109 protein-coding genes, 1 pseudogene and 1 riboswitch (1 of these 111 cut by a window edge) are annotated in these 111,693 nt (G+C 67.4%); of the genes and pseudogenes, 51 read left to right on the forward strand and 59 right to left on the reverse strand.

The window, feature by feature from the left end; genetic code table 11:
* The first annotated feature begins 17 nt into the window (after positions 1-17).
* Positions 18-464, forward strand: coding sequence for a WhiB family transcriptional regulator (locus AC4ELH_RS31840; protein ID WP_498888799.1), 447 nt, complete (start codon positions 18-20; stop codon positions 462-464).
* Here the strand turns inward: AC4ELH_RS31840 and AC4ELH_RS31845 are convergent.
* Positions 461-1,627, reverse strand: coding sequence for a pyridoxal phosphate-dependent aminotransferase (locus tag AC4ELH_RS31845; protein ID WP_498888801.1), 1,167 nt, complete (start codon positions 1,625-1,627; stop codon positions 461-463). The two genes, AC4ELH_RS31840 and AC4ELH_RS31845, sit on opposite strands and share 4 nt — an antisense overlap.
* Before the next feature lie 55 nt (positions 1,628-1,682).
* On the opposite strand from AC4ELH_RS31845, the gene AC4ELH_RS31850 reads away from it, so the two are divergent.
* From AC4ELH_RS31850 to AC4ELH_RS31865, 4 genes are all read left to right on the forward strand, one after another.
* Positions 1,683-2,789, forward strand: a complete 1,107-nt coding sequence (locus tag AC4ELH_RS31850; protein ID WP_448448294.1) for an alkene reductase — start codon at positions 1,683-1,685, stop codon at positions 2,787-2,789.
* Positions 2,790-3,324: 535 nt separating this feature from the next.
* A complete protein-coding gene (locus AC4ELH_RS31855) occupies positions 3,325-4,536 on the forward strand; it encodes an acetyl-CoA C-acetyltransferase (RefSeq protein ID WP_064884899.1) in 1,212 nt (403 codons plus the stop codon).
* A gap of 15 nt (positions 4,537-4,551) precedes the next feature.
* Positions 4,552-6,699: a 3-hydroxyacyl-CoA dehydrogenase NAD-binding domain-containing protein gene (locus tag AC4ELH_RS31860; protein ID WP_064884901.1), complete on the forward strand. Its 2,148-nt coding sequence runs from the start codon at positions 4,552-4,554 to the stop codon at positions 6,697-6,699.
* 103 nt (positions 6,700-6,802) lie between these two features.
* Complete coding sequence (locus tag AC4ELH_RS31865; RefSeq protein WP_064884903.1) at positions 6,803-8,626, forward strand: S9 family peptidase; 1,824 nt, start codon at positions 6,803-6,805, stop codon at positions 8,624-8,626.
* Between the two features lies 1 nt (position 8,627).
* Here AC4ELH_RS31865 and AC4ELH_RS31870 read toward each other — a convergent pair whose 3' ends face one another.
* Genes AC4ELH_RS31870 through AC4ELH_RS31880 form a run of 3 tightly spaced genes read right to left on the reverse strand, consistent with a single transcriptional unit; the run spans position 8,628 to position 10,746 of the window.
* Entirely contained in the window at positions 8,628-9,074 is a 447-nt protein-coding gene (locus tag AC4ELH_RS31870; RefSeq protein ID WP_498888804.1) for a TIGR03618 family F420-dependent PPOX class oxidoreductase, read from the reverse strand.
* Between the two features lie 11 nt (positions 9,075-9,085).
* Entirely contained in the window at positions 9,086-9,508 is a 423-nt protein-coding gene (locus AC4ELH_RS31875) for a PPOX class F420-dependent oxidoreductase (protein WP_064884905.1), read from the reverse strand.
* A 32-nt stretch (positions 9,509-9,540) separates the two neighbouring features.
* Positions 9,541-10,746, reverse strand: a complete 1,206-nt coding sequence (locus AC4ELH_RS31880) for an FAD-dependent monooxygenase (RefSeq protein WP_498888806.1) — start codon at positions 10,744-10,746, stop codon at positions 9,541-9,543.
* A 76-nt stretch (positions 10,747-10,822) separates the two neighbouring features.
* Here AC4ELH_RS31880 and AC4ELH_RS31885 point away from each other — a divergent pair, with 76 nt between their 5' ends.
* The gene (locus tag AC4ELH_RS31885; protein ID WP_448448298.1) at positions 10,823-11,368 is read left to right on the forward strand and encodes a TetR/AcrR family transcriptional regulator; all 546 of its coding nucleotides are present in this window, start codon (positions 10,823-10,825) and stop codon (positions 11,366-11,368) included.
* Between the two features lie 2 nt (positions 11,369-11,370).
* Here the strand turns inward: AC4ELH_RS31885 and AC4ELH_RS31890 are convergent, their stop codons facing one another.
* The 6 genes from AC4ELH_RS31890 to AC4ELH_RS31915 all read right to left on the reverse strand — a co-directional run bounded on the left by AC4ELH_RS31890 (position 11,371) and on the right by AC4ELH_RS31915 (position 16,250).
* Complete coding sequence (locus AC4ELH_RS31890) at positions 11,371-12,081, reverse strand: sensor domain-containing protein (protein WP_448448299.1); 711 nt, start codon at positions 12,079-12,081, stop codon at positions 11,371-11,373.
* Between the two features lie 32 nt (positions 12,082-12,113).
* Positions 12,114-13,466: a C40 family peptidase gene (locus tag AC4ELH_RS31895; protein WP_448448300.1), complete on the reverse strand. Its 1,353-nt coding sequence runs from the start codon at positions 13,464-13,466 to the stop codon at positions 12,114-12,116.
* A gap of 15 nt (positions 13,467-13,481) precedes the next feature.
* Complete coding sequence (locus AC4ELH_RS31900; protein ID WP_448448301.1) at positions 13,482-14,240, reverse strand: hypothetical protein; 759 nt, start codon at positions 14,238-14,240, stop codon at positions 13,482-13,484.
* Between the two features lie 16 nt (positions 14,241-14,256).
* Complete coding sequence (locus AC4ELH_RS31905; RefSeq protein WP_448448302.1) at positions 14,257-15,081, reverse strand: type VII secretion target; 825 nt, start codon at positions 15,079-15,081, stop codon at positions 14,257-14,259.
* Positions 15,082-15,223: 142 nt separating this feature from the next.
* A complete protein-coding gene (locus AC4ELH_RS31910) occupies positions 15,224-15,820 on the reverse strand; it encodes a class I SAM-dependent methyltransferase (RefSeq protein ID WP_448448303.1) in 597 nt (198 codons plus the stop codon).
* 4 nt (positions 15,821-15,824) lie between these two features.
* Positions 15,825-16,250, reverse strand: a complete 426-nt coding sequence (locus AC4ELH_RS31915; protein WP_448448304.1) for a pyridoxamine 5'-phosphate oxidase family protein — start codon at positions 16,248-16,250, stop codon at positions 15,825-15,827.
* Positions 16,251-16,398: 148 nt separating this feature from the next.
* Here AC4ELH_RS31915 and AC4ELH_RS31920 point away from each other — a divergent pair, with 148 nt between their 5' ends.
* Positions 16,399-17,388, forward strand: coding sequence for an LLM class F420-dependent oxidoreductase (locus AC4ELH_RS31920; protein ID WP_448448305.1), 990 nt, complete (start codon positions 16,399-16,401; stop codon positions 17,386-17,388).
* On the opposite strand, the gene AC4ELH_RS31925 is transcribed toward AC4ELH_RS31920, so the two are convergent.
* A complete protein-coding gene (locus tag AC4ELH_RS31925; protein WP_463792627.1) occupies positions 17,369-17,743 on the reverse strand; it encodes an SgcJ/EcaC family oxidoreductase in 375 nt (124 codons plus the stop codon). The genes AC4ELH_RS31920 and AC4ELH_RS31925 overlap by 20 nt on opposite strands.
* Positions 17,730-18,443, reverse strand: coding sequence for an SDR family NAD(P)-dependent oxidoreductase (locus AC4ELH_RS31930; RefSeq protein WP_498888811.1), 714 nt, complete (start codon positions 18,441-18,443; stop codon positions 17,730-17,732). Before AC4ELH_RS31930 ends, AC4ELH_RS31925 begins: the two co-directional genes overlap by 14 nt.
* Positions 18,444-18,560: 117 nt before the next feature.
* Between AC4ELH_RS31930 and AC4ELH_RS31935 the strand changes: the two genes are divergently transcribed.
* A complete protein-coding gene (locus tag AC4ELH_RS31935) occupies positions 18,561-19,493 on the forward strand; it encodes a LysR family transcriptional regulator (RefSeq protein WP_082941793.1) in 933 nt (310 codons plus the stop codon).
* Positions 19,494-19,532: 39 nt separating this feature from the next.
* On the opposite strand, the pseudogene AC4ELH_RS31940 reads toward AC4ELH_RS31935, so the two are convergent.
* Positions 19,533-20,570: pseudogene (locus AC4ELH_RS31940) on the reverse strand (YbfB/YjiJ family MFS transporter); the annotation flags it as partial.
* Between the two features lie 203 nt (positions 20,571-20,773).
* Here AC4ELH_RS31940 and AC4ELH_RS31945 point away from each other — a divergent pair.
* Positions 20,774-21,160: a hypothetical protein gene (locus AC4ELH_RS31945; RefSeq protein WP_131811676.1), complete on the forward strand. Its 387-nt coding sequence runs from the start codon at positions 20,774-20,776 to the stop codon at positions 21,158-21,160.
* 211 nt (positions 21,161-21,371) lie between these two features.
* Positions 21,372-21,716, forward strand: coding sequence for a cupin domain-containing protein (locus AC4ELH_RS31950; protein WP_064885597.1), 345 nt, complete (start codon positions 21,372-21,374; stop codon positions 21,714-21,716).
* A gap of 1 nt (position 21,717) precedes the next feature.
* Here the strand turns inward: AC4ELH_RS31950 and AC4ELH_RS31955 are convergent, their stop codons facing one another.
* The 4 genes from AC4ELH_RS31955 to AC4ELH_RS31970 form a co-directional block, all read right to left on the reverse strand.
* The gene (locus AC4ELH_RS31955; RefSeq protein ID WP_064958943.1) at positions 21,718-22,065 is read right to left on the reverse strand and encodes a VOC family protein; all 348 of its coding nucleotides are present in this window, start codon (positions 22,063-22,065) and stop codon (positions 21,718-21,720) included.
* Entirely contained in the window at positions 22,062-23,711 is a 1,650-nt protein-coding gene (locus AC4ELH_RS31960; RefSeq protein WP_064959111.1) for a DNA repair helicase XPB, read from the reverse strand. The genes AC4ELH_RS31955 and AC4ELH_RS31960 overlap by 4 nt, the downstream gene beginning before the upstream one ends.
* A gap of 93 nt (positions 23,712-23,804) precedes the next feature.
* Positions 23,805-25,238: an alpha/beta hydrolase gene (locus tag AC4ELH_RS31965; RefSeq protein WP_498888815.1), complete on the reverse strand. Its 1,434-nt coding sequence runs from the start codon at positions 25,236-25,238 to the stop codon at positions 23,805-23,807.
* Positions 25,239-25,282: 44 nt separating this feature from the next.
* On the reverse strand, positions 25,283-27,541 hold the full coding sequence (locus AC4ELH_RS31970; protein ID WP_498888817.1) for a helicase-associated domain-containing protein: 2,259 nt from the start codon (positions 27,539-27,541) through the stop codon (positions 25,283-25,285).
* A 109-nt stretch (positions 27,542-27,650) separates the two neighbouring features.
* Here AC4ELH_RS31970 and AC4ELH_RS31975 point away from each other — a divergent pair, with 109 nt between their 5' ends.
* From AC4ELH_RS31975 to AC4ELH_RS31990, 4 genes are read left to right on the forward strand one after another with little or no spacing between them, the layout of a single operon-like run.
* Positions 27,651-27,848: a hypothetical protein gene (locus AC4ELH_RS31975; protein WP_055117555.1), complete on the forward strand. Its 198-nt coding sequence runs from the start codon at positions 27,651-27,653 to the stop codon at positions 27,846-27,848.
* Positions 27,849-27,850: 2 nt separating this feature from the next.
* Positions 27,851-28,336 carry a cyclic pyranopterin monophosphate synthase MoaC gene (moaC, locus tag AC4ELH_RS31980; RefSeq protein ID WP_082941792.1) on the forward strand — a complete coding sequence of 162 codons (486 nt, stop codon included), beginning with the start codon at positions 27,851-27,853 and terminating at the stop codon, positions 28,334-28,336.
* On the forward strand, positions 28,333-28,812 hold the full coding sequence (locus AC4ELH_RS31985; RefSeq protein ID WP_064883673.1) for a MogA/MoaB family molybdenum cofactor biosynthesis protein: 480 nt from the start codon (positions 28,333-28,335) through the stop codon (positions 28,810-28,812). Before moaC ends, AC4ELH_RS31985 begins: the two co-directional genes overlap by 4 nt.
* Complete coding sequence (locus AC4ELH_RS31990; RefSeq protein WP_064883668.1) at positions 28,809-29,237, forward strand: molybdenum cofactor biosynthesis protein MoaE; 429 nt, start codon at positions 28,809-28,811, stop codon at positions 29,235-29,237. Before AC4ELH_RS31985 ends, AC4ELH_RS31990 begins: the two co-directional genes overlap by 4 nt.
* Before the next feature lie 3 nt (positions 29,238-29,240).
* On the opposite strand, the gene AC4ELH_RS31995 is transcribed toward AC4ELH_RS31990, so the two are convergent.
* The 4 genes from AC4ELH_RS31995 to AC4ELH_RS32010 form a co-directional block, all read right to left on the reverse strand.
* A complete protein-coding gene (locus AC4ELH_RS31995) occupies positions 29,241-30,011 on the reverse strand; it encodes a transglycosylase family protein (RefSeq protein ID WP_064883666.1) in 771 nt (256 codons plus the stop codon).
* Between the two features lie 8 nt (positions 30,012-30,019).
* Positions 30,020-30,203: riboswitch (cyclic di-AMP (ydaO/yuaA leader) on the reverse strand.
* Between the two features lie 248 nt (positions 30,204-30,451).
* Positions 30,452-30,700 carry a MoaD/ThiS family protein gene (locus AC4ELH_RS32000; protein ID WP_236734791.1) on the reverse strand — a complete coding sequence of 83 codons (249 nt, stop codon included), beginning with the start codon at positions 30,698-30,700 and terminating at the stop codon, positions 30,452-30,454.
* Between the two features lie 15 nt (positions 30,701-30,715).
* A complete protein-coding gene (gene moaA / locus AC4ELH_RS32005; RefSeq protein ID WP_448448313.1) occupies positions 30,716-31,792 on the reverse strand; it encodes a GTP 3',8-cyclase MoaA in 1,077 nt (358 codons plus the stop codon).
* Entirely contained in the window at positions 31,789-32,181 is a 393-nt protein-coding gene (locus AC4ELH_RS32010; protein ID WP_448448314.1) for a YccF domain-containing protein, read from the reverse strand. Before AC4ELH_RS32010 ends, moaA begins: the two co-directional genes overlap by 4 nt.
* 162 nt (positions 32,182-32,343) lie before the next feature.
* On the opposite strand from AC4ELH_RS32010, the gene AC4ELH_RS32015 reads away from it, so the two are divergent.
* Positions 32,344-32,754, forward strand: coding sequence for a cold-shock protein (locus tag AC4ELH_RS32015; RefSeq protein ID WP_055117540.1), 411 nt, complete (start codon positions 32,344-32,346; stop codon positions 32,752-32,754).
* An 85-nt stretch (positions 32,755-32,839) separates the two neighbouring features.
* Entirely contained in the window at positions 32,840-33,862 is a 1,023-nt protein-coding gene (locus tag AC4ELH_RS32020) for a glutathione S-transferase family protein (protein ID WP_498888822.1), read from the forward strand.
* Positions 33,863-33,865: 3 nt separating this feature from the next.
* On the opposite strand, the gene AC4ELH_RS32025 is transcribed toward AC4ELH_RS32020, so the two are convergent.
* From AC4ELH_RS32025 to AC4ELH_RS32035, 3 genes are all read right to left on the reverse strand, one after another.
* Entirely contained in the window at positions 33,866-34,228 is a 363-nt protein-coding gene (locus tag AC4ELH_RS32025) for a hypothetical protein (protein ID WP_110777391.1), read from the reverse strand.
* Between the two features lie 95 nt (positions 34,229-34,323).
* Positions 34,324-34,812, reverse strand: a complete 489-nt coding sequence (locus tag AC4ELH_RS32030) for a DUF2771 domain-containing protein (protein ID WP_064958952.1) — start codon at positions 34,810-34,812, stop codon at positions 34,324-34,326.
* Positions 34,812-36,419: an MFS transporter gene (locus AC4ELH_RS32035; protein WP_463792711.1), complete on the reverse strand. Its 1,608-nt coding sequence runs from the start codon at positions 36,417-36,419 to the stop codon at positions 34,812-34,814. Before AC4ELH_RS32035 ends, AC4ELH_RS32030 begins: the two co-directional genes overlap by 1 nt.
* A gap of 141 nt (positions 36,420-36,560) precedes the next feature.
* On the opposite strand from AC4ELH_RS32035, the gene AC4ELH_RS32040 reads away from it, so the two are divergent.
* A complete protein-coding gene (locus AC4ELH_RS32040) occupies positions 36,561-37,343 on the forward strand; it encodes a DUF3027 domain-containing protein (protein WP_135358798.1) in 783 nt (260 codons plus the stop codon).
* A gap of 79 nt (positions 37,344-37,422) precedes the next feature.
* Here AC4ELH_RS32040 and AC4ELH_RS32045 read toward each other — a convergent pair whose 3' ends face one another.
* Together AC4ELH_RS32045 and AC4ELH_RS32050 are read right to left on the reverse strand one after the other, a co-directional pair.
* The gene (locus AC4ELH_RS32045; protein WP_064883651.1) at positions 37,423-37,875 is read right to left on the reverse strand and encodes an SRPBCC family protein; all 453 of its coding nucleotides are present in this window, start codon (positions 37,873-37,875) and stop codon (positions 37,423-37,425) included.
* Positions 37,876-37,884: 9 nt separating this feature from the next.
* Positions 37,885-38,148, reverse strand: coding sequence for a DUF2530 domain-containing protein (locus tag AC4ELH_RS32050; RefSeq protein WP_064883649.1), 264 nt, complete (start codon positions 38,146-38,148; stop codon positions 37,885-37,887).
* An 85-nt stretch (positions 38,149-38,233) separates the two neighbouring features.
* On the opposite strand from AC4ELH_RS32050, the gene AC4ELH_RS32055 reads away from it, so the two are divergent.
* Genes AC4ELH_RS32055 through AC4ELH_RS32065 form a run of 3 tightly spaced genes read left to right on the forward strand, consistent with a single transcriptional unit; the run spans position 38,234 to position 39,779 of the window.
* Positions 38,234-38,665, forward strand: coding sequence for an Rv0880 family HTH-type transcriptional regulator (locus tag AC4ELH_RS32055; protein ID WP_448448316.1), 432 nt, complete (start codon positions 38,234-38,236; stop codon positions 38,663-38,665).
* The gene (locus tag AC4ELH_RS32060) at positions 38,662-39,483 is read left to right on the forward strand and encodes a TrmH family RNA methyltransferase (protein WP_064883647.1); all 822 of its coding nucleotides are present in this window, start codon (positions 38,662-38,664) and stop codon (positions 39,481-39,483) included. Before AC4ELH_RS32055 ends, AC4ELH_RS32060 begins: the two co-directional genes overlap by 4 nt.
* 20 nt (positions 39,484-39,503) lie before the next feature.
* Positions 39,504-39,779 (forward strand): DUF2537 domain-containing protein, encoded by a 276-nt coding sequence (locus tag AC4ELH_RS32065; protein WP_064883646.1) that lies wholly within the window; start codon positions 39,504-39,506, stop codon positions 39,777-39,779.
* 10 nt (positions 39,780-39,789) lie between these two features.
* Here the strand turns inward: AC4ELH_RS32065 and AC4ELH_RS32070 are convergent, their stop codons facing one another.
* Positions 39,790-40,701, reverse strand: a complete 912-nt coding sequence (locus tag AC4ELH_RS32070; RefSeq protein ID WP_498888827.1) for an SAM-dependent methyltransferase — start codon at positions 40,699-40,701, stop codon at positions 39,790-39,792.
* A 206-nt stretch (positions 40,702-40,907) separates the two neighbouring features.
* Here AC4ELH_RS32070 and AC4ELH_RS32075 point away from each other — a divergent pair, with 206 nt between their 5' ends.
* Positions 40,908-41,843, forward strand: a complete 936-nt coding sequence (locus tag AC4ELH_RS32075) for a type IV toxin-antitoxin system AbiEi family antitoxin domain-containing protein (RefSeq protein WP_498888829.1) — start codon at positions 40,908-40,910, stop codon at positions 41,841-41,843.
* A gap of 77 nt (positions 41,844-41,920) precedes the next feature.
* On the opposite strand, the gene sepH is transcribed toward AC4ELH_RS32075, so the two are convergent.
* The 3 genes from sepH to map all read right to left on the reverse strand — a co-directional run bounded on the left by sepH (position 41,921) and on the right by map (position 44,720).
* The gene (gene sepH, locus AC4ELH_RS32080; protein ID WP_448448320.1) at positions 41,921-42,733 is read right to left on the reverse strand and encodes a septation protein SepH; all 813 of its coding nucleotides are present in this window, start codon (positions 42,731-42,733) and stop codon (positions 41,921-41,923) included.
* A gap of 92 nt (positions 42,734-42,825) precedes the next feature.
* Positions 42,826-43,932, reverse strand: a complete 1,107-nt coding sequence (gene serC / locus AC4ELH_RS32085) for a phosphoserine transaminase (protein WP_064883637.1) — start codon at positions 43,930-43,932, stop codon at positions 42,826-42,828.
* Between the two features lie 23 nt (positions 43,933-43,955).
* Positions 43,956-44,720, reverse strand: coding sequence for a type I methionyl aminopeptidase (gene map / locus AC4ELH_RS32090; protein WP_498888832.1), 765 nt, complete (start codon positions 44,718-44,720; stop codon positions 43,956-43,958).
* A gap of 122 nt (positions 44,721-44,842) precedes the next feature.
* Here map and AC4ELH_RS32095 point away from each other — a divergent pair, with 122 nt between their 5' ends.
* Entirely contained in the window at positions 44,843-45,859 is a 1,017-nt protein-coding gene (locus AC4ELH_RS32095) for an AurF N-oxygenase family protein (RefSeq protein WP_055117515.1), read from the forward strand.
* Positions 45,860-45,897: 38 nt separating this feature from the next.
* Positions 45,898-47,562 (forward strand): 4Fe-4S binding protein, encoded by a 1,665-nt coding sequence (locus tag AC4ELH_RS32100; RefSeq protein ID WP_498888835.1) that lies wholly within the window; start codon positions 45,898-45,900, stop codon positions 47,560-47,562.
* A 22-nt stretch (positions 47,563-47,584) separates the two neighbouring features.
* On the opposite strand, the gene AC4ELH_RS32105 is transcribed toward AC4ELH_RS32100, so the two are convergent.
* From AC4ELH_RS32105 to AC4ELH_RS32150, 10 genes are all read right to left on the reverse strand, one after another.
* Positions 47,585-48,673: an AAA family ATPase gene (locus AC4ELH_RS32105; RefSeq protein WP_498888837.1), complete on the reverse strand. Its 1,089-nt coding sequence runs from the start codon at positions 48,671-48,673 to the stop codon at positions 47,585-47,587.
* Positions 48,670-49,293, reverse strand: coding sequence for a nicotinamide riboside transporter PnuC (pnuC, locus tag AC4ELH_RS32110; RefSeq protein ID WP_064883629.1), 624 nt, complete (start codon positions 49,291-49,293; stop codon positions 48,670-48,672). The genes AC4ELH_RS32105 and pnuC overlap by 4 nt, the downstream gene beginning before the upstream one ends.
* A gap of 32 nt (positions 49,294-49,325) precedes the next feature.
* Positions 49,326-49,877: an AAA family ATPase gene (locus tag AC4ELH_RS32115; protein WP_498888839.1), complete on the reverse strand. Its 552-nt coding sequence runs from the start codon at positions 49,875-49,877 to the stop codon at positions 49,326-49,328.
* The gene (locus AC4ELH_RS32120; protein WP_448448326.1) at positions 49,864-50,619 is read right to left on the reverse strand and encodes an energy-coupling factor transporter transmembrane component T family protein; all 756 of its coding nucleotides are present in this window, start codon (positions 50,617-50,619) and stop codon (positions 49,864-49,866) included. Before AC4ELH_RS32120 ends, AC4ELH_RS32115 begins: the two co-directional genes overlap by 14 nt.
* Positions 50,616-52,100, reverse strand: a complete 1,485-nt coding sequence (locus AC4ELH_RS32125) for an ABC transporter ATP-binding protein (protein ID WP_498888841.1) — start codon at positions 52,098-52,100, stop codon at positions 50,616-50,618. The genes AC4ELH_RS32120 and AC4ELH_RS32125 overlap by 4 nt, the downstream gene beginning before the upstream one ends.
* Entirely contained in the window at positions 52,097-52,714 is a 618-nt protein-coding gene (locus AC4ELH_RS32130) for an ECF transporter S component (protein WP_498888843.1), read from the reverse strand. The genes AC4ELH_RS32125 and AC4ELH_RS32130 overlap by 4 nt, the downstream gene beginning before the upstream one ends.
* Positions 52,715-52,819: 105 nt before the next feature.
* The gene (locus tag AC4ELH_RS32135) at positions 52,820-53,362 is read right to left on the reverse strand and encodes a GNAT family N-acetyltransferase (protein ID WP_498888845.1); all 543 of its coding nucleotides are present in this window, start codon (positions 53,360-53,362) and stop codon (positions 52,820-52,822) included.
* Positions 53,363-53,494: 132 nt separating this feature from the next.
* Positions 53,495-53,947 (reverse strand): VOC family protein, encoded by a 453-nt coding sequence (locus AC4ELH_RS32140; RefSeq protein ID WP_498888847.1) that lies wholly within the window; start codon positions 53,945-53,947, stop codon positions 53,495-53,497.
* 141 nt (positions 53,948-54,088) lie between these two features.
* Positions 54,089-54,718 carry a maleylpyruvate isomerase N-terminal domain-containing protein gene (locus AC4ELH_RS32145; protein WP_498888849.1) on the reverse strand — a complete coding sequence of 210 codons (630 nt, stop codon included), beginning with the start codon at positions 54,716-54,718 and terminating at the stop codon, positions 54,089-54,091.
* Positions 54,694-55,812 (reverse strand): citrate synthase 2, encoded by a 1,119-nt coding sequence (locus tag AC4ELH_RS32150; protein WP_448448330.1) that lies wholly within the window; start codon positions 55,810-55,812, stop codon positions 54,694-54,696. Before AC4ELH_RS32150 ends, AC4ELH_RS32145 begins: the two co-directional genes overlap by 25 nt.
* 41 nt (positions 55,813-55,853) lie before the next feature.
* Here AC4ELH_RS32150 and pdxH point away from each other — a divergent pair, with 41 nt between their 5' ends.
* From pdxH to AC4ELH_RS32215, 13 genes are all read left to right on the forward strand, one after another.
* Positions 55,854-56,567, forward strand: coding sequence for a pyridoxamine 5'-phosphate oxidase (gene pdxH / locus AC4ELH_RS32155; RefSeq protein ID WP_064883613.1), 714 nt, complete (start codon positions 55,854-55,856; stop codon positions 56,565-56,567).
* A gap of 63 nt (positions 56,568-56,630) precedes the next feature.
* Positions 56,631-57,947 carry an MFS transporter gene (locus AC4ELH_RS32160; protein ID WP_498888852.1) on the forward strand — a complete coding sequence of 439 codons (1,317 nt, stop codon included), beginning with the start codon at positions 56,631-56,633 and terminating at the stop codon, positions 57,945-57,947.
* 81 nt (positions 57,948-58,028) lie between these two features.
* Complete coding sequence (locus AC4ELH_RS32165) at positions 58,029-58,667, forward strand: TetR/AcrR family transcriptional regulator (protein WP_110777385.1); 639 nt, start codon at positions 58,029-58,031, stop codon at positions 58,665-58,667.
* A gap of 467 nt (positions 58,668-59,134) precedes the next feature.
* Positions 59,135-59,719, forward strand: a complete 585-nt coding sequence (locus AC4ELH_RS32170; RefSeq protein ID WP_131811653.1) for a hypothetical protein — start codon at positions 59,135-59,137, stop codon at positions 59,717-59,719.
* Positions 59,720-59,723: 4 nt separating this feature from the next.
* Positions 59,724-62,570, forward strand: coding sequence for a VWA domain-containing protein (locus tag AC4ELH_RS32175; protein WP_498888854.1), 2,847 nt, complete (start codon positions 59,724-59,726; stop codon positions 62,568-62,570).
* Positions 62,570-66,118 (forward strand): tubulin-like doman-containing protein, encoded by a 3,549-nt coding sequence (locus AC4ELH_RS32180; RefSeq protein ID WP_498888856.1) that lies wholly within the window; start codon positions 62,570-62,572, stop codon positions 66,116-66,118. Before AC4ELH_RS32175 ends, AC4ELH_RS32180 begins: the two co-directional genes overlap by 1 nt.
* Positions 66,119-66,120: 2 nt before the next feature.
* Positions 66,121-68,787 (forward strand): hypothetical protein, encoded by a 2,667-nt coding sequence (locus AC4ELH_RS32185; protein ID WP_498888858.1) that lies wholly within the window; start codon positions 66,121-66,123, stop codon positions 68,785-68,787.
* Positions 68,788-68,789: 2 nt separating this feature from the next.
* Complete coding sequence (locus AC4ELH_RS32190) at positions 68,790-70,892, forward strand: SaeA-related protein (RefSeq protein WP_064958973.1); 2,103 nt, start codon at positions 68,790-68,792, stop codon at positions 70,890-70,892.
* Positions 70,889-73,375 (forward strand): GAP1-N2 domain-containing protein, encoded by a 2,487-nt coding sequence (locus AC4ELH_RS32195; protein ID WP_498888860.1) that lies wholly within the window; start codon positions 70,889-70,891, stop codon positions 73,373-73,375. Before AC4ELH_RS32190 ends, AC4ELH_RS32195 begins: the two co-directional genes overlap by 4 nt.
* On the forward strand, positions 73,375-74,301 hold the full coding sequence (locus AC4ELH_RS32200; RefSeq protein ID WP_064878449.1) for a hypothetical protein: 927 nt from the start codon (positions 73,375-73,377) through the stop codon (positions 74,299-74,301). Before AC4ELH_RS32195 ends, AC4ELH_RS32200 begins: the two co-directional genes overlap by 1 nt.
* A complete protein-coding gene (locus AC4ELH_RS32205) occupies positions 74,298-75,452 on the forward strand; it encodes a TRAFAC clade GTPase domain-containing protein (protein ID WP_064878450.1) in 1,155 nt (384 codons plus the stop codon). The genes AC4ELH_RS32200 and AC4ELH_RS32205 overlap by 4 nt, the downstream gene beginning before the upstream one ends.
* Positions 75,453-76,445, forward strand: coding sequence for a sensor domain-containing protein (locus tag AC4ELH_RS32210; protein WP_498888863.1), 993 nt, complete (start codon positions 75,453-75,455; stop codon positions 76,443-76,445). It abuts the gene before it with no gap.
* A gap of 1 nt (position 76,446) precedes the next feature.
* The gene (locus AC4ELH_RS32215) at positions 76,447-77,526 is read left to right on the forward strand and encodes a sensor domain-containing protein (protein WP_498888865.1); all 1,080 of its coding nucleotides are present in this window, start codon (positions 76,447-76,449) and stop codon (positions 77,524-77,526) included.
* A 6-nt stretch (positions 77,527-77,532) separates the two neighbouring features.
* Here AC4ELH_RS32215 and AC4ELH_RS32220 read toward each other — a convergent pair whose 3' ends face one another.
* Both AC4ELH_RS32220 and AC4ELH_RS32225 read right to left on the reverse strand, forming a co-directional pair.
* Positions 77,533-78,513 carry a DUF8017 domain-containing protein gene (locus AC4ELH_RS32220; protein WP_498888867.1) on the reverse strand — a complete coding sequence of 327 codons (981 nt, stop codon included), beginning with the start codon at positions 78,511-78,513 and terminating at the stop codon, positions 77,533-77,535.
* Between the two features lie 27 nt (positions 78,514-78,540).
* On the reverse strand, positions 78,541-79,656 hold the full coding sequence (locus AC4ELH_RS32225; protein ID WP_498888869.1) for a hypothetical protein: 1,116 nt from the start codon (positions 79,654-79,656) through the stop codon (positions 78,541-78,543).
* A 287-nt stretch (positions 79,657-79,943) separates the two neighbouring features.
* Here AC4ELH_RS32225 and AC4ELH_RS32230 point away from each other — a divergent pair, with 287 nt between their 5' ends.
* Positions 79,944-81,248, forward strand: a complete 1,305-nt coding sequence (locus tag AC4ELH_RS32230; RefSeq protein WP_064878460.1) for a citrate synthase — start codon at positions 79,944-79,946, stop codon at positions 81,246-81,248.
* A gap of 79 nt (positions 81,249-81,327) precedes the next feature.
* On the opposite strand, the gene AC4ELH_RS32235 is transcribed toward AC4ELH_RS32230, so the two are convergent.
* Positions 81,328-81,792 (reverse strand): YbaK/EbsC family protein, encoded by a 465-nt coding sequence (locus AC4ELH_RS32235; protein WP_498888871.1) that lies wholly within the window; start codon positions 81,790-81,792, stop codon positions 81,328-81,330.
* A gap of 170 nt (positions 81,793-81,962) precedes the next feature.
* On the opposite strand from AC4ELH_RS32235, the gene AC4ELH_RS32240 reads away from it, so the two are divergent.
* Positions 81,963-83,417 carry an MFS transporter gene (locus AC4ELH_RS32240; protein ID WP_498888873.1) on the forward strand — a complete coding sequence of 485 codons (1,455 nt, stop codon included), beginning with the start codon at positions 81,963-81,965 and terminating at the stop codon, positions 83,415-83,417.
* A complete protein-coding gene (locus tag AC4ELH_RS32245) occupies positions 83,407-83,835 on the forward strand; it encodes a MarR family winged helix-turn-helix transcriptional regulator (protein ID WP_498888875.1) in 429 nt (142 codons plus the stop codon). Before AC4ELH_RS32240 ends, AC4ELH_RS32245 begins: the two co-directional genes overlap by 11 nt.
* 12 nt (positions 83,836-83,847) lie before the next feature.
* Here the strand turns inward: AC4ELH_RS32245 and AC4ELH_RS32250 are convergent, their stop codons facing one another.
* Positions 83,848-84,258 carry a hypothetical protein gene (locus AC4ELH_RS32250; protein ID WP_064878467.1) on the reverse strand — a complete coding sequence of 137 codons (411 nt, stop codon included), beginning with the start codon at positions 84,256-84,258 and terminating at the stop codon, positions 83,848-83,850.
* A 79-nt stretch (positions 84,259-84,337) separates the two neighbouring features.
* Here AC4ELH_RS32250 and AC4ELH_RS32255 point away from each other — a divergent pair, with 79 nt between their 5' ends.
* The gene (locus tag AC4ELH_RS32255) at positions 84,338-85,114 is read left to right on the forward strand and encodes a TetR/AcrR family transcriptional regulator C-terminal domain-containing protein (RefSeq protein ID WP_498888877.1); all 777 of its coding nucleotides are present in this window, start codon (positions 84,338-84,340) and stop codon (positions 85,112-85,114) included.
* A 10-nt stretch (positions 85,115-85,124) separates the two neighbouring features.
* On the opposite strand, the gene AC4ELH_RS32260 is transcribed toward AC4ELH_RS32255, so the two are convergent.
* Together AC4ELH_RS32260 and AC4ELH_RS32265 are read right to left on the reverse strand one after the other, a co-directional pair.
* A complete protein-coding gene (locus tag AC4ELH_RS32260; RefSeq protein ID WP_498888879.1) occupies positions 85,125-86,681 on the reverse strand; it encodes a phytoene desaturase family protein in 1,557 nt (518 codons plus the stop codon).
* Between the two features lie 15 nt (positions 86,682-86,696).
* Positions 86,697-86,945 carry a DUF2630 family protein gene (locus AC4ELH_RS32265; RefSeq protein WP_064936130.1) on the reverse strand — a complete coding sequence of 83 codons (249 nt, stop codon included), beginning with the start codon at positions 86,943-86,945 and terminating at the stop codon, positions 86,697-86,699.
* Positions 86,946-86,976: 31 nt separating this feature from the next.
* On the opposite strand from AC4ELH_RS32265, the gene AC4ELH_RS32270 reads away from it, so the two are divergent.
* From AC4ELH_RS32270 to arfC, 4 genes are all read left to right on the forward strand, one after another.
* Positions 86,977-87,339 carry an FKBP-type peptidyl-prolyl cis-trans isomerase gene (locus tag AC4ELH_RS32270; protein WP_064878474.1) on the forward strand — a complete coding sequence of 121 codons (363 nt, stop codon included), beginning with the start codon at positions 86,977-86,979 and terminating at the stop codon, positions 87,337-87,339.
* Between the two features lie 116 nt (positions 87,340-87,455).
* Complete coding sequence (gene arfA / locus AC4ELH_RS32275; protein WP_448441683.1) at positions 87,456-88,511, forward strand: channel-forming protein ArfA/OmpATb; 1,056 nt, start codon at positions 87,456-87,458, stop codon at positions 88,509-88,511.
* 11 nt (positions 88,512-88,522) lie between these two features.
* Positions 88,523-88,672, forward strand: a complete 150-nt coding sequence (gene arfB / locus AC4ELH_RS32280; RefSeq protein WP_003884620.1) for a channel accessory protein ArfB — start codon at positions 88,523-88,525, stop codon at positions 88,670-88,672.
* Positions 88,669-89,301 carry a channel accessory protein ArfC, sunset domain variant gene (arfC, locus tag AC4ELH_RS32285; protein WP_498888883.1) on the forward strand — a complete coding sequence of 211 codons (633 nt, stop codon included), beginning with the start codon at positions 88,669-88,671 and terminating at the stop codon, positions 89,299-89,301. The genes arfB and arfC overlap by 4 nt, the downstream gene beginning before the upstream one ends.
* Positions 89,302-89,375: 74 nt before the next feature.
* On the opposite strand, the gene AC4ELH_RS32290 is transcribed toward arfC, so the two are convergent.
* Together AC4ELH_RS32290 and prrA are read right to left on the reverse strand one after the other, a co-directional pair.
* Positions 89,376-90,716: a sensor histidine kinase gene (locus tag AC4ELH_RS32290; RefSeq protein WP_064958987.1), complete on the reverse strand. Its 1,341-nt coding sequence runs from the start codon at positions 90,714-90,716 to the stop codon at positions 89,376-89,378.
* Positions 90,717-90,728: 12 nt separating this feature from the next.
* Positions 90,729-91,448, reverse strand: a complete 720-nt coding sequence (gene prrA / locus AC4ELH_RS32295) for a two-component system response regulator PrrA (protein ID WP_448441688.1) — start codon at positions 91,446-91,448, stop codon at positions 90,729-90,731.
* A 96-nt stretch (positions 91,449-91,544) separates the two neighbouring features.
* Between prrA and AC4ELH_RS32300 the strand changes: the two genes are divergently transcribed.
* The 3 genes from AC4ELH_RS32300 to AC4ELH_RS32310 are packed head-to-tail and all read left to right on the forward strand — an operon-like array spanning position 91,545 to position 97,213.
* The gene (locus AC4ELH_RS32300; protein WP_498888886.1) at positions 91,545-93,437 is read left to right on the forward strand and encodes an ABC transporter ATP-binding protein; all 1,893 of its coding nucleotides are present in this window, start codon (positions 91,545-91,547) and stop codon (positions 93,435-93,437) included.
* A gap of 36 nt (positions 93,438-93,473) precedes the next feature.
* Positions 93,474-95,372, forward strand: a complete 1,899-nt coding sequence (locus tag AC4ELH_RS32305) for an ABC transporter ATP-binding protein (RefSeq protein WP_498888888.1) — start codon at positions 93,474-93,476, stop codon at positions 95,370-95,372.
* Positions 95,369-97,213 (forward strand): ABC transporter ATP-binding protein, encoded by a 1,845-nt coding sequence (locus tag AC4ELH_RS32310; protein ID WP_498888890.1) that lies wholly within the window; start codon positions 95,369-95,371, stop codon positions 97,211-97,213. The genes AC4ELH_RS32305 and AC4ELH_RS32310 overlap by 4 nt, the downstream gene beginning before the upstream one ends.
* A 90-nt stretch (positions 97,214-97,303) precedes the next feature.
* On the opposite strand, the gene AC4ELH_RS32315 is transcribed toward AC4ELH_RS32310, so the two are convergent.
* From AC4ELH_RS32315 to AC4ELH_RS32330, 4 genes are all read right to left on the reverse strand, one after another.
* Positions 97,304-97,711: a FixH family protein gene (locus tag AC4ELH_RS32315; RefSeq protein ID WP_498888892.1), complete on the reverse strand. Its 408-nt coding sequence runs from the start codon at positions 97,709-97,711 to the stop codon at positions 97,304-97,306.
* A gap of 6 nt (positions 97,712-97,717) precedes the next feature.
* On the reverse strand, positions 97,718-99,028 hold the full coding sequence (locus AC4ELH_RS32320) for a DUF1214 domain-containing protein (protein WP_498888894.1): 1,311 nt from the start codon (positions 99,026-99,028) through the stop codon (positions 97,718-97,720).
* A 17-nt stretch (positions 99,029-99,045) separates the two neighbouring features.
* The gene (locus tag AC4ELH_RS32325) at positions 99,046-100,164 is read right to left on the reverse strand and encodes an epoxide hydrolase family protein (RefSeq protein ID WP_498889514.1); all 1,119 of its coding nucleotides are present in this window, start codon (positions 100,162-100,164) and stop codon (positions 99,046-99,048) included.
* 112 nt (positions 100,165-100,276) lie between these two features.
* A complete protein-coding gene (locus AC4ELH_RS32330; RefSeq protein ID WP_498888896.1) occupies positions 100,277-101,116 on the reverse strand; it encodes a LuxR C-terminal-related transcriptional regulator in 840 nt (279 codons plus the stop codon).
* Between the two features lie 59 nt (positions 101,117-101,175).
* Here AC4ELH_RS32330 and AC4ELH_RS32335 point away from each other — a divergent pair, with 59 nt between their 5' ends.
* Positions 101,176-102,873, forward strand: coding sequence for an AMP-binding protein (locus tag AC4ELH_RS32335; RefSeq protein ID WP_498888898.1), 1,698 nt, complete (start codon positions 101,176-101,178; stop codon positions 102,871-102,873).
* Positions 102,874-102,881: 8 nt separating this feature from the next.
* Positions 102,882-104,507 carry an AMP-binding protein gene (locus AC4ELH_RS32340; RefSeq protein ID WP_498889516.1) on the forward strand — a complete coding sequence of 542 codons (1,626 nt, stop codon included), beginning with the start codon at positions 102,882-102,884 and terminating at the stop codon, positions 104,505-104,507.
* Position 104,508: 1 nt separating this feature from the next.
* Here the strand turns inward: AC4ELH_RS32340 and AC4ELH_RS32345 are convergent, their stop codons facing one another.
* Positions 104,509-105,585: an asparaginase gene (locus AC4ELH_RS32345; protein WP_498888900.1), complete on the reverse strand. Its 1,077-nt coding sequence runs from the start codon at positions 105,583-105,585 to the stop codon at positions 104,509-104,511.
* A gap of 100 nt (positions 105,586-105,685) precedes the next feature.
* Here AC4ELH_RS32345 and AC4ELH_RS32350 point away from each other — a divergent pair, with 100 nt between their 5' ends.
* Positions 105,686-106,084 carry a hypothetical protein gene (locus tag AC4ELH_RS32350; RefSeq protein ID WP_448441707.1) on the forward strand — a complete coding sequence of 133 codons (399 nt, stop codon included), beginning with the start codon at positions 105,686-105,688 and terminating at the stop codon, positions 106,082-106,084.
* On the opposite strand, the gene AC4ELH_RS32355 is transcribed toward AC4ELH_RS32350, so the two are convergent.
* The 3 genes from AC4ELH_RS32355 to AC4ELH_RS32365 form a co-directional block, all read right to left on the reverse strand.
* A complete protein-coding gene (locus tag AC4ELH_RS32355) occupies positions 106,065-106,292 on the reverse strand; it encodes a hypothetical protein (RefSeq protein WP_064878499.1) in 228 nt (75 codons plus the stop codon). The two genes, AC4ELH_RS32350 and AC4ELH_RS32355, sit on opposite strands and share 20 nt — an antisense overlap.
* A 34-nt stretch (positions 106,293-106,326) precedes the next feature.
* Positions 106,327-106,698, reverse strand: a complete 372-nt coding sequence (locus AC4ELH_RS32360) for a J domain-containing protein (protein ID WP_064878500.1) — start codon at positions 106,696-106,698, stop codon at positions 106,327-106,329.
* 694 nt (positions 106,699-107,392) lie between these two features.
* Complete coding sequence (locus AC4ELH_RS32365; protein ID WP_064887408.1) at positions 107,393-107,812, reverse strand: Hsp20/alpha crystallin family protein; 420 nt, start codon at positions 107,810-107,812, stop codon at positions 107,393-107,395.
* A gap of 133 nt (positions 107,813-107,945) precedes the next feature.
* Between AC4ELH_RS32365 and AC4ELH_RS32370 the strand changes: the two genes are divergently transcribed.
* Positions 107,946-108,284: a MerR family transcriptional regulator gene (locus AC4ELH_RS32370; RefSeq protein ID WP_064887410.1), complete on the forward strand. Its 339-nt coding sequence runs from the start codon at positions 107,946-107,948 to the stop codon at positions 108,282-108,284.
* Between the two features lie 87 nt (positions 108,285-108,371).
* Here the strand turns inward: AC4ELH_RS32370 and AC4ELH_RS32375 are convergent, their stop codons facing one another.
* From AC4ELH_RS32375 to mgtA, 3 genes are all read right to left on the reverse strand, one after another.
* On the reverse strand, positions 108,372-108,701 hold the full coding sequence (locus tag AC4ELH_RS32375) for a hypothetical protein (protein ID WP_448441710.1): 330 nt from the start codon (positions 108,699-108,701) through the stop codon (positions 108,372-108,374).
* A gap of 34 nt (positions 108,702-108,735) precedes the next feature.
* Positions 108,736-109,215 carry a MerR family transcriptional regulator gene (locus AC4ELH_RS32380; RefSeq protein ID WP_498888904.1) on the reverse strand — a complete coding sequence of 160 codons (480 nt, stop codon included), beginning with the start codon at positions 109,213-109,215 and terminating at the stop codon, positions 108,736-108,738.
* Between the two features lie 757 nt (positions 109,216-109,972).
* Positions 109,973-111,693, reverse strand: partial view of a magnesium-translocating P-type ATPase gene (gene mgtA / locus AC4ELH_RS32385; RefSeq protein ID WP_498888906.1) — the 3' portion only. 964 nt of this gene lie beyond the right edge of the window; only the last 1,721 of its 2,685 coding nucleotides appear in the window; the start codon falls outside the window, past its right edge; it ends in the stop codon at positions 109,973-109,975.

Genomic DNA, 111,693 nt, shown 5'->3' on the forward strand with positions numbered 1-111,693 from the left:
GGTCGATTCTTTACAGGATGACAACCGGCCGCCTTCGGGCGGGCTGGCAGCATGGCAGGCCACACGCCACTTCGTCCAAAGGGGTGAACGCCTTGTCCCGCACGCTGTTCGACAGGCAGCCGCCGCTGGAATTCGTTGCGCGACAGGCGATCCGAGATACCCCTGTCGGCCGTCCGGCGATGCCGTTCTACCGCTCACCCCGCAACCTGCCGCCACCCGCATTCGATGAGTGGAGCTGGCAGTTGCACGGCCTCTGCCGGGACCATCCGGCGGAGGTGTTCTTCCCGGAGGAGCTTCGGGGACGTCCGCTGCGCAGGCGCGAGGACGCGGCCAAAGCGATCTGCCGGGCCTGTCCGGTGCTGGACCGGTGTCGCTCGCATGCCCTCTCCGCTCCAGAGCCGTACGGCATCTGGGGAGCGATGACAGCCCGGGAGCGCGCCATCAAGCTGAGCGACGAACGCTAGACCCGCAACGCCTCGAGTCGGCGGATCGCCTCTTCCATGGTCTCGTCGCGCTTGCAGAAAGCAAAGCGCACCAAGTGATTCCACAGATCGGCGTGCGGAGCCTCGGCGTCGCAGAAGGCTGACATCGGGATGGCTGCCACCCCGGTCTTGTGCGGCAGTTCGGCGCAGAACTGCGCGCTGTCCGCATAGCCCAGTGGCCGTGGGTCCGCGCACAGGAAGTAGGTGCCGTGACTGTCGTGCACCTCGAACCCGATGTCGGCCAGTGCGTTGCCCAGTCGATCCCGCTTGGCCTGGAACGACTCCCGCAGGCCGGCCACCCACGCGTCCTCGTGATTGAGCGCGTGGGCCACCGCGGGCTGGAACGGCCCGCCGCCCACATAGCTCAGGTACTGCTTGGCGGCACGCACCCCGGCGATCAACTCGGCCGGCCCGCAGGCCCAGCCGATCTTCCAGCCGGTCACGTTGAACATCTTGGCCGCGCTGGAAATGGTCACGGTGCGCGCGGCCATACCGGGATAGGCGGCCAGGGGAAGGTGCGCGACGCCGAACACCAACTGCTCGTAGACCTCGTCGGTGATCACCAGCAGGTCGTGTTCGATGGCCAGCGCAGCGATGGCGCGCAGCTCGGCGTCGGAGGCCACAGCACCGGTCGGATTGTGCGGCGAGTTGAGGATCAGCGCCCGGGTCTTGGGCGTGATGGCGCGGCGCAGGCCCTCGGTGTCGATCGCGAACCCGGCACCATCGGCCGTCAGCGGCACGGCCTTCCGTACACATCCGGCCATGGCGATCACGGGGGAGTAGGAGTCGTAGAACGGCTCGATCACCAACACTTCGGAGCCCGGTTCGACCAGGCCGAGGACGGATGCGGCGATGGCCTCGGTGGCGCCGACGGTCACCAGTACCTCGGTGTCGGGGTCGTAGTCGATTCCGTAGTGCCGTTTGCGCTGAGCAGCGATGGCCTCGCGCAACTCGGGGATGCCGAGGCCGGGTGGGTACTGGTTGTGGCCTTCCGCGATGGCGTTCTGCGCCACTTTGAGCATCTCGGCCGGGCCGTCCTCGTCCGGGAAACCCTGGCCCAGATTGACCGCGCCCAGTCGGCCGGCCAGTGCAGACATCTCCGCGAAGATGGTGACGGCGAAGGGCTGCAGCCGTGTGACAGTCATGTTGCATGAGGCTAATGCGGGAATGATTGCCGCGCCCACGGCGCTTTAGACCGGCGTGAGCTACAAACTGAACGCCGACGCCGCACTGCTTCAGCCGATCCAGGTCGGCGACACCGTCGCCACCAACCGTCTGTTCATGGCACCGCTGACGCGTTCGCGCGCCGATGCCGACGGCACCCCGTCGCCGCTGGCCGCGCAGTACTACACGCAGCGTGCCGGAGCAGGCGTGATCATCAGCGAGGCCACCGCCGTCGCCGAGACCGCCAACGGCGCCTACATGAACACCCCGGGCATCTACACCGACCGCCACCAGCACGGCTGGGCCGAGATCGCCGATTCGGTGCACGCCGCCGGCGGCAAGATGTTCGTCCAGTTGTGGCACGTCGGCCGGATGGCTCACCCCGACATCAGCGGGTTCGAACCCGTCGCGCCCTCGGCGATCGCCGCCGACATGGTCACCCACACCCCCACCGGCAAGAAGCCGCTACAGACCCCGCGCGCCCTCGAAACCGCTGAGATCCCCGCGATCGTCGAGCAGTTCCGGGCCGCCGCACGCCGGGCGATCGACGCCGGCATGGACGGTGTGGAGATCCACGGCGCCAACGGCTATCTGCTGCACGAGTTCGCCTCCGATGTGGTCAACCAGCGCACCGATGCCTATGGCGGTTCCCCCGAGAACCGGGCCCGGCTGACCGCCGAGGTGGTCGAGGCCGTCGTCGACGAGATCGGCGCGGGCCGGGTCGGGCTGCGGATCTCGCCCGGGAACACCGCCGGCGATATGTGGGAAAACGACCCCGTCAGCACCTACGAGGCACTGCTGGAGCGGATCGCACCGCTGGGCTTGGCCTACCTGCACGTGCTCATCGATCCGGGCACCCGCACCTTCGGCGCCATCCGAGCCCTGTGGTCCGGGACATTCGTCCTCAATACCGGCCGTGCCACCGGCACGGACTTCGCTGCGCTGGAGGGCTATGCGGAGTGGGGCGCGATCAGCGCGGCCGCGGTGGGTCGGGCATTCCTCGCCAACCCGGACCTGATCGACCGGCTGATCCTCGGCGCCGAGCTCAACGAACCCGACGTGTCGACCTTCTACGCCCCCGGTCCGATCGGTTACACCGACTACCCGTCGCTGATGGCGATCGAGGAGCCCCGCTCCGCCTGAGGTGTGCGCTTTGAGCTGTGCGTCTTGAGGTGTGCGTCCTGAGGTGTGCGTCGTTTTCTACGTCTGGGTCGCTGCGTCGCGTGGTGTGCAGCCCTGGTGTCGAAAACGGCGCGGGGAGGCGCGGGGTGCGGCCTCGGTGTGGCGGCGCTTCACGCCCGTTTTCTACGTCAGGGTCGTTGCGCCGCGTAGTGCACAGCCCTCAGGTCGAAAACCGCGTCGAGGCCGCTCGTCTGATCGAGATCGAGGAGCCGCGCTCCGCCTGAGGTGTGCGTCGTTTTCTACGTCAGGGTCGTTGCGGCGCGGGATGCACAGCCCTGGTGTGGAAATCCGCGACGAGTCCGCGACGAGACCGCGACGAGTCCGCGAGGAGTCCGCTACGAGTCGGGTCGACGACCGGTTCAAGGAGATGCTGAGCACAGGCCCAACCAACGGGTTGGGCGAGGCTGCTACGCTGCCGTCCAGAGGACTGCACCCGTAATGGGGCGGTTCCACAACCCAACCTGAACCTGGACGCCGATACGGCAGGGGAGCAGACATGTCCGAAGAAGCCTTCATCTACGAGGCGATCCGCACGCCCCGTGGCAAGCAGCGCGGCGGCGCACTCAACGAGATCAAGCCGGTCAACCTGGTTGTCGGTCTGATCCAGGAGATCCGCGCGCGGTACCCCGACCTGGACGAGACGCTGATCAGCGACGTCATCCTGGGCGTTGTGTCCCCGGTCGGCGATCAGGGTGGCGACATCGCCCGCACCGCCGGTCTGGTGGCCAAGCTGCCCGAGACCACCGGTGGTTTCCAGCTCAACCGCTTCTGCGCGTCGGGCCTTGAGGCCGTCAACCTGGCCGCCCAGAAGGTCCGTTCCGGGTGGGACGACCTGGTGCTGGCCGGTGGTGTCGAGTCGATGAGCCGCGTGCCGATGGGCTCCGACGGCGGCGCCTGGGCGTCTGACCCGGAGACCAACTACCGCATCGGCTTCGTCCCGCAGGGAATCGGTGCCGACCTGATCGCCACCATCGAGGGCTTCTCCCGCGAGGATGTCGACGCTTACGCAGCCCGCTCGCAGGAGCGCGCCGCGGCGGCGTGGTCCGGCGGCTACTTCGCCAAGTCGGTCGTCCCGGTCAAGGACCAGAACGGCCTCGTCGTCCTCGACAACGACGAGCACATGCGTCCCGGTTCGACCGTGGAGAGCCTGGGCAAGCTGAAGACCGCGTTCGACGGCATCGGCGCGATGGGCGGCTTCGACGACGTGGCGCTGCAGAAGTACCACTACGTCGAGAAGATCAACCACGTGCACACCGGCGGCAACAGCTCGGGCATCGTGGACGGTGCGGGCCTGCTGCTCATCGGTAGCGAGAAGGCCGGCCAGAGCCAGGGCCTGACCCCGCGGGCACGCATCGTGGCCACCGCCACCAGCGGCGCCGACCCGGTCATCATGCTCACCGGCCCCACCCCGGCCACCAAGAAGGTGCTGGACCGCGCCGGCCTGACCGTCGATGACATCGATCTGTTCGAGCTCAACGAGGCCTTCGCCTCCGTGGTGCTGAAGTTCCAGAAGGACCTCAACATCCCCGACGAGAAGCTCAACGTCAACGGTGGCGCCATCGCGATGGGCCACCCGCTGGGCGCCACCGGCGCCATGATCACCGGAACCATGGTCGACGAGCTCGAGCGTCGTGGCGCTCGGCGTGCCCTGATCACGCTGTGTATCGGCGGCGGCATGGGCGTGGCCACCATCATCGAGCGCGTCTGAGAGGGCTGAACAACAATGGCTGAGAACACCATTCAGTGGGACAAGGATGCCGACGGCATCGTCACCCTGACGTTGGACGACCCGACCGGTTCGGCCAACGTGATGAACGAGCACTACAAGGAATCCATGCACAATGCTGTGGAAAAGCTTGTAGCTGAGCAGGATTCGATCACCGGTGTGGTCATCACCAGCGCGAAGAAGACCTTCTTCGCCGGTGGCGACCTCAAGGGCATGATGAACATCGGCCCGGACGACGCCGCCGAGGCGTTCGAGATGGTCGAGACCATCAAGGCCGACCTGCGCAAGCTGGAGACCCTGCCGAAGCCCGTCGTGGCCGCCATCAACGGCGCCGCGCTCGGCGGTGGCCTGGAGATCGCGCTGGCCACCAACCACCGCATCGCCGCGGACGTCAAGGGCAGCCAGATCGGCCTGCCCGAGGTCACGCTGGGCCTGCTGCCCGGCGGTGGCGGCGTCGCCCGCACCGTGCGCATGTTCGGCATCCAGAAGGCCTTCATGGAGGTCCTGAGCCAGGGCACCCGCTTCAGCCCGTCGAAGGCCAAGGACACCGGCCTGGTCGACGAGTTGGTCGGCAGTGTCGAGGAGCTGGTTCCCGCCGCCAAGGCGTGGATCAAGGCCAACCCCGAGGCCCACACCCAGCCGTGGGACGTCAAGGGCTACAAGATGCCCGGTGGCACCCCGTCGAGCCCGGGCCTGGCCGGCATCCTGCCGTCCTTCCCGGCACTGCTGAAGAAGCAGCTCAAGGGTGCCCCGATGCCCGCGCCGCGGGCCATCCTGGACGCCGCTGTCGAGGGTGCGCAGGTCGACTTCGACACCGCGAGCCGCATCGAGAGCCGCTACTTCGTCTCCCTGGTCACCGGCCAGACCGCCAAGAACATGATTCAGGCGTTCTTCCTGGACCTGCAGGCCATCAACGGCGGCGCATCGCGTCCCGAGGGCATCGCCAAGCAGGAGATCAAGAAGATCGGTGTGCTGGGCGCGGGCATGATGGGCGCCGGTATCGCCTACGTGTCGGCCAAGGCCGGCTACGACGTCGTCCTCAAGGACGTCACCATCGAGGCCGCCCAGAAGGGCAAGGCGTACTCGGAGGGCATCGAGGCCAAGGCGCTCAAGCGTGGCAAGACCACCGAGGAGAAGTCCGCGGCCCTGCTCGCCAAGATCACCCCCACCGCCGATCCGCAGGATCTCAAGGGCGTCGACTTCGTGATCGAGGCCGTGTTCGAGAACCAGGAACTCAAGCACAAGGTGTTCCAGGAGATCGAGGACATCGTCGAGCCCAACGCGCTGCTCGGCTCGAACACCTCCACGCTGCCGATCACCGGTCTGGCGACCGGCGTGAAGCGCCAGGAGGACTTCATCGGGATCCACTTCTTCTCGCCGGTCGACAAGATGCCGCTGGTGGAGATCATCAAGGGCGAGAAGACCTCTGACGAGGCGCTGGCCCGGGTGTTCGACTACACCCTGGCGATCCGCAAGACCCCGATCGTCGTCAACGACAGCCGCGGCTTCTTCACGAGCCGTGTGATCGGCACCTTCGTCAACGAGGCGCTGGCGATGCTGGGCGAGGGCGTCGAGCCCGCGTCGATCGAGCAGGCGGGTTCGCAGGCCGGTTACCCGGCGGCGCCGCTGCAGCTGAGCGATGAGCTGAACCTGGAGCTCATGCACAAGATCGCTGTTGCCACCAAGGAAGGCATCGAAGCCGCAGGCGGCACCTACGAGAAGCAGATGAACGAGGTCGTCGTCGAGAAGATGATCGAACTCGGTCGCCCGTCGCGCCTGAAGGGCGCGGGCTTCTACGAGTACGTCGACGGCAAGCGCGTCGGCCTGTGGCCGGGGCTGAAGGAGACCTTCAACTCGGGTTCGGTGGAGCTGCCGCTGCAGGACATGATCGACCGCATGCTGTTCGCCGAGGCGCTGGAGACCCAGAAGTGCATCGACGAGGGCGTGCTCACCTCGACCGCTGACGCGAACATCGGCTCGATCATGGGTATCGGCTTCCCGCCGTACACCGGTGGTTCGGCGCAGTTCATCGTCGGCTACCAGGGTGCCGGTGGAGTCGGCAAGGCGGCGTTCGTCGCCCGCGCCAAGGAACTGGCCGCCAAGTACGGTGACCGCTTCCTGCCCCCGGCCTCGCTGGAGAGCTAAGCACCAAACGTCAAGAGCCCCCGACGCAAGTCGGGGGCTTTTGCGTCTGGTCGTCGGCCCACGGTGCGGCAGTATTGAGAAATACCGACGACAAGGGGGCGTAATGGCGGACGCGACGTTGATCCCGCTCGAAGTGCTGCTCGGCAATCCGGAGCGCGCGGGCGCACAGATCTCACCGGACGGAACGCGGCTGTCGTACGTGGCTCCGCTCGACGGCGTGCTCAACGTATTCGTCGGCGTCATCGGGGCGGGTGACGATCGTCCGGTCACGCACGACACCGACCGGGGGATCGCCAACTATGTGTGGGCGCACGACAACCGGCACATTCTCTATGTGCGCGACCGCGACGGCAGTGAGAACTTCCGGCTCTACGACGTCGACGTGGAAACCGGTGTCGAACGTGACCTCACCCCGTTCGACGATGTGCAGTGCCGAATCATCAGACTTCCCAAGAAGTTTCCCAACGATGTGCTGGTCGGGATCAACAAGGACAACCCGCAGCTGCACGACGTCTACCACCTCGACCTGACCACCGGGGAGTTGCGGAAGGTGGTGGAGAACCCCGGTTTCGTGGGCTGGCTGGTCGACGACGAACTGCGGGTCCGCGGCGCGATGCAGCCGACCGCCGAGGGCGGCATGACGATCCTGGTGCGCGACGACGAACACTCTGACTGGCGAACCCTGTTGGACGTTCCGCCAGAGGATGCCGAGACGACGGCCCCACTCGCCTTCAACGGCGACGGCACGGCGATGTACCTGCTGCTGTCGGTCGGCTCGAACACCACCCGACTGGTGACGATGGACATCGCGACCGGGGCCGTCGAGGTGCTCGCCGAGGATCCGGTGTACGACGTCAGCAACGCGGTCTTGCACCCGGACACCCGTGAGGTCCAGGCCGCGACCGTGTACGGCGAACGGTTGGAATACCGCATCTTCGACGAGTCGATTCGCGGCGACATCGAGGCGCTCACGCGGGTGAGCCCGGGCGACCTGTCGATCACCGACCGCAGCCACGACGACGGCACCTGGCTGGTCGCGTTCGACCAGGACGCCGGGCCGGTGAAGTTCTACTCCTGGGACCGGGCTTCGCAGACCCCGACGTTCCTGTTCGACCATCGCCCTGAGCTCAACGACTACCCGCTGGTGCCGATGGAGCCGTTCAGCTTCACCTCCCGCGACGGCCTGACCGTGCACGGCTACCTGTCGTTCCCGCCCGGCGTGGAGCGCTCCGGCTTACCCGCCGTGCTCAGCGTGCACGGAGGGCCGTGGGCCCGTGTCGGCTGGGGCTTCGACCCCGAGGCGCAGTGGCTGGCCAACCGCGGCTATGTCGTCGTGTCGGTCAACTTTCGCGGCTCCGCCGGCTATGGCAAGGAGTTCCTCAACGCGGGCAACCGCGAGTGGGGCGCCAAGATGCACGACGACCTGCTCGACGCCGTCGAGCATCTCGTGGGCAAGGGCTACATCGACGCCGAGCGGGTCGCCATCTACGGCGGCTCTTATGGGGGCTACGCGGCACTGATCGGCGCGACGTTCACGCCGGATGTGTTCGCCTGCGCGGTCTCGATGGTCGGTCCGTCCAACCTGAACACGCTGATCGCGTCGTTCCCGGAGTACTGGAAGCCGATGATCCAGTTGTGGCACAAGCGAGTTGGGGATGACCCCGACTTCTTGTGGTCCCGTTCTCCGCTGTCCAGGGTCGACGCGATCAAGATCCCGATGCTGATCGCGCAAGGCGAGAACGACCCTCGGGTCAAGCGGGCCGAATCCGAGCAGATCGTCGCGGCGATGGCCGAGCACGGCATCGACCACGAATACGTGATGTACGAGAACGAGGGTCACGGCTTCGCCAAGCCCGAGAACCGGCTGGACTTCTACCACCGCGCCGACCGCTTCCTGGCCAAGCATCTGGGTGGCCGCGCGGAGTGAGTCAGCCGGGGTTCGAGTAGACCCGGGTGGGGGCGATCAGCACCGCGGTGCGACGCTCCTCGCGCATGACGCGGTCGTAGGTGTCCCAGTCGTCGTGGGTGCCGCCGGCGGCTTCGAAGATGGCACGCAAGAGCAGCCGCAGCCCCTCGGCGTCGGTGCCGGGATCGGGGTCGTCGGGTCCGATGATCTCGGCGGTGCCCTCGACCGTCACCCACTGCCAGCCGGCCCGGGCGACGACGGTGGTGCGGGGATCGGCGCGCAGGTGCTGCAGCTTGCGCGCTCCGCCGATGGCCACGAGTGCGACGACGGGATCGCCGGTGCTCGGGTGTGCCATCACACCGGCATTCACCACCGAGGACTGGATGCTGCCATCGCGACGCAGCGTGCTCAGCACACACAGCCCGTGGTCACGGGACAACATCTCGGCGAATGCGGAAACCTCGGCCACAATGCCTCCCTTCAGTCCGCCACGTCGAATGCGGCATGGACTTTCGTCGGCTTGACCCGCACCACGAGTTCTCCGGGAACCCCGTTGCGCCGGCCGAATTCCTCGGCGCGCTCGGCGCCCATGTATCGGCCGCCGATGCGGGTGGCGGTGGCGAGCAGCTCGTCGGGATCCTCGCTGACCGCCGCGACACCTTGGACCTGGACGAACGCGAACGGCGGGGTGTCGTCGTGGATACACAGCACCACCCGCGAATCCCGGGCCAGTGCCCGGCCCTTGGCGGTGTCCTTACCGGTGTTGAAGACGAGCGCGCCGTCGTCGACCACGAACCACACGGGTGCCGACAACGGCCGACCGTCTGCTGCCACCCAGCTCAGTACGGCGGTGCGGGTGCCTTCGGACAGAAACGCGATCACTTCCTCGGAAAGTTCGCCCATGCCGCCACGCTACGCCCGCCGGCGCGTTCTGATCAGTGAAGCGCGGCAGGCCAGGTAGGCAACGGCATGGTGTCGTAGAGCCGTACCCCCTTGGTGTTGAGCCGGGCCAGCGACTGCGTCACGCCCAGCGGCAGCAACGAGATCAGCCTGCCTGTGCCCACCAATGCGCGTATGCCCCAATTGCTCATGGGCACCACGGTTTTCGCGTTGACGGCCGCGAGCTTTCGGCTGCCTTCGACCGGTGGGCGCATCGTGCGTTCATACGCGGCGAATGCGGCGGCGTAATCGTCGCCGGCCCGGACCATCTCGGCGGCCAGGACGTAGGCGCCGTACACCGCCAGGCTGGTGCTACCGCCGACCGCCGGGCCGGGGCAGTAGCCCGCATCGCCGACGAGAGTCACCCGGCCCCGGGACCATGTGGCCATCTGCAGCTGCGTGATGGCGTCGAAGTAGAACGTCGGCGTCTGCGGTACCTCGTCGAGCCAGCGGTCGACCTCGGGCGCCGTGTGCGCGAATGCGGTGCATAGTTGCGCCTTTTGACGTTCCACGTCGCGGTAGTCGTAGTCCAGTCGTTGACCCGGGCGGAAGATGAACACCGCGCGGGCATCGTCCAGGTGGTCGGCGGTGTAGATACCTGCCATGTGGCCAGGCTTGAAATAGCCGGTCATCTCACCGTCGCGGGCCAGATCCTTCGGCACGGACACCACCGACAGATAGCCGCCGAGGAATCTCTCGGAAACGTTGTCGCCGAACGTCAGACGACGCACACCGGAGTGCAGTCCGTCGGCTCCCACCACCACGTCGAAGCGCCGGGGTGCGTTGTGCTCGAAAGCAACGTCCCCGTCCGGTGAGATCGAGGTGATGGTGTCGCCGAAGAGGTACTCGACGTCGTCGCGGCCCGCGTTGAAGTAGATCTCGCTGAGGTCATCCCGCATGATCTCGACGTGCCGGTCGGACATGGCGCCGATGATCTTCAGATAGTCCAGATGGGCGGGGCGCGATCTGCCTGGTCGACGGATGATCATCTCGGTGGTGCCGGTGGCGTGCGCCTCGATGTCGGACAGCACGCCCATGCGTTCGGAGATCTCCATGGCAGGCCGGAACAGATCGACGGCGTGGCCACCGGTTTTGCGCAGCGCGGGTGAGCGTTCCACCACGGTGATGTCGAATCCATGCCGCGACAGCCAGTAGGCGAGAACCGGCCCGGCGATGCTGGCGCCGGAGATGAGTACCTTCACGATGCCCCCTTACTTAACGGTCGGTAAGTGTTTCGATGGCCAGCTTACCGATCGTTAAGTAAGTTAGGGTGGCTACGTGGCCAAGCCTGCATTGGATACCCGCCAGCGCATCCAGGACGTGGCGCGCGAACTGTTCGCCGAGAAGGGCGTGGTGCGCACCAGCCTGCAGGACATCGCCGACCGCCTGGGCATCACCAAACCCGCCTTGTATTACCACTTCCGGTCACGCGAAGACCTGGTCCGCAGCATTCTGCAGCCCCTCATCGACGAGGGTGAGGCCTTCATCGCCGAGCAGGAACGCAAACGCGGAGCGGCCCGCGCCACGCCGCGGGAGCTCCTGGAGGGCTACTTCGACTTTCACTACCGGCACCGCGCCGATCTCATCCTGATCGTCTCCGAGCTGACCACATTGGTCGATCTGGGGCTGATCGACCAACTGCTGGCCTGGCGCGCCCGGCTCGGTGTACTGGCGTTCGGGCGGCGCCCCACCCTCGAACAATCCACCCGCGCCGTCATCGCCTTCGGCGGCCTGCAGGACTGCTGCCTGCAGTTCCCCGACGTCCCCGGAGATCAGCTGCGCACCGCCACGGTCGACGGAGCGCTGGCCGCGCTCGGGTTGTGAAATCAGCCGAGCTTGCCCACGAGCTGGCCGGCGACTGCGGTGACGGCTGCGGCCGATTCTGTGGATGAGACCGCCACGATCGCCGTGCCCGCCAGTCGGTATTCCGTGGCGTCGCCCGAGCCCCCGCCTGACAAACTGGGATTGGGTTTGCGCTTCTGGGTGAAGCGCACGACATCGGACCCGCTCTCACCCGGAGTGACGACGAACGGTATGCCGTCACCTGCTGACGCCTTGGCGCATGCCGGAACTCCCGCGGCGAGCTGTGCGAACTTCTGCGAGGCGGTATCCGCATCGGGATATACCGCGATTGTCTGGCTGACGAAGTGCTGACGCGGCCCGCCTGCCCACTGCGAGACGTACTTGGCGGTGGCTGGGGTACCAGCGGCGAAGTACAGCGTGTTCACCGCATCGCATACCGCCGTGGGCCCCGCATCAGGAACTCGCGGCGTCGTTTCGGCCGGATTCAGCGAGTCGAACTCTGCGGCACCGGGATTCGCCTGTTGCACAATGCTGTTCAGGGTGTCGACAGATAACGTCAGGGTGGCGGTATCGGTGGGTGCGGTTGTGGTGTCCACCGGGGTGGCCGTGACGGGGGCGGCATGGGCGGGAGTCGTGGGCGAGGTGGCTCCGAGGGTCGACGGGCCCTGCGAATGACAGGCGCTCACCGTCAGCAGGGCTGCCGTGCAGAGCGTGCCAAGTGTGCCAGTTCTCATTTTCGGGTCTCCAGGTCGAGGTTGTGACGGAATCAGTTGGGCCGCACGACACGGACGGTACCGTCGGACGTCGTCGCTGCCTGTGAGTGTGCGGGCGTACCGGATTCGCTGGTCTCGACCGTGACACCGTTGCCCATGTAGATCGCGACGTGCGCCCCCGCGACGCCCAGGCCGCCGTCGTAGTAGATGACGTCGCCGGGTTGCAGTTGCGAGGTGTCCAGCTTGGGCCCGGTCTGCACCACGGACCCGAATGCTCCGGCCCCCTCGGTCATGTTCCCGAACTGCACCGATGTTCCCTTGCCCGGGTCATACCCGGTGGCCTGGTAGATCGCGTATTCGGAGAGGCCGCTGCAATCGAAGCCGGTGTGTTCGTAGTCGTGCATCTGGTCCGCGTACGGATCCGTCCCTTTGGCCGGTGCTCCTGAAGTGCCGCCGTCCTTGCTGCCGCCGCCCCAGACGTAGCGCGTACCCTGCTGATTCTCGGCCGCACCGATGATCTTGAGCTTCTTGTCGGTGACCGCCTCCGGCAGCGGGTAGGCCGCAGGGGGCTCTCCCGACGGCCGTTGGGTGCCGTCGCCGTTCTTGCCGTTGAGGTAGTCACGCCAGTTCTGATCCCGCGCTTCGCCCGGTGGTTGCGCCGGGTATCCGGGCGGGTTCGTCTCACCTTTGGCATCGACCTTCCACCCGGGCTTGGGAGCCACCTCCGCCGGGTCGCCAGGCGCGTGGGGCACCTTGTATCCGGGGTCGCCCGGTTTGGCGTCCGGACCTGGAACCGGCGCGTTGGTTTCGTCGCTGTCGGGCTTCGGCTGGTCGGGAGGGGGTTGCGGCGGGGTGTTCGGGTCCTTGGGTTTGTCCTCGGCCGGGTTCAGGCCGTCGGTGGCCTTGCGTATCGCATCAGCGAGTTCACGGTCCTGGCTGTCGAATTGGGCCAGCAGGGTCTTGAGCTTGACCGAGTTGGCGGCTGCCAGTTGCCGAATCTCGAGGGCCGTGACCGGACTGAGTTTCGCCGCGACATCCAGCGGGCCGCCGGGACGGATTGACACGGTGCCGTCGTCGGCCACCTGATAGCCGTATTGCGTGAGGTTGTCCACCGCGTCGATCAGGGCGGTTCGACTGGCGGACAACCGCCCGCCGCCGTCGGTGAGGACCGTTTGCAGCCGCTGCAGGGCGTCGGCCACCTTCTGATGATCGGTGAAAGTACGGTTCGCACTGGCATTCGCGGCGTCGGCGGCCGAGCCGTTCCACCCCTCGTCCAGCTTCTTGAGGGTGCCGTGCCCTTCGGCGATCTGCTGCGAAGCCTTGCCGGCAGAGTCCGCCGCGCGATGACCGGCATCGGTCAACTGCTCGGGGTGAGAGTTCTTCACCTCGGAGATCGTCATCGTCATGTCGGGCTCAGTGCCTCAGCATTCCCAGATCGAGCACAGCTGGGGGTTCATGGCGGCGAAGACATCCTCGTCGGCAACGGTCTGCCACTGTGCCTCAGGTGTTCCGGTGGACCACACGCTCAGTTCGGTCACCGTACTTCCCACGACTGCCAGGTATACGTGCGCCGTGATGTGCTTGTCCGGCAGTCGAATTTCGGCTGCGACTTGATTGCAGCCGCCGCGTTGCACGCTCGGGCAGAACTGCTTCGGGGTGGTCATGGTCAGTTGCGCTGTCGGAGAGGTGGTCTGGCATTCGGTCAGCGTGTCCAACGTGGCGGTGAACAACGCGTGCGCGGTCTGGCCCATGGTCCAGGGATCGCCGGGATAGTGGACGATCACTTGTTGCGCCGACCAGTTGTCGTCGCCTCGATCGATCAGAGATCGTGCGTTCTCGCCGCCGCCGAGTTGCGCCGGCGTGCCTCCACACAGGCCGTCGATCTGGAACGTGTTGCTTCCCAACGGCTGTGCCGAGTCGGCCAGATTGGGCCAATGCTGGGAGTCGTTGAGCGGGAGGCGATTGGAGTGCACCCACGCGGTTGTGGGTACGGCTTCGGCGTTCGGCGCTGTCGTGGACACCGGGCTGGCAGGGCTCGTCGCGGGGTGGATCATGCCGGTGGTCGCGGAAGAGCTGTCGGCCCTGGGTGTGCCGACGACCGGAGTGTCCTGACATGCCGTCAGCCCCGCCACCATGGCGCCTACGGTCAGGACGATCGAGACTGCGCGCGTGAGCTTCACCAATTCTCCTGTCATCTCAGTAGCCCTGATGGGTGCCCGGATTGGTCTGCGGAATCTTCGCCCGGATGTCGGATCCGTCGGGATTCACGCCGTACTCCCCGACCAGATAGTTCATCGATGCGGCGATGTTCGCGGCTGGATCGTAGATATTGTTCGACGTCCCGGGCTGGTGGTACTGCGCGAAGGTTCCCGGGACGCATTGGGCGAGTCCGCGTGAGCACCCGTTGCCGTAGCCGTCGGACACGTCGTAGGTCGAGTTCGGCGGTTTCGCGTTGACGTCCCAGTCATTGACCGACATGGGGTTGTAGGACGATTCGTGTTCGGTCAGGGTCAGGTAGGCGTCCATCCAGCGTTGCCTGGCCGCGGGATCGGTCACGCCGCGTTGGTCCAACGCCTGGTTGATGTAGTTGCGGGTGGCGTCCTGCCCCGATGGCCAGGACCCCTTGTCGTAAGTCACCTGATCCACCGGAATGGCCTCGGGCCCGGGCTGGGCCGCCGGTGGGGGAGTGGCGCCTTCGCCGCCGTCGTCCGGCCCACCCGTGTCCTCACCGGCCTTCTTCACCTTCTTGCCCAGGTCGGCATCGGTCTTCTCGTATGTGTCGGCCGCCGAGTTCAGATTGGTCGAAAGTTTGGCGTACTGGTCTGCCACTCGCCGGCATGCGGTGTCTACAGCGGTTCCGGCCTGCCGGCAGGCGTCACCGCTGCTCAAACCGCGAAGCTGGGCGGGCAGTGCGGTGAATTGCAGATTGGTGCCGGTGCCGGCGCTGTCGGTGCCCAGATGGTCGAAATCGCCCGCGGCCGACCGGAGGGTGGCGGGATTCACGCGCAGCGGCGAGGTCATAGCGGAAGCCTAATGGCGCCGCAGGGTCGGGCCTGACACCAATTCCGTTGCGGGAGAACGGCTGTGAACTACCTGTGGATTTACTGCGGAGAGGTGCCGATCGTATGCCGCCGGGTGTAATGCGGCTCGCCGTCGGGCGACCTCATGCGGCGCGGCGGAACAGATAGAACCGCGCTGCGTTCGCCCCGTTGTGGTCCATCGCCAGCTCGTCCCCGCTGGACATCAGCGTCCAGCCCGTGCTGAAGCGCCGGAGCACTTCGTCGAACCCGATCCCGGGCACACCCATGGATGCACCCGGGATGAACGCCACGATCAGCAGTTGTGCATCGGGGGCGGCCACTGCGCTGACCTCCCGGACGTAGGCGTCGCGGTCGTCGGCGTTCATGCCATGCAGGCAGCCACTGTCGACGATGAGATCGAAGCCGCCGCCGATACCTGACCAACTCAGTTGGGTCACATCGGCTTTGGCGAAGATCGCGGGCAGTCCGGCGGCCTTGGCGCGTGCTTTCTTCAGCGGTTTGGCCACGTAGTCAACACCGGTGACCCGCCAACCGTGTCTGGCCAGGTACACCGCGTTGTCCCCGGTGCCGCAGCCCACGTCGAGCGCGGTCCCGGGAGGCGTCAACGCGTGTGTTGTGCCTTCCACGATCGCCATCAGGCTATGCGCCAACGGGTGGCCGTCCCAGGGGGTGAACCCCACCCGGTACAGCCACCGGAACAAGCGTTGACGCGAACTCACCGAGCTAGAGCGAACCCAGGTCGGAGGACAGCCAGTGCTCGGGCTTGAGGAACACTGCCACGCTGTCGCCCTGCTCGCGGCGGGCGAATTCCAGATACGGCTCCACCTTCTCCGGGGCCAAATAGCGCTTGGTCATCTCGACGAGTTGCTCGTCGGTGCCGGGTTCGATGCGGTCGACGGCGCCGTCGACGGCCACATAGCGCACCGACGGCTCGAGCCGCTCGACCATCAGGCTCAGATGGCCGGCTGCCTCGATCAGCCGGTGCTTGCGGGACCCGGTACCGGTCAGCAACCATGGCTGCCCGCCGGGGGTGTACTGATACCAGATCGGGACGGTCAGCGGACCGCGCTTGTCTCCTGCGTACACCGACAGGGCGGCGATGTGCGGTTCGGCCAGAAACTGCTCGCGTTCTTCCTTGGAAAGGGGCATGTTGACAGCCTAGACCGACTTTGAAAAAACTTGCCCGACAACGGTTTCAGCTGATGGCAGATGTCGAATGGCCAGTTTTTGCGCGGCCACGGCCAAATTGTGTGCGACATCTGGCCACTGGGCGCCCGGCGTCGTAAAGTCGGGGTCCATGCGCTTTGGACTCTTCATCCCGCAGGGCTGGCGTCTCGACCTGGTCGACATTCCCACCGAAAACCACTGGTCGGTGATGCGTGACCTGGCCACTTACGCCGACGCGGGCGCCTGGGACTCACTGTGGGTCTACGACCACTTCCACACTGTTCCGGTGCCGACCGACGAGGCCACCCATGAGGCCTGGTCGCTGATGGCTGCGTACGCGGCGACGACGTCGCGCATCAAACTCGGCCAGATGTGCACCGCGATGTCGTACCGCAACCCCGCCTACCTGGCGAAGGTCGCCGCCACCACGGACATCATCTCGGGTGGCCGGGTGCAGATGGGTATCGGTGGCGGCTGGTACGAGCACGAGTGGCGCGCGTACGGCTACGGGTTCCCGTCAGCCGGGGTGCGGTTGGGCCGGCTCGACGAAGGCGTGCAGATCATGCGCGACGCCTGGCGGGACGGGCGGGTCAGCTTCGACGGCAAGCACTATCAGGTCGACGGTGCCATTGTGGCCCCGAAGCCACTGCAGGACAACGGCATTCCGATGTGGATCGCCGGCGGCGGGGAGAAGGTCACGCTGCGCATCGCGGCCAAGTATGCGCAGTACACCAACTTCACCTCCGAACCCGAGGGATTCGCGCACAAGTCTGAGGTGCTCGCCGGGCACTGTCGCGACGTCGGCACCGACTACGCCGCGATAGTGCGATCGGCCAACTTCAACGCAATCGTCGGCGAATCTGAGGCCGACGTAGCCGAACGCGTCGCGCGGCTGCGGGCTCGGCAGGTCCCGGTGGCCGGGGAGACTGCCGTCGACGCGATGCTGGCCAACGTCACCGCACCCGAATCGGCAAGCGGCACACCCGAACAGGTCATCGAGAAGCTCAAGCGGCTGCGCGACCTCGGGTGTGAGTACGCCATTCTGTACTTCCCCGAGGCCGCGTACGACCGGTCCGGTATCGAGTTGTTCGAGCGTGAGGTCATCCCTGCGCTGGGCTGACCTGATAGAACGCAATGCGCCAGCCTGCCTCGCCGCCGGTCACCAGCACGCTGAGATTCAGCGGGATCACCGTGCCGTCGGGCCTGGTGAAGTCTGCGCGCAGGTAGCCGAGCGCCACATCGTCGGCGGGCCTACGGGTCTCGTGAAACGAGTAGGCCACCGTAAGCCCGGCCGGCTGGGATTCGTAGTAGTCGATCACCCCCTGGCGTCCGACGCTGTGCGGGTGCAGGCCCTGAAAGATCGCGTCTTCGGTGAACACCGCGGCCACCCGTCGCGGATCGTGCGTGGCGATTCCGGCCCGCCACTCGTCGAGTACCTCGCGCAGGATCTGCTCGGTGTTCTCAATGCCCGGCACTTTGACCTCCATCGACGTGCAGGATCTCCCCGGTGACGAATCCGGCCTGCTCCAAGTACAGCACCGCTTGCACGACATCGTCGATATCGCCCATGTGGCCGACCGGGTGTAGCGCGTCGAGGAACTCGTGTGTCTCCGGCGAATGCATGGGTGTGCGGATGGTGCCCAATGCCACCGCGTTGGCGCGGATCCCGCGTGACCCGTATTCAATTGCCAGTGCTCTGGTCGCGGCGTTCAGCCCGCCCTTGGTCAGCGACGCGAGTGCCGACGGCACCTGCGAATTTGCGTGGTCGACCAGGCTTGTCGAGATGGTGACGACATGGCCGCCCTCGCCGTGCGACTCGAAGGCCTTGATCCCGGCTCGGGTGAGTTCGAAGAATCCACGCTGGTTGACGCCGGTGACGGCGTCGTAATCGGCGTCGGTGTACTCGGTGAACGGTTTGGCGATGAAGATGCCGGCGTTGTTGACGATCGTGTCGACCCGGCCGAATCGCTGCACGGCGGCGTCGATCACCCGCTGACCGACACCGGGCTGCCCGATGTCGCCGGCGACCGCCAGCACCATCGGATCGTCGCTCTCGCCGATCGTCCGGGAGTTGGCGACGACGGCGTAACCGAGCTTGCGGTAACCCGCCACCAGAGCTTCGCCGATGCCCTGCGAGGCGCCGGTGATGACTGCGACGTGCGGTGTGGTGCTCATTGGGGTGGTCCTTTCTGGTCCGATGTACCGTTCAACGCGGCCGCAGTACGTGGCGATGTCCGTCCGATGTGACGGGATGGCTCGTTGCTGAGAGGTTCTGCCTAATAGGCTGCGACGGTGGAACTGCGCCAGTTGCGGTACTTCGTCGCCGTCGCGGAGGAATTGAACTTCGGCCGCGCCGCCGAGCGGCTGCGTATCGCCGGGCCGTCGTTGTCCCAGCAGATCAAGGCGCTGGAACGCGACCTCAAGGTGCAGCTGTTCGACCGTGACCGGCGCTCGGTTGCGCTGACCCAAGCGGGTGCCGCACTGTTACCCGGGGCGCGGGACCTGATTCACCAGGCCGACGAACTGCGCAGGCAGGCACAAGGTTTGGCGGTGTCAGAGCCGGTGCGGATCGGGTACGTCAACTGGCGCCCCACAGATTTGGCCGAGCGAGCCGCCGGGGTGGCGCAGTTGCGGGTGGACACCTGGGTGATGCCGTCGCACGCCCAGGCCGCGCGGGTGGCCGACGGCACCTTGGACCTGGCGATCTGTTGGGTGCAGAACTCCGACCTCACGGCCTTGGGGCTCGATGCCCGGTTGATGGGTGTCGACCGGCTCTATGCCCTGTCCGCGGGAGCCGACGAGACGCCGGTGAACGCCGCCGACGTGTTGGTCCTGGTGGATGCCGACGACACCAGCTGGTCCTCGTGGAACCGGTACGGCGAGCAGTTCGCCGCCGAGACGGGGGCACGCGTCATGCGGACCGACGACGGCGGCGTTACCGGGCCGACGTTCTTCGAGCATGTCCGTGAACTGCGGCGTCCGGTTCTCAACAATCCCAAGGGGCAGGACGCGGCGCTGCCCAAGGGCCTGGTCCGGCGTCCGGTGCTGGCCCCGGTGCCGTTGTGGACGTGGTCATTGGTCTGGCGTCGCGATGAGGACAGTGCGTCCGTGCGCGCGGTTGTCGAGGCGTTCACGCGCGGCGTCGGTGATCTCGGCGTCCGCGAGGACGGAACGTGGCTGCCCGCCGACGACCCGTATCGCCAGCGCGGCGATCGCGGCGAGTAGCACCACCAGCGCTCCGACCGCCAGCGCGATCCGAAAACCGTTGTGCACGAATGGGGACACCGCGACCGGCCCGATGATCTGGCCGACGGAGTAACCCGCGGTCAGCAGCGCCACTGCGCCTGGGAACTGGAGCTGCCGCCCGGCCGCCAGGGCCAGGGTGCTGATACCGATGAAGGTCCCGCCGAACAGAACGGCACCGAGGACGGCCGCGACGCCGCTTCCGGTGCAGGCCAGCCCGATTCCCCCGGCCTGTAACAGCAGCGCCCCGGTGAGCAGCACCGGATGGGAGTAGCGGGAGCTCAGCCGTGCCCACAGTGCGGCAGAGGGAATCGCCGCCAATCCGACCACCAGCCACGCGCCGATACCGAGCCGGCCCGGCGAGTTCTGTGCGATGGCAGCCACCAGGAAGGTGCCGGCGATGATGTAGCCGATGCCTTCGAGGGTGTAGCTGCCGAAGAGCAGGGCGAAGGGGCGCCGCGTGGTCTTGGGTTGGTCGGCATGGGCTTTCACCTCGCTCGGGGTGGTAGCCGGACGCATGAACCAGGCGGCCACGCTCAACGCCGCGGTGCAACCGGCGGCCAACCACCACGCGCCCTGCCATCCCGCCCGGGCCGGCAGGCCGAACACCAGGCCGGCGGACAGGGCGATGCCGACGCCGACTCCGCCGAACGCCCAGCCCGGCAGATGGGCAGGGTGCCCGTGCAGATGGTCCAACACCGTGTTGACGGCGATGACGAACACCAGGGCGCTGGCCACCCCGGCGGCCAGGCGCAGCGCCATCCAACCGAAGGCATTGCCGGTCAATGGCATTGCTGCCAGGCTGACCACCAACACGATGAGCGAGACCCGGCACGCCGACATCGAACGGGACAGCCGGGGCGAGAACGCTCCGGCCACCGCGCCCACCAGATAGCCGATGTAGTTGGCGGTAGCCAGATGTCCGGCAGACTGGGGACTGAGTCCGGCCTGCGCGGTCATCAACGGCAGGATCGGGGTGTAGACGAAACGTCCGATCCCCATCGCGGCGGCCAGCACAGCGGCCGTACGGGCGACGTGCAACCAGGGGGCTTTTGGCATTGCCCCATGGTCTGCGGCGGTGGCCGGCCCTGCCACGTCCAGTTGTCTTACAGCTGGGAGGTCCAGCCTCCCACCGCAGGTATCGACATGGCCGCGCGGAAAGGTCGTCAAACGTACATCGCGTGACTGGCAGATGGCCGCAAAAGGTATGTCGGGTGAAACGTGCGGTGGATTGGCACCGCGATGTGCTCCATGATCCCCACGTGACGCTGATATCACGGGAGTTCGGGAGCGGAAGCGTATCCGCCCCAACAGTCGGGGCCGACCTGGCCACGGTGCTCAACCCCTTGCCGCGCACGGCTTCCCGCGCGGCCGCCCCGATTGACTGTTCCCGGCCCGTGCACAGCGCTGACGTTGCCCAATCGCGCCTGTTCGAGGACATTCTGATCGGCGAAATCGCCGAGCTGCGGGACCTTCTGGCCGCGACCGAACAGCGGTGGCGGCGGCTTCGGGAACGCAGCCGGGTGGCTGACGCGCCGGTGCCGGAAGCGTTGCTTCGTCTGCACGCGCGCATCGCCGAGGCCGAGCGGTTGCTCGTCCAACTCCGGTGCCGGTTCGGTTACGAGGGAGATTCACTCCGCGTGATTTGAAATTCCGCGGGTGCGCTCAGGACGTTCCGGCGCCGTCGGCGGGGTCAGTCGAATGTCACGACGATCTTGCCGGCGGCGCCGGGTGTCGACGGCATGGAAGTCCGTCGAACTGCTCACCGACAAAGTGCTGCCCGCACCGGCCTGAATCGCGTTCGAACACATATCGCGACCCCACGCCTACGGGGCTGCCGGAAGTGGCACGATTCTGGGTATGGAGAAGATCTCGCTCACCGCGATTGCCCGTCAGCAGTTGGCCTCAGCCCGCACGGCCAACAGTGGACGCAGTGCCCACACCGTCTACGGCGGGCATGAACACCAGCTGCGCCAGACCCTGATCGCGATGACCGAGGGTACCGGGCTCGACGAGCACGAGAGCCCCGGTGAAGCCACGCTTCAGGTGATCGAGGGCCGGGTGAAGCTGGCCAATTCCGACGCCAGCTGGGAAGGATCGCCCGGCGATCACATCGTGATCCCGCGTACCCGCCACAGCCTGCATGCGCTCACCGATTCAGTGGTGCTGCTCACCGTCGTCAAGGCGATGGGGCCGCACACCTGACTTAGCGGTGGCTCAGCACATTGACCACGTTGCCCGATTGATCGGCGAAGAAGAACCGCCGTACACCCCACTCCTCGTCGCTGAGAGGATGCACGATTTCCAAGCCGGCCTCGACCGCGGCGGCATATGCCGCGTCGACGTCGTCGACCTCGATGGAGACGGACGGGTTGACCGGCGCCGTCGCGTCTTTGGTCATCAGACTCACCTGGTGACGGAGTTCGGCGTCGGCCAGGGTGACGATCCAGCCGTGGTTCATCACCTCGGTCAGCCCGAGGGTCTGGGTGTATGCGGCGGCGGTCGCGGCGAGGTCGGACACCGTGAGCACCGGCATCACCCGCGACACTGTCATATCGCCGGCCCCAGCAGGTCGTCGGCATCCTTGATGACGTAGCCGTAGCCCTGCTCGGCCAGGAAGCGCTGGCGGTGGGCGGCGTACTCCGCGTCCAACGAATCGCGTGACACCACGGAGTAGAACACCGCGCCGCCGCCGTTGGCCTTGGGCCTCAGCAAGCGGCCCAACCGCTGCGCCTCTTCCTGGCGGGAGCCGAAAGTCCCTGAAACCTGAACGGCGACAGATGCTTCCGGTAGGTCGATGGAGAAGTTCGCCACCTTGCTGACCACCAGCGTGGAGATCTCGCCGCGGCGGAACGCGTCGAACAGGGCCTCGCGCTCGGCGTTCTTCGTGGACCCCTGGATCACCGGGGCGTCAAGTTCCTCGCCCAGTTCCTCCAGCTGATCCAGGTAGGCGCCGATCACCAGGGTCGGCTCGCCGGGGTGGCGCTCCAGGATGGACTTCACCACCGCGATCTTGGTGTGCACCGTCGAGCACAGCTTGTAGCGCTCCTCGGGTTCGGCGGTGGCGTAGAGCATCCGCTCGTTGTCGGTCATCGTCACCCGCACCTCGATGCACTCGGCGGGGGCGATCCAGCCCTGGGCCTCGATGTCCTTCCACGGTGCGTCGTAGCGCTTGGGCCCGATCAGCGAGAACACATCGCCTTCGCGGCCGTCCTCGCGGATCAGCGTCGCGGTCAGGCCCAGCCGCCGCCGGGACTGCAGGTCGGCCGTCATGCGGAACACCGGTGCCGGCAGCAGATGCACCTCGTCGTAGATGATCAGGCCCCAGTCGCGGGTGTCGAAGATCTCCAGGTGCTTGTATTCGCCCTTGGTGCGGCGGGTGATCACCTGGTACGTCGCGATCGTGACCGGCCGGATCTCCTTCTTCTCACCCGAGTACTCGCCGATCTCGTCCTCGGTCAGCGAGGTGCGGGCCACCAGTTCGCGTTTCCACTGCCGCCCGGCCACCGTGTTGGTGACCAGGATCAGCGTCGTCGCGCCGGCCTTGGCCATCGCGGCCGCCCCGACCAGCGTTTTACCGGCCCCGCAGGGCAGCACGACGACGCCGGAGCCGCCCGCCCAGAACGAGTCGGCGGCCATCTCCTGGTAGTCGCGCAGCGCCCAGCCATCCTGGGCCAGTTCGATCGGATGGGCCTCGCCGTCGACGTAACCGGCCAGGTCCTCGGCCGGCCAGCCGATCTTCAGCAGCATCTGCTTGACCCGGCCGCGCTCGCTGTTGTGCACGATCACGGTGTCGTCGTCGATGCGCGCGCCCAGCATCGGGGCGATCTTCTTGTTGCGCAGCACCTCGGCGAGCACGGCACGGTCGAGGCTGACGAGCGTCAATCCGTGCGCCGGGTGTTTGATCAGCTGCAGCCGCCCGTAACGGCCCATGGTGTCGACGATGTCGACCAGCAGCGGCTGCGGTACCGGGTAGCGCGAGAAGCTGACCAGTGCATCCACCACCTGCTCGGCGTCGTGGCCGGCCGCGCGGGCATTCCACAACGCCAGCGGGGTGATGCGGTAGGTGTGTACGTGCTCGGGGGCGCGTTCCAGTTCGGCGAACGGTGCGATGGCGGCGCGGGCCGCCCCGGCCTGCTCGTGGTCGACCTCGAGCAGCACCGTCTTGTCGGACTGCACGATCAGTGGGCCGTCAGTCATTCGCGGGATCCCATCCACTCATCGCGCGCATCGCGGGAGAATTCATCGGATCCCATTATCCCGAATCGGCCGACACGCGCATTCAGCGCGGGGTCAGCGCGGGGCGGCCGTCGGTGCCGGCGGCGGTGCGCCACCGGCCGGGAGCGGTCGCTGCGGCACTCCCGGGGTACCGACCGCACCGGCCAGCCAGGGCAGCGTGGTGCTCAACACCTGTTCGGCGAACGGCCAGTCATGTTTGCCCGGCAGCGCCGTGATCGCGCAGGTGATGCCGTGGCTGCGGCCCAGGTCGCACAGGGTGTGCGCGGCCTCGGTCTGATCGCCAGGGTTGCCCCCGGCGTCCTGCCCGCCGAGGCCCACCGCATCGGGATTGGCCGGGTGCGCCCCGTGTTTGACCGGGGCGTCCGAGGAGATCACGAACCAGCCGGACACGCCCTGGTATCTGCCGTGTTTGTCGATCACGGTGGCCGGGTCGTAGGTGGCCCAGGCTGCGGCGTCCCCGCCGTAGAGGCGCGCGATGGTCTGCTCCCTGGTCCCCGCGTTCGGGCCGGTGTCCCCGGCGATGTCGACGAACGAACTGAACAACTCCGGATGCATCACGGTCAGGTCCACCGCGCAGGTCCCGCCCATCGACCAGCCGACCACACCCCAGCCGGTGTCGCGCACGCCGAAGGTACTGGTCAGATACGGCGGTACATCCTTGGTGAGATGGTCGGCGACATTCCCGCGCGGGCCGTTGACGCATTCGGTGTCGTTGTTGAAGGAGCCGCCGACGTCGACGAAGACGAACACCGGGGTGTTGCCGCCGTGCTCGGCGGCGAAAGCGTCGATGGTGGCGATCGCGTTGCCGCTGCGCGCCCAATCTGCCGGGGTGTTGAATTCGCCGGCGATCATCATCACCACGGGAAGCGCGGGCGCCGAGGGCGCGAACCAGGCCGGCGGTAGGTACACGAGTTCGTCGCGGTGCTTGAAGCCGGACTCGTCGGCGGGAATCGTGACGGACACCAACTCGCCCTGGGACGGAATCTCACCGCGCTGACGCTGGTCGAGAGCGGTGGCGAGGTCGGTCTCACCCGGTAGCGGGCCGGCCGTCACCTCGTTCCACAGGGTGGTGACCGTGGGGAAGTAGCCGACCCAGAGGTTGACCGCGACTCCCACGCTGAGCAGGCACAACGGAACCGCTGCCACCGAGGCGGCCCGCCGGCGCCAGCGACTGCCGCGCCAACCCAGGGCCAGCACGGCCACGGCCAATCCGGTCAGCCCGATCCAGATCCACAACGCCGCCGGTGCGGGATCGCCCGCGAGACCCTGCGAATGGACGAACCAGCGGGCCCATGCCGTCAGGCCGAGGCCGACCGCGATCGCACACGGCAGCCAGATCAGGCGCCAGCGCCGGGTGCGCCAGCCGATCGCCACGATCAACGCCACGCCCGCCAGCGCCCACAATGTCGGGGGCAGCCAACCGTGCAGCAGCGACACTCCCCGGTAGGCCGGGGGTACCTGATCCGCTGCCGTCAACGTCGTTGTCACACCGCCATATTGGTGAACCGCTCTGTGAGCACGCTGTGTCGTGGCTAGTCGGAGTCGGCCGACACCACCGACGTGACGCGGTGGATGGCGAACTCGCGGACCCGTCCGGCGGCCGGATCGAACGCGGTCAACTGGCCGCCGCGCACGTTGACGGGGGACACCACCCGCTGGGTGGCGACCCCGGCCGGGTCGACGTAGCCGATCACCACGGAGGTCTGGTTGATCGCGGCCTCCTGCAACTGGGTGATGGCCATCGCCGGATCGAGGCGCACGCTGGCGAACGGACCGGCGGCCACCTTGCGCAGCACCGCGACGATCGCCCCCAGGGTCTGGGCGGTCGGCGGAGTGGACGGCCGGTAGACGCGGCGCCGGGACGGTGCGACGACGCGTGCGCCGCGGGCCTTGATGTCGACGACGGTGCCGGTGGAATCCTCGGCGGCCGGGGCGAATCCGGCCTCGCGCAACACTGTCAGTACGTCGGCGATGGGTGCCTGGGACACCGCCACGGTCGGCGCCAGCAGCCGCAGCTCGAGGCGGTCGGCACCCGGTGAGGCCACCGCCTGAGCCAGCAGGGCCGGATCCTCACATCGCAGGAACGACGTGGCCATGCCGACCCGCAGCTGGCCGTGCCGGCGGGCGACGTCGTCGATCAGATATGTCAACCCTTGCGGCACCGGAGTTTTCGAGTGCTTCTCGAACAGGGTGTGCAGCTCGCTGGCGGTCCGCCCGGCATCGAGGGCGCGCCGGATCGACGTTTCGCTGATCCGGTAGACCATCGCCGCGCCCGCCGATTCGACGGTGGCCACCTCGGCCAGGTGCTCGGCCAGATCCCGCTCCAGCGGACCGGGCACGATCACCGTCAGGTCGGCCTGCAGCAGGAAGTGGTCGAGCGGTTTGGGCAGTGCCTTGGCCATCGCGGCCAGCACGTCCTCGTCGGGATCGCCGGCGAGCAGACCGCGGGCCGGGGTGCTGATCGCCCCGCGGCCCACCATGCCCAGCGCGTGCGCCTCGGCGAGCAACCCGCTGACGGTGTCCGGTTGCAGCCGCAGCGCCCAGCGTGGCCGCCGCCAGACCATCGCCCGGGCGGCCTCCGCACCGTCGACCCCGGCGCCCGGAGCCAGCTCGGCCAACACGCGCAGCAGCAGCCTGCGGTCCAGGGGAGCCGCCGTCGAATACAGCGAATCCGACAGTGCGGCAAACGGTTTGTTGTCCGGCCCGCGGCTGCCGATCAGAGCGGGCCGGGCCGGCAGGTCCAGCCAGGTCGAGGCCAACAGGTGCCAGCGGGTGGCGGTGGTGGATTCGACGAACCGGTCGGCGGCCACCGTCGGCGCCCAGTACGGCCCGGTCCCGTCACCCGGGTCCGGTTCGGGCATCCCGGCCGCGATCAGCCCCGCCCCGGCGGCCAGTTCCAGCAGCAGTCCCAACCGGGGTTCCTCGACGCCGGTGGTCTTGGCCAACCGTTTCACGTCACGCACCCCGAGGCCGCCGTTGCGCAACTCGGGAACCGGTGTGCTGCCGAGGGTTTCGATGATCAGATCGATCTCGCGCAGCAGGTCGATCGCCGCTCCGGCAGCCGCCGCGTCCACGTCGGCCGGTGTCGTCGACGACGTCTGAAGCACCGGCGTGGTCAACTCGACCGGGCCGGGAGCCTCGCCCCGCATCACCTGGCCGACCAACCGCGGCAGGATCACCGTGTCGTCGTCGATCCGGCGCAGCAGCCCGGCTTCCAGCAGCCGCGGCACCGGCCGGTCCGGCGGAGTGTCCGGTGCCGCGTCGCGGGTGCGGCCCACGGGTGAACCCTCCAACAACCGGGCCAGCAGATCGTTCTGCGCGTCGTCGAGCCCGTCGAGCAGGCCGGTGATCTCCTCGGCACTGCGCGCGGCCACCTCGACGGTGGCCTGACCGACAACCCAGGGCAGGCCCGCGGCCACCTCGGGCGCCACCCGGACCTCGGCCTCGCCCCACACCAGGGCCCGCTCGCGCAGATCGTCCAGCGCGTCGGCAAGCTCGTTCGCACCGACCCGGTCGCCCAACAGTTCGCCCAGCTGCGACACCGGCACCGCGTGGGTGTCGGCGTGCAGGACCAGCAGCGCATCCAGGATGGCCAGCCGCCGGAAGTCCAGGGAATCGGTGGCAGCCTTGACCGACTGACGTGAGGTCGCGCGCGCGGCGAGCGCGGCGATAGTTCCCGGTGGCGGCTGGCTCAGGTCGGGCCGCAGCTCCAGGAGGCGGATCAGGGCCTTGTCATCGAGGTCGGACAGCCAGGCACCCAGCGGGAATCCGGGAGTCTGTGCGGCGGTCATATCCTGACCAGCGTAAAGCAGCCCGCGCGATCCCTCTCCCGGCTCTCCCCTGCAAGCGGCAGGGACCCCCGGCCCGCCGGTCTCGCCTCCGGTGAACGAGCCTGCCACAATGTGGAGCGTGGCTGACAACAAGAAGAACCATTACGTCGACAACGGCTGGCCCGTGCTCTCCGACGGCGATGATCACGCCGTGAGTGAGCTCGCCACCGACCGCACCGGCGCGCTGTCCCCGTTCGGCGACCTCACCTTTCCGTTGCCGGCCGAGGAGCTGCCCTTCATCCAGTCGGCCACCGTCGTCAACAGGTAGTAGTGGGACTGTCGCACCTCGACGAGTCCGGCGCGGCGCACATGGTCGACGTCACGGCCAAGGACGTCACCAAACGCATCGCGGTCGCCGTGGGCACCGTGCGTACCCGCCCCGATGTGGTGGCTCTCATCGCCTCGGGCGGCCTGCCCAAGGGTGACGCGCTGGCCACGGCTCGCGTGGCCGGGATCCTGGCCGCCAAGCGGACTCCCGAGTTGATTCCGCTGTGCCATCAGCTGGCGCTGACCGGCGTCGACGTGGACTTCGACGCCCGCGACGCCGAGGTCACCGTCACGGCGACCGTGCGCAGCACTGACCGCACCGGCGTCGAGATGGAAGCCCTGACCGCGGTGAGCGTGGCCGCGCTGACGCTGTACGACATGATCAAGGCCGTCGACCCCGCGGCGCGCATCGACGACATCAAGGTGCTGCGCAAAGAAGGCGGTAAAACGGGAGTATGGGAAAGCCCGTCGGAAAAAACTCAGCGGTGACGCGGTCGGCGCGGGTCATCATCGCCTCCACCCGTGCCGCGGCAGGGGTCTACGACGACCGGACCGGCCCCCTCATCGTCGGCTGGCTCTCCGATCGCGGTTATGACGTCACCGAGCAGATGGTGGTCGCCGACGGGCACGCGGTCGGCGATGCCCTGCGCGCCGCGCTGGCCGAGCGCGTCGACCTGATCATCACCTCCGGTGGCACCGGCATCTCACCCACCGATGCGACACCGGAATCCACGATCGCTGTACTCGACTATCAAATCCCTGGCCTGGCCGACGCCATCCGTCGCGCCGGCGTGCACAAGGTGCCCACGGCGGTGTTGTCCCGCGGGGTCTGCGGCGTCGCCGGGCGCACTCTGGTCATCAACCTTCCCGGCTCGCCGGGTGGGGTCAAGGACGGGCTGGGGGTGCTGGCCGGAGTGTTGGAGCATGCGCTGGATCAGCTGAGCGGTAAGGACCACACGAGATGAACGCATCCGTCATACGCGTCGATCTGACCGAGACGCCGATCTCGTTGACCGAATACGAGGCGCTGGTGGCCCATGAGGCCGCCGGAGCCGTGGTCGGCTTCTCCGGGGTGGTGCGTGATCACGACGGTGGCCGTTCGGTCATCCGGCTCGACTACTCCGCGCACCCCAACGCACTTCAGACCTTGGAGGAAGTTGCCGCCGAAGTCGCCGCGCAGACCACCGGGGTACGGGCGATCGCGGTCAGCCACCGCATCGGCACCCTACAAATAGGAGACGCCGCCCTGGTGGCCGCTGTGGCAGCGGACCATCGCGGGGCGGCGTTCGAAACCTGTGCCCGTCTCGTCGATACCGTCAAAGAGCGGCTTCCGGTGTGGAAGCACCAGTACTTCTCCGACGGCACCGACGAATGGGTCGGTTCGGCCTGAAACTCAGCCGTTGATGACGATGTTGCCGTCGATGCCCTGCTTCTCGATGGCCTGCTGGATCTGATCGAAGTAGCTGACCGGCTGTACCGCAGGAGCGGGAGCGGGTGCTTCTTCAGGAGCCGGAGCCGGTGCCTCAGGGGCGGGTACCTGCAGCGAGGCGTCGGCGATCGGAGCGGACTCAGGGGCCGGGGCGAGCGCGGCGTCCATCGGAGCGGCTTCGGGGGCCGGGGCCGGAGCCTCAGGGGCCGGCGGGAGGTCCTCGGGTGCCGGCGGCAGCGGGGCGTCCATCGGAGCCGCCTCAGGTGCCGGGGCGGGAGCCTCGGGCGGAGGCGGCAGTTCGCCGTTGACCGCAGGTGCATCCAGCGGGGCAGCAGGAGCGGGCTCATTGACCACGTTGCGCGGGGTGGCGCCCGAGAGGCCGCGTCCACAGACCGGCCAAGCGCCCTTGCCCTGGCCGGCGAGCACGCGCTCGGCGACGGCGATCTGCTGTTCCTTGGTGGCCATGTAGGCGTTGGGTGCGTACTCGCCGCCGCCGTGGGATGCCCACGTGCTGGGGGAGAACTGCAGGCCGCCGTGGTAGCCGTTGCCGGTGTTGATTGCCCAGTTACCACCGGACTCACAACGTGCCACGGTGTCCCACTCGCCGTCGGTCGCCGCCATCGCCTGGCTGGCCATCGCGAGGCTGCCGCCTGCGATCGCAGCGCCGGTCACCGCGATCTTCGCGACGTTCTTGGCTGATGAAGACGTGGTGGGCTTGCGATGCCGTCCACTCATAAGCGTGAAGGTCCTCTCGTATGCGCCCACGAGGTCAGCTGTCGGGTTCGGGTGGGAGAGGTCACCCGGCCGTCGTCGTCGAAACTCTGACGGCTTCACCCCAAGGGGCCGCAAGCGGCTCCTGGTCCTGAAGTAAATCGGTGGACCGGTGGGTCCCCCGCCTCCATCCTTGTTGTTCGTCGTTAACCCCTGCCCGATGGATGGAGCTCGGCGCTTCGGTATGAGGGTGGGCCAACTGATTAGGGTCCGTTGACTTGGGAATGAACGGTAACTGCTGCCCGCTATCCCGTCACCTTTAGCGGCCTCGGGCGTTTTCGATCCGAGCAAACTCTAAAAGTTGTTTAAAGGTGCAGGTTATTTCTGCGTTGTCGCAGGTGGGCGAGGCGCTCCACCCCGCCGTAGCCAGCTCGTGACCATTTCGTTATGTGATGCAAATCACGTTAACCGCCGGCGAAGGGGGGTAACACATCGATCGTCTGGTGCGTTGATATCGGCTTGTCCATATCGCGGACGGCCACCCCGTCCGCCAGGTATGAGCAGCGCTTTAGCACGCGCCCGAGCTCCGCGTCGCGACCGCTGAGATGCTCGACGAGCGTCGCGATCGTGCTGCCCTGCGCCAAACCTAACGTTTCCGTATCAACTCCCGCCGCCGCGGCGGCAGCAGCGAAATAGCGGACTGTGACGGCCATGGTGTGCCCTGTCATCTAGCCGCCGATCGCGCTCATCGGCCGGGCGGGCTGCACGAAATCAGGGTTGTTGATGCCGTGCCCGGCGGGCTTGCCCCACATCGCCGTCCGCCAGGCCGCCTCGATGTCGGCGTCGTCGGCGCCACCGCGCAGCAGGGCGCGCAGATCGCTCTCCTCGGTGGAGAACAGGCAACTGCGGATCTGGCCGTCGGCGGTCAGCCTGGTGCGGTCACAGGCCGAACAGAAGGCGTGCGACACCGAGGCGATCACCCCGACGGTGCCCGCGGGGTGTCCGGCGCCTGCGGCTACCTGCCACAGCTCGGCGGGCGCCGAGCCGCGCGGCTTCGGATCGGTCCGCAGGTCGAAGTGCTTCCGGAGGGTGGCCAGGATGGTGTCGGCGTCGATCACCGTGCCGCGCTGCCAGGTGTGGCCGGCGTCCAGGGGCATCTGTTCGATGATCCGTAGTTGGTATCCGTGGTCCAGGCAGTAGCCCAACAGGGTCACGGCGTCGTCGAGGCCCGACACCGGATCCAGCACCGCGTTGACCTTCACCGGCGCCAACCCGGCCGCCTTGGCGGCCGCCAGGCCGTCCAGCACGTCGGCCAGCCGGTCCCGACGGGTGATGCGGGCGAAGTGCGCGGCGTCGACACTGTCCAGCGAGACGTTGATCCGGTCCAGCCCGGCCTGTTTGAGGCCTGCGGCGCGCCGGGCCAGCCCGATGCCGTTGGTGGTCAACGTGATCTCCGGGCGCGGCTCCAGCGCTGCCGCGGCGGCCACCACGTCCTCCAGATGACGGGTGACCAACGGTTCGCCGCCGGTGAACCGCACGCTGGTGATGCCCAGGCGGGTGACCGCGATGCGTAACAGTCGGCTCAGTTCGTCGGTGCTGAGCAGCGCGTCACCGGGCAGCCAGTCCAGGCCCTCGGCGGGCATGCAGTACGTACAGCGCAGATTGCACTTGTCGGTCAGCGAGACCCGAAGATCGGTGGCCACCCGGCCGTAGGTGTCCAGCAGAGGGCCGCTGGCCGGCGCCGGTCCGAGCGATGGGCGACCGGACCCGCTCACGGCGGGCAGCCCGAGCGAGGTCAGCGTCATACCGGCACCTTCGGCGAGTCGACCGGGACGATCTCCTTGCCCAGCGGCACCAGCGAGACCGGGATCAGCTTGAGATCGGCCAGCGCCAACGGGATACCGATGATCGTCACCGCCATGGCCACCGCGCTCACCAGATGCCCCAGCGCCAGCCACCAGCCGAACAGGACGATCCAGATGATGTTGCCGACCAGGGCACCGGGCCGGGTGCCCGGCTTGTCCACGATGGTGCGGCCGAACGGCCACAGGGCATAGGAGGCGATGCGCAGCGAGGCGAACCCGAACGGGATCGTGATGATCAGGACGAAACAGATCAGCGCGGCCAGCAGGTATCCCAGCGCCAGCCACAGGCCGCCGAAGATCAACCAGATGATGTTCAGAATCACTCGCATTACCGGCGCATCTCTCTTCCAGAGGTGGTTTCAAGCCTACCGAGTAATAGGGGTGAAGCACCCAGGGAGGGCCGAGTAAGATCGCTCCATCGCGTCCCGGCGCTGACGGGGCGCGAACTTTATGTGTGTAGGTAGTTCTGACAAGACGAGCGGGTGAGTGCAGTGCCGACCGGCAAGGTGAAGTGGTACGACGCCGAAAAGGGCTTCGGCTTTGTGTCCCAGGAGGACGGCGAGGACGTCTATGTGCGGTCCTCGGCATTGCCCGCGGGTGTCGAAGGCCTGAAGGCCGGTCAACGTGTCGAGTTCGGCGTCGCGGCAGGCCGTCGTGGCCCGCAGGCGTTGAGCCTCAAGCTCATCGACCCGCCGCCGAGTCTGGCCCGGTCGCGGCGCGAGGCCGAGCGGCCCGAGCACAAGCACACGCCCGATGAGCTGCACGGCATGGTTTCGGACATGATCACGCTGCTCGAAGACATCGTGCAGCCCGAGCTGCGCAAGGGGCGCTACCCCGACCGCAAGGTCGCGCGCCGGGTGTCCGAGGTGGTCAAGGCTGTCGCGCAGGAGCTCGACGCCTAGTACTCCCGCGCCGAACGTCGGCTTGTGTTCGAGGATCCGCTGACTTTTCGAACACCAGCCAACGCTCGACGGGCAGACTGGGTCCATGGCTCAGGGCACCTACGTCGCCGACAAGTCCAGCTCCGGCGAGTTCAATCGCGATACCAACTACATCACCACCAGGATCACGGCCGACGGACGTGACGGCTACCCCGTCGAACCCGGCCGGTACCGGTTGATCGTTGCGCGGGCCTGCCCGTGGGCCAACCGCACGATCATCGTGCGGCGCCTGCTGGGCCTGGAAAACGTTCTCTCCATTGGCTTTTGCGGGCCGACGCACGACGCGCGCAGCTGGACCTTCGACCTCGATCCCGGTGGGCTCGACCCGGTGCTGAAGATTCCGCGGTTGCAGGACGCGTACTTCAAACGCGACCCGAACTACCCGAAGGGCATCACCGTGCCGGCGATCGTCGAGGTGGCCACGGGTGCGGTGGTGACCAACGACTTCGCCCAGATGACACTGGACTTCTCCACCGAGTGGACCGAGTACCACCGCGAGGGAGCCCCGCAGCTGTATCCCGAGCCGTTGCGCGCGGAGATCGACGAGGTGGCCAAGCGCATCTACACCGAGGTCAACAACGGGGTGTACCGGTGCGGCTTCGCCGGCTCACAGGAGGCCTACGACAAGGCCTACGACCGGTTGTTCGCGACGCTGGACTGGCTCACCGACCGGCTGAGCACTCAGCGTTATCTGGTGGGCGACACCATCACCGAGGCCGACGTCCGGTTGTTCACCACGCTGGCCCGGTTCGACCCGGTCTACCACGGCCATTTCAAGTGCAACCGGTCTAAGCTCGCCGAGATGGACGTGCTGTGGGCCTACGCGCGAGATCTGTTCCAGACGCCCGGCTTCGGCGACACCGTCGATTTCGTCCAGATCAAGCAGCACTACTACGTCGTGCATTCGGACATCAACCCGACGCAGATTGTGCCCAAGGGCCCGGACCTGGCCAACTGGCTGACGCCGCACGGTCGGGAATCCTTGGGCGGCAGGCCTTTCGGTGACGGCACTCCGCCGGGGCCGACGCCTGAGGGTGAACGTGTCCCAAAGGGGCACGGCGCGTCATAGAAGCTAGAGCCCGGGCAGGCAGTTGACGAAGGGGATGAGTCCGGGGCACTGCTCGAAGATGTTCGGCGGATTCTCCGGCGGCGGAGGCGGCGGGATCGGCGTCGGGAACAGGTTGGGTCCCTCCCAGTAGTGGGCAGGGGCATGGGTTCGCACGTCGTATTCGAAGTAGTAGGTGTGGCAGATGCCCATGTCCCACACGAGGTCTGCATCCGACCTTGGCGGGTCGTTCGGCAGGGGTTGCCCGGGGCACCACTGGAACGGGCCGTAGGTGTAGGCCCGGGCGGTGCCGGCCCCCGCTCCGAGCGCCCCCGCGACGCCGCCGCACGCCAGCAATGTGATTGCCAGCCCCACCGCCAGTGGCCTCATGGAATTACGTTAACGCTGCACAACCGCGGAAAATCGCGGTCTGAGAGATCTGGTCCGACGTTGCTTGTCAAGGCAAACAGCAACCGGCCGGAGGCTCAGGGCCAGACGGTGCTGATCGACCATTCGGCGTGCGGCAGCGCGAACTCCTGGCCGTCCTGGTCCTGAACCAGGGTCAGCAGCTGCACCGCCAGGCCGGTGAGCCGGCCGCGGTTGGGATCGACCGTCGGGATGGTCACGGCCAGCGTCGTCTTGGGTGCGAAGTACGACACCGTCGTGTCGATCGGGTTCTCGTACACCTGCAGCAGCCGCCACGGTGCACGGGCGACCGCGCTGGGCACCGACAGTTGCACCGGGTTGTCCTTCCTGACCGCCAACTCGCCCGTGTCGCGCGGCTCCTTGCAGTCGTCGAGGTTGAGCACCTCGCAGTACTGGAACGGGCCGACCCGCACCGAGTGTCCGTGCGAGTACGCGCTGATCTCCGGAAGCCGGTCGCCCTGCGCACTGTGCAGCCGCCAGACCCCGACCGCGGTACCGGCGATCGCCAGTACGACCACGGCCCCAAGGACCGCAAGGACACGCTTCATCAGGACTCCCACTGTGCTGTTGTCGGGGCTGCCGCGGGACGGCTGCCGCCTTCTCGTGCGGCATGGACCGGGCGATTACCGCCCAGGCCCGGAATCAGGGATTCGCCGCGGTAGCTCACGATCGTCTGCGCCAGTCCGAGTATCAGCACGGCCGTGATCGTAGTGAACCCGACCGTGAGGTCCGTGTAGATCAGCACCCCGGTCGCCCCGCCGATCACCCAGGCCAGCTGGAGTACCGACTCCGAGCGGCCGAAAGCCGAGGCCCGCGAGGCCTCGGGGAGATCGTCCTGCAGGGACGCGTCGAGCGAGGCCTTGGCGATGGCGCTGGCGCCGGAGGTGATCAGGGTCGCTCCGGCGGCCACCAGCAGGTTCCCGGTGAGCGCGGTGGCCAGTGCGACCACCGTGACGGCGGCCGCGGCCCGCACGACCAGTTGTGCGGGACGGCCGAGCTTGAGCCGGGCGGCGGCGATGTTGCCGCCGAAGTTGCCGATTCCGGCCGCGGCCCCGATCAGTCCGAGGATCAGCAGCTGTTCCCAGCCGCTGGCATCGTGGGACTTGGCGACGAAAGCCGGGTAGAGGAACAGGAATCCGACCATCACCTTGATGGTGCAGTTGCCCCACAACGCGGTGATGGTGTTGCGGCCCAACGGTTGACGTTCGGCCTTGGGCTTGCCGGGGTGACGGCGCATCTCGTCCCGGCCGCCCGATTGACCGTGGTAGCTCAGGGTGGTGGGCACCTCGCCTTCGGTGACCTCGACCCATTTGGGGATCCGCATCGACAACACCGCGCCGGCCACCGAGACCGCGACGACCACGTACAGCGCCCCGGGCAGTTGAGCCACCTTGAACAGGTATTCGGCTCCCGCGGCGATGCCGCCGCCGACCACGGTGCCGCCGAGTAGCCCGAAGGTGGTCAGCCGGGAGTTGACCCGGACCAGGTCGATCGACGGGGGCAGCACCCGCGGCGTGACCGCGCTGCGTAGCACCGAGAAGGATTTGGACAGCACCATCATGCCCAGCGCGCACGGGTAGAGCACCCAGGACGGATAGCTGCCAGTGGCGCCGTCGTAGTTGGCGATCAAGATCACGATCAACCCGGTGCGTAGCGCGAACGAGGCCGCCAGCGCCATCCGGCGACCGTGCTGGAGGCGGTCCAGCGCGGGTCCGATCAGCGGAGCGATCACCGCGAACGGCGCAATGGTGATCAGCAGGTACAGCGCGACCTTGCTCTTGGACTCACCGCTGGCCGCGGCGAAGAACAACGTGTTGGCCAGAGCGACAGCCATGGCCGCGTCGACGGCGAAGTTTGCCACCACCGGCCAGGTCAGTGCGGTCAGCCCGGACTTGTCGGCGCCGTCGGCGGTGGCCGCGCGGTGCACGAAACCGTACATCCGCGAACCCATTTCGCGGCTGCGTGCCGCGGCTGCCCTGGTGACGGTCACCTTCTCACCGGCTGCCGCGCCGACGCCGTGGGAGCGTTGCGAGTCGTCCTGCCTCGGATGCGCGGTCGTGTGTTGCTCGTCGAGCGGCGGCAGCCAGCGGTTGGAGCTGGGCACCGATTGTCTGCGTGGCCGCCGCGGCGTCTCGTCGCTGGGGTAGTTGGCCATTCCGGGATGTTCCGCGCCGTGATCGGCCGGCGGCCGCGGCGGGTAGTAGGTCACCCCCCGATTCTCTCTTATCGGGCGCGCAGGCGGCCGACAGGCGACCGGTGTGGTCTGGGGTCGTCCCGATCAGGCACTATGGAGGCGATGGAAAGCGTGACCGAATCTGCTGAGCAGACACCCGAGACCAGCCCGGCGGCTCCGTCGCAGGAGCAGGAGGCGGTGCTGTTGGGTGCCGCCGAACAGGCTCGCGCTGCGCTGATCGAGTTCAGCGGCGAGGGCGCCGTGGGCGAATACCTCGGCGCGAGCATCGAGGACGCCTCATCGGCCACGCACCGATTCCTGGCTGACCTGCCCGGTTACCGAGGTTGGCAGTGGGCCGTCGTGGTGGCTGCCTATCCCGGCGCCGACCACGCCACGATCAGCGAGCTGGTCCTGGTTCCGGGTCCGACGGCGCTGCTGGCGCCCGAGTGGGTGCCGTGGGAGGACCGGGTTCGTCCTGGAGACCTCGGGCCCGGCGACCTGTTGGCCCCGCCGCCCAATGATCCGCGTCTGGTCCCGGGCTATGTGGCCACCGGCGATCCGCTGATCGACGATGCCGCCCTCGAGCTCGGCTTCGGCCGGCGTCAGGTGCTCAGTGAGTGGGGTCGGGCGCAGGCGGCGCAGCGCTGGCACGACGGCGATTACGGGCCGGGTTCGGCGATGGCCCGCTCGACGCGCCGGGTCTGTCGCGACTGTGGCTTCTATCTGCCGCTCGGTGGGGCGCTGGGCGTGATGTTCGGTGTGTGCGCCAACGATCTGTCGGCCGACGGGCATGTGGTGGAGGCCGAGTACGGGTGCGGGGCCCATTCGGACACCCCGCAACCGCCCGGCACCGGGTCGCCGATGTACGAGCCGTACGACGACGGTGTGCTCGACACCGCCGACTGAGGCGAATTGGGCCCTGCCGACTGAGGCGAATTGGGCCCTGCCGACTGAGGCGAATTTGGGCCCGCCGACTGAGCTCTGCTCAGTTCTCGGCCGCGGCCTTGATCCGGGCCAGCGAGGCGTTCATTCCCTCGACGAGTTCGTCCTCGAAGCTGGGGACTCCGCCGAACAATGCGCCGACCAGAGCGTTGGACACGGCGGTGGTGCCGTTCTCGGCGTGGCGGGATTCGGTCACCCGGGTGCCGCTGCCCGTCGGTTCCAGTTCGTAGCTCCACACGGTGTTGTTGCCCTCGACCAGGAAGGACAGCTTCTTGTTGTCGACGACCTCGGTGAGACGTGACGTGGTGGGCCAGAACACGAACTTGCGCCGGTTCAGGTTGAACGTGCGGGTTCCCGGACGCAGCGGGCCGAGCGGCTTCATCAGCCGGCACTGCGGGCTCCACTGCGGCATCCGGCGGAGGTCCGAGATCAACCCCCAGACCTTGTCGACCGGTGCGTCGATGTCGATGGTGGCTTGCAGTAGGGGTGCGGCCATGGTGTCTCCTCAGGTCAATCCGCTTTGCGCACCGCGGGATCCGCGGCGCACGGCGCGGCGCTGGATCAGAAAGATGGTCGTGCCGAGAACGCCGATCGCCAGTCCGGCGACTGTGAACGGCCGCCAGTGTTGCAGACCGCTGACCGTGAAGGTCAGGACGGTGGCGATCAGCCAGCCCGTGGCGATCACCAGAATCACCGGCCACGGTTCGAGCAGTGCGGCAGGCAGGGCCGGCGGTTGGGGCTCCGGCGCGTCATTGGTGTCCTCGGTCATCGGTGACCAACGTATCCGATGCAGTCGGCGTTCATTGGTCTTGGTTTTAGCCCTTTACCTTCGGCGCCTCAGTACTATTTCCGATGTGAAGGATCCGGAGGCGCGGCTCGCGAATGATCTGGCGCTGGCAGTTGTTCGACTCGCGCGTCAATTACGTACGCGGCGTGCGGAATCCCCGGTTTCGCTGACCCAGTTCTCGGCGCTGGCCACCTTGGCCAAGGAGGGCGCGATGACACCGGGCGCGCTGGCATCGCGTGAGCGGGTGCGTCCTCCGTCGATGACCAGGGTGATCGCCTCACTGGCCGAACAGGGTCTGGTGGCGCGGGCCGCCCATCCGCTGGACGGTCGCCAGATCGTGGTGTCCGCCTCGCCGGCCGGGATGACCCTCGTCGAGGCCGAGCGCCGAGCCAGCCAGGAGTGGCTCAAGACGCAACTGTCCCGGCTGGACCCGGACGAACGTCAGACGTTGATCACCGCAGCCGATCTGATGTCGGCCATGGTCTTCGAAGGCGTGTGAGTCTGCTGCAGGTTATCGATATCGACGATCCGGCCGATTCCCGGTTGGACGACTTCCGCGACCTCAACAGCGTGGACCGGCGACCCGATCTGCCCAGCGGCAAAGGTCTGGTGATCGCCGAAGGCGTGCTGGTCGCGCAGCGGATGCTGGCGTCCCGCTTCGCCCCGCGCGCATTGCTGGGCACGGACCGGCGCCTGACCGAACTGGCCGCCGACCTCGAGGGTGTGGACGTGCCGTTCTACCGGACCGACGCCGACGTGATGGCTGCCGCGGTCGGGTTCCACCTCAACCGTGGCGTGCTGGCCTCGGCCTCGCGGGCGCCGGAGCTGTCGGTGGCGGAGGTGATCTCCGAGGCGCGCACCGTGGCGGTGCTCGAAGGGGTCAACGACCACGAGAACCTCGGCTCGATCTTCCGCAATGCCGCCGGGTTGGCGGTCGATGCCGTGGTGTTCGGGGCGGGGTGCGCCGATCCGCTGTACCGCAGGGCGGTGCGGGTGTCGATGGGCCATGCCCTGCTGGTTCCGTTCGCGCGGGCCGCCTCATGGCCGGGTGATCTGGAGCTCTTGCGGGACAAGGGGTTTCGACTCATGGCGATGACACCCGATCCGGCCGCTGCGACCCTGTCCGAAGCGATGACACAGCTCGAAGGGGACCGGGTGGCGGTGCTCGTCGGCGCCGAGGGGCCAGGCCTGACCGAGCACACGATGCGGGCCAGCGACGTGCGCGTGCGCATCCCGATGTCACGCGGCACGGATTCGCTCAACGTCGCCACGGCGGCGGCGCTCGCGTTCTATGAACGTGCCCGGCTCGGGAGCTGAACTCGCGTTAGATTGGCACCGTGACCGACGATTCCACGCCGTGGGCGACCGGCCTGACGGTGGCCGGTTTCGTGGCAGCGGTGCTCGCCGCGGCCATCGTGGTACTCGGGATGGGGCTGTTGCGCGTGCACCCGCTGCTGGCGGTGGGGCTGAACATGGTGGCCGTCGGCGGATTGGCCCCCACGGTATGGGGCTGGCGGCACCGGCCGGTGTGGCGCTGGTTCGTGCTGGGATCGGGTGTGGGGGTGGCGGCCGGGTGGCTGGCGCTGCTGGCCATCGGGCTGACCCAGGGCTGACCCGGCCCGCTCAGGCCACCAGTTCTGCCGCGGTGTAGTTGGCGTCGAGCAGTCCCGCTACGGCCTCGTCGCGGCGGAACGGCAAGCCGTGGACTGCGAACATCCGCTCGGCCGTGGTGGTTTCGGGTTGCCAGCCGGTTGCGGTCAGGTACTCCGCGACGGCGTGGCGGTCGCCTTCGAAGATCAGGTCTGACAGATCGTCCAGCTCCAGGCCCTGCTCGCGTTGGTGGTCGGTGAGGGTCCGGATCCGGCTCTCGGCCAACTCGGAGTGCTCGGTGATCCAGTCGGTGGCGATGCGGCTGCCCGGGGCGCTCAGCGCAGTGATGTTGTCGAACAGGCGATCCTGGGCGTCCGGCGGCAGGTAGCCGAGCAGCCCTTCGGCGATCCACGCCGTCGGGGCCTGCGGATCGAAGCCGCGGGCGAGCAAGGCGGCCGGCCAGTCGTGGCGCAGATCGATACCGATGGCGTGCAATTCTGCGGCCGGCGCGGCGCCCAGACCGGCAAGGGTGCGGCCCTTGAAGTCGATGACAGCCGGCTGGTCCAGTTCGAAGACCGTCATCCCGGCCGGCCAGGGCAGCCGGTACGCGCGGGCATCGAGGCCCGAGGCCAGGATGACGGCCTGGCGGATGCCTGCGTCGATGGCGGTCAGGAAGAAATCGTCGAAGTAGCGGGTGCGGATGGCCATGCCGTCGGCGATCACGTGCGGATCGAGCGGCTCGGCGGCGCCGTCGGCGACCAGGTCGCCCTGCGCCAGGCGGACGTAGTAGTCCACGCCGACGGCGTCGACCAGGGGCCGCGCATACGGGTCGGAGATCAGCGGTTCGGCGGCGCTGGAGGCCAGCGCCCGGGACGCGGCGACGCCCGTCGCGGTGGCACCCACGCCGGTGGCCAGATCCCAGGTGTCGTTCTCGGTGCGTGGCATGGCCCCTCCAGATGTATAGCAAAGCTAATTATTAGCTACTATAACTAACTTGCGGGCGTGCGTGGTTGTCGCGTGCGTCACAGAGCGGCCCGACAGCGCTGAGGATTGGGGTCATCTGGTAGCCCCAATCTTCAGCACAAGTAGTTGTCCACAGGTGCGGGGAACGGGTCTGGTCGTGGCGGAGCCGGTGGGCGAGCATCGATGGCGTGGACATCGAGGGCGTGCTTCGGCGGCAGTCGGGGGTGATCTCGCGTCGGCAGGCCCTGGATGCGGGGCTGCAGCAGCACGACATTCGACGGTTGCTCCGGCGCAATGACTGGGCGCGGGTCCACGACGGCGTATACGTCGATCACACCGGACCGTTGTCCTGGCTGCAACGAGCGTGGGCCGCAGTGCTTTACGCAGCTCCGGCAGCGTTGTGCCTGGAATCGGCGTTGACCGACGAGGGTGCGGTGATCCATGTCGCAGTCTCCCGTGACCGGGGCGTGCTGGCCGAACCACACGGAGTGCGCATCCACCATCTGGCCCACCTGCAGGAGCGGGTGCTCTGGCAGGTCGGTCCGCCACGTCTGCGCTTTGAAGAAGCCGCCCTTGACGTCGCATGTCGGGCCGTATCCGAGTTCGATGCGATTGCGGTGCTGGCCGACGCGTGCCAATCGCGGCGCACCACCGCGCGACATCTACTGCGAGCCCTCGACGCCCGTCGGCGGGTTCGCAGACGACGCTGGCTGCGGGCCGTGATCGTCGACATCGCCGAGGGCAGCTGCTCGGTCCTGGAGCACGGGTACCTCAACCGCGTGGAACGGGCGCACGGATTGCCCCGGGCCGCTCGTCAGAAGCGTTCGACCTCGTCGGTGAATGTGACCTACCGCGATGCCGAGTACGGCCAACGGCTCGTGGTCGAACTCGACGGCCTCCTGTTCCACAACACGGCATCGGCACGAAACAACGACGTCGAGCGTGATCTCGATGCCGCGGTCGACGGCCGCTCAACCGTCCGACTGTCCTACCGTCAGGTTTTCGACCGGCCGTGCCGGACCGCCGCGAAGATCGCCCAGGTGATGCGGCGACACGGGATCACAGTGAGTGGCCACGCCTGTGGACCAGACTGCGAGTTCACCGGCGTCGAGCTGGCGGCCTGACTTCGACAACGCCAACGCCAACGCTGGAGATTGCGGCTACCTGATGGCCCCAATCTTCAGCACAGGCTCGAAATCGATCAGGGCTGGGTGCCCGAGGAACGTACGCCGAGCAATACGTCCTCCCAGGCCGGAACCGTCGCACGTGCCTTTCGGCTGCGCTTGGGTGCCGGGGGAGTGGGCGCGGGCATCGGTTCGGCCGGCCGGCTGAAGTGCTCGGGTGCCGCCGCGGGAACGTCGTGGGCTTCGTCGGCCTCGTGATTGTCGAACAGGTGCGGCACGGCAGCGACCGGACGCAGCGGCCTGTCGAAATCGGGGTTGATCAGCTGGCGGGCAGCGTCGTCCGACGCCGAGACGGTGCCGCCGTGGGCCCCGGGGGAATAGCGGAAATGCGCGACGTTGTCCGACCGGCCGGCCTTCCAGGCCAGCTGCACGGTCCAACGGCTGTCCTCGTTGCGCCACGCGTCCCAGGCGATCGAATCGGGGTCCAAGCCCCGGGCCACGATGGCCTGGGTGACGGTTTCGAGCAGCGTCAGCACCGCGGGCCCGTCGGCCAGTACCGGATGCGCTGCGGTGGCCAACTCGGCTGCCCGCGCGCGCTCCAGCAATACCGGATGGGCAAATCGCTCGACCCGTTCGATGGGCACCCCGGCTGCTGCGGCCAACTGCTCGACCGACGCCCCGGCGCGAATCTTTGCCTGAATCTCCTTGGGTCGCAGCACGTTCTGCACCTCTACATCGATATCGGGCTGATTCGAGGCGACCTTGTCACCGCGGACCGCGGCGCGCAACCGGTCATCGACACGCAAGCTGAACGTCTCTTTGGAGTCGTCGTCTTCGCAGATGATGCGTCTGCCGTCTACGTTCAATCCAACGACTCTGAGTTCTCGCATACCGACCTGACCTCCTGCGCGAACCCTACTGCGTTATCAGCCCGTTACCGGGCTGACACGCTGGCGGAGGGCTACCGGGATCGAGGGATTGCTCAGAGCTGGCCGACGACCCAGTCGACGCAGGCGGTCAGGGCGCTGACGTCGTCGGGCTCCACGGCCGGGAACATGCCGATTCGCAGCTGGTTACGGCCAAGCTTGCGGTAGGGCTCGGTATCCACGATCCCGTTGGCGCGCAGCACCTTGGCGACCGCGGCGGCATCCACCGAATCGCTGAAGTCGATCGTGCCGACGACCTGCGAGCGCAGGGCCGGATCGGTGACGAACGGGGTGGCGAACGACGTGCCCTCGGCCCACGAGTACAGCCGCTGCGAGGAATCTGCGGTGCGCTTGACGGCCCAGTCCAGGCCGCCGTTGCCGTTGAGCCAGTCGATCTGCTCGGCGAGCAGGATCAACGTGGCGATCGCCGGGGTGTTGTAGGTCTGGTTCTTGAGGCTGTTCTCCACCGCGATGGGCAGCGACAGGAAGTCAGGCACCCAGCGGCCCGACGCGCCGATGGCCTCGATACGGGCCAGCGCCGCGGGGCTGACGATGGCCAGCCACAGGCCGCCGTCACCGGCGAAATTCTTCTGCGGCGCAAAGTAATACGCGTCGGTGTCGGCGATGTCGACGGGCAGGCCGCCGGCGGCCGAGGTGGCATCGATCAGTACCAGCGCATCACCGGCCGGGCGCTGCACCGGCACCGAGACGCCGGTCGAGGTCTCGTTGTGGGCCCAGGCGACGGCGTCGACCGACGGGTCGGACTGCGGCTGCGGTGCGGTGCCCGGGTCGGTCTTGACGATGATCGGGTCGCCGATGAACGGGTTCTTGGCCACGCACGAGGCGAACTTCGAGCTGAACTCGCCGTAGGTCAGGTGCAGCGATTTCTTGTCGATCAGGCCGAACGCCGCGGCATCCCAGAATGCGGTCGAGCCGCCGTTACCCAGGATCACCTCGTATCCGTCGGGAACCGAGAACAGCTCACGCAGCCCGTCGCGGACGCGACCGACGAGATTCTTGATCGGTGCCTGCCGGTGGGACGTGCCGAACAGATCCCCGGCAGCGGCCAGCGCGGTCAGTTGCTCCGGGCGGACCTTGGAGGGTCCACATCCGAAACGGCCGTCGCGGGGCTTGATATCGGCGGGGATGATCAGTTCAGCCATACCGACCAGCCTAAAGTCGGCCGCTACCGCGTCAAAATTCGGGCGCCGTCGGTGGTGACGGCCACAGTGTGTTCGCTGTGTGCGGCGCGGGCGCCGGTGGCGCTGCGAAGTGTCCACCCGTCGGGGTCGTGGACGTAGCCCGTGGTGCCGTCGGCAATCAGCATCGGCTCGATCGCGATCACCAGGCCAGGCTGCAATCTCATGCCCTCCCCGGGCCGTCCCGAGTTGGGGACGTGGGGCGCTTCGTGCATGGTGCGCCCGATCCCGTGGCCGCCGTGGTTGGCGAGTAGTCCGTAGCCGGCCTCGCGGGCCACCGACGCGATGGCGTGTCCGACATCACCGAGGGTGTTGCCGGGCCGTGCCGCGGCGATCCCGGCGGCCAAGGCTGCGTCCGTCGCCTCGATCAGCGCGGTGTCGGCCACTGCTGCGGTGCCCACGACGAAGCTGCGGGCGGAGTCTCCGCACCAGCCGTTCAGGATTGCTCCGAAGTCCACCGACACCAGGTCACCGTCGGCCAGGACGGTGCCGTCGGGGATGCCGTGCACCACCGCGTCGTTGACGCTCACGCACAGCACTGCCGGGAAGGGTTTGGGCGCCCACCGCGGGTGGTAGTTCAGAAACGGTGAGGAGGCGTGATGCGCGGCGAGGATTTCGGCGGCGATCCGGTCCAGATCGGCCGTGGTATGGCCTGGAGCGGCCTGACTGGCAATTGTTTGCAGTGTGTCGGCCACCACAGCTCCGGCCGCTGCCATCGCCTCTACCTGGTCTTCGGTCTTCAGCTCGACCACGTGCGGTCACCTATCGGCAAACAATTCAAATCAGGCATGGACTTTTACTCGATACCTGCGGTACCGTTTGTACAACAGGTGGGTAGATGTAAACCTCAGACAAGTATAGAGAGGTCTGCAACATGGCTCGGACCAAGATGGTCAGGCGCTGGCGCAAGAACATGGACGTCAGCGACGACATTCAGTACACCGACATGCTCGCGACGCTGTCCGAGGGCTCGGTGCGACGCAATTTCAACCCGTACAAGGACATCGACTGGGATTCTCCGGAATTTGCCGTCATCCCCAATGATCCGCGCTGGATCCTGCCCGGGACCGACCCGATGGGCGGTCACCCGTGGTACCAGGCGCAGCCGGTCGAACGGCAGATCGAGATCGGCATGTGGCGTCAGGCCAACGTCGCCAAGGTCGGCCTGCACTTCGAGAACATCCTCATCCGCGGTCTGATGGAGTACTCGTTCTGGGTGCCCAACGGCTCGCCGGAATACCGGTACTGCCTGCACGAATCGGTGGAGGAGTGCAACCACACCCTGATGTTCCAGGAGATGGTCAACCGCATCGGCATGGACGTGCCGGGCATGCCGCGGCTACTCAAGTGGCTGCAGCCGCTGATCCCGCTGGCCGCCGGTCCGCTGCCGATCCCGTTCTTCTTCGGCGTGCTCGCCGGCGAGGAGCCCATCGACCACACGCAGAAGAACGTGTTGCGCGAGGGCAAGGCCCTGCACCCGATCATGGAGCGGGTGATGGCGATCCACGTCGCCGAAGAGGCCCGCCACATCTCGTTCGCGCACCAGTACCTGCACAAGCGGGTGCCGAACCTGCGGCGTCGTCAGCGCTGGATCCTGTCGCTGTTCGTGCCGCTGACCATGCGCATCCTGTGCTCGGCGATCATCGTGCCGCCGCGCGCGTTCTGGAAGGAATTCGACATCCCGCGCTCGGTGCGCAAGGAGCTGTTCTTCCGTTCCCCGGAGTCGCGCAAGATGCTGCGGGATATGTTCGGCGACGTGCGCATGCTGTGCCACGACACCGGTCTGATGAACCCGATCGCCAAGCTGATGTGGCGGATCTGCAAGATCGACGGGGCGCCGAGCCGCTACCGTAGCGAGCCACAGCGCGAGCACCTGGTCTCGGTCGCCTGAAGCTCGTCCGGAAAGCGCAAGGTCTGCAGAGGTTCTAGATGCCCCACGTGATCACCCAGTCGTGTTGTAGCGACGGGTCCTGTGTCTACGCGTGCCCGGTGAACTGCATCCATCCCTCACCGGATGAGCCGGGCTTCGCGACGGCCGAGATGCTCTACATCGACCCCGAGGCGTGTGTGGACTGCGGCGCGTGCGTGAGCGCCTGCCCGGTCGGCGCCATCGCGGCCGATACCAAGCTGACGGACAAGCAGCTGCCGTTCATCGAGTTGAACGCCGCCTTCTACCCGAAGCGGGAAGGCAAGCTGCCGCCGACATCCAAATTGGCTCCGGTGATCGCGGCGCCGCACGTCGCGGCGCGGTCCGGTGGGCCGTTGACGGTGGCCATCGTGGGCTCCGGCCCGGCCGCCATGTACGCGGCCGATGAACTGCTGACACAGCGCGGCGTGCGCGTCAATGTGTTCGAGAAGCTGCCGACGCCCTACGGGCTGGTGCGGGCCGGTGTGGCACCGGACCATCAGAGCACCAAGCGGGTGACGACGCTGTTCGACACCATCGGCAGGCAGCCCGGTTTCCGGTTCTACCTCAACGTCGAGGTGGGTAAGCACCTGTCGCATGCCGACCTGCTGGAGCACCATCACGCCGTGCTGTACGCGGTGGGTGCGCCCAACGACCGCCGGCTCGACATCGACGGCATGAACCTGCCCGGTACGGGCACTGCCACCGAGATGGTGGCCTGGATCAACGGGCACCCGGAGTTCACCGATCTGCCGGTGGACCTGAGCCACGAGCGGGTCGTCATCGTCGGCAACGGGAACGTCGCATTCGACGTCGCCCGGGTGCTCACCACCGATCCGGATGTGTTGGCCCGCACCGACATCTCCGATCATGCGTTGGCGGCCCTGCGGTCGTCCCGGGTGCAGGAAGTGGTGGTCGCGGCCCGCCGCGGCCCCGCCGAATCGGCCTTCACGCTGCCCGAGCTGATCGGCCTGACCGCGACCTGTGACGTGGTGCTCGACGAGGCCGATCACCAGCTGGTGGTCGCAGACCTGGCCCGCGAGACCGATCCGCTGACCCGCAACAAGCTGGAGATCCTGACCAAGCTGGGTAATGCCTCCGCGCCGCTGACCCGGCCGCGGATCCGGTTGGCCTACCGCCTCACCCCGCAGCGTGTGCTCGGCGAGGACCGGGTGGCCGGCATCGAATTCGGTGTCACCGGAACCGACCAGGTTCGTGAGCTGGAGGCCGGCCTCGTGCTGACCTCGATCGGCTACCGCGGCAAGGCAATTGCCGATCTGCCGTTCGACGACGATGCCGCCGTGGTGCCCAACGACGCCGGCCGCGTGCGCGGTGCGTTAGGCGCCTATGTGGCCGGCTGGATCAAGCGCGGGCCCACCGGCTTCATCGGCACCAACAAATCGTGCGCGGCGCAGACCGTGCACCAGCTGGTCGACGATTACAACGCCGGTGCGCTGACCGATCCGGTGCACAAGGCGGCCGCCTTGGAGAAGCTGGTGCGTACCCGCCAGCCGGCCATGGTCGACGCCGCCGGGTGGCGGGCGATCGACGCCGCCGAGGTCGCGCGCGGCGGCCAAGACCGTCCCCGGGACAAGTTCACCTCGGTCGACGAGATGGTCGCGGTCGCCGCTACGGCACCGAAACCGACTGTGCGCCAGCGACTCACCGCGAGCCTGCAGGCACACTGAGTTGCCGGGGCCCGGCTCGGGATTACTCGAAGCCGGGCCCGTGCAACGGCTCCCCGAAGCGCATCGAAAGATTCAGCAGCGGGTCGACGGTGCGTAGCGCCAACTCGACACGATCGGCCAGTGAGCCCGTCAGCAGCACCCAGGAGTGCCCGGCCGCGGTCAGGGCGTCGGCGAACCAGCCGGTCATCGCCGCCCGCATGTTCAGGTCCCCCTCCCGCATTCCGTCGTCGTGCCATGGCACGTCCGTGTGGTCGGTGAGCAGATACACCGCACGGCGCGGCACCCGGGTCCATGCTTGACCGCTGCGCGCGGCCATGCCGAGATAGCGGCGTTCCCACACCGCGGTGGCGAACGCATCGGTGTCACACACCAGGATCGGTGAGCCCTCGCGAGCAGCAGCTTCTTCCCGGCGGTTCTGCTCGGTCCCGATGTCATCGAAATCGGCGTGATCCCAAACCAATTCGTCGATCGCTCGGTCGGGTTGGCGTTCCCAGAGCCGGGCCGTGTGCTCGCGACCGTACTCCTCGACGTTGCGCGTCGAGGCCCACACTCCGCCGCGTGCCGCATAGTGCTGCTGCAGTTGCGCGGCGACTGTCGTCGTCCCCGTCGACTCGGCGCCCAGCACGACGACCCGGGTGGTCAGTCCCGCACGCGTGGCCGGGGCCAGTTCGAGCCACCGGTCGGCCAGGTCGCGGCGGACGGCCGAGGCGCTGACCGGGCTCCGGGTGATCCGCACACTCGCGGCGTCGAACCAGCGTGCCAGCTCGTCACCGTAGTCGTCGCCGCAGAACACCGCGTCGACCTCGGTCGGGCAGCCCGCCGCCCGCAACCCGGCCCGCATGGCGGCCACCTGCGCTGCCCACACGCGTTGGTCGGTGACGTCCAGCGGTGCATCGCAAGGGATTCCGGCGACGGTCACGTTGGTCTGCTCCGAGTGTGTCTCGCGGAGCCAGGCCACCCGATCGGCCAGCGGCACGGTTTCCGGTGCGGCCGCCATCACCAGCACGCTGACCCGGTCGCACCGGTTCGCCGCGTCCGTGATGGCGGCGTGGTGTCCGCGATGGGGCGGATAGAACTTGCCGATGAACAGGCCATGACCGAACTCGCTCATGACACCCGCACCTTCCGCCAGGACTGCAGCCCCGACAGGCACAGCACCAGGAACACGGCGTAGATGGCCGCGGTCAGGTTCAGATCCCGGCTCACGTACAGCGGGATGTAGACGCAGTCAGCGGCGATCCAGAAGTACCAGGTTTGGACGTACTTGCCGTTCAGCAGCCACTGCGCGACCAGCGACAGGCTCGTGGTGAGCGCGTCGAGAAACGGGGCTGCATCGTGGGCGGCCCGGAGGACGACCGTCAGCAGAGCCGTGCCGGCCACGACAACACCTACGCACCAGCCGATTTGGTCGGGGCGGGCGCGGGTGACCATCAGTGGCGTGCGACCGGCGTTGCCGTACCGCCACTGCCACCATCCGGCGAAACCCAGCGCGATGTAGAGCACCTGAAGGCCGGCGTCGGCCCACAGCCGGGCCGAGGTGAACAGCACCAGGAAAAACAGGCAGTTGGCGATGCCCACCGGGAAGTTGGCGATGTGCCTGCGCACGGTCAGCGCCACGCACAGCCCGCCGGTGAGGAAGCCCAGCAGCTCGGCCCAACTGACCGCGTCGCCGCCCAGCACGAACAGTGTGGTGTTGAGTGGCTGCACGAGCTGCGCCAGCCAGTCCAGCATCGACTCTCCCCTCCGGTTGTTCCGCGTCGACCCTAACCGGGAGCGGTGAATTCGAATCTGCCTGCGGTCAGCACCGCGATCAGATCGGCGCACGCCCTGGGGCGGAACCGCGCGATGAACTCGTCCTCCTGGGCGGCCCACCGGTCCCAGTGCGGTCGGTAGGTCTCGCCGTCGCGGTCCAGTGCCCGGCGCTTGCGCTCGGTGTCGTCGGCGTCGACCCAGATGCCCAGATCGGCCAGTGCCCGGCCGGCCGGGGTGAGCGCCCCGATGCCCTCGACGATCAGCCGTTGGCCGGGTTCGACCTCGTGGTGGCCGCTCGGAGCGGCGGCAGCCCAATCCCATTGCCGCCAGCGCCCGTTACGTCCGGCCACCCGCGGCTCGAGCAGCGAACGCTGCACATGCTCTGCGGCCCACGCCAATCCATCCCATCCCGGGTAGATGTCGTCAAGGCGGACCACGACGGAATCGGCCCAGCTCTCGTGCAGTTGTGCCGCCAGCGTCGACTTGCCCGACCCGGAACGGCCGTCGATCAGCACGGTCGTCGCAGCGGGACCGAGCCGGCTCAGGATCTCATCGAGCGCCAATGAAGTTCCAGGCTCCGGAGGAAACCGAGACGCCGATGGCGACTGCGGCGATAACGAATCCTGCTGCGATCAAGGCGAACTCGCGGGCACCGAACGTCGACGGCCGGGCCCAGGTGCGGGTGGGGTAGGCGCCGAACCCGCGGGCTTCCATCGCGGTGGCCAGCTTCGACCCGCGCCGCACGGCGAACACCAGCAGGGCGAACGTCTGCCCGGCGACCCGGCGCACCCTCGCATGGTCGGCCACCCCGCGGGCCCGCCTGGCATAGCCGAGATACTGCCAGTCCTGCCCGAGCAGTCCGACCAGTCGCAGGCCGGCCAGGGCGCCGATCACGAACCGGGCCGGCAGTCGCAGCACCTGACCCAAACCGTCTGCCAATTCGGTCGATTCGACGTCGATGAACAGAATGACCGACGGCAGCGCGATGGCCAGGACGCGGAGGAAGGTGGCCGCTGCCAGGGCGATGGATCCGTCACTGATCGTGACGAGGAAGAAGTGCCAGTACACCGTTCCGCTCACTTGCCCGTAGAGCAGGATGGTGATCGCGGTGAGTGTGGCTGCGAGCGCGACCACCGCGCCTCGGGTCAGTGCCGCCCGCAGTCTCACCCCGACCACGGCGAACAGCACGATCTCCCCGACCAGTGCGGTCAGCGCCGAAACCCAGTCGACCGACAGCACCAGGGCGCCCGCGATGACCAGCGCGGTGAGCAGTCGTGCGACCGGGTTGATCGTGCGCACAGTCACGGCCGCGTCTCCGCGGTCGGCTCCCAGTCCGGCAGCACGATCCGGGCGTCGGCGAGCACGTCGGCAAAATCGAGATCGTGGGTTGCGGCGACGACCGCCGTACCGCCGTCGGCGATTTCGGCCAGCAACCCGGTCAACTCCTCCCACGTGCGGCGGTCCTGGCCGAACGTCGGCTCGTCGAGGATGATCACCTTGGGTGCGGTTGCCAGCATCGTTGCCACCGACAGGCGGCGCTTCTCGCCACCCGACAACGTGTAGGGGTTCACCGCGGCGAGGTGTGTCAGGTGCAGGCGTTCGAGGAGTTCGTCGGTGCGGGCGGCGATCTCGGCGGCGGGGAGCTTGATGGCCTTGGGACCCAACGCGAGTTCGTCGCGCACCGTGGCGGTGAGGAACTGATGCTCAGGATCCTGGAACACGCTGCCGATCCGGGTGAGCAGTTCTTTCGACCGCCATTTGACGGGCTTGCGGCGGGACGGGGAAGGGGCGAAGTCGGGGTGCGCCTCGAGACGTCCGGCGGGCACGGGCAACAGGCCACCCAGGGTGAGCGCCAGCGTCGACTTGCCCGCTCCGTTCGGGCCGGTGATCACCGTGGTCTGTCCAGCCTCGATCTCGAAGTTCAACCCGACGTGCATCGGAGGATCGCCCGGGTGGGCCAGTGCGAGATCCGTGGCATGCAGCAGTGATTCGCGGGTTCCGGACCGGTGGCGGGTGATCTCGGGCAGCGGGGTGTCAGGCACCCACACACCCGATCGGACCAGGTAGTCGTGATTGTGCCGGATGGTCGTATCCGGGGTCCCGTCGGCGAGCACCCGACCGTCGGCGCCGAGCACGACGACGCGGTCGACGACGGGCATCCACACATCGGTGCGGTGCTCGATGACGATCAGTGTCGCACCGGTCCGGGCGGCGGAGGCGACAACCGCATCCCGCACTTCGAGGACACCGGCGGGGTCGAGATTCGCCGTCGGTTCGTCGAGCAGGATGAGCCCGGGATCCATCGCGATCACCCCGGCCAGCGCAAGCCGCTGCTTCTGTCCGCCGGACAGTTCCGACGTGGATTGGGACAGAGCCAGTTTCAGGCCGACCGCGTCCAGGGCCGTTCGGACCCGGGGCCAGATCTGTTCGCGCGCGACGCCGAGGTTCTCCATGCCGAAGGCCACGTCGTCACCGACCCGGGACAGGATCACCTGGGCGTCGGGATCCTGCAGCACCATCCCGAGCCGGTGACGTTGTTCGTTCGGCGCGGCACCGTCGACCCGCAGCGTGCCCGCCTGCCTGCCTTCCTCGGCACCGCCGAGCAATCCCGCAATGCCATGCAGCAGAGTCGATTTCCCGGCACCGGACGGCCCCAACAGCAACACCCGCTCGCCGGGCTCGATCCGCAGATCGAGATCCCGCACGGCCCAGGCGGCGCGTCCGGCGTGGCACCAACCCCAGGCGTGTGCCGTGACCGTGGCACCGGCGCCGTGCGGTGAGTTCATCGAGCCTCGGGGCCGATCCGTCCCGACGCGAACCGGCTCAGCGCTCCGGTCTTCGCCAGACCCCTGACCGCGAACCACGACAGGAGCCCGGCGACGAGTGCGCCGGACACGATCGCCGAAACCGTGTAGATCGCGGCGAACGTGTTGGCCGAACCGGGATACCAGAGGATGAGGTCGTTGATCGCCAGGGCCAGCCCGGCGGCCGCCCCGGCGATCAGCGCGACCGGCAATCCCCAGCGGCGGTAGAGGAACACCGCGAAAACCAGTTCCGCGCCGAGCCCCTGCACCAGTCCGGATTCGAGCGTGAGCACGCCCCACTGGTTGCCGACCAACGCCGACACCGTGGCCGCGACGAGCTCGCCGTACAGGGCCGCTCCGGGCTTGCGAATCACCAGGGCGGTGAGCACGCCGGCGAACAACCATCCGCCGGCGAGCAACGCCTGCAGACCTGGAAGCGCCGCCGTCAACGGTGCACCGATCGGGTTGGACGCGATGTTCCACACGACGAACACCAGCCCGGCCGCCGTTGCGAGGACGCTGGCGACGACGATGTCCACGACCCGCCAGCGCAGGGCGCGGGCAGCCGGCGTGGTGTCGGTGGGCTGGGTGTTCATCGATCTCCTTCGTGCACGTCGCGATGTCATGCGCGGAAACCAGTATGAGCTGCGCCGGGCCGCCCGAACGCCGCCCACTCCTGCGCGGGGTCGATCCGTTGTCGCCTACCAGAGGTCGCCGATGCGCCAATCGCAGATCAAGGGCACTGACTTCGCGAAACCGCAGACCGGAGTGCGAATCGGGAGCAGGAAGATCCGGTCGGCGGCATCGTAGGTGTCGATCAACCCACTCGGGGTTTCAGCCTGGGTTGGGCCGTCCCAAGGATGCCAGCCGCGGCTGGCATAGAACGGAGCCGCGCTTTCGACGGCGTTGAGGGCCCCGATGTCGTGCCGTTCGGCGAGGATGGCCTCCGTGTCCTCCATCAGCAGGCGGCCCAGGCCGCGGCCCTGTCGGTCGTTGCGCACGGCAACAGCCTCGACGTAGCCGGCCTGAAACACATCACGGTCGTGGCGGAGCGTCCGGGTCACTACCGCCGCGTGAGCCAGCAACACGCTGTCCTCGGTGACCATGACGTGTACTCCGTCGACACCATGGAGCCAGTCATGCTCGCGGAAGCCGTCGCCGAAAGCCGAGCGGACCAATGCCTCGGCGGAGCGTAGGTCGCCCTCGCTCAGTTGCCCCGGCTCGGCGATCACCACGTCGATCACCGACTCAGAATGTCATGCTGGCACCGCTGTTCCTGGGCGCCGCGCCGTCCTTCCGGTCGCGCCTACCACCTCCCCGGAGCCTGCCTCACCGACACCAACGGTCGCGGTGGGCAGGGCCCGGTTGACGGTGGCCTACTGCCCGGACTGCATGGCCTGTGCGATCTCCTCGGGGCTGACCTCGCGCACCGGCTGTCCGAGTGACCACAGGTGGCCGAACGGGTCGCGCAGAACGCCGTAGCGGTCGCCCCAGAACTGGTCTTCGAGCGGCATGACGATCTCGGCGCCGGCGTCGACGGCCTTGGCGAACTTGTCCTCGACATCGGTCACGGTGAGGTGGATGGTCACCGGGCTTCCGCCCAGCGCCTTGGGCGTTGACGGCTTGCCGTCGTTGTACTCGGGAAAGTCGTCGTTCAGCATGACCGTCGACCCGTTGATGTTGAGTGCGGCGTGGATGAGTTTGCCGTCGGGCCCGGGCACCCGGCCCAGCTCGGTGGCATCGAATGCCTTGACGTAGAAGTCAATTGCCGCGGCAGCGTCGTCGACAACCAGATGCGGAAGGACTGCGGGGGTTACTTCGATCGCCATGATTCTCTCCTGGTGTTGGTGAGCGGGTTCAATGCAGACCCGCGCGGCAGGCGGATCTCATCGGCGGACACATCCATGCAACCACCGCCCACCGACAAAAGCTCGGCCGCGAACCCGTCGTTTCGGCGCAAGGGCGAGAAGTCAGACGACCGAGAAACCGGGAGGCAGATCGGCCCGTCCGGTCAGGGTCATCAGCACCGCCTCACCCGTGCCCAGCTCGACCGCGATCCGCGCGGCCAGGACGGTGGCTGCCGTCATCACCTCGGCCGGCAGATCCGCCGAAACACCAGTGGCCCGCGCGATGTCCAGGCTGTGCACAGCGAGTTCGAAGATGCGGGTCGGCAGGTAGTCGCTCAATCGGATGCCGAACCCGCCGATCACGGTGATCAACGGATCGCCTGCCTTGTCGACATCGGCCAGGGCCTGGCTGACCAGCGCATCCACCGCGGCGGCCGGATCGGAGCCCAGGTCGCGGCCGGCCTGCCTGCCGCGTTCGACGACGGCGTCGCCGTCGGACAGGAACGCACGAATCGCGGCGTAGTACTCGACCGGTCCTGCCAGATCGGCCGCCGACGCCGGGTCCTGTAGGTACGTGCTGACGGTGATCAGCGAGCGCGACGCGTGACCCACAAGGGCGCGCAGATCCCACTCGCCCAGGCCGGGCCCGTCGAACGAATCCGCCGGCAACGCCCGAACCAGCCGGGCGAAAGCGTGTGCCGCCGAGGCGAATTCGTCGCGAGGACCGCTCACGACGTGGCGATCTTGTCCCATCCGGCGACCGACTGCACGCTGCGCGGTTCGGGGCCGACGTAGATGGCGGCGGGGCGGACCAGCTTGCCCAGCCGTTTCTGTTCCATGATGTGCGCGCACCAGCCGGCGGTCCGGCCACAGGTGAACATCGCGGGCATCATCGAGGCGGGCACCTCGGCGAAGTCCAGGATCACCGCCGCCCAGAACTCGACATTGGTCTCGATGGCCCGGTCCGGGCGCCGTTCGCGAAGCTCGGCCAGCGCGGCTTGCTCCAGGGCCGCGGCCACCTCGTAGCGGGGCGCCTCAAGGCGTTTCGCCGTGGCCCGCAGCACCCGGGCCCGCGGATCCTCGGCCCGGTACACGCGATGGCCGAAGCCCATCAGCTTGTCGCCGCGATCCAGGATGGATTTCACCACCGCGCGGGCGTCACCGGACTTCTCGACCTCTTCGATCATCGGCAGCACCCGGGCCGGGGCACCGCCGTGCAGCGGCCCGCTCATCGCGCCCACCGCGCCCGACAGGGAGGCCGCGACGTCGGCGCCCGTGGAGGCGATCACCCGGGCCGTGAACGTCGAGGCATTCATCCCGTGTTCGGCGGCGGTGACCCAGTAGGCGTCGATCGCCTCGACGTGCCTGGGATCCGGGTCGCCCTGCCAACGCGTCATGAAACGTGCTGTGACCGTGTCACATTCGTCGATCCGGCGTTGCGGCACGGCGGGCTGATAGATGCCGCGGGCGGACTGGGCGACGTAGGACAGTGCCATCACCGAGGCCCGGGCCAACTGGTCACGGGCAGTGGTGTCGTCGATGTCCAACAGTGGCGCGTAGCCCCAGATCGGAGCCAGCATCGCCAGTCCGGCCTGGACGTCGACGCGGACATCGCCGCTGTGGATGGGCAGCGGGAAGGGCTCGGCCGGGGGCAGGCCCGTGCCGAAACTGCCGTCGACCAGAAGTCCCCACACGTCGCCGAAGGTGACCCGGCGTTCGACGAGTTCCTCGATGTCCACGCCCCGGTAGCGCAGCGCGCCGCCGTCCTTGTCCGGCTCGGCGATCTCGGTGGTGAAGGCGACGACGCCTTCGAGGCCGGCAACGAAGTCTTCCGGTACAGCTGGCATGGCCAGATTGTTGCACCACGTCCAGGCGTAGCGTTACCGCGGTGGCCATACCCTCCGGACCAGCCCCTGAACACGACCAACACGACCTGGCTGCCATGCGTGTGGACTACGTGGAGAAGGACGGCTGCGGCGACCTGGACGTCGACTGGCTCGGCGATGACCCGGCAACCGGTTGGCTGACGCTGTTGCGGACCTGGCTGGCCGATGCGTACCGCGCCGGAGTGGCGGAGGCCAATGCCATGGTCGTGGCCACCACCGACAGCGAGGGAAGACCCGTCAGCCGAACCGTGTTGTGCAAGAGCATGGACGAGACAGGCATCACGTTCTACACCAACTATGACTCCGCCAAGGGGTCACAGCTGGCCGCACATCCGTACGCGTCGGCGACCTTCCCCTGGTACCGGCTGGGGCGTCAGGTCCATGTGCGCGGTCCGGTCACCAAGGTGAGCCGTGAGGCCACCCAGGAGTACTGGTCCAAGCGGCCCCGCGGTTCGCAGCTGGGGGCGTGGGCGTCGCAGCAGTCGAGCCCGATCGCATCGCGCCCGGCGCTGCTCGGCCAGCTCGCCGAGGTGACGGCGCGGTTCGCCGACCTCGAAACGGTTCCGGTGCCGCCGAACTGGGGCGGCTACCTGATCGCACCCGAGAGCGTGGAGTTCTGGCAGGGCCGGGAGAACCGGGTACACAACCGAATTCGCGTGATCTTCGCCGCCGGGCCGGCATCGGGTGAGGCGCACGCCGAACGCCTCCAGCCATGAAGTTCCCCCGTCGCTTCGCTCGCCCCAGGGCGACATCCCCCGTCGCTTCGCTCGCCCGCCGTCGTGCGTAGGTTCTTCGCCGACACCACACCGCTGCGCACCCCGGACTTCCGGCGGCTGTGGGTGGCCGGGATCCCCACGGTCATCGGTGCCAACCTGACCATCTTTGCGGTGCCGGTGCAGTTGTACGTGCTCACCGAGAACTCCGCCTACGTCGGATTGTCCGGCCTGTTCGCGCTCGTCCCGCTGGTGGTCTTCGGCCTGTGGGGCGGAGCCTGGGCCGACGCGATGGACCGCAGGCTGCTGCTGATCATCGCCTCGATCGGCCTGGCCGTGTCGTCGGTGCTGTTGTGGCTGCAGACCGCGCTGGCGCTGAACAACGTCTGGGTGGTGCTGTGCCTGCTGTCGGTGCAGCAGGCGTTCTTCGCGATCAACAGCCCGACCCGGTCAGCGGCGATTCCACGGATGCTGCCGGGCGAGCAGTTGCCCGCGGCGAACGCGCTGAACATGACGGTCTTCCAGTTCGGGGCGATCGTCGGACCCCTGTTGGCCGGGGTGATGTTGCACTGGGTGGATTTGTCGACGCTCTATCTCATCGACGCCATCTGCTGCCTGGTGCCGATCTGGGCCACGTTCCGGCTGGCGCCGATGCCGCCGGCGACCACCGAGGAGGGCGGCTCGCGGTGGGGCCTCACGGCGGTGCTGGACGGTTTCCGCTACCTCGCCGGTAACCGGGTGGTGTTGATGTCGTTCGTCGTCGATCTGGTGGCGATGATCTTCGGGATGCCGCGGGCACTGTTCCCCCAGATGGCACATGAGAGCTTCGGCGGTCCGGTGGAGGGCGGCACTGCCATGGCGTTGCTGGCGGCGGCGATGTCGGTGGGTGCGGTGGCCGGTGGCGTCTTCTCTGGCTGGCTGCCGCGGATTCGTAGGCAGGGGCTGGCCGTGGTCGTGGCGATCGTGGTGTGGGGCGCGGCGATGGCCGGGTTCGGTATCGCCGGTGGTGCGGCAGGCGGCAGCGCCGGGGTGGTGCTGTGGATTGCGTTGGCTTTCTTGGCCGTTGGCGGTGCGGCCGACATGGTGTCGGCCGCGTTCCGGTCGACGATCCTGCAGCAGGCGGCCTCTGACGAGCTGCGCGGCCGGCTACAGGGCGTCTTCACCGTCGTGGTCGCCGGCGGCCCGCGGTTGGCGGACACATTGCACGGCGCGGCAGCGGCGGCGGTGGGCACCACGGTCGCCGCTGCGGGCGGCGGGGCGCTGGTGATCGTCGGTGTGCTGATCGCCGCGCTCGCGGTGCCGGCGTTCGTGCGCTACCGGGTGGGCGCGACCGGCGCGCAGACGACCGTCCCGCAGGAACAGTCCGAGGCTGACAAAGTATGACGACCGGCGAATGGCACTGAGCGCCACATAGTTGCCGAAATGGACCGAAAAGCAGGCCTTTGAGGGCTAACATCCGATCTCGTGGTTGACGGGATGCGCCAGGCCGAGACCGGACTGCGCGAACGCAAGAAGCAGCGCACCCGAGCGATGCTGATCGAGGCCGCGATAGACCTGTGCGACCGCCAGGGATTCGAGAGCACCACCGTCGAGCAGATCGCGGCGGTCGCAGATGTCTCGCCACGCACCTTCAGCCGCTACTTCGCCACCAAAGATGCAGTGGTGCTGGCGTTCGTCGACGAGGTGATCGAGAGTGTGGCGGTCGAGTTGACGGCGCAACCGGCCGACATCGGCCATCTCGAGGCGGTATACCGCGCTCACGTGCAAGCCTTCCTCAAGACCAAGACCGCGCCGCCGACCCAGCTCACGGCCGATCGGCTGTTGGCCTCGGCGCGCATCGTCACCTCGTCGCCGGCGCTGATGCACACCGCGTCGCAGTTCCGGGCGGATGCGGTCAACGTCGCGTTGACCCGGCGGATGGGCGTGCCCGGTGACGATCGCCGGCTCAAGCTGACGGCCGTGGTGTGGGGCTCGATCATCATGACGGCCATCGCTGAGCTGGGATCTCGGGCCGACTGGGCTTCGGTGAGCGTGGACGACATCGTCGACAAGATCAAGGCGACGTACGCCGATTTCCTCGCGGTCGTCGAGGGCGCGGGATAGCTCGCGGGAGCGATACATCCGGGAATCTTGGCGCGCAGCCGACCCCACAGATGCGGTTAGGCTCAATCGGCCGCGTACGAATGCGAAGTATCGGCAGTATTCGACGGTTCGGTGGCGCAGGTCAGCGAACGCCGCTGCGCACGGCGGCGCCGGGCCCGATTACCATCGAATCTTCGGATCGTCGACGGCTGGCGATCGCTGTTCGGCGGGGTCAACGAGCAATGGGTGGGGAAAAGCAGATGACAGACGGCTGGCACGGGGACGGCCCGGCTGATCCATTCGGCAACAACCCATTCGGCGGCCCGCGACGGGCGATCGCTTCGGCCAACCATGGGGTCGCCGTACAGCCTGCTTCGATAGCATCACGTGGTGCGGTTCGGGGGTCTGGCTTCGCTTTCAGTGGTGGGCATCCCACGCTGCGCCGACCTGGCTCGACCGAGAACTGAAGACGGAAGGATTGGTGGCGTTTGAGCACCCCGAGTCCATTCGATTTCAGCGACTTCGGTCCCCCGGCCCGGCCCGGGCCCTCCGGCCCGCCCGCCGGCCCCGGCGGGCATCCCGCACCAGGTCCGGGTGGGCCCTCGTCGGGTTTCGACCCGTGGGCCGGCGCACCTGCGGCCCAGGCCCAGCCCCAGCGTGCGTCGCACGAGGTCTTCGGGGGGCCGCCTGCCGGCCAACCGATGGGGGCGCAGGACGCGTTCGGTCAACCCATCACGGTCGGGCCCGGAGCCGCCGCGCTGCGGACCACCGGACCACCGTTGATCTGGTTTGCGGTGGCGCTCGCACTGGCACTGGCCGGAGTGATCATCGCGGTGATCGGCGCGATCATGGGACCGATGATCGTCACGGCGGTCGCGGGTTGGCTGTTGGCCGGGCCGGTGGCCATCGGCGCGCTGGCGGTCTACACACGGGTGGACACCCGGCGCCGCACGGATGCCATCTACTCGGCGCCGAATTGGACGTCGACGCTGTACTGGGCGGTGTTGGCGGTCTGCCTGGTCGGTATCGCCGTCGGGGCCTGGCAGATCGCACTGTGGGCGGGCAGGCTCTAGAGCGATGACGAGGGGATTGCACAGGGGATTTGTGCGCGTCGTCGCCGCGATGGTGCTGGTCGCGCTGACCGGCCTGCTGGGCTTGAGCCTCCCGACGGCGTCGGCGCAGGAATCGGCCGGCGGGGCGAAGCGGTTTGGCGCGTGCCTGGCCGCACAGAAGACCGGTGACCTGCTGTTGCTGTTCGACGAGTCGAGCAGCCTGCAGCAAAGCGACCCACAGGGCGCTCGGGTGCAGGCAGCCCGCTACCTGCTGCAGACCCTGGGACGCTATGTCGGACGAGTGGATGCGGACCTTGAGGTGGCCTCGGCCGGCTTCTCCGACACCTACACCCCGGAACACGACTGGACCCGCCTCACCGACGCCAACGCCGGGGAACTGGCGCAGCAACTGGGCAGCCTGGAGTCCAAGAACACCGGCATCGACACCGACTACTGGACAGCTCTGGACGGGGCGCGTCAGGCGTTGGCGGCCCGCGCCAAGAACACCGAGGGCGGTCAACGCTGCCAGGCGATCGCGTGGTTCTCCGACGGCAAGATCGACTTCACCGCACGCGACGTGGCGAAGCCGTACGCCGAAGGCGTCGATCTGAGCAGCCAGGAAGGGGTCGACCAGGCGCGGCAGCGCGCGATCGAGTCGATCTGCCGGTCCGGCGGCGTAGCCGATCAGGTGCGGTCGTCGGGGATCGTGATGCTCGGCATCGGCCTGGGCGCCACCACGGCGCCTGCGGACTTCGACGTGATGAGTGCGATCAGCACCGGGAAGGGTCTCGCGGGGAAAACCTGTGGGGACAAGACCGATCCGGTGCCGGGCGACTTCTATTCGGTGGCCGACATCGACGACATGCTGTTCGCGTTCGACGCGCTCAACCCGGACCCGGGTATCGAGGGCCAGGGTGCGGTGTGTCAGCTGCAGGTGTGCCCGGAGGCCAAGCACAACTTCGTGCTGGACCGCTCGATCAAGTCGGTGACAATCCTCGGCTCCGGCGACGTGCCCGGCGTGGTGCCCTACCTGGTGTCACCATCGGGGCAGACGGTCGAGTTGCCGCGCAAAGACGGCTCGACCGACATCGACGTCGCGGGCGTCAAAGTGACTTACGAGTGGCTGTCCGAGACCGGGCAGAACATCGTCATGCAGAACACCGGCGGCGGCGAGTGGATCGGCCAGTGGGGCATCGTCTACGTCGACACTGCCGGTAAGCACCCCGACGCGGTGTCGAAGGTCAGCATCCACATCTCCACCGACATCTTCCCGGCACTGGTCAGCAGCGACGGGAAGAAGGGGCTTGACGTCACGTGGCACAGCGGTCAGACCCTGGACGGGGTGACCTTCGGCCTCGTCGACGGGCAGAACAAGCCGATGACGCCCACCGACCTCGTTGGTTCAGCCACGCTGTCGGCGCAGCTGGTGCCCGCCGGGGCCGCACCCATCGAACTGCTCGCCAATGTCCCGAAGGAGGACATCGGCAAACCCGTGAAGGTCGATCTGAGCCAGGTCGAACCCGGCCCGGCCACGTTGAAGATGTCTTTGGTCGTCACCACCGCACCAGCAGTGGACCTGACGGGTGTGCAGGTCGCGCCCGGTACCCAGTTGTCGCCGCAGAACGTCGACGTCAATCTGCAGATCCTGCCGAAGCTGGGCCTGCCGTCGCCGGGCGAGCGGATCGACTTCGGCAGCGTCCAGGCCACAGAGGGAGCGACGGCGTCGCTGAACATCACCGGCCCGGGCTGCGTGTGGATCGCCGATTCCGATGCCGTCACGGTGGAGGCCGGCCCGGAGGGTATCGGCACACCGAAGGTGACCTCGGCGGCGGACTCGCCGGGCAACTGTTTGAAGCTGCAGGAGGGGCAGACCGGGAAGCTGGAGGTCACCCTGCGCACCGAGCAGGACGGGCACGGCGGCCTCAACGGCACGGTCCCGCTGCACGTCGCGGCGCTGGAGAACCCGGACGACTCGCAGACGGTCCAGGTGCCGTTCACGGCATCGCTGATCAAGCCGTTGAGCACCGTCAACTTCGTGCTGGTGCTCATCGCCGCGCTCCTGCTCGGCCCGGGCATCCCGCTGGGGTTGCTGTACCTGTCGAAGTGGTGGGTGAGCAAGATCCCCGACATCCCGCTGTTGGCCGAACGGATCCGGGCCGAGGTGCGCTCGGACATCGCGCTGCGGGACGGTGAACCGTTCGCGATGGTCGACACCGATCTGGTCAACCCGGTACCCGGGCTGGCCGGCGGTACGCGTCGACTCTCGGTGCTGGGAACGACGCTGACCGTGGTGCTGGGCCGCAGCCCGTTCGGCGCGGGCCACGTCAGCGTCGACGCCGGCCACCTGGTCACCACCGGTTCCGAATTGCCGGCCACCGACGCCACGGGCCTGCACGCGGTGCTGCCTCTGGCGGTGCACAACACCTGGGTGGTGTTGCACGACCCGCGTGGGCCGTCCACCGAGGCCGAAGTGCTGTTGCTCGTCAGCGGCAACACGGATATCGCGGCGCGGGAAAAGCTTTACGAAGAGGTTGCGCGCCGGCTGCCCGAGGTCCTCAACGGCCTGCGGTTGCGGGCCGTCCAGGCCGGGTTGGCGTCACCGCACGACGATGCCGGGCCGGGCGCATCCCCGTTCGGTGACACCGCCGTGGGAGCGCCGGTCGGCTATGACCCGTTCGCCGACGGTGCACAACCGTCGGGACCGCCGTCGATGGGCCCGCCTTCGATGGGCCCGCCCCCGTCAGGACCGCCGCCTTCGGGACCCCCGCCGATGGGCCCGCCGCCGTCCGGGCCCGGACCCGGTCGGCCTGGGCCGGCCCAGCCACAGCGGTATGACAGCGATCCGTTCAATCCGTTTGGAGAAGGAGCCTGATGCGACGATTCCTGGTAGTGGGATGCGGCGGTTCGGGTGGCGCCACGTTGGCGTTCATGATGGACCAGCTTCGCTCCGAACTGCACGCCGCCGGCGTCGACAAGGTGCTGTCGGGTTGGCAGTTCGTGCACATCGACGTGCCCAGCGCCGCCGAATCGGGGCCTGAGGGTCTCGCCAACGTGCCCGCGCAGGGCGGCAGCTACATCGGTTGTGGTCCGCAGGGCAGCAGCTACGCGATCCTCGACGGCGCACTGTCGCAGCGGCTGGCCGCCGACGGTGCGCTGGACGCCATCGCCACCTGGGCGCCGCGCAATCCGCAAGAGGTGACCAACCCGATCTCGGCAGGCGCGGGGCAGTACCGCGCCATCGGCCGGATGATCACGCTGAGCAAGGCCAGTGAGATCCATGCCCGGCTGCAGGCGGCCTGGGACGCCTTGTTCCGGGTCGAGACCATCTCGGAGATGTCGACGGTCAGCGTGCCCGGCATGGGCCGGTTCGACCCCAACGAGCCGCCGCTGGTGCTCGTGGTGTCGTCGATGGCCGGCGGTGCGGGCGCGTCGATGGCGCTGGACATCTGCCGACTGCTGACCCTCGTCACCGGCCTGGACCCGAAGCTGATGGGCGTCTTCATGGTGACCCCCGACATCTTCGAGTCGCTGCCGGAGAGCGCGCGGATCGGTGTCCGGGCCAACGCGTTGGCCATGCTGGGCGAGATCGTCGCCAGCCAGACCGGCGCGGCCCGTGAACACGACGTGCGCATCCTGCGGGCGTTGGGCCAGCATCACGGTGACGGCGAGCCGATCCCGTTCGCCCGCGTCTTCCCGGTGGGCCGCTACATCGGCGCCGACCGCACGCTGTTCGGCGACGGCTCCCAGTACGCGGTGTACCGCGGTCTGGCCCGCGGGTTGGCCGGCCTGATGATGAGCGGTAAGGCCAGCGACCAGTTCGTGTCCTACGACCTCGGCAACACCGCGTCCCCGACCGGGGACCGCGACGTGCTCGGTTGGGGTATCTCGTCGTGGGATGTGTTGCCGTGGGGCACATACGGTTTCTCCAGCCTGAGCATGGGACGGGACCGCTACGCCGAGTACGCCGCGCAGCGCCTGGCCCGCAGCTGTGCCGACAAGCTGTCGTTCGGGCACCTGCAGGCAGGCAATCCGGCGTCCAGCAACGAACAGCTGGACACGCTGCTGAGCAGCCAGTGGCAGGCGCACTGCAACGAGCTGCGGATGCCGGCCGCGGCCGGCGACGAGCAGGCACGCGTCGGCATCCTGGGCAACTGGATCGCCAACGGCGCCTTCCCGCCCGAGGCGGTGTCCTCCACCGTCAACGGGCTGATCGAGCGGCAACTGCGCGGCTACCTGCCCAACCCCCAGGGCATGTCCGCCGAGCAGTGGGTGCCGGTGTTCCGTCAGGCCGTGATGAACCGACGCGCCGACCTGGCCCGGGCCTGCTCCGAGACCGCGTACGCGATGGTGTTCTCCTGGCACCGGGAGTTCGCCGACCAGGTCGAGCAGATGGTCGGTACCGCGGCTGCCTCGCTCGGCCTGCCCTACGCCCGCGAGCTGATCGACCGGCTGCGCCTGCACCTCGACAGCGTGCTGGCGCCCGGCATCGCGCAACTCGGCGCCATGGGCCCGCCCGATATCGTCGCGATCCCTCCGCAGGTCGACGCGGCCCTGCGGTCGCTGCGCGGCGTGATGACCAACGCCGACCAGGTGCTGGGCATCGCACTGGACGGTTTCCGGTCGACGGTGCGCCGACAGCTCTACGCCGACGCCGCGGCTCGGATGGCCGACGTGCTGCGGGTGATGGGCGCCGAATTGCTGGCGCCGCTGCGCGATGCGCTGGGCGAGGCGATGATCCTGCTGGAGAAGGCCCGGTCCGAGCCGCCGTCAGACGTCGGCCTGGCCCGCCTGTCCACCGACCAGTACGTGGCGTGGCCGTCCGACGCCGATGAGCTCGTGCCCTCACGGTTCGCCGAAGCCAACAACGAGGTGCTGCTGATCAGCTCCTCGGCGTTCAAGCAGCGCTACGAAACCGATCTGCCCAAGGCGGTGGGCGGTTCGAACGCGATGATTCCGCTGCGCACCGCCGTCGACGACGCCACCACCCGGGTGATCCTCGGGCTGTGGCAGACCACCGGCGGCACGGCAGCGCCGGGCGGGCTCATCGAACGCACCGCGACGTGGGTGACCCGGGCACTGGGGACCGATCCGGAGAACGGGCGGCCGCGGGTGCCGTCGATGGCGCAGTTCGACGTGCACACCCGGCCCGCCGAACTGCTCGCGCGGGCCCGGCTCTACGTGGGGCGGCCCGGTGAGTCGTTCGAGGAGTTCTGCAAGGTCTCGTTGCGCGACTACGTGCAGGGCGCGGGCGCCTCGGAATCGGAGCTGGTCAATCGGCGTCGTGACATCGACACCAAGTTCGCGGAGGCCCTGTCGCTGGCGCGGCCGCTGGCCAGTGTCAACGATCAGGCGTTGCAGCGGGTGCACCCTGGCCAGCAGGTCGAGTACCGGTACAAGTTCTCCGAGATCCCGTTCGCCGGCCAGCCTGTGGCCGAAACGTTGGCCGAGGTGCTGCGCGCCAACCCGCGCATCGACCAGGCCACCAAGGACAACTACGGCCGGTCTCTGTCCGACGAGGACAGCGTCACCCGTATCGACATCTTCGGGTCCTACCCGAACTACTCGCCGCTGGTGTTCGATTCGGTGCTCAAGCCGGCCGCGCAGCAATGGGCGCAGACCGCCGGTCCGGGCCGGGGGGCGTTCTGGCGGTACCGCCGTTCGCGGCCGTTGTCGGCGTCGCTGCCGATGACCGACGCCGAACGGCGCACCATGACCGCGGGGTGGTTCCTCGGGCAGATGCTCGGACGGATCCAGATCCCGGCGTCGCCGTTCACCGATCCGGTGCGCATCTACGACGGCGACGACAACCAGTGGCTCGGCTTCCCGAACCCGCTGCTGACTCCGCCGTCGGCGTTCACCGCGTCCTACGACTGGCTGCCCGCCGTGCTGGAGTCGAGCCTGCTGGCCATCGCCACTTCACATGAACCGCCGGTGATGCGATCGCTGCGGCCGTACACGGTGCTGCGTGCGCTCTATGACTCGCACAGCCAGGACCCGGCCAGCGGCATCGTCGAACTGTCGGCGGCGGCACTGGTGCGGGAGTTCCTCAAGTCCGGAACGTCCGGTCCGGGGATCACTTCCCGGGTCGGGCCGATCGCGGCCGCGCAAACCGCCGAGGATCGGCAGGCAGCCGCCGAAACGTGGTTGGGCAACGTCCGCGACGTCGCGGCCCAGTACCTGCCGGCCGACACCCCCGGGGCTACTCCCGATGGTGCGTTCACGACCGTCGCCACCCGGTCCAAGGCGGCCAAGACACCGATCTTCCGTGACCTGGCGCCCGATGTCTTCTGGGCGACCGAGGCGCTGATCAAGCTGTTGCAGCGCGAGGGTGCGGCGTTGGCTCAGGGGGAGACGGCCGGTGCGGGCGCGTTCTTCGATGACGGCGGCTCGGTCGTCATCCCCGACGGGGGGACGTTCTGACGATGTCGCTGCCCGGGACAACTCCGACCGCCGCGCCGCAGCGGGCGTTGACGGTGCTGCTGGCACCCCGCCCACAGACCGAGGAGATCCTGTCCGTCCTGGTGGATTACTCCGCGGTCGGTCTGATCGGGCCGTTCGTGTGGGTCGACGCCGCCGAGGTCGGCGACAGCTCCACGCACGGAACGCTGGTTCGCGACGGACAGGGCGAGCCGGTGGTGTTGCAGCAGATGCTGACCGGTGAGCGCTATGACCGGATCCGGATCGCAGTGCTCGTCCCGGTCGACGTGCCGGCGACCGATCGGGTCCCGCTGGCGGTCGAGCAGGCGGTGGAGCAGACCGTCCGCAGCAGTTCGATGGGTGCCCCGATCAACCTGCTGCGGCTGTTGTTCACCCGGGGTGACGCGATCCCCACCACTCCCGATCTGGCATTGGTGCTCGAGGGTTGGCACAACCTGTTGATCGCGCCGGAAGATTCGGCAGCGCCCGGTCTGGGTGCGGTGGCCTGGGGCCGGCTCACCGATCCGTTGGATGTGGCGCAGTTCGCCGCTCCGGTGGTGGCCGGCGTGACGGGGTTGTGGGCCGGCGTGGACCAGGGTCCCTTCGACACGTTGGAGATCCTGCCCGGGCAGACGGTACGCGCGGTGCGGGCGTTCTACCGGTGGCTCGACACCGATGGCGTGGAGGAAGGCCTGCGGGCGCACCTGTTCGACCCGACGGGCCGGCTGCCGCTGCCCCGCGGCGGCCAGGTGCCGGTGGTCTACGTCGAGGATGTCCCGACCGCCGCCCAGTCGATGGCGCGCGCGTTGTGGACGAAACACCGTGACGTGCTGCGCGGTCCGAGGATCGCGGCGACCGCAGGCCCGGAGCAGGCCATCTCGATCTGGGCCGCGATGAAGATGTTCCTCAAGTTCATGGGTGCGGCCGTGCGCAGTGCGCCCGCGGCGTGGTGGTCGGCCGTGATGGGGACGGTCACCTCGGCGGTGGTCACCACGGTGCAGAGCACCGTCTTCGGCCGTACCGACTCTGCGTTCGCCGTGGTCGCCGACACCACCCAGTCAGACTGGCAGGACCTGGGGCGCAGCGCGGAAACCCTGAGCAACGCCCTGGGCGGGCAGCCGGAACATTTCGCCCAGCAGGACATGAGCGGGTTGTGGACCGACTTCGTCAACGGCGCACTGACTTTGGCCGATGGAGGCCGCCGCGCCGGCGGGCTGGAGCCTGTCCAGGTCGGTGCGGCCATCGGGGTGGTCTACAATGCCGCCGACGTGGTGCCGAGTGCGGCTGAGCGTTTCCAGGGCATTCCGACGTCGCTGGCGGCGGTGATCGGCGTCAGCTCGGTGGAGGGCGCCGACGTGCTCGGTGCGGCCAACCTTCGGGATCGGCTGCAGCGCGCGTACTCCGACCCGGCTGCCGGTGTGGAAGCCCGGAACACCGGCACCGAGCTCGATCGCTGGCAGGCGTCCGTCACGAAAAGCTATGCCTGGCAGGTCAGCTCGATCCTGGCCGATTTCATGCACCGGGGCCGTGCCGAAGTGGCGGATCTGGTGTCCCAGATTCAGACTCTGGCGAACCGCGGGGCGGTCGACGAGCGGCTGAAGGCGCGGCAGCAGGCCATCAGCACCATCCTCAAGACGTTCACCTGGGCGTTGCTGGCCGTGCTGGTGATCCTGATCGGTGTGGCCGCCATGGACTGGGTGCGTTGGAAGTTCGCCCTGGCCACCGGCGGAGCCCTGATCGGCCTGTACATCGTCGTGTCGATGGCGTTGTTCCTGCTCGGTCAGAGAGACCTGTTCGCCGAGATGAACATGCGCAAATCGCAGGCGGCCGAACTGGACGCCCTGCAGGCGAACCTACGTACCGCATTGCAGGACGTGGGCCGGTTGTCGACGGCTTACGGCCAGCTGCTGGCCTGGTGCAGGACCTTGGGCACGGTCCTGCGGGCGCCCTTCGGTGCGCCACCGCCGGCACGCCCGCCGGTCGGTCAACTCGCCGCGGGGCTGCCGCGGTCCACCCAGGTCGGGGTGGCGATGGCGTCAACGGAGCAGGCCGACAACGCCATTCACGGCATCCAGAGCCGGCTCTATGCGTTGGGCTGGCTGAGCAAACCGTGGGAGGACATGGTGGGCGAGGCGGCCGCGCGGCTGCGTGAGGAGCCGACGGCGTTTCTCAAGCAGCCAGGTGTCGGCTCGTCCTCGGGTCTCGACCAGTGGTCTCAGGCGGTGATCGGCGGCCGGGTGAAACCCACTGGCGCCGACGCGCTGTGGGCCCGGGTGGAGCACATGTTCAACGACAGCGGGACTGGGGTGAGCGACACGCTGACCCGAAACGTCCTGGTGCCCACCATCGGTCGGCAGGTGCCCGCCCAGCAGTTCAGCGCCGGCATCACCGATCACCGGCCCGGTCATGCGGCCCCGTTCGACGCGTCGCTGTTCACGCATGCCGCTGTGACGGCGGGCCGTTCGGCGGTCGCGGTGGACAAGGTGACCGTCAACCGGCGCGGGCTGGGCTACCGGGCGGTTGTGGTGCAGGCCAGCGACGGTCTGCCGCCGTATGACTTCGCGTTGTTCGAGACTCCGGTGGCGGTCATGCCCGGCGTCGAGGACGAGCCGACAACGATGATCAGCCGGGCCGACCTTGGTGTGCCGCCCGGGGAGGACATGGTGTTCTAGCGATGAATGATCCACGTCCCGCTCCCGACAACGACGACGATCCGCGGTTGGCGCCGCTGCTGGCCTGGCGTCAGCAGTTGCTCGACTCCGGGGTCGTGGCTGCCCGCAGCTTCAAGGAAGCCCATGTGCGCCTGGTGCTGCGGTCGGGTTGCACCGATGTCGAACGGATCCGGGCCATGCTGCCGGGGTCGGTGGCCGAGCACGCCGAGGACATGGCCCGGGTGCTGGCCGAGTTGGGTGATGCAGGCCGTGGGCCCGACGCCGCTTCGGGGCGGCACCGCTCCGGCGAATCCGTAACCGAGTCCGTGACCGAAACCGTCGAGACGCCGGCCCCGCCGGCTTCGTCGCCCGCCCCGCCGGTGTCTCCCGCGCCGGCTCCGTCGGCCGAAACCGTGCCACCGCCTCCTGCGCCGGTCGAAATGCCCTTGAGCGCAGCCGATTTCGCGCCGTTCGCGTTCGGTGCCCAGCAGCCGCCGAGTCACAACATCGCGTTGCGGCGACGCCCGGATGGCGCCGCGCTGGACCTGAGCTGGCCGCCGTACGAGTCGGCTGAACCGGTGGTGCTGTACCGCCTGGTCAGCGCCGAGGGTGACGCACCGTATGCGCCGGACCGGGCTGACCTGGTGGCCGCCACCGCAACCCCGTACGCCGAGGACGCCCGGCCCGCCACTTCTGCAGCCAGGCATTTCCAGGTGTGGGTCAATGTCGGGTCGTCGCGTGCCGATGCGCTCGCCGCCCAACCGGTGCTGTACGCGGCAGGGGTACTGGTCAGCCCGCTCACCGCCTTCGACATCCGGGAGGATTCCGGACGGGTCATCGGGCAGTGGGCGGTGCCGACCGGGGTGAGCGCGGTGTTCGTCTACCGCATCCCGGCCGAAGAAGCGGGCCGCGACGGCCCTCAGTACCGGATCCTGGCCGACAGCGCCAACCTCTCCGGGTTCATCGACACCGACACCGTTCGCGGGCAACGCTATCTGTACCGGGCCCGGTGCGCGGCCACCGTGGACGGCGTGCTGCGACTGTCCGAAGCGGTCGAGGTCGACGTCGCGGTCTCTGCGGTGTTGGAGCCCGTCACCGACCTGGCGGTGGTGGCCGGTGGCGACGGCTCGGTGTTCGACCTGACCTGGACGCCTCCGCCCGCCGGGCGTGTGGTGATCTACCGCAGCGAGAACGGGCCCAACGCCGGCGCCGATTCCGCCGAACTGTCCGAGGACGCCCTCGAACAGGTGGGGCTCACGCCCGAGCTGCAGCTGACGCAACCGGTGGTCACGCGGCACACCCCGGACGGCAGGCCGGAGTCGGTGTTGGTCGCGGTGTCGTGGCCGGCCGACTGGAGCCGTGCCTACCTGACCCCGGTGACGTTGCTCGGCGGGCGTGCACTGCTGGGCAAGACGCTGTCCTCGGTGCGCACCGGCACCATCACCGACATCGAGCTGGCCGAGTACTGCAACAAACAGGTGCTGACGTTCGACTGGCCTGACGGCGCCGCCGGCGTCGTGATGTACCTGGCTCCCAAGGGCCACGATCCGCGTGACGGGCTCACCGGCAAGTCGTTCGAGATCTCGCTACAGGAGTACGAGAAGTACGGCGGCATGCAGTTGACCGGGCAACTGCCTGTGGGCGGCTGCTCGCTGCACCTGGCACCGGTGGCGTTCTCCGGCGGCCGGCGTGTCACCGGCACGGTCACCAGCACCGAGTACGCCGGGCTGCTCCGGCTGCAGTACGCCGTGCAGGTTGTCCGTGACCCCAACGGTTTTCCGGTTTCCGCCACGATCGCGATGCGCTCCGAACATGACCTGCCGGGATCTCCGGCTTTCGTGTTGGTCAACAATCCGCAGCGGATTCCGCTCGGCGTACATGACGGCCAGGCCGTCGACGTGGCGCCGCTCACCGAGCAGGGCCAGATCGGCGACCGGCCCTCCAAGGAGTTGCGCTGGACAGCTCTCACGACGACCGGCACGGGCGAGCTGTGGGCCGCTGACGTGCGTGGCTTGCAAGGATGGATCAGGTTGTTCGTGAACACCCCCACGCCCGCGCGGCTCCGCGTCATCGCTCTGCTCGACCCGCCGGTGGAGACCCTGCGACTCACCCCGCCGGCGCGATGACCACTCGCTACGGCCAGTTGGCCTACACGTCGTTCGACAAGGTCGGGTCCGCCGGGGGCTGGCAGGTCAAGGAGTCCACCGGAGCGTTGACCGCCGACGAGACACAGCAGTTGATCGCCGGTGTGCGCACGGTGTTCCATCCGGTGGAGCCGTTACCCGCGTACCCGACACCCGAGCAGTTGGAGAGCGGTCCGCGCCGGCTGGCCTACCGCCCGCTCGACAGCGGCGCGGTCGGCTACTGGCATTCGATTCCGGCCGGGTCCGACAGCACCGGCCGGCCGGGCAACGTGTTCGCGCACGTGTTGCTGGACCGTCACCCCGATGCCGCGCGCCGGCCGATCGAATGGTGGCGGTCGGCCCAATGGCTGCGGCCGTACGGACCTGCGGCGGTTTCCCGCGCGGTCCTGCCGCCGCGCGCCCCGGAGCCGGGTGCGGTGGTGACGAAGGACAGCGTGATCGCGTTCGCGCTCGATCCGGCCACGTGGCGCCTGACCACCTTGTTCGGGCTGCTGGATGCCGTCGTCGCCGCGCTCGCCGGTGGTCCGGCGGTGGTGTTCGGGGCTGAGTCACCCGAATCGGCCGCGCAGTGGATCGGGTTGGTCAGCTTCCTGATGTCGTCGGGGACCGCAGCGGACTTGAGTTTCTCCACCTTCGACCGAGCCGATCAGCTGGCCCTGGCGCCGCAGAGCGGCCAGCATCTGACCGCGGTGCCGATCGGGGACCTGGGCGCGGTTCCGCCGGGAGTCGTCGGTATCGGGGAGACCGAGCTGATCTCGCTGGGTGAACTGGGCGGGGAGCCGCACCGCACCGCGGCCGGGCAGACCATCGAGGTCACCCCGTGGTCGGCCATGGCACAGGTTGTGTTGCTGGATCCGGCGTCGGCGCGGACCCTGCTCGACGACATCGACCGGTTCGCCGCGGAGGTGTCCGATGCCGGATTGCATCCGGCGTGGCCGATGGCGATGGCGGTGACGGCCAACGCGGAGTTCGCCGACGCGATCGACGAGGCACACGACGTCATCACCACGTATTCGCCGCCGGGGGTGCCCGCGGGATCTGCCGCGGCCCGGACCATCGCCGGGGTCCTGGGCGAGGTGGTGGGCACGACGACCGCCGAGGCCTGGCAGGCGGTGCAGAACCTCGCAGGTGGTGCCGCCGCAGACTTCGCCGACGTCAGCTATCTGTGCCGGGCGCTCGGTGACGACGCCTGGCTGGCGCAGCCCGGACCGATTCCGCTGGGGCCGAGGGCGTTTCACGGAAAGGTGACGCCGGTCGAGGTGCAGGGGGTGATCGGGCAGGCGCTGCAGCGGGCCCGCGACACCGGACCCGAGCGCGTGCTGAAAGTGGTGGACATGCTGCTGCGGGCCGGTGTGCGGGACGACCGGCTGGTGCCGGCGTTGCGTGGTGACGTGGTGGCGCAGCTCGATGATCCGTCGCGCGCCGCCGACCTGACCCGACGCCTCGGCGCCGAGGGCAAGCTGACATTGGCCGCCGCGCTGCTTCGCACCTCGGGCGGCGACGTGGCGGCCGGGGCCATCGGCGACGGCCTGCTGGACTGGCTGGTCGAGGGAGTCGATTTTCCCACCGCCGCAGAGCTTTCCCGGGCGCAGCCGTGGGATTTGGGCTGGACCCGCGCGGCGGTGCGCGGAGTGCGTGCGGTGCGGCGTGGCCCGTCCGCCCCGGGTGATCGCGTGGCCGAGCTCTGGTGGCTGGGTGTGTCGGGCTCGCCCCGGTTCGTCCAGGTGGCGGGCGACACCGTCTGGGATCCAGCAGATCTGCTGGCCGTCGTGGGCGACGGCGCACTGCCCGGCGCAGCGGCGGTCCGCACGCTGCTGGGTGCCCCCGACTCTCCCGAGCTGAACCAGTTGGCCGCCAAGGTGATCGACGGCAATGACGACAGTGCTGCCGTCGCGCATGCCGCGGTCCGGCACATCACCCCGCAGCAGTGGATGCAGCAGCGCTATGTGGACACCCATCAGCGGGCCTACCTCCCGTTCTGGGAGCAGACACTGACCACGGCCCGGCCGGGTGAGGTACACCGTGATTTCCTGGCCGGTCTGCTGACCTTCGCGGTGTTGGGAACCATTGCCGGCCAGCCCTTCCCGGACAGCTGCCACACGCTGGCTGCCGATCCGGACCTCGCCGCCGACGCGGTACGCCGAGTGCTCCCGCTGGTGGACGGATACGAGATCGCGCCGCACGTGGTGCTGGCCGTCAGCCTGCTGCACACCGTGGCTGCCGAGGACACCGAGATTCCGGTCAGCGGTGTCGAGGCGGTGCTGGCGCAACTGGCCGAGCAGGTGGCAGCACCGCTGCAGAATGACGACCACGAGGTCGAAGGGGTGGCGGCGCTGATGGCGCAGATGTCCGGAGACATGTCCGACGGCGCGCTGCGCCGATACCGAAAAATGGTGAGCAGGCTGTTGACGCGCCGCGCTGATGCACAACCGTCGCTGGCAGCCCGACTGCGGGGGAGCCGCTGATGCCGATCTATGTAGTGGGTGCACGCAACCAGCGTGTCCAGATTCCGAATCAGGCACTGACAGTGTCGATTACCGGCGCGGTCGGAGGTGCCGCGCTGGAAGTGCAGGGTGGGCCGGACCAGCCGGTGGTGCGTTCGACGGCTCACCAGGCGGTGCTGCCGAGCCTGACCGGGCCGGTCACGATCGTGGTGCGCCCGGTCGGCGCGGACCGATTCAATTCCGGCACGCTCATCCACCTGGCGATCGCACATGACAACCCCGGTGATGTCGACCCGGTGCAGGTGATGTTCGATCCTGTCGATGTCGGCGGCGACACGGTCGTCACCTTCGCTGCGCTCACCCCGAACGGCACCCAGATCGAGGTGGCCGTGAGCGCGGTGGCCGATACGCCGATGAGCCCGTTGGCATCCGCGGCCCGGACGTCTGCACGCAAGGTCACCGGCCGGGGCCCGGGGAACTCCGGCGGCTCGGTGGTGCTGGCTCTCGACACGTCGGCGTCGATGCGGCGATGGTTCGCCGACGGCAGTACGTTCGCGGCGGCCGACATCGTGGTCGGGGTGGCCGATGCGCTCGGGCTACGGGACGTATCGGCGGTGTTGGTCGGCGCCGAGGTGACCCCGGTACCGGCCGGCGATGCCGCCGCTTTGGTGGAGGCCCTGCGCGAGGCCGAACCTCGATGGTCGGCGGGTGCCCGGTGGTCGCGGTTGCCTGCCGGCTCGGCGCGCACCGTCATCTGTTCCGACTTCCCCACTCTGGCTGTGCGACAGCAGTTTCCGGTACTGGCGCTGTCCAACGACCGGCGCCTCGACGCGGACGGTGCGCGGCTGCCATCGCCCCGCCCGGGTAACGAGGCCGGGGCCGAGCTGCTGGCGCATCCGCCGGTGCTGGACCGGATCACAGCGGCGTTGGTGCGGGCGCTGAAGTGACGAAGTGCCCGCGCTGCTTCTCGGTGCTGAATCCGAACCACTTCCTGTGGACGTTGATTCCGCAGCCGGGCGCGCCTCGCTACCGTGATGACGTGGCGTCGGCCTTTCTCGGCGCGCCCGCCGAGTGTGGTCCGCTCTACACCTGGACCAATCAGGGCCACGGCGGTCCGCCACCGACGACAGCGGACGCCAGCCGCGCATTGCAAGGGCCGGCGGTCGAGATCTGCACGGTGTGCCACTACACACTGCCCGAGGGGTGGCGGCACGGGCATGCGATCTGCATCGCGATGGCGGGGGCTCGCGCCACCGGCAAGAGCCTCTACATAGCGGTTCTGGTCAAACAGCTGGAGCTGCTGTGCGAACGGCTCGGGGTGTCAATGGAACCCGTCACCCGGGCCACCGCACAGGCCTACGAGGCGAATTACGAGACCCCGCTTTTCGTGCAGCGGGGGTTGATCCCTCCGACGCCGACGATGCACACCCAGGCATCGAGTCAGCGGGAGCCGCTGGTGTTCTCGATCGGCGGCTGGCACGGGATTCGGCGGTTCCTGGTGCTGCGCGATGTGGCCGGGGAGGACATGGAATCCGGCGACCTGCACACGCCGCCGTTCCGGTTCTTCGCCAACGCCGACGCGGTGTTCTTCATGTTCGATCCTCTGCGGGTCCAGACGATCCGTGATCAGTTGCGAGACCTGTTGCCGGCGCAGCAGTTCAGCGGCGGCGATCCCCGGTCGGTGCTGAACAACCTGTTGATGGCGGTGGGGCAGGGGCAGCCGAAGCTTGCGGTGATCCTGTCGAAGTTCGATGCGCTGCGGACATTGCGGAATGTCGAGGGCTCCGAGTGGAGCATGATCATGTCCAACACCGGCGCGGCGTATCTTCGCGATACCTCCGATTCACCGCGCTATGACGAGCTCGGCGGACAACTGTTGCATGAAGAGGTCCGGAGCCTGCTGACCCGGCTGCACGGCGGCGCGATCGTGGCCGCGGTGGAGAATCCGTCGACGGGAATAGTGTTGCCGCACCGCTATTTTGTGGTGTCTGCGCTCGGGCAGCCGCCCAGCGGCAACAAGCTGCATTCCCGGGGGATCGCGCCGTTCCGGTGCGCCGACCCGATCCGGTGGGTCACCTCGAGCTTCGGGGTGTTGTAGGTGACCACTCAAGATCCGTTCGGGGGCAACCCGTTCGGACAGAATCCGTTTGGCCAGTATCCGCCCCCGGGGCAGCCCCCGTACGGAGGTCCGCCGATGGTCCCGGCGGGTCCGCCGCCGAATGACGAGGCCAATACGTTGGCGACGTTGTCGGTGGTGTTCGCGTTCGTGTTCGCCCCGGCGGGCGCGGTGTTGGGTCATCTGGGACTGTCGCAGATCAAGCGCACCGGCCAGCGGGGTCGTGACCGCGCGCTGGTGGGGTTGAGCCTGTCATACGCGTTGATCGTGGTTGCCGTTGCGGCGCTGGTGATCTGGGCGGTGATGCCGAGTTCTTCGACTACCACGACAGCCGAGACGACAAAGAGGACCACGGCTCCCGTCACTACAACGACAACGACGACGACGACACCGGCGCCACCGCCGCTGGTCACCGAGGCTCAATTGGCGGGCTTACTCCCGAGCCCGGCCGAGATGCAGGAGATCACGAAGAACCCGGAGTTGGTCGCCGAGGAGAAGAACATGGATGTCGGCCTGCCTGCTACCCATACGTACAGTCCGGTCGAATGTGCCAGTTCGTTCAGCATGTTCACACCACTGCCGTTCGAGAACAGCGGTTACGTCAAGACCGCGGGAGTCGCACAGTTCGACGGCTTCGATATGGAGGCGTACGAAGGGGTGGCGATGTTCGCTGATGGCGCGACGGCGCAACGCGCGCTCGCCCACTACGTCGAACTGTGGCGTGGGTGCGCCGGCAAGGCGTTGAAGTGGACGGTCGAAGACGGCCGTTCCACGAACTTCGTGCTAGGTGGCCCGGAGGACAAGAAAGACGGAATCATCGCGTTGCGCAGCAGCAATCAGGGATCGGAAGTGTGGATGCTGCGTGCAATCGGCGTCAAGGCCAACGTTCTCGTGGATTTGCACATCATGGGGCTGGGACTGACCGATGAGGCGGTCACCGTGGTCAAACGAATCTTCGACAGAATTCCGGGTTGATATGACGCAGGGTGGTTTTGGGGGTCCGCAGGATCCGTTCGGCGGTTCGCCATTTGGTGACACCCCGTTTGGGCAGTATCCGTCGAGTCAGCAGTTCTCGTCGGGTCAGCCGCCGTATCTGGCGCCGCCGGTCGTCCCGGCAGGTTCGCCGCCGTCGCCGCCCAATGACGAGGCGAATACGTTGGCGACGCTGTCGGTGGTGTTCGCATTCCTGTTCGCGCCGGTGGGTGCGGTGCTGGGCCATCTGGGTCTGTCGCAGATCAAGCGCACCGGGCAGCGGGGTCGGGATCGTGCCCTGGTGGGGCTGAGCCTGTCGTACACCTTGATCGTGGTTGCCGTTGCGGCGCTGGTGATCTGGGCGGTGATTCCGAGTTCGTCGAGCACCACGACGACGGAGGCCAAGTCAACTGCGCCGACGGCGTCACCCAGTCCCGTGACCACGACAACGACCACGATGACGACGCCGGAGCCCCCGCCGCTGCCCCTGGTCACCGAAGCGCAGCTGCCCGGTCTGCTGCTCAATCTCGACGATTCCATCCGGCTCGTCGGTTTGAACGACGGATACAGCACGTTCGACTTGACCGCATTGAGAACTGCTGCCGAATCGATATCCGCACCACCGGAATGTTTCCCGGTCATAGCTTCCGGAAGCCCCGATATTTTCGCGAACAGTGGTTACACCGCGACACACGATCGATCTTTCGGCAGCGTGGATGTGAAGACGATGTTGGTACGGGGCATCCTCGATGAACGAGCGACGCTGTACGCCGATGCGTCTGCGGCGAATCGACAGGTCGACGCGATCGAGAAGGTGTGGCAGGGATGTCGCGGAACTGTCACGCACACAACGCCCGCCGGGCCGGTCGCCTACGACGTCGGTGCGGTGGCCCGTTCGGCGACCAACTCGTCGATCGTGCTGGTGAGCAGCGCGGTGATGGACGGGAAGTTGGTAGGTCAGCACGCTGCGCGTGCTGTGGTGGCCAAGTCGAACGTCGTAATCGACGTGGTCTTCATGAGCCCGGACCCGGGCGGCCGCGCGGAAGCGGTCGCCGCTGAGATCCTCTCGCGGATACCGGGATAACCGGTCCTAGTCGATCCGGCGCAGCGTTCCCACGATCTGGTCGATCACGCCCGGATCGACCGCGCCGTCAGCGCCCTGCTCCAGGTCGACGATGAAGTTCACGGTGCCGGACTGACCCGGCACGGTGGTGGACACCACCGAATAGAGTGCCGAGTTGCCGGCGCAGTTGTCTTGGATGCCGGTCACGGTCGCGACGACCTGGGCTGCGGGCGCTCCGGAGACGGTGAGGTTGCGTGGTGCTCCGAGTGAGACCGACGGCACCGCACCCTTGTCCGAGGTGAAGATCTTGGTCGCGAACTTTGCCTCCAGCGTCGCGGATTCAGTGACGTCCGTGAGATCCGTGACCACCGTGGTTCCGCTGAGGGCACTGCTGCTCTTCGGGCACGCCCTGCTGGGCATGGTGGCCGCGCCTTTCAGCACCCGCACCGGGCAGTAGCCGAACGGTCCATCGGGACAAGGTTTTTCCCAGCCGACAACGGTGGTACATCCCTCGACGGTCCAGTCTGGGGGCACGTCATAGGCGAGCCCCCGAGGAGTGGTCACCGTCGACCAGCCGGCCGGGGTCTGGGGGCCGGGAGCGGCGGTGCGGCCCTCACAGCTTGCGGGTGCCGCTTTCGGCGGGGCGGCCGGTGCCGTCGAGGTGGGAGCAGCCGTGGTGCTCGGCGGCGCCTTGGTCACCGACGAGGTCGTGGTGGTGGAATCGGCGGTGTTCTTGGTGTCGTTCTTGTCGCCGTAGTTCAGCTTCCACAGCAGACCACCGAGCAGGAGCGCGATGATGACCACTCCCGCGATCGTGCCGAGGATCCAACCGGTGTTGTTCCGATTGGGTGGCTTGAAGTCGGTAGGCGGGGCCTCTCCGTACCCCGAAAACGTCGGCGGCTGGCCGTAGTTCGGCCACTGCGGGGTCTGTCCGAACGGGTCGTTGGAGCCAAATGGACTGCCCGAGGGCTGGTTCCACTCCGGCGGTGGCTGTGGTGGGTATGTCATCGGTGTCCTCCGCGCTCGTGCAGGTCTTTAGTTCCAGGTCAGCTTGGGTGGGCTTGTCGACAGGTCCGCGGTCCCGGATACCAACACCGTCACGGTGTTCGTCGGGGTGAGGCCGTTGGTTTGCTGCGCCGTGATCGTCGCGGTGAGTGTGCCGACCAGAGAGGCCGTCATCGCGCTGGTCAGTGGAATGATCTTGAACGTCTCGGCGCCCTCGATCGGGCCCCATTGCGCTGTGCCGTCAACGTAATTCGGGGCGTTGACCCGAACTGGGCAGTTCGGTGGCCTGATCAGGTTGGAATTGGTGCATGCCGTGAACGACTCCGCTATCGCGGTGCGGATGGTTTGCTCCCCGGCGTCGCTGAGCTTGAAACTCATCGACATCACCGATGCTCCGGCGGCCAATTGCGGCAGCGCCATCGGTTTCGACGTGACGCTGAGGTACGGGCTGCTACTTCCGACTTCGACCCAACCGGGGAACACATAGCGCGGTTGATCGATGGGTTTGCCGAACACGGTGAGGGTTTCGGCGTCCTTCTGTCCGATCTGGGACTTGTCGATCTTGATGAAGGCGTTGGTGAGTTTCCAGCCCTCCTGGTTTTCCACCAGGAGTTTGGCCTCGGACACCTCGTCGCCGAACTTGGCCGTGACATGCACCTGGGACACGTAGTTGTTGTCGGTGGTGTCGAGCACGCGGATGCCGGTGATCGGCCACTTCGCGATCTGCCGGCCGAGGATGTCGTCGGTGAGCAGTTCGGTGGAGACCGGCTGGGACTTGCTGTATGACAGGGCGGTGGCCGCATCACCGCGGGCCAGTGCTTCCAGATATGCCACCACCGCGGCTTGTGCGCTTTCGCCGCCTGCGCCGCTGCCGCCCGAATCCGACCGGGTGATGACGACGGCCAGCGCCGCCAGCAACGCGAGCACCGTCACCACCGCAGCCACCACCAGGCCGATGACTATGCCCTTGCGGCGCTTGGGCGGGGGCGCTCCTGCCGGCGCCCCGAAGACCGGTGGCGGTGTTGCCAGTGGATAGTCGGGGAAATGGGGTGACGGAGCGGGCGAAAAACCGGGATTCGTCGTTGGCCAACCTGGCGCGGGCGACTGCCCGCCGACGCCGAACTGGCCCCCGGACCAATCGGCCACGGCCCCCTCCTTGCCTGTGTGCGGCACCACGTCGGTATCGCGCACGGGGTTGCCGTGAGCAGTATAAGTGGGCGGCCACGGGCGTCGGTGCGTCAATTTGGAATGGTCGCTGAGCTGGGCTCTCTGGCAAATCGGGGCGCTGTGGACCGGGCCTGTGGCTAGGCGCCCGGCGGTCGGTGGTGACCCGTTGGTAACCCCCCGCGGGCAGCGCGGATCGATTGCGACTACCTTTTGTAGAGCAGTTAGTTGGTTCCCAACGACTTCCTAACGAGGATGAAGGGATTCCCGTGGCCGAAAACCCGTCGAGTGGGCAGGAGCTTGCCACTCTCAAGTACCCCGGTGGCGAGATTGATCTCGATATCGTCCATGCCACCGAGGGCAGTGACGGCATCGCGCTGGGCCCGTTGCTGGCCAAGACCGGCTACACCACGTTCGATGGTGGCTTCGTCAACACCGCGTCGACCAAGTCGGCGATCACCTACATCGACGGTGATGCCGGCATCCTGCGGTACCGGGGTATCCCGATCGAGCAGCTGGCCGAGAACTCCACGTTCATCGAGGTCAGCTACCTGCTGATCTACGGTGAGTTGCCGACGGCCGAGCAGCTGGAGTCGTTCACCACCCAGATCCAGCGGCACACCCTGCTGCACGAGGATCTGAAGCGGTTCTTCGACGGTTTCCCGCGCAATGCGCATCCGATGCCGGTGCTGTCGAGTGCGGTGAACGCGTTGAGCGCCTACTACCAGGATTCGCTGGATCCGCTGGACAAGAAGCAGGTCGAGCTGTCGACCATCCGCTTGCTGGCCAAGTTGCCGACCATCGCCGCCTATGCCTACAAGAAGTCCGAGGGGCAGCCGTTCCTGTACCCGGACAACTCGTTGACGCTGGTGGAGAACTTCCTGCGGATGACGTTCGGCTTCCCGGCCGAGCCGTATGAGGTCGATCCCGAGATCGTCCGCGCGCTGGACATGCTGTTGATCCTGCACGCCGATCACGAGCAGAACTGTTCGACCTCGACGGTGCGTCTGGTGGGCTCGTCGCAGGCCAACCTGTTCACCTCGATCTCCGGTGGGATCAACGCGCTGTGGGGGCCGCTGCACGGCGGCGCCAACCAGGCCGTGCTGGAGATGCTGGAGAAGATCCGCACCGGCGACGACGATGTGCAGACCTTCGTCAAGAAGGTCAAGAACCGCGAAGACGGCGTGAAGCTGATGGGCTTCGGTCACCGCGTGTACAAGAACTACGATCCGCGGGCGCGCATCGTCAAGGAGCAGGCCGACAAGATCCTGGGCAAGCTGGGCGGCGACGACGAGCTGCTCGACATCGCCAAGCAGCTCGAAGAGATCGCGTTGACCGATGACTTCTTCATCGAGCGCAAGCTGTACCCGAACGTCGATTACTACACCGGCGTGATCTACCGGGCCATGGGCTTCCCGACCCGCATGTTCACCGTGCTGTTCGCGCTGGGACGGTTGCCGGGCTGGATCGCGCACTGGCGTGAGATGCACTCGGAGCCCAACAAGATCGGCCGTCCGCGCCAGATCTACACCGGCTACACCGAGCGCGGCTACGTAGACATCAACAAGCGCTGAGTTTCGTTCCGCGAGCAGACGCAAAACTGCCCCTTTTCACGCGAAAAGGGGCAGTTTTACGTCTGCTCGGCAATCCTTGTCAGCGCACCGGCAGCGCGAGGCCCCCGGTGAGCGCCAGTAGTTGCGCGTAGGTCAGCGGCATCACCGAATCGGCGGTGCCCGCCGCGGTCCAGATGACCGGGTAGGACGCCAGTGTCTGGTCGACGACGGTGCGCAGCGGTTCGGGGTGCCCGACTGGCGCGACCCCGCCGATGATCTGTCCGGTTGCACTGCGGACGAGTTTCGGGTCGGCCTTGCGGAGGTGTTTGGCCCCGAGATGACTCGCAACGACGCCGGTGTCGACGCGGGCGGCGCCGCTGGCCATCACCAGCAGCGGCTCACCGTCGCATTCGAAGACCAGGCTGTTGGCGATCGCCCCGACTTCGCATCCCAGCTGTTCGGCTGCCGCAGCGGCGGTCTTGGCGTCGGCGTCGAGGATTCTGATGGCCGGTTCGATTCCGGCAGCGACCACCGCGTCGGCGACGCGGGAGTTCCGTTCGTTCACAGTCCCATTGTCCTGGGCCGGGCAAGGCTATTTCTCGTGTCGGACAACACCGTTCATCATCGTCAGCTTGATGTTCGACTGGTGGGTCTCCGATGGCGGGATCGGCGGCCGTGACGCGGTGGAGCGATTTCGACTTGCCTGACAGATAGTTGTAGTTTCACAATGGTTGTGTGAATGCAACCGTTGGCATGCTGAGCGCGCGGCGCAAGGCGATCATCCTCGTCTCGTGCTGCCTGAGCCTGCTGATCGTGTCGATGGATGCCACCATCGTCAACGTCGCGCTCCCGAGCATCCGCGACGATCTGGGTGCGTCGCCGTCGCAGCTGCAGTGGATCGTCGACGTCTACACGCTGGTGCTGGCCTCGCTGCTGTTGCTGTCGGGCGCCACCGGGGACCGGTTCGGCCGCAGACGGACATTCCAGTCGGGCCTGACGATCTTCGCGGTGGCCTCGCTGCTGTGCAGCCTCGCGCCCAACATCGAAACCCTCATCGCGGCCCGCTTGCTCCAGGCCATCGGCGGTTCGATGCTCAACCCGGTGGCGATGTCGATCATCACCCAGGTGTTCACCGGCCGGGTCGAGCGCGCCCGGGCCATCGGGGTCTGGGGCGGTGTGGTCGGCATCTCGATGGCACTCGGCCCGATCGTGGGCGGGGCGCTGATCGAGTACGTCGACTGGCGCGCGGTGTTCTGGATCAACCTGCCGATCTGCGCCCTGGCCGTCCTGCTCACCGCGGTCTTCGTGCCCGAGTCGAAGTCGGCGACCATGCGGGATCTCGACCCGGTCGGCCAGGCGCTCGGGGTGGCGTTCCTGTTCGGCGTCGTGTTCGTGCTCATCGAAGGGCCCGGGTTCGGCTGGACCGACCCACGCACGTTGGCCGTCGCGGCGATCGCATTGCTGGCGCTGGTGGCGTTCCTGCGCTACGAGTCGCGCCGCCGGGACCCGTTCATCGATCTGCGCTTCTTCCGCAGCGTGCCGTTTGCCTCGGCCACGCTGATCGCGGTCTGTGCCTTCGCTGCCTACGGTGCGTTCCTGTTCATGATGTCGCTGTACCTGCAGACGGACCGGGGCTACTCCGCGATGCACACCGGCCTGATCTATCTGCCGGTCGCCATCGGCGCGCTGATCTTCTCGCCGCTGTCGGGCCGCCTGGTCGGCCGGTACGGCAGCCGGCCCTCGCTGCTGGTGGCGGGAGCCACGATCACCCTGGCCACCCTCCTGTTGACCCGGCTGACCGGTGAGACTCCGGTGTGGCAGCTGCTGGTCATGTTCGCGGTGTTCGGCATCGGCTTCTCGATGGTCAACGCGCCGATCACCACCACAGCGGTCAGCGGGATGCCGTTGGACCGCGCCGGTGCGGCCTCGGCGGTGGCCTCCACCAGCCGTCAGGTCGGTGTGAGTGTCGGTGTGGCGCTGTGTGGTTCGGTGGCCGGTGCGGCGCTGGCGGACACGGGGGTGGATTTCGCCGCGGCTGCGCGCCCGCTGTGGTTCGTCTGTGCCGCACTGGGATTGATGATCTTCGTGCTGGGTGTCATCTCCACCACGCCGTGGGCACTGCGGTCGGCGCAGAAGCTGGCGCCCCTGATCGGTCAGCACCATGCCCCGGAGGTGAGTCATGTCCGGTGATCGGCAGGCGGAGTTGGCCGACGAGGTATGGCGTGGTCTGACCGCGTTGGTGTTCGATCACCGCGACCGCTGGAGGCGGGCGGTGATCGAACAGACCGGATTGCCGTTCAGCCGGGTCCGCGTCCTGAAACGGCTGGCGCGCCAACCGTTGTCCGTCAAGCAGCTGGCCTACGCCGCTACTGTCGACGCCCCGGCCGCCACGGTCGCGGTCAACGACCTGGAGGAGCTCGGGCTCGTCGTGCGCGAGATCGACCCCGCCAACCGGCGATCCAAGCTGGTCTCGTTGACCGAGGCCGGGCGGGCGCTGCTGGCGCGCATCGACCGCGTCGAGGACCCGGCGCCGGACGCGCTGGCTGCGCTCGACGTCGAGGATCTCGAAGCCTTGCGGGCGATTCTGTGCAAGGTCAGCGCACCTTAGCTGCGATCCGGGTCAGCTCTCGCCCCACCCGCCCTGCACCATGGTCTGGAACTTCCAATCGCCGCCGCACTTGACCAGCAGATCGCCGTAGCGCACTTGCCGGCTGAACCCGTCGGCGGTGAATGTCGCGTCGGTGACGACGAACACCAGGTTCTCGTTGATGAAATGCGGCGTGCGGGTGGACTCCATGGCGAAATCGGTGCCGGTGCTCAACTGCTCGGTCATCTGGGCGATGAAGCCGGCGCGGTCCACGGACTCCGCGCTGCCGTCGGTGACTTCGTTGAGCGGAAACATCGCCTCGTCGGCCATTGCATCGATGTTCTTGGCCACGGCAAGGGCGTCGTAGCGGGCGAACCACGCCAGCACCGAGTCGACATCGGCGGCGCTGGGGCTGAACTCGGCGGCCTGCGGCATGGTGACCATGAATCTCCTCGCGTTGGATCATTAGGTTCGCTGCACTCTATACAAAGTACACTGTACATCGTACAGATAGGATGCTGGCATGAGAGAACGTGCAGGTAAGGACCGCAGCAGCGCCGGCGATCCGGTGCGTACCCTCGAGCTGCTGTGGCGGGAGCCTGGTCAGGGCGCCCGCAACCGCGGCCCGAAGCAACGCACCACGGTGGACGCCGTGGTCGCCGCTGCCATCCGGATTGCCGACGCCGACGGTCTCGAAGCGCTCACCATGCGGGCGGTCGCCGTGGAACTCGGGGTCACTCCGATGGCGACCTACACCTATGTACCGGGCAAAGCCGAACTGCTGGACCTCATGCTCGACACCGTCTACCGGCAGATGCCGCGCCGTGACTTCGATGAGAAACCCTGGCGGGAAAAGGTTTCCATGATCGCCGAGGAAAATCTCGCGATGTTCGACAGCCATCCGTGGATGGCCTATCTGCCCACGACGCGCCCGCCGCTGGGGCCCGGCATGATCGCGAAGTACGACCACGAGCTGGGGGCGTTCGACGGTCTCGGACTCAGCGATCTGGACATGGATTCCGCCCTGACGTACGTTCTCGGCTTCGTGAACTCGGTTGCCCGGATCGCCATCGATTCGGGCCGGGCCGCAGCCGACAGCGGCATGAGTGACGGGCAGTGGTGGGAGCGCGCGGGCCCGTTACTGGAGCGCGCGTTCGACGGTGACAGCTATCCGCTGGCCTCGCGGGTCGGCACGGTGGCGGGCCAGACGTTCGACGCCGCCTACAGCGCCACGCATGCCTACGAGTTCGGGTTGGCCCGCGTTCTGGACGGCTTGGCCCTTCTCATCGATGCGAAGTGAGTGGAATGCGTCAGCCTTCGAGGACCGCCATCGCGGCGTTGTGCCCGCCGATTCCCGAGACCGCGCCGCCGCGCACCGATCCCGAGCCGCACAACAGGATCCGCTCGTGAGCCGTGGCCACACCCCAGCGCTGCGCCGGCGTCTCCAACGTGGCCTCGTCCTCGACGAACGGCCAGCGCAGCGCTCCGTGGAAGATGTTGCCCGCGGTCATTCCCAGGGCTTGTTCCAGGTCGGCGGTCGTCTTGGCCTCGATGCACAGCCGGCCGGCGGCGTCCTCCATCAGGACGTCCTGGATCGGTTCGGCCAGAACCGAATTGAGCGAGTTGAGCACCGCCGAGGTCAGTCGGTCCCGCATCCGGTCGGGATCCCTCAGTGTCAGTGAATGCGGGGTGTGCAGACCGAAGACCGTCAGCGTGTGCGCACCCGAGGCATGCAGGTCCTCGGACAGGATGCTGGGATCGGTCAGGGAGTGGCAGTAGATCTCGCACGGCAGGGGGTCGGGAACGCGCCCGGTGGCGGCGGTCGCATAGGCCCCGGCCAGTTGGCTGAACGTCTCGTTGATGTGGAACGTACCGCCGAATGCCTGCTCGGGCGTGACGCGTTCGTCGCGGAGTCGGGGGAGTCGGCGCAGCATCAGGTTGACCTTCACCTGCGCGCCTGGGGCGGTATCGGGTGCCGGCTCGCCGAGCAGCTCGGCCGGCACCGCCGGGGTGACATTGGCCAGTACCCGCTCGGCATGAACCCGTCGCGCTGATCCAGCGTGCCGGTAGCACACCTCGCCGTCCGGGGTGACCGCGTAAACGTCTGCGCCGGTGACGATTTCGGCACCATGGCCGGCCGCGGCGGCGGCCAGAGCCCCGGTGACCGCGCCCATCCCGCCGACCGGTACATCCCAGTCGCCGGTGCCGCCTCCGATCAGGTGGTAGAGGAAGCACACGTTCTGCATCAGCGACGGATCGTCGACGGCGGCGAAGGTGCCGATCAGGGCGTCGGTGGCCATCACGCCGCGCACCAGATCATGCGATACCGCCGCGCTGATCGCGTCGCCGATGGGCTGATCGATCAGCGCCTGCCAGGCCGCGGCGCTTTCGGTGTCCTGTGCGCTGAGCACCTCCCCGCGCATCTGTGACCGGGTGCGCAGCGGCTGCAGCAGCGTCGGCCAGATGCGGGTGGTGACCAGCCTGCAGCGGCGGTAGAACGCATCGAACGCGGCTGCGTCGTCGGCTGCGCCGATCGCGTCGAACGTCGACTGCGGACCGATCAGCAGGCCGGTGGCCCCGCCCGTGACCGGATCTGGTGTGTAGGAGGAGTATCGGCGCCGTGACAACCGGATCCGGGCACCCAGATCGGTGATGATGCGCTGCGGCAGCAGGCTGACCAGATACGAGTACCGCGAGAGCCGCGCATCCACACCATCGAAGGCGTGCGCCGACACTGCCGCCCCACCGACGTGGTCGCTGCGTTCGAGTACCTGCACCCGGCGCCCGGCGCGGGCCAGATACGCCGCAGCCACCAAGCCGTTGTGCCCGCCGCCGACGATGACGGCGTCCAACGTGCCCTCGGTCACGTCATACCCGTCCGGTCAGCCCTTGTAACCTTCGACCTCGTCGGCCCCACGGGGGTGGGCCAGCCCGGGATCCTGCCCGGTCTCGCGGAGCGCGCGGCGCTGCCGCAGCAGGTCCCAACACTGGTCGAGGGCGACTTCCAGCGATCTCAGTCGTTGTTGCTCTTCGGATTCGTCTATTTCCCGGCGCTGCAGTTTCGACCGGAGCTCCTGCTCTTCGGCAACGAGCCGGTGAACTTCGGCGAGGATGTCCTGATCTTTGGCCACACAACCAGTCTGCCCGACTACCGTTGATCTGGTGAGTACAAAACCTGAGATCGAGTTTCCGGACGGACCTGCCCCTACCGAATTGGTGATCAAGGATCTGGTGGTGGGCGACGGCGCCGAGGCAGTGCCCGGTGGCACTGTCGAGGTGCACTATGTGGGCGTCGAATACGACTCCGGTGAGGAGTTCGACAGCTCATGGAATCGTGGAGAATCCATTGAGTTTCCGTTGCGGGGCCTAATTCAGGGCTGGCAGGACGGAATTCCCGGGATGCGGGTGGGTGGTCGCCGCCAGCTCGTCATTCCGCCGGCCCAGGCCTACGGTCCGGAGGGATCAGGGCATCGGCTTTCGGGAAAGACGCTGATCTTCGTCATCGATCTGCTCGCCACTCGCTGACGTCGCGGTGGGTTCGGTCAGTATTAGCCGAACCTAACCATCGAATTCGATTTGCTGCTAACGTCAACCTGTTTCGTTGCTATCGATAACTGTTCGTCGACTTCAGGAGTTCCCAAATGTCGGGTTCGGACGAATCTCGGACAATCACAGGCTGGCAAACAGCCTCCAAGTTATATCGGCGACCACCCGGGTTGGGTTGGTTGTTGGCGCTGGCGGCAGTTCCATTGTTGCTGGGGCTGATCGGATGGGGCGGGCTCGACCGCTCACACAAGAACTCCGATCTCAGTCTTCCCGATGTCAATCCCACGGCGACAATGACCGCTCCGGACGTCAATGCCCCGGACGTCAACGCGCCCAACGTCAATTTGCCCAACCTTTCGTTCGCACCGTTGTCGATCGCGCGTAACGGCAACGATTTCACCCTCACCGGTGATCTGCCCGATGCGAATGCCAAGGCCTCGCTACTGGACTGGCTGCGCGGAAAGTTCGGTGCGGACGTCAATCTGATCGACAACCTGAATCTGCGCGCGGGTGTGAGTACCCCCGATGTCGCGGCGCTGGGCAAGGTGTTCGACGCCGCAGCCGAGGGCATTCCGGATTTCAACTTCAGCGTCGACGGTGACACGTTGACCCTGACCGGTACCGCGCCATCGGCGCAGGTGCGCGACGCGGTGGAGGCTGCTGCCAAGTCGGCATGGCCGAACATCAAGCTCGTCAACAACATTCAGGTCGCCGCGGCCCCGGCTGCCCCTGCGCCTCCGGCGCCTGCAGCTCCGGGTGCACCGGGAACTCAGGGAGGTACGCCCGGACCCTGCGCAGTCCTGCAGGGCGATGTGAGTGCACTGTTGCGCACCCCGATCAACTTCAGCACCGATGGCTTCGTTCTGGCGCCGGCCTCGCAGCAGTTGTTGTCGCAGGTGGCCGACAAACTCAAGTCCTGTGCGGGCGCGCAGGTGGCTGTCACCGGCTACACCGACAGCTCGGGCAATGACGCCATCAACGTCCCGCTGAGCGGTAACCGCGCGAAAGCTGTTGCCGACTATCTGGTTTCGCAGGGTCTGGCAGCCGATCACGTGAGGTCGTCGGGCGCGGGTTCGGCGAATCCGATTGCCAGCAATGACACCCCCGAAGGCAAGGCGCAGAACCGCCGCGTCGAGATCACGGTCAACTAGGGAGATTCGACATGGACTTCGTAATCCAATGGTTGTGGTATCTGCTCGCGTTCGTGGTGGGGTCATTGGTGGCCTGGTTGATCTCGGTCGTGACCGTCAAGCCCACCAGTGAGGAAGAGGCGTTCGCCGAACTTCCCGGCTCACGCGAGATTGGAGCATGACGATGAGCGATGTGAACTGGTGGTTGATGGCTCTGGCCTTCGTGCTCGGGCTGGTATTGACGCTCGCGCTGACCCTGCGTCGGGTGAAGCGGGAGGTGCCGGTGTACGGCGCTCTCGGCCGACGTCCCGACGCCGGGCCGACCGGTGGGGGCACCGCTGCCAAGGCCGCGGCAACCGGCGGAACTGCCGCTGGTGCAACGGCTGTCGCCGATGACGCGACGACCAAGCTACCCAAGGTCGGTTCGGGAGACGAGCCCACCACGAAGCTGCCCAGGGTCACCAGCGCCGGTGCCGCGGCGGCGGGTGCGGCGGCAGCCGGTGCGGCCGGTGCGGCCAAGTTCGCCTCCGGTGGCGGCGCCCATGAGGCCGACGAGGACGCGGCGGCCGGTGATGACGTCAAGGTCGTCGAGGAGACGCCGTACGGTGCCGGCTCGGTCCGGGTCTCGGGTGCGGGCACGCCGACGGGTTATCTGATCAAGGGCAACGAGGATTCGATGCTCTATCACTCGCCGGAGAGCCCGTCCTACTCGGTAACCATCGCCGAGATCTGGTTCGCCGACGTGGAATCCGCCGAGAAGGCGGGCTTCAACCGGTGGGACAGCGGTAAGTCCCAGCGCGAAAAGAAGTAACCCTCTCGCCGAGCAGACGCAAAACTGCCCCAAATCAACGGATTTGGGGCAGTTTTGCGTCTACTCGCGGGAAACTAGTGCGGACCGGGCAGGCGTAACAACAGTCGCGCGCCGCCCAGTGGGCTCGATTCCAGAGTGGCGGTGCCGCCGTGTAATTCGGCCTGCTGCGCCACGAGGGCCAGTCCGAGACCGGAACCCAACCGCGATGCAGTCGACCCTCGGGAGAAGCGGTCGAACACCATTTCGCGTTCCTCCTCGGGCACCCCCACGCCGTCGTCGTCGACCGCGATCTCCACACCCTCGCGTGAGCTCACCGCCGACAGCTGCACGCGGGTGGCGCCGCCGTGCTTGACGGCGTTGGCGATCGCGTTGTCCACGGCCAGCCGCAGCCCGGTCGGCAGCCCGATGATGATGACGGTGGGCGACGGCGCCAGCGACACCTCGAGGTCGGGGTAGACCCGCATGGCGTCGTGGGCGGCACGGTCGAGCAGTTCGGTGATGTCGACGGTGACGTGATCGTCGGTGGTGGTCAGCTCGCCCTGCGCGAGCCGTTCCAGGGCGCCGAGGGTGGCCTCGATCCGTGACTGGGTGCGGATGACATCGCTGACCACTTCCTTGCGCTGGTCGTCGGCCAGGTCGAGGGTGGACAGGACCTCCAGGTTGGTGCGCATCGCGGTGAGCGGGGTGCGCAGCTCGTGGGCGGACACCGAGGCGAAGTCGCGGGCCGAGGTCAACGCGGCCTTGGTGCGGTCCTGCTCTTTCCAGATGCGTTGCAGCATCCCGTTGACGGCGTCGGCGATCTCGACTGCCTCGCTGGCGCCACGGACTTCGACGTCGGGAGCCTCGTCGCTGGCCTCGATCTCGCGGGTCTGCTCGGCCAGCCGTTTGAGCGGTCGGACCGCGAATGCGGCCAGCACCCAGCCCAGCACGGTGGCGGCGCCGACGGCGAACACGCAGATGATGAGCACCCGGCGATGCAGATTGTTGGTGTCGGCGATGGTGGCGTCGTAGGTCGCGCCGACGGCCACCCACATGGGGCCGGGGGCGGGGATCTGCACGGTGCGGACCCGCCAACGCACACCGTCGATGTAGGTGTCGGCGTAGCCGTCGGGCAGCTCGGGCAGGACCACGTTCGAGTTCGACGAGACGTTTCCGGCCTGGCGCACGGTGATGACCGCGTCCTGATCGCTGGGGGAGCGGGGGATCTCACCGAGCCCGCGGGGCAGGAAGGGGATGGCGAAGCCGGCGGCCTCGTCGAGACGCCGGTCCAGCCGTTCCTTGCGGTCGTTGGTGATGCCGACCCACACGATGGTGCCGACGATGACGACGACGATGGCCGCGCCGATGGCGGTGGCGAACGCGACCCGGGTCCGCAGCGAAGGGGTGCGGCGGAAGATCCGGGTCAGCGGTCTCATGATTACCCGGGGCTACTGGGTCCTGAGCACGAAACCGACCCCGCGGACGGTGTGCAGCAGCCGGGGCGCGCCCCCGGCTTCGAGTTTGCGGCGTAGGTACCCGATGAACACGTCGACGACGTTGGTGTCGGCGGCGAAGTCGTATCCCCAGACCAGTTCCAGCAACTGGGCCCGGGACAGCACCGCGGTCTTGTGCTCGGCCAGGACGGCCAGAAGGTCGAACTCGCGTTTGGTCAGGTCCACGTCCACACCGTTGACCCGGGCGCGCCGGCCTGGGATGTCGACCTCGAGCGGGCCGACCTGGATGGTCTCGGACGAGAAGGTGGCCGAGGCGCCGCGCCGACGCAGCAGGGCCTTGACCCGGGCGACCAGCTCTTGCAGCACGAACGGTTTGACCAGGTAGTCATCGGCGCCGGCTTCGAGGCCGGCGACGCGGTCATCGACGCTGCTGCGGGCCGAAAGGACGCAGACGGGGACGTCGTTGTCCATCGCGCGCAGTGCGGTCACCACGCTCACGCCGTCGAGCACGGGCATGTTGATGTCGAGCACGATCGCGTCGGGTCGGGTCTCGGTGGCGCTGCGCAGCGCCTCGGCCCCGTCCACGGCCGTCGATACGGTGAACCCGGACAGCCGCAGCCCGCGTTCCAGCGAGGCGAGCACGTCGGGGTCGTCGTCTACGACGAGGACCCGGGGCGAAGCTGAGCCACCGGTAGCGCTATCCATGCCCGCCATCTTGCCCGATGAGCAACGGTGAATCGCGTAGGCACCCAGGGAAGTCCTCGGGAAGTCTTTGACCTCAATAATTGTTCAGGTTTTACGGTGATGCCCATGAGTATGGAAACGGTGGCCAGACAGGCGCTGTATCGGCAGACGCATGCCCGCGACGGTGACCTGCGCGCACTGGCCGACCGGAGGTTGTTGTCCCGGATCTGGCGGTTTGCTGCACGCCAGCACCGCAGGTTGGGCTGGTTTGTTGCGATCAGTGTGGTCAGTGCGCTGCTGACGGTGACGACGCCGGTCTTGGCCGGCCGCGTGGTGGACGTGATCACGCAAGGCGGCCCGGCGTCGACGGTGATGCTGCTGGCCGGCACCATCGCCGCGATCGCCGTCGCCGAGGCCGCGGTGGCCCTGTTGACCAGGTGGTTGTCGTCGAACATCGGCGAGGGTCTGATCCTGGACCTGCGCACGGCGGTGTTCGACCATGTGCAGCGGATGCCGGTGGCGTTCTTCACCCGCACCCGCACGGGAGCCCTGGTTAGCCGGTTGGGCAACGACGTGATCGGGGCGCAGCGCGCGTTCTCCGACACGCTCTCGGGCATCGTGGCGAACCTGGTGACACTGACGCTGACGCTGGTGGTGATGCTCCGCATCTCGTGGCAGATCACGCTGCTGTCGTTGGCCCTGCTGCCGTTGTTCGTGCTGCCCGCGCGTCGGATCGGTACCCGGATGGCCGGGTTGTCGAGGGAGGCTGCCACCCACAACGCCACGATGAACACCCAGATGACCGAGCGGTTCTCCGCCCCGGGTGCCACCCTGGTCAAGCTGTTCGGCAGCCCGGAACGTGAGTCCGACGAGTTCGCGGTGCGCGCCGACCGGGTGCGTGACATCGGCGTGCGCACGGCGATGCTGCAGTCGACGTTCATGAACTCGCTGACCCTGATGTCGGCGCTGGCCCTCGCCCTGGTCTACGGGCTGGGCGGGGTGCTGGCGATCGGCGGGCAGCTGCAGGCCGGTGCGGTCGTGTCGCTGGCGCTGCTGCTGACCCGGCTGTATGCGCCGCTCACCGCGCTGGCCAATGCGCGGGTCGAGATCGCCAGTGCGCTGGTGTCGTTCGAGCGGGTCTTCGAGGTGCTCGATCTGGTGCCGTTGATCGCCGAGGAACCCGATGCTGTTGCGGTGCCGGACGGGGAAGACGGAATCTCGACCTCCGTTGAATTCAAAGACGTCCGGTTCTCCTACCCGTCCGCGGACAAGGTGTCTCTGGCCTCGCTGGAGGAGGTGGCTGCCCTGGACGAGCGCGGTGGGGACGAGGTGCTGCACGGCATTTCGTTCACCGCGGAGCCCGGGCAGATGGTGGCGCTGGTCGGTTCGTCGGGCGCGGGCAAGTCGACCATCGCGTCGCTGCTGGCCCGGCTCTACGACGTCGACTCCGGATCCATCACGCTGAACGGCACCGATGTGCGCGACGTGACGTTCGCGTCGCTCAAGGACACCGTGGGCATGGTGACCCAGGACGGGCACCTGTTCCACGAGTCGATCCGGTCGAATCTGCTGCTGGCCGCGCCATCGGCCGGCGAGCACGAATTGTGGGACGCGCTGCGCCGGGCCCGGCTCGACGACGTGGTCGCGGCGATGCCCGACGGCTTGGACACGGTTGTCGGTGAGCGCGGATACCGTCTGTCCGGAGGGCAGCGGCAGCGGTTGACCATCGCTCGGCTGCTGTTGGGACGATCCCGGGTGGTGGTGCTCGATGAGGCGACGGCGTCGCTGGACTCGGCCTCGGAGGCCGCCGTGCAACAGGCCCTGGCCGAGGCACTGGACGGCCGCACCTCGATCGTCATCGCCCACCGGTTGTCCACGGTCCGGGCCGCCGATCTCATCCTGGTCATCGAGGACGGGCGCATCGTCGAACGCGGCACCCACCGCGATCTGCTGGCCCGCGCCGGCCGGTACGCCGAGTTGTACGACACGCAGTTCTCCGAGGAGGTTCCCGCTGCGTGAGGTTATTCGTTTGCCCGTGATGGGAAGATTGATTTAGTGAGCCAACCCGCGATCGCCCCGTCTCCGAAGCGGATCCGGACCAGTTCAGATCTGTGGCGGCTGTTGCCCTACCTGTTGCCATACCGGGCCCGTTGGATCGTGATGGTCGTGGTCGCGGTGGTCAGCCTGGCTGCCACGGTGGCGATTCCGCTGATGACCAAGGCCGTGATCGACGGCCCGGTCCGTCACCAGGATCAACACGGGCTGTGGGTGCTGGGTTCGGCCGCCGTCGCGGTCGGAATCTCCGAGGCGGTGCTGTGGTTCATCCGGCGCTGGATGGTCGCCCGCGCGACCATGGGTGTCGAGGCCGACATCCGCAAGGATCTCTACGCCCGGCTGCAGATTCTGCCCATGAGTTTCCACAGCCGCTGGCAGTCGGGGCAGCTGCTGTCGCGGGTGATGAACGATCTGTCCACGATCCGCCGGTTCCTGTCCTTCGGGCTGGTGTTCCTGATCCTCAACGCCCTGCAGATCGTGGTGGTGACGTCGATCCTGCTGGCCATGTATTGGCCGCTCGGTGTGGTGGTGTTGGTGTCCATCGTGCCCATCACGCTGACCGTGCTGCACTTCGAGCGGGAGTACACCCGGTTGTCGCGGCTCGCGCAGGACCAGACCGGCCACGTGGCGACCCATGTCGAGGAGGCTGCGCTCGGGCTGCGGGTGGTCAAGGCGTTCGGCCGTGAGGGTTACGTGTTCGACCGGTTCGACGAGCAGGCCACGCAGCTCTATGACACCCAGTTCGCGAGGGTGACCGTCTCGGCGAAGTTCTGGACGCTGCTTGAGGTCATCCCCAACCTCACGCTGATCGTGGTGCTGGGTTTCGGTGCGTACGCGGCGGGCCACGGCCACGTCACGATGGGCACCCTGGTCGCGTTCATCACGATGATGCTGTCGCTGGTGTGGCCCATCGCGTCGCTGGGCTTTCTGTTGTCGATGACGCAGGAGTCGTTCACCGCGGCCAACCGGATCGCCGAGATCTTCGACGCCCCGGTCGACATCGCCGACGGCCCGGTGTCGCAGCCGCCGCGCGGTGGCCGGCTGGAGCTGCGGGATGTCGGGTTCAGGTTCCCCGACGGAACAGACGAATGGGCACTGCGGCATGTCGATGCCGTGGTGGAGCCGGGGCAGACGCTGGCGCTGGTCGGCGCGACCGGCTCGGGCAAATCGGTGCTGGCCGCGTTGTTCTCGCGGCTCTATGACGTCACCGAAGGTCAGATCCTGATCGACGGTCGCGATATCCGCGAGCTGAGTCTGCAGGCGCTGCGGCAGACGGTGGCCACGGCGTTCGAGGATCCGACGCTGTTCTCGATGTCGGTGGCGGAGAACCTACGGCTCGGCCGAGCAGATGCCACCGACGAGCAACTGGCGCAGGCCGTCGAGATCGCGGCGGCGCAGTTTGTCTACGACCTGCCGTTCGGCCTGGACACCCGGATCGGCGAGCAGGGCATGAGCCTGTCGGGTGGTCAGCGCCAACGTCTTTCGCTGGCCCGGGCCATCCTGGCCGCACCCAAGATCCTCGTGCTCGACGACACGTTGTCGGCCCTGGACGTGCACACCGAGGCCGTGGTCACCGAAGCGCTGGGCCGGGTGCTGCGCGGGGTGACGGGCATCATCGTCGCGCACCGCGCGTCGACCGTGCTGCTGGCCGACAAGGTGGCGCTGCTGCAGGAGGGCACCATCACGCACATCGGTACCCACGCCCAATTGCTCGCGCAGGTACCGCAATACCGTTACCTGCTGGCCGCCGATGACCAACTCGACGACGCGTGTGAGCGCAATTGCGAATGGGAGGACGAAGAGGAGTTGGGCCGGCTGCAGCGCGGGCACGATGAACGCACGGTCATCGACGAAGTGGGCGAGCCGCCGCGTTTCGGTGCGGAGGTGCAGCGCCGATGACGACTACCGAGTGGCGCGGACAGGTCACCGACGACGACGATCAAGCCGGCAGCTCCGGCACGTCCAACCTCCCGATCGACGAAAGCGTGCCCCGGCGCCGTGAGGCCCGTGAGCTCCTCATATCACTGCTGCGGCCCTACCGTTGGACGGTCGCGGCGCTGGCCCTGGTCGTCATCGTGGAAAACGCTGCCCGGCTGTCGGTTCCGATCCTGGTGCAACGCGGCATCGACCACGGCATCCCGCCGATCCTCGAGGGCGGCCCGGCTCGTGAGCTGATGCTCATCGTCGGCACGCTGTGCGCGGTGGTGATCGTGCAGGCGGTCAGCCGGATGTTCTTCCTGCGGCGTTCTGGCCGCATCGGCCAGCGGGTGCTGCTGGAGTTGCGCCGCCGGGTGTTCCGCCATTTCGGCAGGCTCGATGTGGCGTTCCACGATCGCTACACGTCGGGTCGGGTCGTCAGCCGGTCCACCAACGACGTCGAGGCCATCCAGGACATGCTGGAAACGGGCTTCGACAGCCTGATCACCGCGGTGCTGACCCTGTTCGGCACAGCGGTTCTGCTGGTGGCGTTGGATTGGCGGCTGGGCCTGATGTGCCTGGCGGCGTTCCCGATCCTGGTTGCCCTGGTGTGGTGGTTCCGCAACGAGTCGGGTAAGACCTACCGGCTGGTGCGTGAGAGCGCGGCACTGGTGATCGTGCAGTTCGTCGAGACCATGACGGGTATCAAGGCCGTGCAGGCGTATCGGCGCGAGCCGCGTAACCAGGAGATCTTCGACGACGTCGCCGACGAGTACCGGGCGATCAACGAGAAGACCTTCAAGCTGCTGGCCGTCTTCATGCCCGGGGTCAAGCTGGTCGGCAACCTGACCACCGGCGTGGTGCTGCTCTACGGCGGCTACCGCGTGCTGCACGGTGAGATGACCATCGGCACGCTGACCGCGTTCCTGCTGTACCTGCGGATGTTCTTCGAGCCGATGCAGGAGATCTCGCAGTTCTTCAACACCTTCCAGTCGGCGTCCTCGGCGTTGGAGAAGCTGGCAGGCGTGCTGGCGCAACAGCCCGCGATCGCGGATCCGGCGCAGCCGGTCTCCCCGTCGGAGCCCAAGGGTGACATCGGGTTTCACGATGTGCAGTTCGAGTACGCATCCGGCCGGCCGGTGCTGCCCGGGCTTGAGCTCGCGGTGCCTGCTGGGCAGACCGTGGCGCTGGTGGGCACCACCGGCGCGGGCAAGACCACCATCGCCAAGTTGATCGCCCGGTTCTACGACCCGACAGCCGGTTCGGTGACGCTCGACGGTGTGGACCTGCGTGAGCTGGCCCAGACCGAACTGCGCCGGCATGTCGTGATGGTCACCCAGGAAAACTTCATGTTCTCCGGGACCGTCGCCGACAACATCCGCTTCGGGCGTCCCGAGGCCACCGACGCGCAGGTTCGGGAGGCGGCCGCGGCGGTCGGTGCGGACCGCTTCATCGACGCGCTGCCCGACGGATATGACACCGACGTGGCGAAGCGCGGTGGCCGGCTCTCGGCGGGCCAGCGTCAGCTGGTGGCCTTCGCCAGGGCGTTCCTGGCCGACCCGGCGGTGCTGATCCTGGACGAGGCGACGTCCTCACTGGACATCCCGAGCGAGCGAATGGTGCAGCGCGCGTTGGAAACCGTGCTGGCCGATCGCACCGCCCTGGTGATCGCGCACCGGCTCTCCACGGTGCAGATCGCCGACCGGGTGCTGGTGCTCGAGCACGGCCGCATCATCGAGGACGGGGCACCGGCGGAGCTGATCGGCCGGGCCGACGGGGCGTATGCGGCGCTGCATCGGGCCTGGGTGGATTCCCTGGCTTGAGCTGCCCGGTCTACTTTCCTTCCGCGAGCAGACGCAAAAGTACCCTAAATCATTGGTAATAAGGTACTTTCACGTCTGCTCGTACAGGCGCTATCGCGTGGCGGTGACGCGCAGGACGGCGTCGTAGCTCTGCGGGCCCGAGCCGATGCGCACCGTGATGTCCCATCGGCCCGGGGTGGACAGGTCGATGACGCCGCGGTAGTCGTCTCTACCGATGGGCGTGGCCTCGACAGCCGGCGCGCTCAGGCCGATCTGCGGCATGCGTGGTTCGAACCGCACCGAGTCCGGTGTCGGGGTTTCGCCTGCGCTGCCCAGGACCTCGACGGTGAGTGGGCTGACTCCCACCTTGGGCGGCTCGTCCTTCAGGCGCACCAGGTACGGACCTGCGGTGGCTTCGGCGACGATGGGTGGCCGTGGTTGCGGCCACAGCAGCCACAGCATGCCGGCGCCCACCGCGACGACGATGACCCCGATGCCCACCCACTGCAGGCGTTTCATGATCCGCTACAGCTTTTCGATGTCGGGCAGTGCCCAGGACTTTTCGAACAGGGCTGGTTTCGGCCCGTACAGCCGGAACAACACCTCGAACTGGCCGTCCGGGTTTGTCGGGATCCAGTTGGACTCTCGGCCTTCTGGGGCGACCGGGCCGAAATACACGTCGACGGAACCGTCGGGGTTCACGCCGAGATCGGGCCGGTGTGACGACCGGCTACCGTACGGCTGATCCCGGATCAAGGCATGGGTGGCGCGGTCGTACGCCGTCGCCGACCAGTACAGCGAGACCGGTGGATCGGCAGGCACCCGTAACCGGTAGGTGGCTGCGCCGTCGAAGGCCTCACCATCGGCGTCGGCAATGGTCATCACATAGAACTGGCCCTGGCCAAGGTGTTTGGCGCTGAAGTAGATGAACGAGTACAGCAGACCGCGATCGTCGACGGGATAGCTGGTCGGGTCGGCGAAACCGTTCTGCATGCCCTGCACCACCTCGGGTGAGGCGGGCACGGCCCAGTGGGTCCCGTCGAAGTACGGCGGGGTGAAGAAGCGCGGATAGTTGGCGTCGAACCACTCGTGTGCCTCGGCGGCGGCCGCCTCGAGCACTCCCTTCAACTCGTCGTCCGGTTCGAACAGCTTGCCCTGCTCGATGCCGATCGAGGCCAGCACCGAAATCATCACCCGGTCCCGCTGCAGCCACGGCTCGCGTTGCACGAACTGATCGAGCAGTTCGAAGAATCGCAGATTGTAGGGAATTGTGCTGTCGTACAAGGTTTCCGACGCGTCGACGAACGTGGCCCCCTGGCCGGGTTGCGTCAGCGGATAGCACTTGATGCGCTTGCCGTACTCGGCAGCCGCGGCGACGTCGGCGTCGGCGCTGGACGCGATGTTCGCCCGCAGCGCCCCGAACCCCGTATACGTCGCCGACGGCAGCACGATGTAGCCGTCGGGAATCGCGCCGTCGAATCCGGGCGGCAGGATCAGGTACCTGGCGCCGTCACCCTTGTCGGCCCCCGCCGGTCCGACGTCTTCGAGCGCTTCCTGCCAGCTGTTGTCGACTGAACCGGTGATCGAACCACCTTCTGCCGGTGGGATTTCCAGCACGACGGGCCCGTCCTGGGTGTTGTAGAACGGGAAGAAGTACAGGGTGTCGGGGTTGGGGGTCAGGGTCTGGTTCTTCCAGTCCAGCAATTTCGACCAGAACACCACCTGGTTGTCGGTGGCGCCGAGGCCCGCCGCCGCCTCACGCAGCAGTTCGAAGTTGACGGCGGGCATACCCCAGATCACGGCTTGCACGGCACGGGCATGTACCAATGGGTCCATGCCCTGACGCTAGTACCTCAGCGCACAGTGTCGAAGAAGGTCTTCACATCCTCGACGAACAACTCCGGCTGCTCGAACGCCGCGAAATGCCCGCCGCGCGGCATCGTGGTGAAGTGCGTGACGTTGTAGCCCGTCTCGCACCAGCTACGCGGGGCGCGCAGGATCTCCAGCGGGAACGACGCGATTCCGGTGGGCAGGTTGACGTATTCGCCTCCGCCCCATGTGTTGTGGCTCTCCCAGTACAGCCGAGCCGACGATGCCGCCGATGCGGTGAGCCAGTAGAGCATCACATTGTCGAGCATCTCGTCTCTGGACACCACATTCTCGGGGTTTCCGTCGCAGTCCATCCAGGACCAGAACTTCTCCACGATCCAAGCGAGCTGACCGACGGGGGAGTCCACCAGCCCGTACCCGACGGTCTGCGGCCGCGTGGACTGCTGCTTCATGTAACCCGAATCCCATTTGCGGTAATAGTCGATGCGGGCCAGTGCCTTCTGCAGGTCCTCGGTCATCTCGCCGATGCCCTCGGCCGGCGGCTGGGCGATCGGCATGTTGACGTGAATGCCTACGCAGGAGCCGACGTTGCGGCCGATCTGCGTCGTCACCGCCGCACCCCAGTCACCGCCCTGGGCGCCATAGCGGTCGTAGCCCAGCCGCGTCATCAGGGTGTCCCAGGCCTGCGCGATCTTCTCGATGCCCCACCCCGCCGCGCTGGGCTTGGCGGAGAACCCGTAACCGGGCAGCGACGGACACACCACGTCGAATCCGGCCTCGGTCAGCGGCTCGATCACCTTGTGGAATTCCACGATGGATCCCGGCCAGCCGTGGGTGATCAGCAGCGGGAACGCGTCCCCGCGTCCGGATCGCTGATGGATGAAATGGATGTCCAGCCCGTCGATCTCGGTGGTGAAGTGGTCGAACCGGTTCAGTGCGGCCTCGCGGGCACGCCAGTCGTACTCGTTGGCCCAGTAGGCCGCCAGTTCCTTCGTGTACTCCAGCGGAATGCCCTGGGTCCAGTCCTCGACGCACTCGGCCTCAGGCCAGCGGGTCCGGTTCAGTCGCTGTTTGAGGTCTTCGAGGTCGGCGTCGGGGATGGCGATGCGGAACGGCTTGATCAACGGGTCACTCAGGGTCATGTAGGCCATCCTCTCAGCGTGGGGTGGCGCGCCGTGGTGAGTATTGCGCTGAAGATCGTGGCTACCTGGTGACCGCAATCTTCAACGCAGGTGTTTCCGACGATCCGGCGGGTCAGGGAATCTGCCGTAGCCGCCGGGCCTTGGACACCGCCTCGTGGCGGTTACGCGCCCCGAGTTTGGCCGCCGCGCTGCGCAGATAGCTCTTCACCGTCTCCGGCTTGAGTGAAAGGCGCTGGGCAGCTTCGGCATTGGTGCAACCCAGGGCGACCTGCGCCAGCACGTCGATCTCGCGGACCGTCAGGGGAGCGCTGGCAGGCGGGTCGCCGCGCAATGCCACTGCCAGCCGGTCGGCGAGCTCGCGCAGCGGCCCGGCCAGGTCGGGGGTGTCGCCGGCGAGCCGGCGCAGGTCGGCGTGCACCTCGCGGATCTGCTCGGTGTCGGCCGGCCGGTCGGCGAAGGTGGTCAGGGCCGCCTCGCGCATCCGCATCCGCCGGTCCACCTCGTCGCGCACCCGTAGTTCTTCGCTCAATCGCTGCGCCGAGGCCACCATCGCGGCGGCGGTGCGGCCGCCGATCGGGGCGCTGGTGCGATGCGCGCCGTAGAGCACGGCCCGAGCCTGGCCGTCGACGACCACGGGCACCGCCAGGATCGAGCGGATGCCCTCCGACAACACCGGCGCGTCGTAGTCGTGCGTGATGGTCGAGGCGCGCCGGTAGTCGGGCACCGAGATGGGGCGACGGGACACCACGCTGGCCCCGCCCAACCCGGCGCGGGGCAGGACCGCAAGCCCGCGCATCGCCCCGGTGCGGGTACCGAAGAACTCGCTGAGCAGCAGGGTGTCCTCGTGCACCTGCCCGCCGAAGGCCAGCGGCAGGCCGGTGTCGGCGGCCATTCGGCGCAGCTCGGCGCGCACCGCGTCGGCGTCACGAGGCCGCAGCAGCGAGGGGCGCATTGCAGGTACCCACTTTCGGGGGTAGCGGTGGGGTGAGTGTGACGTAGAGCATAACTGTCATGAATGTCGCTGCGAGCAACACCGGTCGCTACCGCGATGCCCGTGACCAGCTGGTTGCCACCCTCGGGGACTACGGCCGGGCCGTCGAGGAATTCGCCTGGCCGCAGATCACCGGCACTTTCAACTGGGCGATCGACTGGTTCGACGCCATCGCCAGGGACAACGACCGCACAGCGCTGTGGATCGTCGAGGAGGACGGTTCCGAGCAGCAGGTCACGTTTGCCGAGATGGCGCAGCGCTCCGACAGTGTCGCCGGCTGGTTGCACGGGCTCGGAGTGGGCAAGGGTGACCGGGTCCTGTTGATGCTCGGCAATCAGGTCGAATTGTGGGAGGCCATGCTGGCCATCGCCAAGCTGGGCGCGGTCATCATGCCGACCACCGGGGCGCTGGGCCCGGCGGATCTGGCCGACCGCATCGCCCGCGGCGGCGCCCGGTTCGTCATCGCCAATCCCGCCGACACCGCCAAGTTCGCCGACGTGCCCGGTGACTATGTGCGGATCGCGGTGGGCGCCCCGGTGCCCGGCTGGCACCGCTACGCCGACGCATACGCCGAGGAACCACGCCGGTTCGACGCGTGCACCACGGTCGACGACCCGATGCTCATCTATTTCACCTCCGGCACCACCAGCAAGCCGAAGCTGGTCGAGCATTCCCAGGTCTCCTACCCGGTCGGGCATCTCACCACGATGGCCTGGATCGGGGTCAGGCCCGGCGATGTGCACCTGGCGATCAGCTCGCCGGGCTGGGCCAAGCACGCCTGGAGTTGTTTCTTCGCACCGTGGATCGCCGAGGCGACGATCTTCGTCTACAACTACGCGCGCTTCGATGCTGTGGCGCTGCTGGACCAGTTGCGCCGGGCCGAGGTCAACACGTTCTGTGCCCCGCCGACGGTGTGGCGCATGTTGATCCAGGCCGACCTGGGGGAGCGTCCCGAGGGGCTGCGCGAGATCCTCGGCGCCGGTGAGCCGTTGAACCCGGACGTGATCACCCAGGTCGAGAAGGCGTGGGGGCTGACGATCCGCGACGGGTTCGGCCAGACCGAGACCACTCTGCAGGTCGGCAACACCCCGGGGCAGCCGGTGAAACCCGGCTCGATGGGCCGTCCGATGCCGGGCGTTCCGGTGGTGCTGGTGGACCCGATCACCGGGGCACCTGCCGACGAGGGGGAGATCTGTCTGGACCTGGCACAGCATCCGCGCAACCTGATGACGGGGTATCTCGGTGACCCGCAACGCAATGAGGCCGTGATGGCCGGCGGTTACTACCACACCGGCGACGTCGCCGGCCGAGACGCTGACGGTTACATCACCTACATCGGCCGGACCGACGACGTGTTCAAGTCCAGCGACTACAAGGTGTCCCCGTTCGAGCTGGAAAGCGTGCTGATCGAGCATCCGGCGGTGGTCGAGGCCGCGGTGGTCCCACAACCCGACGACACCCGCTTGGCAGTGCCCAAGGCCTACGTCGCGCTGGCCGAGGGCTGGGAAGCCAACGCGCAGACGGCAAAAGATGTGATGGCTTACGCTCGTGATCACCTCGCGCCATATCTCAAGGTGCGCCGGGTCGAGTTCTTCGACCTGCCCAAGACCGTTTCGGGCAAGATCCGCCGCGTCGAGTTGCGCAAGCGCGAGGATGCGGCTCACGAAGCGGGCCAACCGATTTCCACCGAATACCGATACGAGGATCTTGTGGAATGAACACAGCGATGAAGTCCTATGATCACGGCCCTACCGATGTGCCCGTGCTCGAAGAGACCATCGGGGCGAACTTCGAGCGCATGGTGGCGGCCGGGCCGGACGCCGAAGCGCTGGTCGAGGTGGCCACCGGACGGCGCTGGACCTATGCCGAACTCGACGCCGAGGCCGACGCGGTGGCCCGGGGGTTGATGGCGCTGGGTGTGGCCAAGGGCGATCGCGTCGGAATCTGGGCACCCAACTGCGCCGAGTGGGTGATGCTACAGCTCGCGACGGCCAAGATCGGGGCGATCCTGGTCAACATCAACCCGGCCTACCGCACCCACGAACTGGCTTACGTACTCAAGCAATCCGGCATTCGGACCCTGGTGTCGGCCACCGCGTTCAAGTCCTCCGACTATGTGACGATGGTGGCCGAGGTGCAGGCCGACTGCCCGGCGCTCAAGGACATCATCTTTCTGGGCACTCTGGATTGGGACCAGCTGCATACCGAGCAGGTGAGCGAGGAGCAGTTACGCGCCCGGATCGCCCAGCTGTCCAACACGGATCCGATCAACATCCAGTACACCTCGGGGACAACGGGTTTCCCCAAGGGAGCGACGCTGAGCCATCGCAACATCCTCAACAACGGGTTCTTCGTCGGCGGGCTGATCAACTTCGACAGCGGTGACCGGGTGTGCATCCCGGTGCCGTTCTATCACTGCTTCGGCATGGTGATGGGCAATCTCGGGGCGTTGACCCATGGTGCCGCGATCGTGATCCCCGCTCCCGGATTCGATCCTGGAATCACCCTGGCCACCGTCGAATCCGAGCAGTGCACCGCGCTGTACGGCGTGCCGACGATGTTCATCGCGATGCTCGGTCATCCCGACTTCGCCGGTTTCGACCTGTCCTCGCTGCGCACCGGCATCATGGCGGGTTCGGTGTGCCCGGTCGAGGTGATGAAGCGGGTGGTGGCCGACATGCACATGGCCGAGGTGGCCATCTGTTACGGCATGACCGAGACGTCGCCGGTGTCGTGTCAGACCCTGGTCGACGACGATCTGGAGCGTCGCACCGCGACCATCGGCCGGGTCCATCCGCACCTCGAGGTCAAGATCGTCGACCCCGATACCGGTGAGACCGTCGAGCGCGGGCAGTCGGGGGAGTTCTGCACCCGCGGGTATTCGGTGATGCTGGGTTACTGGAATGAGGAGGCCAAGACCGCCGAAGCCATTGACTCGGAGGGGTGGATGCACACCGGGGATCTGGCGGTGATGCGTGCGGACGGCTACTGCACGGTGGTCGGCCGGATCAAGGACATGGTGATCCGCGGCGGGGAGAACGTGTACCCGCGCGAGATCGAGGAGTTCCTCTACACCCACCCTGACATCGACGATGCGCAGGTGATCGGGGTTCCCGATGCGAAGTACGGGGAGGAGATCTGTGCGTGGATCCGGATGAAGCCGGGCCGCGCGCCGGTGGATGCCGAGGCGGTGCGGGCATTCGCGTCGGGCAAGCTGGCGCACTACAAGATCCCGCGTTATGTGCATGTGGTGGAAGAGTTCCCGATGACGGTCACCGGCAAGATCCGCAAGGTCGACATGCGCGACGAGAGTGTCAAGCTGCTCGGGCTCGACCCGGGACAACCGGGATAACTCAGCCCCACCGCTTGATCACCTCGGCCACCGGCTTGCCGGTGGCCAGTGCCGCCATGATCAGCACCCGCGCCTGGCTCGGCCGAAGATGGGGGACCATGACCGCGCCGGCCTTCACCATGTCGTCGCCGGGGCCGTATTCGGCGATGACGTCCCCGGTCGGGACACGGCTGGAGATTCCGAAGGACACCCCGGCCGGTGCGTGGCGGCGTACGGCGTCGACCACGCCGTCGCCCGCGTTGCCGGATCCCAGTGCCTCCACGACGATTCCGCGCGCTCCCGCGGCCACCGCGGCATCGATGGGGCCGGGGCCGTCACCGGGGTAGGCCGCGACGACGTTGACGCGCGGGGCACTGATAGCAGGCACCTCACCGAGGAACGGCCGCTGCGCGGGGTGGTCCAGTGTGAAGGTGTTGTCGGCGACGGACCCGATCGGTGGGGTGCCGCCGAACGCGTGGAGATCCTGGGTGTTCACCTTGTGGGTCCCCAAGGCCTGGAAGACGTCCCCGGCGAACATGATCATCACGCCCTGATCGCGGGCGGTGGGACTGGAGGCGACGGTGAGTGCGTCTCGCAGGTTGGTCGGCCCGTCGGCATCCGGGGCGTCGGAGCTGCGCTGCGCCCCGGTCAGCACGATGGGCGCCGGCCCGTTGTACGTGACGTCCAGCCACATCGCGGTGTCTTCCATCGTGTCGGTGCCGTGGGTGATGACCACGCCGGACGCCCCGTCGGCCACCGCCTTCTTGGCCGCCGCCCCGATCACGTCCCAATCGGCCGGGGTGAGCTGTGAACTGTCCTTCTTCATCACATCCATGACCTCGACGTCGAGGCCTGCCGCCAGGTCGGATCCACTGACCGTCGGACGGCGCACGCCGTTGGCATCGGTGCTTGTCGCGATGGTCCCGCCGGTGGTGATCACCACGACCCGCCCCGGTGCCGATTCGCCCTTGGCGCTGTCCGGGTTTGTCGTTGCTTCGGTCGAGTTGGTGTTCGTCGAACATGCTGTCAGCGCGACGGCGAGAAAAAATGTGCCGATCGCCAGTCGCGACCGGGCGGGACGGGCTGCGAAGTTCGTCATACGGCAGACGCTACGGCGAGAGGCGAATACGCACCGGTGTTTTGGCAGCTCACCCGGGTTTCGGCAGCGGTCGCCCGCGATTGCTGCGACGATGGTGGTCATGTCGGCTGCACAAGCCTGCGGTGTTCTCGGGCGGCGCACGTGTGCGCTTCTGGCCGTGAGTTCGGCCGGGCTGCATGTGGCGATGTTCGGCGCCACTGCCAATCCGGTGGCCGCTGCGGTGCTCGCGGCGATGATCGTCGGTTGCCTGTACTGCGCCGGTCATCTGTGGCGGCGTGGCACCTCGGGCGTCTGGTGCACGATCGCGCTGATGAGCCTCGCGATGATCGCGCTGCACACCCCGATGCCCATGCATCACCATGGCGTCACGGCCCCCGCCCAGGCCTCGGCGATGATGTCGACCGCGACACTGCTGGCGCTGGCGGAAGTCGTCATCGCAGCGGCGGTGCTGACCATGCGCACCCGGCACCGTTCGGTGATCAGCCCGGCGGCGGGATGAATTGGCTCAGGACCAACGGCGCGCCTTGCGGATCCTTGATCAGGGCGGTGTTCGTCCACTCTGTATCCGCGCTGGAAACCACAGCGGCGCCGAGCGTTTCGGCCAGTTTCGCCGATTCGTCACCGTTCGCCACCGCGAATACCCTGCCAGTGGGGTTGTCGTCGGTCCCGCAGCGCTGCTGCAGGTGGTGATCGTGAAGGCTCCCCACTGCCTGTGGGTGGGTATTCGGTTGGCGCAATGGGTTAGCGGTGATAGCGCACAGGCCCGGCCTGCAATGGGGGCACCGGGTTGTTTGCAGCAGCGGGAGTGTGCCGGTGGGTCACCGGAATCCCCACAGGGCCTGTGGTGGAGCGGTCGCCGGGGGTGGATTGCGCTGGTGTGGTGGTACGGGCGGTGGCGCGGTCGTAGTCGGCGCGTCGAGCGGGGTCGCGCAGCAGAGCATAGGCAGCCAGTAGCGCTTGCAGCTGTTGATCGGCGGTGTGTGGGGAGGATGCCGGGCGCGTGTCGGGATGCTGGGCGCGTAGCCGGGTGCGGTAGGCGTGGGTGATCTCGGCTTGGGTGGCCGCCGGCGACACGCCCAACACCCGGTAGGGATCGGTCTGGGCGCACCCCATCGATGCTCCCTCACAGGTGTGGGGCGGTGACCCCCGGGCTTTCGGGCGAATCCGGGAGCCACCGCGGGAAATGGACTTGAGCCACCCCGACCGGTGCGGGGCGGGGTTGGTTCCCGCACTGGTCGGGGATGAGGGTGCCACGACGCCGTGTGTACGCGCCACGGTCGGGTGTGCCACGTGCGGTAGCGGTGCGTGCGCGAACCGGACATCCGGCGTCGATGTCGGTTCGCGGTGACGCCGCACTCTCTTCACAGGTGTGGGCGACACCGGCGTCGATGGCGTAGCCGAGACATCGGCCGGATATCACCGCCGTTGCCCGTCAACGCGTTTCAGTACCAGACCGCGGGGTTGTGGGAGGTGAGCGTTGGGTCGCCCACACTGGCACAGGAAGCCGCGGTCGGGTGATCAACCGGCGGGGACCGTCGGGGATTGGCGGGCCGCGGCGCCGGCGCGTGCAGGTAAGCGCGCCGACGCGAGGCGGGCGGGCCCGGGGCGCAGTCCCCTCGACGGGTGGGGTGGCCGGCTCGCATTCCCACGGGGCCTCGTCCTGTCGCAGGCGTATCTCTTCGGCCTCCACGATCGCCGCCGCCTCCTCGAGCAGGCTGCTGTCCCACTGGATGTCGAGCGTCATCTCACTCACCCCCTCTAACCCGGATGCTGCGCCCCGGGCCCGGCGGCCGGCCGGGCCGGAGCCTCACGCGTTGATGGCGGTCTTGTCCGTGTTGCTTGTGATCGCGATGCGCCGCGGCTTGGCCTTTTCGGCCACCGGGATGGTCAACCGCAACACCCCACCGGCATAGTTGGCTTCGATCGCGTCGGTGTCCAGGGTCTCGCCCAAAAACAGTTGCCGGCTGAACACCCCGCGCGCACGCTCGGCCGAGACCATCTCCCGGTCGGGATCGTGTTCGGGGCGCTGAGCGTGCACGGTGAGCACGTTGCGCTCGACATCGAGATTGAGCGAATCCACATCCACCCCAGGCAGATCGAACTCGACGATGAACTTGTCGTCTTCTCGCCAGGCGTCCATCGGCATCACCGCCGGGCGGGCCGTGGTGCCCAGCACCTGCTGGGCCAGGCGATCGAAGTCGCGGAACGGATCGGTACGCATCAACATGATCTTTGCCTCCTAACCCACCGTGTCGACTGCAGATGATCTATGTCATCTGCCATAAATTTCTTATAGCACTGGTATCAGCCTTGTGCAAGGATGAATCCGGACCGATTCGAGGAGAAGGGGTCGTTGAACTGTGGTGGGCGAGGCGTCGGCGGGATCGGCGCGCGGTGTGTACGGCATTTCGGTTGCCGCCGAGCTCAGTGGGATGGATCCACAGACGCTGCGGCTCTATGAGCGACGCGGGCTGCTCACCCCGGCGCGCACCGAGGGTGGTACCCGCCGCTACAGCGACGACGACCTCGATCGGCTGCAGCGGATTGCCGAGCTAGTCGCCGACGGTGTCAACATCGCCGGCATTGCCCAGATTCTGCCGTTGCAGGATCACAACGCCGAGCTGGCATCGACCAATGGTGAGCTCGCCTCGGAGAATGCACGGCTGCGGTCCCGGGAACCGCGCACCGCACGCCGATGACACCCGGCGTCACCGTCAGGGGAACCTGGGGCACAAGGATATCTATTGTTGTCCAAAAGGTTTCGGCACCAGCTCGCGGTGCCGACGCTAGAGGAGGTGAATGTGAATGGATTTCGCCGCCCGGTCAACCGATCCCGCCGGGACTGCGTGCGGATCCTCGACACCGCCGAAGGGGCGCTGGTCGCGTGGCGCGGCTGCAGCCTCGATGCGGCGTTCGTCGAGATCGTGCACACCGCCAATCGCCACAACGTGGGCGCGATGACCATGGCCGACGACCTCGCTCAAATTGCCCGGACCCCCTGGGGCGGTGAAGCAGACCGTGGGCGCGGCATCCGGGGCGCGGGCTTTGCTGCGGCGGCCCACGACCGGGGTGTCGTGGGTCGTACGGAAGTCGGTGTCCAGTGCGGCGCGCGCCACCAACGCAGCGCTGGTGAGAACCCCGGCGCGTCGTTCAGGTTCGCCGATCCTCGTCAACGGTGCTGTCGTCGATGCGCTGCTGCAGTGCGGCATTGAGGGCGTGGGCCTCGGCGAGTTGGTCCTCGAGAATGATGATGCGGCAGGCTGCTTCCAATGCCATGCCCTGATCGACGAGCTCGCGGGCGCGCGCCGCGATCCGCAGCTGGTAGCGCGAATAGCGGCGATGTCCGCCTTCAGAACGTTGCGGGGTCAGTAATCTGGCCTCATCAAGGCTTCGCAAAAATGCCGCAGTGGTGTCGAGTATTCGCGCTGCACTGCCCATGCTGTAGGCCGGGTAGTCCTCGTCGTCGAACTTGTCATTCGGATTCGGTTCACTCGAACCGTTCTGTGGTTGTACGACTAAACCTTTCGAATCATCAACGGCCGTGTCCAGTAGGCGAGCCGCCCACCGAACATCGCGCCCACGCAGCCCATGATCGCTGACGTGAAACGTATTCGCGATGAACGCGAACACGCCCGGGGAGGCCGGGCGACGTTGATATAGGGAGGATCGGTGCCCCCCTGGGGTCACAACACCACCACCCCGAGGGGGCACCGATCCGCGGGAGCGCACGACATCTCCCGGCATTACTAGGAATACTGCAGGATCGTCCGCACAGACACACTCGCGTGACGATCCGACGGTAACTCCCTCCTTTCACTGTCTACTCCACCTTCACCACGGTCCGAAAGCCAACATGCTGCCTGGCCTCGTACTGCTTGACCGCGCTGACGTCACACTTCACGGGCAGTTCATCATCTCCCGTGCCACTTACCCTCTAATCTCAACACCGCATACTCTAGCGAGAGCACTATCGAATGTCTACATCAGCCAATGCAGATTTTTTGAGGCGTGGCAGTGCCGGGGGCCGCGTGACACCCATCCGAAGGCGCCTTGACAAGCCACCTGCACAGCCCGGGCCCGGAGGCGATAGGGCGTCACCTCGACCGCCGAGGCCGACACGGCGGTCGAGGTGACGTGGCAACTGCCTCGGGGGGTGTTAACGGGAAACGCATTGCTCTGTAGCGACTTTGGTCACTACACCGCCGCCCCTTACAACCTCGCTTGTCGGGAACGCCCACGATTCAAACCGTTCCCGATAAGGCTGTTTCCTCACACATCACCTAAGCCGGAACAACCAGACCCATCTGAACCCAACTCCAGATAACTGCGAATCCAGAATGCCACCGACCGCGCCGACCCCCGGCGCGGTCGGTGGCACCTCAGATACTCAGAACCATTGACCGAACCTCCGGATGTAGAGGGTCTTGACGGTCTGAGCAACGACGCAGTAGGCCACCAACGTCGCGGCCAGCCATCCGAAGTACGCCCACGGCAGCGGCTGCAATCCGACGGCCGCCCCCAGTGGCGAGAACGGGATGAGGATCCCGAGAACGCAGACCGTCCCGGTCGCCAGCAGCACCGGCAACGCTGCCGTGCTCTGGATGAACGGGATCTTCTGGGTTCGCAGCATGTGGACGACCAGCGTCTGCGAGAGCAGGCTTTCGATGAACCAACCCGATTGGAACAGCGATTGCATCTCGGGTGAGTTGGCGGCGAAGACGTACCACATCACCGCGAACGTGGTGATGTCGAAGATCGAGGACGTCGGCCCCATCCAGATCATGAACCGGCCGATGTTCCTGGCGTCCCACTTGCGCGGCTTGAGCAGGAACTCCTTGTCCATGCGGTCCCACGGCAGCGCCAGCTGGGAGATGTCGTACAGCAGGTTCTGGATCAACAGGTGGATCGCCAGCATGGGCAGGAACGGGATGAAGGCGCTCGCCACCAACACCGAAAACACGTTGCCGAAGTTCGAACTCGCGGTCATGTTCAGGTATTTGATGATGTTGCCGAAGGTCTCGCGGCCCTTGACCACGCCCTCTTCGAGCACCATCAGGCTCTTCTCGAGCAGGATGATGTCTGCCGACTCCTTGGCGATATCGGTGCCGGTGTCCACCGAGATGCCCACATCTGCATCCCGCAGGGCGGGGGCGTCGTTGATGCCGTCGCCCAGGAACCCGACCGTGTGCCCGTTGGCCTGCAAGGCTCGCAGCACCCGCGACTTCTGCAGCGGCGTCAGCTTCGCGAAAACGGTTGTCTCGTCGACAACGCGCCGAAGTTCGTCGTCGTCGAGGGCGTCGATCTCGGCGCCGAGAATCGGCTGGCCGGGATCGAGTCCCACCTCACGACAGATCTTGGCGCTGACGACTTCGTTGTCGCCGGTGAGGACCTTCACGGTCACGCCGTGTTCGGCCAGGGCCGTGATGGCCGGGGCGGCCGTGTCTTTCGGCGGATCGAGGAAGGTGAGAAAACCGTGGACGACGAGGTCCTTCTCGTCCTCGATGCGGTATCGGTGGGTGCGCTCGGTGCGCGGGATTTCCCGGGTGGCCACGAGCAGCACCCGGAACCCCTCACGGTTGTAGTCGCGCGCTGTTTCGGCCAGCGCCTCGCGGTCGGCCTCATCGAGCGGGCGACTGGCCGTGCCGTCCCACACCTGGGTGGACACCGCCAGCATCTCCTCGACGGCACCCTTGCAGACCAGCAGATGATTGCGTTCGACGTCCTGCACTACGACGGACAGTCGGCGCCGTTCGAAGTCGAACGGAAGTTCGTCGACCTTGCGGTACGCCGAGGCGGCAAGTAGCGCTTCGGGTGTCCCGTCGGCGAAGTGCAGCACAGCGCGGTCCATCAGATTCTTGACGCCGCTCTGGTGAAAGCTGTTGAGCCAGGCCAGGGCCAGCACGTTGTCGTCGCGATCACCCCGGATGTCCGCGTGATGCTCGAGGATGATCCGGTCCTGGGTGAGCGTGCCGGTCTTGTCGGTGCAGAGCACGTCCATGGCGCCGAAGTTCTGGATGGCGTTGAGCCGCTTGACCACGACCTTGCGGCGTGACAACGCCACGGCGCCCTTGGCCAGATTGGACGACACGATCATCGGCAGCATCTCCG

Source organism: Mycobacterium shunyiense, from assembly GCF_058270075.1.

What these genes read in the sequence shown, in the direction of transcription:
- AC4ELH_RS31840 (WP_498888799.1), top strand. Translation starts at nt 18, where the DNA reads ATGACAACCGGCCGCCTTCGGGCGGGCTGGCAGCATGGCAGGCCACAC.
- AC4ELH_RS31845 (WP_498888801.1), bottom strand. Translation starts at nt 1,627, where the DNA reads ATGACTGTCACACGGCTGCAGCCCTTCGCCGTCACCATCTTCGCGGAG.
- AC4ELH_RS31855 (WP_064884899.1), top strand. Translation starts at nt 3,325, where the DNA reads ATGTCCGAAGAAGCCTTCATCTACGAGGCGATCCGCACGCCCCGTGGC.
- AC4ELH_RS31860 (WP_064884901.1), top strand. Translation starts at nt 4,552, where the DNA reads ATGGCTGAGAACACCATTCAGTGGGACAAGGATGCCGACGGCATCGTC.
- AC4ELH_RS31865 (WP_064884903.1), top strand. Translation starts at nt 6,803, where the DNA reads ATGGCGGACGCGACGTTGATCCCGCTCGAAGTGCTGCTCGGCAATCCG.
- AC4ELH_RS31875 (WP_064884905.1), bottom strand. Translation starts at nt 9,508, where the DNA reads ATGGGCGAACTTTCCGAGGAAGTGATCGCGTTTCTGTCCGAAGGCACC.
- AC4ELH_RS31890 (WP_448448299.1), bottom strand. Translation starts at nt 12,081, where the DNA reads ATGAGAACTGGCACACTTGGCACGCTCTGCACGGCAGCCCTGCTGACG.
- AC4ELH_RS31895 (WP_448448300.1), bottom strand. Translation starts at nt 13,466, where the DNA reads ATGACGATGACGATCTCCGAGGTGAAGAACTCTCACCCCGAGCAGTTG.
- AC4ELH_RS31905 (WP_448448302.1), bottom strand. Translation starts at nt 15,081, where the DNA reads ATGACCTCGCCGCTGCGCGTGAATCCCGCCACCCTCCGGTCGGCCGCG.
- AC4ELH_RS31915 (WP_448448304.1), bottom strand. Translation starts at nt 16,250, where the DNA reads ATGCCCCTTTCCAAGGAAGAACGCGAGCAGTTTCTGGCCGAACCGCAC.
- AC4ELH_RS31920 (WP_448448305.1), top strand. Translation starts at nt 16,399, where the DNA reads ATGCGCTTTGGACTCTTCATCCCGCAGGGCTGGCGTCTCGACCTGGTC.
- AC4ELH_RS31930 (WP_498888811.1), bottom strand. Translation starts at nt 18,443, where the DNA reads ATGAGCACCACACCGCACGTCGCAGTCATCACCGGCGCCTCGCAGGGC.
- AC4ELH_RS31950 (WP_064885597.1), top strand. Translation starts at nt 21,372, where the DNA reads ATGGAGAAGATCTCGCTCACCGCGATTGCCCGTCAGCAGTTGGCCTCA.
- AC4ELH_RS31955 (WP_064958943.1), bottom strand. Translation starts at nt 22,065, where the DNA reads ATGACAGTGTCGCGGGTGATGCCGGTGCTCACGGTGTCCGACCTCGCC.
- AC4ELH_RS31960 (WP_064959111.1), bottom strand. Translation starts at nt 23,711, where the DNA reads ATGACTGACGGCCCACTGATCGTGCAGTCCGACAAGACGGTGCTGCTC.
- AC4ELH_RS31970 (WP_498888817.1), bottom strand. Translation starts at nt 27,541, where the DNA reads ATGACCGCCGCACAGACTCCCGGATTCCCGCTGGGTGCCTGGCTGTCC.
- AC4ELH_RS31975 (WP_055117555.1), top strand. Translation starts at nt 27,651, where the DNA reads ATGTGGAGCGTGGCTGACAACAAGAAGAACCATTACGTCGACAACGGC.
- AC4ELH_RS31990 (WP_064883668.1), top strand. Translation starts at nt 28,809, where the DNA reads ATGAACGCATCCGTCATACGCGTCGATCTGACCGAGACGCCGATCTCG.
- AC4ELH_RS31995 (WP_064883666.1), bottom strand. Translation starts at nt 30,011, where the DNA reads ATGAGTGGACGGCATCGCAAGCCCACCACGTCTTCATCAGCCAAGAAC.
- AC4ELH_RS32000 (WP_236734791.1), bottom strand. Translation starts at nt 30,700, where the DNA reads ATGGCCGTCACAGTCCGCTATTTCGCTGCTGCCGCCGCGGCGGCGGGA.
- moaA (WP_448448313.1), bottom strand. Translation starts at nt 31,792, where the DNA reads ATGACGCTGACCTCGCTCGGGCTGCCCGCCGTGAGCGGGTCCGGTCGC.
- AC4ELH_RS32010 (WP_448448314.1), bottom strand. Translation starts at nt 32,181, where the DNA reads ATGCGAGTGATTCTGAACATCATCTGGTTGATCTTCGGCGGCCTGTGG.
- AC4ELH_RS32020 (WP_498888822.1), top strand. Translation starts at nt 32,840, where the DNA reads ATGGCTCAGGGCACCTACGTCGCCGACAAGTCCAGCTCCGGCGAGTTC.
- AC4ELH_RS32025 (WP_110777391.1), bottom strand. Translation starts at nt 34,228, where the DNA reads ATGAGGCCACTGGCGGTGGGGCTGGCAATCACATTGCTGGCGTGCGGC.
- AC4ELH_RS32030 (WP_064958952.1), bottom strand. Translation starts at nt 34,812, where the DNA reads ATGAAGCGTGTCCTTGCGGTCCTTGGGGCCGTGGTCGTACTGGCGATC.
- AC4ELH_RS32035 (WP_463792711.1), bottom strand. Translation starts at nt 36,419, where the DNA reads ATGGCCAACTACCCCAGCGACGAGACGCCGCGGCGGCCACGCAGACAA.
- AC4ELH_RS32040 (WP_135358798.1), top strand. Translation starts at nt 36,561, where the DNA reads ATGGAAAGCGTGACCGAATCTGCTGAGCAGACACCCGAGACCAGCCCG.
- AC4ELH_RS32045 (WP_064883651.1), bottom strand. Translation starts at nt 37,875, where the DNA reads ATGGCCGCACCCCTACTGCAAGCCACCATCGACATCGACGCACCGGTC.
- AC4ELH_RS32050 (WP_064883649.1), bottom strand. Translation starts at nt 38,148, where the DNA reads ATGACCGAGGACACCAATGACGCGCCGGAGCCCCAACCGCCGGCCCTG.
- AC4ELH_RS32070 (WP_498888827.1), bottom strand. Translation starts at nt 40,701, where the DNA reads ATGCCACGCACCGAGAACGACACCTGGGATCTGGCCACCGGCGTGGGT.
- sepH (WP_448448320.1), bottom strand. Translation starts at nt 42,733, where the DNA reads ATGCGAGAACTCAGAGTCGTTGGATTGAACGTAGACGGCAGACGCATC.
- serC (WP_064883637.1), bottom strand. Translation starts at nt 43,932, where the DNA reads ATGGCTGAACTGATCATCCCCGCCGATATCAAGCCCCGCGACGGCCGT.
- AC4ELH_RS32095 (WP_055117515.1), top strand. Translation starts at nt 44,843, where the DNA reads ATGGCTCGGACCAAGATGGTCAGGCGCTGGCGCAAGAACATGGACGTC.
- AC4ELH_RS32100 (WP_498888835.1), top strand. Translation starts at nt 45,898, where the DNA reads ATGCCCCACGTGATCACCCAGTCGTGTTGTAGCGACGGGTCCTGTGTC.
- AC4ELH_RS32105 (WP_498888837.1), bottom strand. Translation starts at nt 48,673, where the DNA reads ATGAGCGAGTTCGGTCATGGCCTGTTCATCGGCAAGTTCTATCCGCCC.
- pnuC (WP_064883629.1), bottom strand. Translation starts at nt 49,293, where the DNA reads ATGCTGGACTGGCTGGCGCAGCTCGTGCAGCCACTCAACACCACACTG.
- AC4ELH_RS32125 (WP_498888841.1), bottom strand. Translation starts at nt 52,100, where the DNA reads ATGAACTCACCGCACGGCGCCGGTGCCACGGTCACGGCACACGCCTGG.
- AC4ELH_RS32130 (WP_498888843.1), bottom strand. Translation starts at nt 52,714, where the DNA reads ATGAACACCCAGCCCACCGACACCACGCCGGCTGCCCGCGCCCTGCGC.
- AC4ELH_RS32140 (WP_498888847.1), bottom strand. Translation starts at nt 53,947, where the DNA reads ATGGCGATCGAAGTAACCCCCGCAGTCCTTCCGCATCTGGTTGTCGAC.
- AC4ELH_RS32145 (WP_498888849.1), bottom strand. Translation starts at nt 54,718, where the DNA reads ATGGGACAAGATCGCCACGTCGTGAGCGGTCCTCGCGACGAATTCGCC.
- AC4ELH_RS32150 (WP_448448330.1), bottom strand. Translation starts at nt 55,812, where the DNA reads ATGCCAGCTGTACCGGAAGACTTCGTTGCCGGCCTCGAAGGCGTCGTC.
- AC4ELH_RS32175 (WP_498888854.1), top strand. Translation starts at nt 59,724, where the DNA reads ATGACGAGGGGATTGCACAGGGGATTTGTGCGCGTCGTCGCCGCGATG.
- AC4ELH_RS32180 (WP_498888856.1), top strand. Translation starts at nt 62,570, where the DNA reads ATGCGACGATTCCTGGTAGTGGGATGCGGCGGTTCGGGTGGCGCCACG.
- AC4ELH_RS32185 (WP_498888858.1), top strand. Translation starts at nt 66,121, where the DNA reads ATGTCGCTGCCCGGGACAACTCCGACCGCCGCGCCGCAGCGGGCGTTG.
- AC4ELH_RS32190 (WP_064958973.1), top strand. Translation starts at nt 68,790, where the DNA reads ATGAATGATCCACGTCCCGCTCCCGACAACGACGACGATCCGCGGTTG.
- AC4ELH_RS32195 (WP_498888860.1), top strand. Translation starts at nt 70,889, where the DNA reads ATGACCACTCGCTACGGCCAGTTGGCCTACACGTCGTTCGACAAGGTC.
- AC4ELH_RS32200 (WP_064878449.1), top strand. Translation starts at nt 73,375, where the DNA reads ATGCCGATCTATGTAGTGGGTGCACGCAACCAGCGTGTCCAGATTCCG.
- AC4ELH_RS32215 (WP_498888865.1), top strand. Translation starts at nt 76,447, where the DNA reads ATGACGCAGGGTGGTTTTGGGGGTCCGCAGGATCCGTTCGGCGGTTCG.
- AC4ELH_RS32220 (WP_498888867.1), bottom strand. Translation starts at nt 78,513, where the DNA reads ATGACATACCCACCACAGCCACCGCCGGAGTGGAACCAGCCCTCGGGC.
- AC4ELH_RS32245 (WP_498888875.1), top strand. Translation starts at nt 83,407, where the DNA reads ATGTCCGGTGATCGGCAGGCGGAGTTGGCCGACGAGGTATGGCGTGGT.
- AC4ELH_RS32250 (WP_064878467.1), bottom strand. Translation starts at nt 84,258, where the DNA reads ATGGTCACCATGCCGCAGGCCGCCGAGTTCAGCCCCAGCGCCGCCGAT.
- AC4ELH_RS32255 (WP_498888877.1), top strand. Translation starts at nt 84,338, where the DNA reads ATGAGAGAACGTGCAGGTAAGGACCGCAGCAGCGCCGGCGATCCGGTG.
- arfA (WP_448441683.1), top strand. Translation starts at nt 87,456, where the DNA reads ATGTCGGGTTCGGACGAATCTCGGACAATCACAGGCTGGCAAACAGCC.
- arfB (WP_003884620.1), top strand. Translation starts at nt 88,523, where the DNA reads ATGGACTTCGTAATCCAATGGTTGTGGTATCTGCTCGCGTTCGTGGTG.
- arfC (WP_498888883.1), top strand. Translation starts at nt 88,669, where the DNA reads ATGACGATGAGCGATGTGAACTGGTGGTTGATGGCTCTGGCCTTCGTG.
- AC4ELH_RS32290 (WP_064958987.1), bottom strand. Translation starts at nt 90,716, where the DNA reads ATGAGACCGCTGACCCGGATCTTCCGCCGCACCCCTTCGCTGCGGACC.
- prrA (WP_448441688.1), bottom strand. Translation starts at nt 91,448, where the DNA reads ATGGCGGGCATGGATAGCGCTACCGGTGGCTCAGCTTCGCCCCGGGTC.
- AC4ELH_RS32300 (WP_498888886.1), top strand. Translation starts at nt 91,545, where the DNA reads ATGAGTATGGAAACGGTGGCCAGACAGGCGCTGTATCGGCAGACGCAT.
- AC4ELH_RS32310 (WP_498888890.1), top strand. Translation starts at nt 95,369, where the DNA reads ATGACGACTACCGAGTGGCGCGGACAGGTCACCGACGACGACGATCAA.
- AC4ELH_RS32315 (WP_498888892.1), bottom strand. Translation starts at nt 97,711, where the DNA reads ATGAAACGCCTGCAGTGGGTGGGCATCGGGGTCATCGTCGTCGCGGTG.
- AC4ELH_RS32320 (WP_498888894.1), bottom strand. Translation starts at nt 99,028, where the DNA reads ATGGACCCATTGGTACATGCCCGTGCCGTGCAAGCCGTGATCTGGGGT.
- AC4ELH_RS32325 (WP_498889514.1), bottom strand. Translation starts at nt 100,164, where the DNA reads ATGACCCTGAGTGACCCGTTGATCAAGCCGTTCCGCATCGCCATCCCC.
- AC4ELH_RS32330 (WP_498888896.1), bottom strand. Translation starts at nt 101,116, where the DNA reads ATGCGCCCCTCGCTGCTGCGGCCTCGTGACGCCGACGCGGTGCGCGCC.
- AC4ELH_RS32335 (WP_498888898.1), top strand. Translation starts at nt 101,176, where the DNA reads ATGAATGTCGCTGCGAGCAACACCGGTCGCTACCGCGATGCCCGTGAC.
- AC4ELH_RS32340 (WP_498889516.1), top strand. Translation starts at nt 102,882, where the DNA reads ATGAAGTCCTATGATCACGGCCCTACCGATGTGCCCGTGCTCGAAGAG.
- AC4ELH_RS32345 (WP_498888900.1), bottom strand. Translation starts at nt 105,585, where the DNA reads ATGACGAACTTCGCAGCCCGTCCCGCCCGGTCGCGACTGGCGATCGGC.
- AC4ELH_RS32350 (WP_448441707.1), top strand. Translation starts at nt 105,686, where the DNA reads ATGTCGGCTGCACAAGCCTGCGGTGTTCTCGGGCGGCGCACGTGTGCG.
- AC4ELH_RS32360 (WP_064878500.1), bottom strand. Translation starts at nt 106,698, where the DNA reads ATGGGGTGCGCCCAGACCGATCCCTACCGGGTGTTGGGCGTGTCGCCG.
- AC4ELH_RS32365 (WP_064887408.1), bottom strand. Translation starts at nt 107,812, where the DNA reads ATGTTGATGCGTACCGATCCGTTCCGCGACTTCGATCGCCTGGCCCAG.